The following is a 115,343-nucleotide window of genomic DNA, read 5'->3' as shown; positions in this document are numbered from 1 at the left end:
TTACAGTACTAGAAAACCTAACTAGAGAAAAATTATTAAAACTAAAGTCTATTTTCTCAGCAATGGAATCGTTTTTTCATGGTAGTTCTTCTGGTTTAGATCCTTTAAACAGTTATTTAAGTATCCCAATTCTTATAAATTCTAAAGATAACATAGAAGCCACTGGCATACCTGCGCAACAAAGCGAAGGTAAAGGGGGTGTGTTTTTATTAGACTCTGGAATTATTGGGGAAACCGCGCCAATGGTAACCTTGTTTATGGAAAGTATGAAAAAAGAAGGTTTCCGTAATATGCTTAAAAATCAATTTATAAAACATACAGATGCTTGTGTTGATGATTTTTTAAAAGGAGACATAAAATCTTTATTCAGAAATACTAAACAGTTATCAAAAATTGTATTGAATCACTTTAAGCCTATGATTCCGCAACAGTTTCACGAACTTTGGAAAAAAGGTATTGATACAAACGAATACTACTTAAAGCTTTGTGGCTCTGGCGGTGGAGGTTATATTTTAGGGTTTACTGAAGATATAGAAAAGGCTAAACAATCGCTATCAGGTTACAAATTAGAAGTGGTTTATAACTTCTAAACATTTTTTACCTTTACCGTATCCTGAACTTTTCAGGATTTCATCAATTTTAAGAGATGCTTTCCAGAAAACAGAAACATATTCTACTCAAATTTTTTAGTATGTTTTCTGTTGTTAGGGGCTATAATATTCTAGTAATTGTAATAGCTCAATATCTTACCGCAGTATACATTTTGGCTCACGACAAGCCAGTAAAGGAAGTTATTTTAGACTTAAATTTATTAATGTTAGTTTTGGCATCGGCAGCTACCATTGCAGGAGGTTATATTATCAATAGCTTTTACGATTCTGAAAAAGATTTAATTAACAGGCCTATAAAATCTAGGTTAGACAGATTAGTAAGTCAAAACACAAAGCTTTCATTTTATTTTGTTTTGAATTTTGTGGCGGTAATAATGGCGAGCTACGTGTCTTTTAAAGCAGTAGTATTCTTCTCCATTTACATCTTTGGCATATGGTTTTATTCGCATAAACTAAAGAAATTACCTTTTGTAGGTAACTTAACTTCAGCAGTTTTAACCATAACGCCATTCTTTGCCATTTTTATGTACTACAAGAATTTCGAAGCAGTAATTTTTGTACATGCTATATTTTTGTTTTTAATGATATCAATGCGCGAACTCACCAAAGACTTAGAAAATATAAAAGGCGATATTGCTCAAAATTACATCACAATTCCGGTAGCCTACGGTGAAAAAATGTCTAAAATAATGCTAACACTATTAGCAGCTGCAACCTTAATACCTATGTATTTATTGTTGTTTCGTTTTGAAGTAGGTTATATGTACCTTTTCTTTTATTTAAGTTTGTTTTTGTTAGTCTTGTTTTTAATATTGTTATGGCGGTCTACAACTAAAATTCAGTATTTAATACTTCATAATATTTTAAAGTTTATAATACTTGCGGGTGTAGTTAGCATTTTACTAATTGATGTTAATGTAATTTTAAATAGAATTTAAATGCAAAACTTACTAAAAGTAGCATTGGCCCAAATTGCGCCAGTGTGGTTAAACAAAACCGAAACTCTAAACAAGGTACAACAATCTGTTATTGCTGCTGCCAAAGAAAATTGTGAACTTATTGTGTTTGGAGAAGGCTTAGTGCCTGGGTATCCGTTTTGGTTGGCTTTAACTGGAGGTGCCGAATGGAATAAAACTATTAATAAAGAATTGCATGCGCATTATGTAAAACAGTCTGTTACTATTGAAAAAGGCGATTTAAATGATGTTTGTAAATTGGCAAAACAATATAAAATAGCAATTTACCTAGGAATTATAGAGCGTCCTTTAGATAGGGGCGGACATAGTATTTATGCCTCATTGGTTTATATTGATGCTACAGGAGAGGTAAAATCGGTACATAGAAAACTACAGCCCACTTACGATGAGCGTTTAACTTGGGCTCCTGGAGATGGTAACGGTTTGCAAGTACATAAATTGAAAGACTTTACAGTAGGAGGCCTAAACTGTTGGGAAAATTGGATGCCTTTACCTAGAGCAGCTCTCTACGGTTTAGGGGAAAATTTACATATAGCTGTATGGCCAGGGAGCGAACATAACACTAAAGATATTACACGATTTATTGCAAGGGAATCTAGAAGTTATGTAATTTCTGTTTCTAGTTTAATGACAAAAAACGATTTTCCTAACAATACACCGCACTTAAAAAGTATATTAGAAAAGGCACCAGATGTTTTAGCTAACGGAGGTAGCTGCATTGCAGGGCCAGATGGCGAATGGGTTGTTGCTCCTGTTATAGAAGCATCGGGTTTAATTATTGAAACATTAGACTTTAACCGTGTGTACGAGGAGCGTCAAAATTTTGATGTCGTGGGGCATTATTCTAGGCCAGATGTAACGCAACTACATATAAATACAGAACGACAATCTACAGTAAAATTCAAAAAATAATAAATCGTTAATCTAAAATCATAATTCGTAAACTATTAGGTATATCTTTGTATAAAATTTTAAGTAATGAATAGACAACAAGGGGGCAAGGGTAAAGGAAAACCATCAGGACGTGGCAGTGGTAACAAGCGTTTTAAAAGTTACGCTAGAGGAAATGCACCTATAAAAAATACAAATACACAAGCGAAAAAATCTGGTAATCCTGATGAAATTCGTTTAAACAAATATGTGGCAAATGCTGGTGTGTGTTCACGTCGTGAAGCCGATGTGCACATAGCTACAGGTTTAGTTTCTGTAAACGGAAAGGTAGTTACAGAGATGGGCTTTAAAGTAAAACCAGGCGATGAAGTACGTTATGATGGTGCAAGAATAAACCCAGAACCTAAAGCTTACGTGCTATTAAATAAGCCAAAAGGTTTTGCAACCACTACAAGCGAAGGTAAAGGCAGAACAGTAATGGATTTAGTAGCCAACGCTACAAACGCAAAAATAAAACCCATTGGCCGTTTAGGTAGAAACTCTAAAGGATTATTGTTTTTTACAAATGACGATACCATTGCAAAAAAGTTTACCAACTCTAAAAATGGGGTAGCACGATTATTTCACATAGAATTAGATAAAAACTTAAAACTAGAAGACTTAAAGAAGATTCAAAATGGTTTTAAGATCGATGGAAAATTAATTGAGGTAGAAGAGATTAGTTATATCGATGGTGCTACTAAAAAAGAAGTTGGCTTAAAAATTAAAAATACGGGCAACACCATTATTCGTACTATATTTGAATATTTAAATTACGATATTTTAAGTTTAGATTGTGTAGCTATTGGGCATTTAACCAAAAAAGATATACCTCGCGGACATTGGAAACACTTAACAGATCAGGAGTTAAATACGTTAAAGATGCTTTAAAAACACCGTATGCCTTTAATTATCTAGCTTTAGTGCTATAAAAGGTGCACATAAAAATTTTTTTTAAAAATGTTTTGTGCATTAAAAAATAATATACATTTGTACACCTTTTTTGAGCAACGAATAAAAAAATTCAAAAAAGTAGCTGAACAAATTGAAACCTGTTTCTATGTTCGGGCTTTTGAAAATTAGGAAGTCATATTCAAAAGCAGCTTATAGATTAAGTAACCGAATTTTAAAGCTAACTTCCGTTTCTCCAATATATGCTGTTCAACAGCCATACGCTTTTGTACCCACTACTAGCAACCAGATTCAAATCTGATAGTATCTCTTTTTTTTCGGTTTAACAAAGTGATAATATTCTCTTTACGGCAATTTAATTTGTGATAAAGCACACTTTATTACGTTTGGTTTTTAATTTAATGCCGTACTACATCCAATTTAAAAAAAATGAATACAAAATATATTGATTTAATAAATCAAACTTTTGATTTTCCTCAGGAAGAATTTAAAGTTGATAAAGGGCAGTTGCATTTTCATGATATAGATTTAATGCAACTTACAAAACAGTATGGAGCACCGCTAAAGTTTACGTATTTGCCACAAATTTCCAATAACATTAACAAGGCAAAAATGTGGTTTGAAAACGCAATGCAAAAGCACAATTATAAAGGTAATTATAACTACTGCTACTGTACTAAAAGCAGTCATTTTAAGCATGTTTTAGATGAAGCCTTAAAAAACAACATACACATAGAAACGTCATCGGCGTTCGATATTGATATAGTTGAGCGCCTTAAAGAAGCAGGTAAAATTACAGATGAAACATTTGTAATTAGTAACGGCTTTAAACGTGCGCAGTATGTAACAAATATTGCTCGTTTAATTAACAACGGTCATAAAAATGCAATTCCAATAATAGATAATTATGAGGAAATAGATTTATTGTCCCAAGAAATAAAAGGCAAATTTAATGTAGGTATTCGTATAGCATCTGAAGAAGAACCCAAGTTTGAGTTTTACACCTCTCGTCTGGGTATTGGTTACAAAAACATTGTGCCCTTTTACAAAAACCAGATATCCAATAATAAAAAAGTAGAACTTAAAATGTTACACTTTTTTATAAACACGGGTATTCGCGATAATGCATATTATTGGAACGAGCTACTTAAATGTTTAAAGGTTTACACCAATTTAAAAAAGATATGCCCAACACTAAACAGTTTAAATATTGGTGGTGGTTTTCCCATTAAAAATTCTTTGGCTTTTGAGTTTGATTATGAGTATATGATTGACGAAATTATAAATCAAATACAATTAACCTGCGATGAGGAAGAAGTAGACGTGCCAAATATTTTCACCGAGTTTGGTAGTTTTACTGTTGGCGAAAGTGGTGGTGCAATTTACGAAGTGCTATACCAAAAACAACAAAACGACCGCGAAAAGTGGAATATGATAAACTCATCGTTTATTACTACATTACCAGATACTTGGGCAATTAATAAGCGTTTCATTTTATTACCAATAAATCGTTGGCAGGATAGTTACGAGCGTATTTTATTAGGAGGCTTAACATGCGATAGCGACGATTATTACAATAGCGAACAACATATGAATGCTATTTATATGCCAAAATATAATAAAGAGAAACCCTTGTATATCGGATTTTTTAATACAGGCGCCTATCAAGAAACCATTGGCGGTTTTGGCGGTTTACAACACTGTTTAATTCCTTCGCCTAAGCATATTTTAATAAATAGGGATGCAGAAGGTAATTTAACCACCGAAGTATTTAGCGAGCAACAAAAAAGTGAAGACTTACTTAAAATTTTAGGTTATGGTACCAATCAAAATGCTTCAAAACCAGTAGAAGAACTGGTTGAGGAAATCAATACAAAATAGGTATATATAATCAATACGAAATACTTAAAAATGAACACAAAAACTTACGCTGGAATTCCTCAGGAATTAGCGAAATTAGAACAAGCTAAAATTGTTTTAATCCCTGTACCCTATGATGGTACAAGTACATGGCAAAAAGGTGCCGACAAAGGTCCAAAAGCTTTTTTAGAAGCTTCGGAAAATATGGAGCTTTACGATATTGAAACAGGTACCGAAGTATACCAACAAGGTGTGTTTTTGGCAGACCCTGTTACAGAAAACAAGTCTCCAGAAGCTATGGTAGACGCAGTACATCAAATCACAAAAAAATACATTAAGAAGAATAAGTTTGTTACCATTTTTGGTGGTGAGCATTCCATTTCAATAGGAACTATTCGTGCTTTTAATGAGATGTACCCGAGCTTAACAGTGTTGCACATAGATGCACATGCCGATTTGCGTAAATCTTACGAAGGCTCAACGTGTAACCATGCTTGTGCAGTTTACGAAGCTAGCCAAAGCACCAACTTAATTCAAGTAGGTATTCGTTCTATGGACATAATGGAAAAAACGGTGATGGACGAAGAGAAAACCTATTTTGCTCACGACATGGCGATAGACGATTCTTGGATGGAAGCAGCAATAGATCAAATGACTGATAACGTATTTATTACTTTTGATTTAGATGCCTTCGATCCATCAATTCTCCCAAGTACCGGTACACCAGAACCAGGTGGCTTATTGTGGTATGAAACCTTAGATTTTTTAAAACAAGTATTTGAAGAAAAACATGTTGTAGGTTTCGATATTGTAGAGTTATGCCCAAATAAAGACGAAAAGTCATCAGATTTCCTAGCTGCAAAATTGTATTACAAGATGTTAAGCTATAAATTTATGAATGATGCGGTTAGCGATAATTACGACAATGCTTACGAGTCTAAAGAACAAAAAAAGAACACTTTAAAATTTACTGACGATGACAACAACTAAAGGCCCAATTTCACAATTTATAGAAACCCATTATTTACATTTTAATGCAGCTGCTTTGGTAGATGCAGCAAAGGGTTACGAAGCACAGTTGAATAATGGTGCAAAAATGTTGGTATCTCTCGCAGGTGCTATGAGTACTGCTGAGCTTGGGAAAAGTTTTGCAGAAATGATACGTCAAGATAAAGTACAAATTATTTCCTGTACAGGTGCAAACCTTGAAGAGGATATTATGAATTTGGTGGCGCATTCCCATTACAAGCGCGTGCCAAATTACCGCGATTTAACCCCTAAGGAGGAATGGGATTTATTAGAAAAAGGTTTAAATCGTGTTACCGACACCTGTATTCCAGAGGAGGAAGCGTTCCGTCGCCTACAAGAGCATATCTACGAAATTTGGAAAGATGCAGAAGCTAAAGGCGAGCGTTATTTACCACACGAATATATGTATAAAATGTTGCTTTCGGGGGTGTTAGAGCAATACTATGAAATTGATATAAAGGATTCTTGGATGTACGCTGCAGCCGAAAAGAATTTGCCTATAGTATGCCCAGGTTGGGAAGATAGTACTATGGGGAATATTTTTGCAAGCTATGTGTTAAAAGGCGAATTAAAAGCAAGTACTATGAAATCTGGTATAGAATACATGACGTTCCTGGCAGATTGGTATACCGAAAACTCTTCAAAAGGTATAGGTTTCTTCCAGATTGGTGGTGGTATTGCAGGCGATTTTCCTATATGTGTAGTACCAATGCTGTACCAAGATATGGAACGTACAGACACACCATTCTGGAGTTATTTTTGTCAAATTAGCGATTCTACAACAAGTTACGGCTCTTATTCTGGAGCAGTTCCTAATGAAAAAATTACATGGGGAAAGTTAGATATAGATACGCCTAAGTTTATTATAGAAAGTGATGCTACAATTGTTGCGCCTTTAATTTTTGCTTATTTATTAGGGCAATAACCATGGGTAAACAAAAGATAGAAAATATAGAATTAAAGTACCTCACCGTTGATGATTTTGAGGAATTAAAAGAAGCAACCTTAGCATCTTATGCTGGTGTGCTTAATTCGTATTGGAAAAAGCATCATATTGAGGATTTAACCAGAATGTTTCCTGAGGGGCAAGTCATCATAAAGATAGACGGCGATATAGCAGGTTGTGCATTGTCATTAATTGTAGATTACAACAGTATTGATGATGAACACACCTATGAAGACGTTATAGGCGGCAAATCATTTAAAAACCATGACCCTGAAGGCGATGTGTTATATGGTATAGATGTATTTATAAAGCCAGAATATAGAGGCCTTCGCTTAGGAAGACGTCTTTATGATTACAGAAAGGAAGTTTGCGAAAACCTAAATTTAAAAGGTATTGTATTTGGAGGACGAATGCCAAATTATCATAAACATCCAGATTTAACACCCAAAGAGTATATAGAAAGGGTTAAGCGCAAAGAAATTCATGATCCTGTTCTAAATTTTCAAATTTCAAACGATTTTCATCCCGTAAGAGTCTTAAAAGGTTACTTAGAAGGCGATACAGCATCAAATGAGTATGCCGTTTTAATGGAATGGGATAATATTTATTATACAAAACCCAATAAAAAAGCATCAACTGTAAAAACTATTGTTCGTTTAGGCTTAATACAATGGCAAATGAGGCCTTACAACGCTTTAGATGATTTAATGCAGCAAGTAGAGTATTTTATAGATAGTTTAGCGGCGTACAGATCAGATTTTGCAGTGTTCCCCGAGTTTTTTAATGCGCCATTAATGGCAGAGTTTAATCATTTGCACGAGTCGGAAGCTATTAGGGAATTGGCAAAATTTACAGAAACTATCACCAATAAATTAAAACAGTTATCCATCTCGTATAACATTAACATTATCTCAGGCAGTATGCCCGAAGTTGTCGACGATAAACTATACAACGTAGGTTATTTGTGCAAACGCGATGGTAGTGTTGAGCGCTACGAAAAAATACATGTAACACCAGATGAAGCCAAAGTTTGGGGTATGCAACGTGGAAGTGAGCTTAAAACCTTTAATACAGATTGTGGAAAAATTGGTATTTTAATTTGTTATGATTCAGAATTCCCCGAGCTATCACGGTTGTTAGCAGATGAAGGTATGGATATTTTATTCGTTCCGTTTTTAACAGATACACAAAATGGCTATTCTCGAGTAAGACTATGTGCACAAGCACGAGCCATTGAAAACGAATGTTATGTTGCCATTTCTGGTAGCGTAGGCAATTTGCCAAACGTAAATAATATGGATATACAATACGCACAATCGGCAGTATTTACACCATGCGATTTTTCGTTTCCAAGTAATGGCATTAAGGCAGAAGCTACTCCTAATACCGAAATGATATTAGTAGCAGATGTAGATATTAGCTTGTTAAGAGAATTACATGCTTTTGGTGCTGTTAAAAATCTAAAAGATAGAAGAAAAGATTTTTATGATGTTATTAGAAAAAAATAATATAAATAGTATATTTAATTCATTTTTAAAACACCCCAACTTAATACAGGAAAAATTAACCCAATGAAAAATAAAAATGACAATTTAAAACGTGTTATCGTAGATTTTAAAAAATTAACTCCAGAGATTCTGGCGCTACTGGTTGAAAAATACCCTGATGGTTATGATGACGACCACATAATATCCTTTAGAAACCAACACAACGAAATTATTGAAGCTGTTGAGGTAACTACAAGCGATACAAAGTATTTGGTAAAAGTAAGTACTAAGTTAGAGGTGACTATGGAGAATTACGATGAAGATGATTATGAGGAATTTGATAACGATGACCCAGAAGCAGTTCAGCCTCCAGATATTGAGGATGAAGACCCAGAAGACGATAACGACTAACACTTATTAATATCATGAGAACAGCCGCTTTTAAATCCTACAAAAACGGTTATTTTACGTTTTGGTTCGAGAATGGCGAGGAATTAGCTTTTGAAGAAGTGCATCCTCGTGTTTTAAAACAATACGATTTAAAAAACGACAAAAGCTTAATTGATGTAGATTTTAGAATTACGTTTGTTGAAGACGGTGACGATGAAAATCCCATCTATAGAGTAGAAAGTTTAAAACCTATTTAAAAAAACCTTTTACATAATACATAAATGTATACGGTAGTTGCTTACCAAGTAGCTAGCGCTATCAATTTAAAAGCTAGTAAACAAGGGTTGCAGTGGCAATTGTTGTTTCAAGATAGCGATGAACTTTACTATAAAAGTTCAAACGAAAGTTTTATTTATCTGTTTCAATACGGTATGGTGAGTTTTTTCAATATGAACCATACTGAAATAGAACAGGCTTTAGAACAAATTAAACCATTTTGTGTCAATTTTTTTTCCGAAAAATTATCTGAATCGGTCGAAGTCATCATTAAAACAAACACGCTAAGAGTTCAGTTTGATAGTGTGGTGTTGCCTAAAATTGATGAGGAAATGATACGATTGGTAATGCTAAACACATCACAATCAGTGGCATTACAAAGCTTTTCCGAAATTACAGAAGAGTTGTTAATAGAAACTAACGAACATACCTTATATCTTGAAGAAAAAGGAAAGTTAGATATTTCTGGGCATAAACTAAAGCGTTTTATAGGTAAGGTTTTAAACATTAAAAATAAAATTACAGAGAATCTCTATATTTTTGATGCACCAGACATTACTTGGGAGAAAGAGCAGTTAAATAAGCTTAATCAGGATTTAAAACAATCTTTTGATTTAAAGGACAGATACCGCTTAATTCATGACAGAATTGAAATTATAAAAGAGAATTTAGAGCTCTTTAAAGATATTATGGACCATAAGGAAAGTAGCCGATTGGAGTGGATTATCATTATTTTAATTGTTATTGAAGTTTTAGATTTATTTGTAGGGAAAATGTTAACATAGCTTGTATCTAAAGCATTTTTATTATTTTTATTAGAATTATAAAAAAAACGAAAAAATATATGACTTTCTTCAATAAAATTAAATGGGTGCTAAGTATTTTAATGGTTTTTGTATTAATTGTTACCACAAACTTAATAGATAGAAATAATTTTATAAGAGTTAAGGATTCTGTAGTTACAATTTATGAAGATAGACTCATTGCTAAAGATTTAATTTTTGAAATGTCTAAAGCAGTTCAAGAAAAGGAAGTCGCCGTTGCAGCTTCAGATACTACTTTTTTTAATCAATATAACAATAAAGTGAATGACGACATCCAAAGCCTTATTTCAAGATTTGAACAAACCAAACTCACATTAGACGAAAGTAAGGTGTTTGATAATTTAAAAGAGAATTTTCAAAAATTAAAAACTTTAGAAAACGTTTTTAAAGACTCAGATTTTGTGGCAAAAAATAATTTGGCGACTGGTATTAATAATTTAAAAGAAAATCTTGATGAGTTATCTGAAATACAGATTAATGAAGGAAAAAGGCAAATGTCTATTAGTCAAAAAGCAATTGATACGGTAGAGCTCTTTACCCAAATAGAAATATATTTATTGGTGTTTCTAGCTATTGTTATCCAAATTATTGTTATGTATAACCCCAAACAAAATAAAAGTTCACTTTAACCTTTTTTTTTAAATATAGCACAACTATTTATAAGAATAAAACGTATATTAAGCTATTGGCTACCAATGGTTTTAGGGTAAAACCATTTTAAAGTAATTCGGGCTTTCTGGTAGGATGTTTTCCGAAGATTTTATAGTTAAATTTTAAAATTTTAAAAAACATGAAAACACAAAAATTAATAGTTTTCGCAGGTTTAATGCTAGCGTTTTTTTCACTTTCAGGCTTTAAGTCACATTTAAAAGTAAACAGTACTTTCTCAATTTTAGAGGATCAGGAAGGTTTAATTGTTTATGCTACTTTTGATGGTAAAGAAGATTATGGTTATAATTTTATAACCAAAGGAAAAGATGATGAAGAACACACACTTACATTTCAAAACGTAGAAGACGATGTTTTAAAAGAATTCAATTTAAATTCTGATGACTTAATTGGTACTAAATTTAAAATTACCTTTAATAAAGATACTGAAGTTACTACCGATGAAGACGATATGGAAATAGAGGAGGAAATTAACACCATAACTAAGCTAGAAAAACTGTAAATGTTTTAACAGTTGTGCTGTTCTTTAAATTTCAGCACTACTCGTACATAATTTTAGGCTTCCAGTGTTTTGGGAGCCTTTTTTATACATACTTCCCAAAAAAACATACCGTAAACAATAAGATATTCTAGGGCAATAATCCATAAATTTTCAGACTTATCAGCTTTGTTCAAATTTACATAAGCTAAATAACTTAGTATAATAACACAACTCCAAACCAATGGAAACTTGTATTTTGTAAAAACCGATAGTATTAAAAGTGTAGCCACATACCAAGGATGTACTGTGGTAGTTGTAAAATAGTAAAACGATAGCACAAACAACATAGCGGTAATAAGTTCTACCATAGTGTTGTTTTTTCTGTAAAATGTAATGATGAGCGTTACGCAAATAACCACTACAGGTATAATTTTTCCAATTATGGCAATTTCGTTGTAACCCCTAAACCAATACCCAATTTCTCTAGCGATGTAATAAATACTTGCATTGAATTCAAAATTTTGAAACCAAAGTGCTACGGTATTCGAGTAATTATGTATAAATTCTGTGGTGTAAAAAGGTGCAAAAAGAAGTAATGTGGTAACTATAATTAAAGTATAGAACACCATTAGTTTTACAAAACCATGTTTAATGTTATTATAGGGCGTAACCAACAAAGTAACCTCTTTTTTTTGTGCAGATAGGTTCTCTCTATTTACTATTGTAGTAACGTTACGATTTACAAACCACTGAAAAAATAAGGGTAAAAATAGTAAAGGTATTAATTTAACCGAAACAGACAGCGCTAAAACCACCGCAGCCCATTGCCATTTTCCTAAATAAAGTAAATACAAACTCCAAATTAAAAAGAAAATCATAACCCCTTCAAAGTGAAGATTTCCTGTAAGTTCAATAATAATAAAGGGATTTAAGATATACCAAAAAATGGTGTAAGAAGGAATTTTAAGTTTTTCTAGAAGGCGTTTTCCAAAATACAGCGTTCCAAAATCGGCTAAAACTATTAATAATCTCATTGTAATTACTGCGCCCATAATACTCTTATTGGCAAAAAGTGCGGCAATAGCAAAACATAACTGGTTTATTGGTGGGTAATTGGTATAATGGCTTGCATTAAGCGCTCCCATGCCTTCATGAAGTTCCTGTGCTTGAGCAACAGGTAATTCGCCATTGTTTATAAAAGATGTAACAGTATATAAATATGGGTTAAAACCCTCTAAAATCATGCGTCCGTCCCAAATAAATCTATAAAAATCCTGAGATAAATTAGGTATGGCTAAAATAAAAATAGCCCTAAATGCAAACGCTAAATAGGTAAGTGCCTTACTATTGTGTTTTAAATGTTTTGTGATATTGTAAAATAAAACAAACAACGCCACATAAAGTGTAATGAGTTTTATATAGTCTGTTCTAACTAAATTATACGCAAAAGCCCAATAAAATACTAAACTAGCCAAGGCTAAAAGCAAGGGTGCTTTATTAAGTTTTAAAAAAGTTGGGTTTAAAAGCATGCAGTAAATATAGTACTATTTGTTTGTTGGTTTAACGTTGAAATACTCATCTTCTAAACCATAAAAAAAGAATGTTTTAAATTGATGTTATGATATTTCTCAGGTTTTAAGTTTATTAACTTGACTAAATTGTAAGTTTAATTTAATTAACAACTACAATGAGAACTTTTTTTGTTTTTCTACTTACTTTTCTTTTTGTGAATATCACATTTAGTCAAAATTTTCAAGAACTTTCAAACTACGATTTTAAAGCAATTGAAAGCTATAAAACCGAACAAGATAAGGTTTTAGAATGTGCTAATTACCTGTTTAATAACCCAATGACAAAAGATGAATTGAACAGACTTACAGCTATTCAATATATTATGAAATGGATGGAAGGTACACCAGCCTATACTTTTGAAATAGGGGATAAAGCAATGGAGCTATCTAAGGGGAACTCAGATTTATTAGGTTTATACCTTGCAGCAATGACAAAAGTTGTACTGGAACATGAAGGTAAGCCATTAAGTAATGATGCTATCTACAAAAAAGCAGAAATAATATTGGTAGATTATTGTGCTAATTCTGAAAATAAAATAAAACCTTCTAAAAAAATAAAGAAGCTTATAAAAAAACAGAAGAAGACTTAATTTCTTTAATTAAGAGTATTTTTTAGCAGTTAAACAGCAAAAGTAAATTCAGTTAGTTTTGGGCTATATATTGGCAGGTATATGCGTTATGGATTGCAGCGGCACCCTTTTATTTTTCTTATGAAGTAGACTGATTTTTGGCTAAATCGAATACCTGTATTGTTAACTCTTACCTATCAAGTAATTACAAAAACAAAAGATATAGCGAAACATTTATGTTCATGAATTCAAAAATTTAAAATAGAAACCTAAGAATAAAAGGGCGACAAGATAGGGTAGCGCCAAAATAATTAAACCTTAGAAGCCAAAGACTTAAAAAATACATAGCCAAAGCCTAAACATAACATAAGATGAAACGGAAAGAGCCCAAAATCGCCACCTTGGTCGCCAACAATAAAGGCGCTATACATACCAAACCCAAAGTAAAGCATTAATAGCCCTTCGAAAATAACATGAACGGAAATGTTGCGTTTAATGTATTTATTGTTTTTCCAATTGTCTTTAAACTTACCAATATTAAATTTTGGTGTACGTACAAATTCGCTTTTTTTGCCTAAATGCCCCTCTAAAACGGCTATAGAGTTATGCAACGAGAAGCCCATAGCTATAGAGAAAAATACAAAAAACATACCTATGTAACCCATAAAGTTTTTTAAACCGCCACCGTATATTTTACGGTACATAATCCAATAACAAATAAAAAATATAACGGTACTTATCACAAAAAAACTCATTACATAAAAATAAGGTTTTAAATGTGTGTATTCGTTTTTTATATATAACATGGGAATGCTTAAAATAGCAACTATAAGAACATTTAGAAACATGGTGCTGTTTAATAAATGTAACAGCCCATGCACTTTGGTTTTTGCAGAAATATTCTTGTTTTTTAAAACACGCCAAAGCATTTTCTTAAAGTTTTCTGCTCCACCTTTGTTCCACCTAAATTGTTGTGAGCGCGCTGCACTAATAACAATTGGTAATTCTGCAGGGGTTTCTACTTCTTCTAGATATTTAAACTTCCATTTTTTTAGTTGTGCACGATAGCTTAAATCTAAATCTTCGGTAAGGGTATCGCCCTCCCAATTGCCAGCATCTACAATACATGCTTTTCTCCAAATTCCTGCTGTACCGTTAAAGTTTATAAAGTGCCCTTTACTATTTCTGCCAACTTGCTCTAATGTAAAATGCGCATCTAAAGCAAAGGCCTGAATTTTGGTAAGTAGCGAATAGTTGCGGTTTATGTGCCCCCAACGTGTTTGCACAACACCAATCTCTTTATTTTTAAAATAAGGTACGGTGCGTTTTAACCAATCTTTTTGTGGTAAAAAATCAGAATCGAAAATAGCGATAAATTCTCCCTTTGCAATTTTTAAACCTTCTTTAAGCGCACCCGCTTTAAACCCTTTTCGGTCTTTTCGTGTTATATGCTGAATGTTTAATCCTGTGGATTGAAGCTTTTCTATATGCGCTTTTGTGGTGGCCACAGTTTCATCGGTAGAATCGTCTAAAACTTGAATTTCTAGCTTGTCTTTAGGGTAGTCTATTTTTGCGATGTTATCCAGCAAACGTTCCATAACATACATTTCGTTGTATACTGGAAGTTGAATGGTAACATAAGGCACTTCTTCTGGATGCGATAGGTTAAATTTAGGTTCGTTACTGATGTTTTTTGCCGACAAATAGTTAAATAACAAATTGAGTTGAGCCAATGCGTAGATAAAAATAAGCAACAACGCAATAGTGTAAATAACAATAATAACGGTTTCTATATACATTATTTAAGACTGTATTTAAAAATCCAACCTAATATTTTTACGCCTGCAAATATAGCACCTTTTACAGTTCCTGAAACTTTAGAAACGCCAATTCTATTTCGGTAATTTACAGGTACTTCTGTGTAGCTTAATTTTTGTTTTATAGCTTTTAATTGCATTTCTACAGTCCATCCATAGGTTTTGTCTTCCATATTTAGTGCCAGTAACTTATTGTATTTTATAGCTCTAAACGGCCCTAAATCTGTAAATGTGGCGCCAAAAAATAGTTTCATTAAAGCTGTAGCTAGCCAATTACCAAAAATTTGTGGCACAGTCATAGCGCCTTCCTCTCGTAGTTGTTTTACACGCGCTCCTATTACAAAATCTATATCTTTATCGATGATTGGCGCAACTATTTTATTAAGCTCCTCAGGATAATCACTGTAGTCTCCATCTAAAAAAACAACAATATCGGGCTTAATTTTTTTGTTGGCAATATAATCCATTCCTTTTAAGCACGCATATCCGTAGCCTTTGTTACTCTCGGTAAGTACGGTAGCTCCAGCCTTAGCAGCATTATTTTCTGTAGCGTCAGATGAATTGTTGCTTACCACAATAATCTCTTCAACGTGCTTTGGAATGTCGTTAATAACCTTTGCTATAGAATTTGCCTCGTTATGGGCAGGAATTATAACGTTTATACTATGGCTTTGCTTAGTATTGGGTTTTGTCATCTTAAGTCGTTAAGGTTATTTTCCTTTCTGAACGATTTAAAATCTGTCCATTCTTTAATTTGTTTGCCTTGTTTAAATTTTTTTGCAGACACTAGTTTTTCATTTTCATACATTAAACAATAACCGTTTTTTTTATTGTCTTTTAGTTGGCATTTATGATTAATTTTTTCCATAGCATCATAAAACAACCACCAATTATTTTTCTTACCGTTAATGAAATGGCCCTCACTTTCCTTTGTGCCGTTTTCGCGGTAAAAGTACCAATATTTTATAGGTTTACCGTTGTTAAAATGGCCTTCTTTTTGTGTTTTGCCGTTGGGGTAATAAAACGTCCAGTACTTAATTTTTATACCGTTTTCTACCCATCCTTCAGCTTTAATATTTCCGCTGTTGTAGAATTCCCTTAGGTATTTCTTTTCATCTGAAGCATTAAAGCTAATGCATAGTATTATTATAAGAATTAGGTTTTTCATTTAAAATATTTTTGTTCCAAAGCTATTTACATAGTTTTAGCAGTGATACATAGAAATGTTTTTTAAATCACCATGGCTAGTTTTTACTATTATATTTTTAAAACACTAAAAAATTTCCCTGTGTTAGTCTGCGAAATAGCGCTGTAAAATTGCTGAACTGAAAACAGGGCTTCAATGAAAACTATTTTTATTTCTGATTTACTAAATCCATTAAGTCTACATCGTTTCCTAATAAAATATCATTTGGGTTTATGCGTCCTGTTTCTGGGCCGTTTTCAAGTTTTAAAACACCTCTTGGGCAAACAGCAGAACATATGCCACAGCCTACACAACTTGCACGAATAATATTTTCGCCTTTTTGGGCATAGGAACGTACATCAATTCCCATTTCGCAATAGGTAGAACAGTTGCCGCAGGAAATACATTGCCCGCCATTGGTGGTAATTCTAAATCGAGATTTAAAACGTTGTACTAAACCTAGATACGCAGCAAGCGGACACCCAAAACGGCACCATACCCGGTTACCAAAAATAGGGTAGAAGCCAGTACCTATTACACCTGCAAACCAAGCCCCAATTAAAAAGCTATAGGTGTCTTTAATCCATTGTGATTTTATACCCAAAAAGGCTTCAGCACCCGAGAAATAACAGTAGAGGGTTACAAGTGTCATTACCAACGAAAACAATAAAACACCGTGAACTAACCAACGTTCTAATTTCCAGGCATTCAGACTTTTATCAGAATGTTGTCTGTAGGGATCGCCCAAGGTTTCGGCTAAACCACCACAGCCACAAACCCAAGAGCAATACCAGCGTTTTCCAAAGAAATATACCATTACAGGCACTATTATTAAAGTTAATATAGTACCCCAAACAAGTATAAAAAGCCCAATGGCTCCTCTATTTCTTAAATTATCTAAATTCCATTCAAAAAAGAAGTCGTAATCTAACGGAAATGCATTTTTAAAATCGTACCCGGGCATGTTTAGGCTGGTCATAATTTCAGGAATTAAAAATGCAAATACAATTTGAAAGAAGAGTACCGAGGTTGTTCTGATAATTTGATATTTGTTGTGTCTGTATTTTATGTACATGCGTACCGCCATAACAACCATAACGGTACAATATAAAAACCCATAAACAAACCATTGGCTTGCTGGCCCTCCATTTAAAAATATGCTTATTGGGTCTAAAATGTAAGTCCAATTCACAATATAATCTGGCATAAAGTATAGCAGCAAATAAAACACTACCAAATACACAAATACTACCCAGGCAATGCCACCGCGATTGGTGCTTGCTTTATGGTAAATACCATTGTTTTTAATTCCTGGTCTGCCCAAAAGCACAAGGTTAGGGATTATAAATAATAGCGCACCAATAATGGACAAACCAAAGGTAAGCCACCACAACAACCCCGAATTTTCCTTTACAAAACCAGAGCCTGCTTTTTTTGCTATTTCATAACTTAGGGTATGTGGTTTTCCGTAGATCTTATATTGGTATTGTTCGCCTTTTTTATCCCAATTCTTTTCGGCATCATACTTTGCAATTAATGCATCGTAGTAGTTGTTGGAGGTTTTATAAGCATTCCTAACGCGACTAGAAAATTCAAAAATATTTAAGTTTTCTTTAGTAACCGTTGCCTTTTTAAGTTCATCTTTAATAAGTTCACTTTTATAGTTTTTTGAGGCTAAAAATTCATTTAATTCAGCTTCAGTTAAACTAAAATTACCAGTAAAAATACTTCCGGTAAAAATGCCTATACCAATAATGAATAAAGCTAAACCTAATTGTTTTAATACGTTCATAATTATTTTTTTAGGCAAATATGCGTCTCCAACTTTTCTTTTTAAGTTGAATGTTTGTATTGTTTTCTTTGTTAAATTTTAAAACGATGTTGCGTTCGTATTGTTTGTAGAATTCAGGATCGAAATTAGCATCTGCTAAATGTTCTAAAACATAATCTACAGATTGTTTTTCGTTTAACATTTTATCGAAAAACTCGTGGCGCATACGAATGCCAAAGGTGTTGATGCCAATAAACTCACGAGTGTTTTTATTGTAATTAATATGAATGCATTTATTGCCATCGGCATGTTCCCAATAAAACCGTGCCTCGTTTGCTTTGGGTTGTGCCCAAACCCATCCATAGGTTTGGTATTCAATATCAAAAAACTTTGCAGAGTTAAACCAGTGCCCAGGATTGTATTGTATTCTATTGCCACAAATAGTTTGCGCAAGCGTTTCACCCATCATTCGGCCCGTGTACCAAACCGCTTCAATAGGTCTGCGTTGGTTAATCCCTTCCTGCTGTTCTGCACAATCGCCAATGGCATAAACATCGGGGATATTGGTTTCTAAATACCGATTTACTTTTACGCCACGACCAGTTTTAATTTCAGAATCTTTTATAAAATCTATATTAGGCGAAACACCAGCAGTTAAGCCAACCACGTTACAGGGAATTTCCTCACCTGTTTCTTCAATAATTACAGATTTAACTTGTTCGTTTTCATCAGAAATTATTTCCTTTAAATTGGTAGACAATCTTAAGTCTATTCCGTTGGCCATAATTTCACGGTTAATTATTGCACTTTCAGCTTCGGGTAGCACACCATTCCAAAAACTGCTTTCACGTACCAAAAAAGTAACAGGAATATGGCGGGAATGTAACATTTCTGCCAATTCAATACCAATTAAGCCACCACCAACAACTACGGCGCGTTTACAAACTTTGTTATTGGGCGCATATGTTTCTAAATTCTCTAAATCCTGTTTATGGTACATGCCCATAACACCTTTTAGATTTTCACCAGGCCATCCAAATTTATTGGGTTTACTGCCTGTGGCAATTATTAATTTATCGTATTCTAGAGTGTCGCCTTCAGCAAAATGTAAGGTTTTAGATTTGGTTTCAATTTGCTTCACAAATCCTTTCTTGAGATGAATTTTGTTTTTCTTCCAAAACCAATTTTCGTAAGGCTGCGTATGCTCAAATTTCATATGGCCCATGTACACGTACATTAATGCGGTACGGGAAAAGAAATATTCAGTTTCAGCAGAAACTATAGTGATTTTTTTATCGGAAAGTTTACGAATGTGTCTGGCAGCGGTTACGCCAGAAATTCCATTTCCTATTATAACGATATGTTCTTCCATAATTTGGTTGTTATGCTGTATTAGGTCGCATCTAAAGATAAGAACTTAACAAGTGCCTTTAATTTAGAACAGGTTTAAATTGGTTAAGTTTTGTAAGGAATGGTATTAGGTTGAGACGCGAAAATTTTTTGTTTTTTTTGAAAGTTTCTTGAAGCAAGACTGACTTAGATGAAAGTATATCACTAATCAAATTATTTAAAAATGAAAAAAATCATAGTCATAATTACAGTACTATTAGGAAGTATTTCTACGCAAGCACAAGATTTAGATACATTCTTTAATAAAGCCGAAGCATTTTTTAAAGCTAACGTAGCTAACGGTAGAGTGGCTTACGATACTATACACAAAGCTCCTTCACAACTTAACGAAATTTTAAAAATTGCCGAAGGTATTTCGGTTTCTAAAGTCGATGCTAAAAACTTCCAAGCCTTTTGGATTAATGCTTATAATCTTTTGGTGATAAAAGGACTTATTGACCATTATCCAACAAAATCGCCCTTAGATCATGCTGGTTTTTTTGATAAAACTAAGTACAGTATAGGGGGAATAAGTACCACTTTAAATGACATTGAACATAAATTGTTAAGAGGAAATTTTAAAGAACCTCGTTTTCACTTTGTACTCGTTTGTGGCGCTGTAGGATGTCCACCCCTTATTAATAAAGCATATTTGCCAAATACTCTAGATGCGCAACTAGAAACCCAAACTAAAAAAGCTATAAATGGGGATTTTATAAGGGTAAATAACAAGAAAAACCGTGTGCAAGTATCTCAAATTATGGAGTGGTATAAAGAGGATTTTACTATGAATGGTATGGATGAAATAGACTTTATAAATACATATAAAACAGACAAATTGGAAGGTAAATGGAAGTTAAGTTATTTTCCTTACGATTGGACAATTAATAAACAATAATAACAGGTCTAAACAAATATTTAAAGCCAAAATAATGAAAAGAGTAATAGTAATATTAGTAGTAATGGTGATGTCCTTTAATGGATTTTCGCAAGAAGAAGAGCAAGAACAACGCAGCGTAATTCAAACCTATACGCCTTCAATCTTACTAAAAAAAGGACAATGGGATATCAAATGGTTTAATAATTTATATACTGAAACTAAAGATTTATTTGGGCCCAATGGCGAAAAACAAAACATACCAAGAAATACCTTTTTTACCTCAACAGTTGATGTTTTTACGGGTGTATCTAATAATAATACATTAAATGTTGGATTGTTATTAGAATTTCGCTCTAATGTTATTGGAGGTAGAAATGCGCTAGATGTGTTTTCTTTTGATGGCGAACGTGGTACAGCGCGTTCTGGTTTTACATCATTCGCGCCTGCAATAAAATTTAACCCAATTAAAAATGTTGGCAATTTTACCATTCAAACCGCATTTCATATTCCATTAGTTGATAATGAAACCGAAGAAGGTGTGTTTTTAGATCAAGACGGATTTATATTCCAAAACAGATTTTTCTACGATTATAGTTTTGCAAGTGGCGATTGGCAGCTGTTTTCAGAGTTAAATACCGAGTATAATTTTGGGGAACAGGCAAGTTTTGCCTACAACAGTTTACGCTTAACGCCTGGTGTATTTTTAAGTTACTTCCCAAGTTCTAAATTTACCGTGTTAGGTTTAGTGCAGCATATTCAGCTTATCTCTTTTAGCGGAAATGATAAAGGAGAAAACAATTTTAGCCAAAATGCTTCTATTATTGGTGGTGGTGCAAAATACCAATTAACCAAAGCACTTAACGTAGAATTCCTGTATTCAAACTTTTTTAGAGGAAACAATACAGGTTTAGGGCAAACTTTTAATATTGGGTTAAGGGCGTTATTTTAGTGTAATACTATAAGATTAAATAGTACCTTAGAAGCTTAAAAGTTATGATATATGAGGCATTATAAACTACTTGTTTTTATTTTAATATTCGGTTTTCAATCTTGTAATACACAAACTGATAAAATAAATGGGGTGAGTTTTGTTGCTGCCAATGCCGAGGTTACGGCTAAACATATACATCCGCTTGTAAATGTAAATGCCAATTATGCAGCTATTATGCCCTTTGGTTTTATAAAAGATTTAAAACATCCTGAAATTATCCACAACACCCATAGGCAGTGGTTTGGCGAAACTGTAGATGGCGCAACACAGTACATTAACGAGCTACATAAAAAAAATATTAAAATTATGCTAAAACCCCAGATTTGGGTATGGCAAGGCGAGTATACAGGACACATAGAAATGAGTAGTGAAACCGATTGGAAAGCTTTAGAAGACTCTTACTCAAAATTTATTTTAGCCTATGCAGTGTTAGCTAATCAACTTAATGTCGACATATTCTGTATTGGTACTGAACTAGAACGTTTTGTTACAAACAGATCAGCATATTGGCAAGCGCTAATAAAAAAAATTAAAACCATTTACAAAGGGAAATTAACCTATGCTGCCAATTGGGACGAATTTAAACGTACACCGTTTTGGAGTGCACTAGATTATATTGGAATTGATGCTTATTTTCCTGTTAATGACAGTAAGACACCTACGGTTGAAGCTTGTTTAAAAGGGTGGAAAACCCATAAACCAATTATAAAATCTATCTCTGAGAAAGAAGGGAAACCTATACTTTTTACAGAGTTTGGATACAGAAGTGTAGATTATGCAGGTAAAACACCTTGGAAGAGCGATAGGGCTTTGGGAGCGGTTAATTTAGAGGCACAAAAAAACACCACGAAGGCTTTGTTTGAAACTTTTTGGAAAGAAAATTGGTTTGCTGGAGGCTTTATTTGGAAATGGTTTATAAATCACAGCAAGGTGGGAGGGCAAAACAATACTATGTTTACGCCACAAAACAAACCAGTAGAAACATTAATTCGCAATTACTATAAAACAAAATATTAATGCAAAAGTGGAATTATATATTGTTTTTTATTTTGATAATTACATCTTGTTCTGATGCAGATGATACCACTGAGCAAACGCTAGCAGTATATGCTTCTAGCAATAATATTGAAACAGGAGCCGTAATAGCGTGTGCGGCAAGCGATAAAGACACTGGAGCAATTTTAACATTTTTTTATCCTGAAGCAGGTGCTACTAATATAAGGTTCTATGAGACTAAAAATGTTCAAGTAGACCATGAGAATTATGCCAATTACAACCAAGTACTCATAAATAGTGAGCCGTTTTTTAATGGGCATTTGGGTAAGTTTACACAGTCTACTTCCAATGAAAAATGGGTAATTATTACTTTTGAACTAGATGGTGAAGTAAAAATTTCAAATCCAATACGCATCAAACACTTAACGAAACCAACGGTTTGGACTAAAGATGTTACTGTAAACAAAGCCACCTCTAAAATGCCAATTTTTTCATGGACACCAAATGCTGTTGGCGATAATGCTATTTATTTTCAGGTAATTTCAGACACGCAAAATAATTTGTTGTCTGGCACTTATACTTACCAGAGTTCATTTCAATATTACAATACCAATAATGTGGTGCTAAATGTTACCACCAAAACACCTCCAGACTTAATTGTTGGCAACACTTATAATTTTACATTAATGGATGTAAGTATCGATAATTGGGTGAATTTGGTGATTACTAAATCTTTTTCAGCTCAATGATAAAACTATTTTTTGCCGTTGTATTCACTATGTGTTTTAGCTGCATGCTGTATGCTCAAGATAACTATGTGGCCGATGTAAAGGTTCAAGGGAATAAAAAATTAAAAACAGCATTCATAAAAAAAGTAGCATCTGTAAAATCTGGTACTATTTTAGATTCTTTACGTATAGAGGAGGATATGAAATTGTTAAAACGGCTACCTTCCATCTCCCATGCCTATTATCAAGTATTTCGAACTGAAAATGGCACGTACAATGTGTTTTATAATATTGAAGAAAATTTTACTTTAATTCCTTTGGTAAATTTTTATACTACTGATGACGACGAATTTGCGTACCGTATTGGTCTTTATGAGTTTAATGCCTTTGGGAGCAATGTTATTATTGGCGGTTTTTACCAAAAGGATATTTACGATTCTTACGCTATTAATTTTAGAGCGCCTTTTTTGTTTTCGCGCCGTTTGGGTTTAGCTGTTAATTATCAAGATTTAACCACTCAAGAACCAGTTTTTTTTGAAGATGAAACTGCGCAATACAAATACAACAACGAAAGTTTTGAAGTGCTAGGTTTGTACCAATTTAATTTTCATAACAGATTGGAATTTGGTATAAATTATTTTGTGGAAGATTACCGTTTTAAAGGCGAAAATATTAATAATCGTCCAGAATTGAACGTACCCAAATGGTTAGCAAAAGGTATCTACGAATATAACAACCTAAATTATTTCTATCACTTTGTTTCGGGGTTTCGAAACATTTTTAACTTTCAGTATGTAACTTCTTCAAACGATATGCTTCCTGATTTTTTTATAGGTTGGAACGATTTTTTCTATTTTAAACGTATTGGAGATAAGGGAAATTGGGCAAATAGGGTGCGTATAGGCTTGTCTACAAACGATGAAACCCCGTTTGCACCGTTCTCGGTAGATAATAATATAAATGTGCGTGGTGTGGGGAATACCATAGATAGAGGTACGGGTACAATTGTTTTTAATACCGAGTACCGATATACACTTTACGAAAAAAACTGGTTTGTACTGCAGGGAAATGCCTTTGTAGATGCAGGAACATGGCGAAATCCAGGTGGTGATTTTGGCGATTTTAGCAAAAAAGATAATGTAAAAATATACCCTGGTTTAGGTTTGCGCTTTATTCATAAAAAAATATACAATGCCATATTTAGAATAGATTATGGTTACGGTATTTCTAAAAATGCCACTAAAGGATTTGTGTTTGGTATAGGGCAGTATTTTTAGTTTAAAGTTTAAAAAAAAAAGAGGCCGTCTAAAAATACTTTTAAAACAGCCTCTTTGTGAGTTTTTTAGAGATTTATGATGTTTTTTATTTTGAAATAATAATCTTGCTTATATGTTTACTACTGCCTTTTACAATTTCAACAAAGTAGAAACCTTCTGAAATTGACGAAACATCAATAGTTTCTTTGCTTAACCTAGCATTAAGATTCTTAGTTAATATTGCTTTACCAGAAATATTGTAAATAGTTAATTTATCTAAATTATTATTTGTTTTACTTAAGTACAACATACCATTACGAACCGGATTTGGAAAAAGTTTTATATCTTCTTTAGACATATCATTAATAGACAAAGCGCTTGCTGTTCCAAAAAACTCAATTTCGGTAATATTTGTCCAAACACTTTTTCTGGAGTCTCCAGCAGTATTAAATCTTCCAAAGCTCATTAATTTAACATAACGTGCGTTCGCAGTAATTTCATATTGGTCGTAATCATCGCGAGTTCCAGTTGTTGTGGTTATCAATAAATCGCCTGAAGTTGGTAATAGCATCGTAAAATCAGCAGGATTTGTTCCGGTAGTTGATATCCAAATTTGTAAACCATAAGGATCGGATTTATCATCAGTAGCAATTCTAATTAAATCTAAATTGTAGGCTTCACCTAAATCAAAAATAACATATTCACCATCACCTTTGTAATCATCAACTAAAATGTCACCATCATCTGCCGTCCATTGCGTACCAGTATCTTTATCTAGAGTATTTGCGGCATAGTTAAATTTTGATGTTCCATCTACCTGTTCTTTTGAAAACGAGTGAATAGAAACTGGGCCACCACCAGGCACATCATTAATAAGATTATAAATATCTGTTAGGTCTGCGCCTTCTTGAGTTACGGTTAGGGTTCTAACAATATCGTCGCCTCCAGGAATTTGTGTAAATGTTACTGTGCCAACTCTTTCTGTAGTTTCGGTATTTTCAGTTACCGTTACAGAGACAGTAGTGGCACCAGTACCAGAGGCTACATCAATAGATATCCAATCGTCGTTTGATAGCGCTGTCCAGCTTACATTAGCATTAACAGACACATCGTAGCTGCCAGCATTAGGATTTAGCGGAGGTAGGCTGCTAACGGTTAAGGTTTCAATAACTTCAATGGTACAATCGCCATTGGTAATACCAGATCCTGTATAATCTAAGAAACAAGCGCCAATACCATAACCAACCATGGCATCGGTTGCAGGAGAATAAGCGCCCATGTCGGCACCTTTTCCTGTAGTTCCCGTACCTGAAAAAGTAAAAATTTCACCATCAGCATTCGCTGTAATTCCAGTTTCTTCAGAAAACCCTGCATTTGTTTCACCCAAAGTTGTTCCTGTGTACACGTTTCCATTATACGTTAATGTACTGCCTATATTGGCATACGATGTGGGGTCGTCTCCTGAAATTATAGGAGTGATATTGGGGTTGCCAGCTTCAAAATAAATTAAGTTATTAGAAACCGTTCCTGTAATGTCATTATTGTTATCTGTATTTACATTATAGAACAAAGGCGCGTTTGTATTCACAATGGTATTGTTAGAAAGTGTAATACTGTTGCTTTCTTGATAGCCATTTGATGTGTCGTCGGTAGTACAAGAAACGTCAGCATTAGCGCCACCACCAATAAAGGTAATGCCATTATTCCATTTTGCGAAATCATTAACGGTTATACAATCTTGTATGTAATTATTTGTAATGGTGTGGTAACTATCAGAAATTCTAATACCTCCGGTACCTTCAACATCTTCACCTAAAAAATAGTTGCCATCAACTGTAGCGTAAGAACCATGGCGTAACACTAAAGAGCCTCTACATCTTCTAAACGTATTGTTTGTATAGGTGTTGCCTTTACTTTTATTGGTTATAATTTCATTTTCCCCATCGGCTTGCACAAAATAATTGTTACTAACCGTTACGTTACTATTTACCATTTGGTAAGAGCTTGTACCAATGCGAATAGTTTCGCTATCTCCAGCGTTTGATAATTCGTCACCATTGGCTTTTCTACCGTATTTCTCGGTCATTTTTTCATAATTATAGAAATAATTATTCATTATGGTATGGCCAACTTCAGCACAACTATTATTTATTTCTGGCTCTCCATCGGGTACAACAGGAAATGCGTTATACGAGTATTCCCCTAAAATTATAGCACCTGCACTTACTTTATTCATAAATGTGCAGTTAATTACGCTATTGTAAGTACCGTAAAGTACAATCCATCTATGTTTTGGTATTTGTTCATCTAATAAATCCTCAGCTAATTCGTCTGGCTCAATACCTAATCCATCAATTGCACAATTTCTAATGGTGCTATGGTGGGCATAATCGGTACCATTTCTAAATTCAATAAAATTACTAGCACCGTAGCCGCCTTTCCAATGGAAACCATCAACAATTAGGTATTCACCAGTTGCAATTTTATCGCCTGTAGTATCATCGGTTTCACCACCAATAGTTAAACGTGGCCCTCCGGTAAAAATAACGCCTCCTGGTGTTTCAGCTCTTAAAATCACAGGGTTTTCTGCGGTACCAGAACCAAGAAACCTAATGCGTTCATCGGTAGTGTACGTGCCATTTTTTAAAATAATAACATCTCCTGGTTGGTAAATTACATCTCGAACGGCTTCAGGGTCGTCAATATTGTACGTTGTTTGTCCCAGTACTGAAGCCGAAAACAGCAATAGAAAAAGAAAGGTAATTTTTTTCATGAGTTTTGTCTTTTTTAGATTAGTAATACTAGTAGGCTATACAGCAAAACAGTTAGGTTTTGTTAATTTAATTTTGGGCGATAACTAACAAAAATAATTGGTTTACCAGATTGGTTTACCAAATATAACATTTATAAAATAATGAAAAAAATAAATTATATAAAATATGTATAGGGTTCTGTAAATCGTTAAGCATTTGTTTTTTAAACGATTAAAACTGTGTTTTTGTCGTTTAAACTCTTTACATAAACGCCTTAAAAAATGATATATGGTAATGGTATTACAAAAAAAAAAGACAAAATTTATACTTTCATTTTTTTTTGAATTAAAAATTAGTGTAATAGCTGATTGTTTTTTGTAGAATCTATTAGTTTTGCCTAAAACAATAAATTATGCGCACTTTTGCAATTGGAGACATACACGGCGGTTTAAAGGCTTTGTTACAAGTATTAAATATACTGGAAATTAAAGATGAAGACACTTTAATTTTTATGGGCGATTATGTAGATGGTTGGAGCGAATCTGCACAAGTAGTTCAGTTTTTAATAGAACTTTCAGGGAAATTTAATTGTGTTTTCATTAAAGGTAATCATGATGTATGGTGTGAAGACTGGTTGCGAAGTGGTGAAGTATACCCAACTTGGTATATGCATGGAGGAAAAGAAACTATAGAAAGTTATGAAACGTTTTCTAATGAAGATAAAAAGCAACATCTAAAATTTTTTGAAAGCCTAAAGATGTATCATATCGATGAAAACAATAGATTGTTTTTGCATGCAGGCTTTACATCAATGCATGGTGTTGAAAAAGAGGTGTTTAAAACCACCTTGTATTTTGATAGAACACTTTGGGAAATGGCATTAACTATGGACCAAAGCATTGAAAAAACCTCTGAATTATATCCAAAGCGACTTACACATTATCATGAAATTTATATTGGCCATACGCCAACTTTAAATTACAACGAATACGCGCCAATGAATGCCGTAAACGTATGGAATATTGATACGGGAGCTGCATTTTTTGGTAAGCTTTCGGCCATTAACATAGATACAAAAGAAGTATTTCAAAGTGATGTAGTGAAAGATTTGTATCCAGAGGAAGTAGGTAGAAATAAATCTTAAGAGTTAATTAAATTTTCCTTGTAATACTTAGTAAGCTCATTTGGGGAAGCGCCCAATTTTCGTTTTAAATGAATACACCAGAAATGATATTGTGTTTTCCAAACGCCATGTTTTTCATAACATCTTGCAGAGGTTGTTAACCATTTAGGAATTACAACAAATTCATTTATAGAAAACAGTTTTTTTATTAGTTCATTATCCTCGTAAATAAAAAACTGCTCGTTATATCCCCCAATGTCTTTAAATAGTTTTTGGGTAATAAATAAACTTTGGTCGCCACCTCTGCTCGCCATAATGGGTAAGGCGGTGAGCCATCCTGCCAATTTTAGCCACCAATGGCTGTTGTTAAATTTCATTCTAAAACACCCTGCATTATTGCCTTTTTGTATTTGAGATAGTATATAGGTATCAAAATTTTTAGGTGGAAAAGAATCTGCATGTAAAAAGTAGAGCACATTACCTTTGGCAGCTTTTGCGCCATGATTCATTTGTTTTGCGCGACCTTTTTCTGCTAATATCGCTTTAACAGACCTTATGGGTCTAATAACATCTAGTGTACCATCAATACTCCCACCATCAACCACAATTACCTCTTCAATATTTTCTTTAGATGAATTTTCAAAGAGATGCTTCAGCAGTTTTTCAATAGTGGCTGCTTCATTTAGAGTAGGTATAATGATGGAAATTTTATTCATAAAACTTGTATTTGTTATTCTGAATTTATTCTAGAATCTAGATGAGGTACTTAAATGAATTCAGGATGATACGTTGTGTCATTCATTCAAATCCCAACTGTAATCTTTAAAATGTTTTTTAGCATTTTGCGAAATCTCTACCTTAGAATATCGATTTAAAAAATCGATTAGCGAACCGTTCTGTTTAAAATCCTTAGCAAACCACTGGAATATTTTAGAAAGTTCTAAGTTGTTTACTGAAATAGCATTTCGTTCAGGGTCACTTAAAAACTCATTGGTAGCGTTAGTTAACTGAGCTTCTAAATTGGAAGCATTAAAGGCTTCATTTTGTAATTTAGGACACGAATAAGAAGCACAAACAATAGCAAAATGAATGCGTGGTTCGTTCATTTTACGTAAAATGTCGTGCTCTATTTCATCTAAATTATACCATTTTTCTCCCAATTTCCAGTAGCGTTGCTGCCATGGATTTTTAATGTCCTTTATGCTTTTTACTGGATAATGACGTAGGATTAAGTCAATAGTCATAGCATTGTAAGCATTAATCCAGTAGGCAAGTTTCTCTTCTTTAGACCAAGCGTTATTTGGTATATTTTTGCCTAATTGTTCAATATAACTTAGTAGTAGTTTATGATTTTTCTTTAAGTCCTTATAACTCACATTTCCTGCTTCAGAAACATACGCTTTAAGTAAATTATTTAATATGTTATGATTAAATACTTCTGGAACATTTTCTTCTGCATTTAGTATTGGCTTCTCAATAATTTCAATTTCCTCATTAGAATCAGGAACATACAAAGTGTCTGTTATTTTTATAACCTCAGTATTGCTATTGGCTACAGAACCATTTTCCTCTGTTTTAGGTGTTGGTTTGGGAGTAGGTTTTTTGGTGTTGTTAACTACGCTTTTAGTACCAGAACAAGATAGTACTAAAGAGGTTAAAAAAATGAGACTCAATAATTTCATAACTTAGTGTTAATTAGTGATTAACAGCACCCGCCACCATCGTAGTGGTAAGTAGATTCACTAATGAAAATATCGTGCCGCTTTAAATTAGCTAACGCTCCAGCAGTTTTATCGCATATAGCTAAAGGCTGATTTTTTAATAACACATGTCCTTTTTTGTCATCAAAATAATCGTTGTCACCATAGTAAATAGCAGCTTTTCCAGTAAAAATACACGGTCCGTCTTCGGGCATTGGGTCTTTTATGGCTGCCACCTCAATAGACTCTATATAAATTAATTCGTTGGTTGGGTAATGTTTAGGATCTAATATTCTGTAAGGTTTTCTAGCTCTAATTTCAATGGTACCAAAACCAGCATTGGTTAGTGCTTTTACGTAATCGGCAATTGGTAAACTTCCGCTTAAGCATAAGGCACGCAAACGCTCATCATTACGTAGTGTGTCATTCATTGGTTGTTCACAAGTTGGGTCGCTCATTACTAAACGTCCATGAGGTTTAAGCACACGATACATTTCTGCGATAGCCTTTTTTAAATCTTCAGCTTTAAAAATATTGAACAAGCAATTTTGGGCAGCAACATCAATTGTATTGTCTTCTACAGGTAAGTTTAAGGCGTCTCCTTTTTTAAGGTCAACAAATTCACTTTTAAACCAGTTGTTTAGAGCTTCGGCTTCAATAAAGTTTCTTCTTGAGGCTTCCAACATTTCATCCACCACATCAACACCAATAACGCCACCTTTTTGTCGGTTAAAATAAGCGAACTGCAACAATTCCATGCCGCCACCAACGCCCACATATAGCATTTTTGGATTGTTGGTAAGGTCTCTTGCATGCACAGTAGATCCACAACCATAGTTCATTTCTTGCATAATTTTTGGGATTTTTAGCCCTGGTAGTTCCCAAATTGGGTTAGTGGTACAGCATAGGCCAACATCTGGGGTTATAGCTGCTTCTTTGTATACCTTGTGTGTGGTTTCTAAGTATGTGCTCATGTTTTAGTTTTCAGTGTTCAGTGTTCAGTATGCAGTATGCAGTATGAAGTATTCAGTATGCAGTAGACACTTGACTGCTTACTGCTACTAAATAAACTAACTTAAAGTGTTTTAATCAATTCTTTAAAAAGGATCACCATGTTTGGTTCAGCCATGGCCGCCATAGCTATGATTTCCTCAATATTTATAGGTTTTAGGTTATCTGGGTCGCATTCATCTGTTAAAACAGATACGGCAGCTGCTTTTAATTTTAAATGATTCGCAACAATAATTTCTGGAACGGTACTCATTCCAACGGCATCTGCACCAATAATTTTAAGCATTCTGTATTCCGCTCTGGTTTCTAATTGCGGACCAACAACACTGGCATAAATACCTTCGTGTAAAGTTATGTTGTGTGCCTTTGCTATACTTTTAAATTTGGCGTTAATGTCTGCGTTATATGGTGCGCTCATATCTACAAAACGCTCACCCATTTGTTCAATGCCTCTTACGGCAAGTGGAGAACTTCCTTGAAGATTAATATGATCATCAATCAGCATTAATTCCCCTTTTTTGAAATTTAAATTAATGGCGCCAGCAGCATTAGATACTAAAAGTGTTGTAATACCTAATTGTTGCATAACACGCACAGGATACGTTACATCTTGTAATGTGTAGCCTTCATAAATATGAAAACGTCCTTGCATTACCACGACTTTTTTTCCGGCTAGATTACCGTAGATAAGCTTTCCTTTGTGAAACTCAACGGTAGCTGTTGGAAAATTAGGAATATGGTTATAGCTTACTTCTTTTAAAATTTCAATAGAATTAATGAGTTGGCCTAGGCCAGTACCTAGAATAATGCCTACTTCGGGTTCGTTAAAACCTTTGTCTTTAAGGTAGTCTACTGTTTCATTAATAAATTTAAGCATGTAATTGTTTTATTTTTTCTTGTAGTTTTTTATTCGATTTGTAAAACGTTGAAGCTATTAAATCTTCATAGGTATCAATGTCATTTAGTGTTTCTAAAGTACTAAATGTAACGGCTTTTTCTGTTAGTTCTTGTAGTGTTTTTTCTAATAAATTATCCTTACTCCAGGGCTTGTTTTCAAACAGGAAATTATAATGTTTTGATTGGCCGATAAGATAATAGCCACCATCCTCCGCGGGACCAAAAACAGTGTCGCTTTTTTCTAAAGCTTTTAATCCATTAAAAATATGCGTTGCATTAATATCTGGTAAATCGGAACCGATTAGCACAATACGCTCATAACCATCTTCAAAACCTCTTGCAAAAGCATTTTTCATACGAATGCCAAGATCTGTACCTTCTTGTATAAATTTTTCAAAGCCTTGCCATTTTTCGTTAATGATGGTATCGGAAAAATAGATGCGCTTATCGGCTTCTACATTTAACGTTGCTTTTTCTGTAATGGCAACCAGTTCTTTATAAACTTCAAAAGCACCAACATCTCCAATAGTTTTCGCTAGTCGGGTTTTTACCTTTCCAAGTGTAATGTTCTTCACAAAAACAATAATAAGTTCTTTAGTCATATACTTTTATGCCTTTTTTTAACCATTTACTCCAAACTTTAGAAAATGTATGGACGGAGTCTGTAGGTTTTTCTTTCGAATTTAATACTTCTAAATCGTTATTCTTCCATTCAAAAATACCACCGTATAAATTTAGAACATTGGTGTAGCCTGCTTTTTTTAGTTTTTCAGCAACATCTTCTGATCTGATACCAAGTGAACAGTACACTACAATTTTGGCTTCCTTATTTGGTAGTTTTACTTCGGTTTTTTTTAAATTGAAACTATCATAACCTACACAAATGGCATCTTTAAGATGACTGATTTTAAATTCTCTTTCTTCGCGGGCATCTAAAAGAATAACATTATTTTGAATGTTTTTTAGTGCATCTACTGAAATGTATGGGATAGATTCTGTATTCTGTCGTTTTAAAAGTTTGTCTAATTTCTTTTGGGAAAATCCTGAAACAGATATACTAATACAAATAAATAGAGCTAATTTTTTCATTTTTTTATTCTGCAAGGTCTTTAAAACCTTGTAGGTGTTTTCATTTCATTTTTTCAGACCTACAAGGAATCCTCGTTCCTCGAAGATACCTTGCAGGTCATTTATTTTAAGCTACAGAGCCTTGGCAACTACTTCCCGCACCAGCAGTACAGCCATAGCAATGTTGTGAAATTACAATAGTTCTGCCTTCTAAAAGGTCTTCGTTGTAATCTGAGATATGTTTTACTTTACTATTTACAGGTAGTTCTAGCATTTGGTTAAAATCGCAATCGTATAAATACCCATCCCAACTAACCGAAAGCGTATTGGTGCACATAACGTTTTTAACCGCAGAAGGATTATATGCTTCAACCAATTGGTACATGTAATCTTCATAGTTTTCTGAAGCTATTAAATAATCTAAAAACCTTGAAATTGGCAAATTAGTAATGGCAAATAAATTATGAAATTGAATTCCAAAATCTTCTAACAACGCCTTTTTAAAATCCTTTTCCATAGCCATTTGGTCTCCTGGTAAAAATGCCCCCGACGGGTTATAAACCAAATCTAAGCGTAAACTGCTCTCTGGCATGCCATACCCAATAGTGTTTAGCATTTTTAGAGCTTCTATCGAGGCATCGAAAACACCATCACCACGTTGTTTGTCTGTTTTGCCCCTTGTCCAATGCGGCATAGAACTCACTACATGTACATTGTGTTTTTTGAAGAATTCCGGTAAATCGTAATACTTTTTATTGGCTTTTATTATGGTAAGGTTAGAGCGTACAATAAAATCCTTAATTCCTGCTTTTGACGCTTCCTCAACAAACCATCTAAAATTAGGATTCATTTCTGGTGCACCACCTGTTAAATCTAAGGTGTGTGCCCCTGTGTTTTTAATAACATCTAAACATTGTTGCATAGTTGCTTTGGTCATAATTTCTTTTCGGTCTGGACCAGCATCTACATGACAATGTTCGCATACTTGATTACACATGTATCCCACATTAATCTGAAGGATTTCTAGTTTTTTAGCTTTTAGGGGAAATTGATTAGTTTCTCCAATTTTAGAGGCAAAAGTTGGTAAATCCCCATTTTTAAAAATACCATTCGACAGAATTTCTAATTGTCTTTTGCTATTGGCTAATGCGCTTTCGCGTTTGTGTAGTGATTGTGTTTTTACTTTCGTCATATGCTTTCTTAGGGACTACTTTTTTAGTTTTGTTCATTTTGCCTTGATGCACTATTTAGTTTGAAAGATCCGGTGGACGTTTTAAGCTAAATACGATGAACCAAAAAATCAAGTTCAAGTCGAGGAATTTTCCAGTTGAAAACACTGGAGACCGATTTGAAAACTCCGCATCGAACTGTCGTTCTCCTGTTCTCGTAGCTTTACTTCATCTATTCTGGCCTTGGACATTCAATTCTGCGAATTGATTTGGGTTTCGACTTTTTGCTATTTTCTTTTTTAATCGAGCTATATTTTTTAACTTCCTAAATCCATGAGAGGTGTTCCTCCCCTTTGGAGAGGTTAGGAAGGGCTTTCTACCCATCCAATTTATTTACCTTGTTCATCATTTGCACACCGTGTACTAAGGTTGCCCCACTTTTAATAGCAGCACCTACGTGTATGGCTTCCATCATTTCTTCTTTTGTAATGCCACGTTGCAAGCCATCTTGCGAGTAGGCATCAATACAATATGGGCATTGCTCTGTGTGCGCTACGGCAAGGGCTATAAGCGATTTTTCGCGGGCGGTAAGCGCGCCCTCTTCAAAAACCTTTCCGTAATACTCAAAGAATTTAGTGCCTAATTCTTCGCTCCATTCCGTAATTTTTCCAAATTTTCTCAGGTCTGCTGGATCGTAATATGTTTTTTGCATTCTAAAATTGTTTTCAGGTAAAGATAATCAACTAGTATTTTATGTCGTTAAAAAAGAACGGACTTAACAAAATTTTCAGATATTTTAATTACTTAAACTTTTCGTAAAAATGTAAGGGGTATTTTTCTATTTTAAGAAAAAATAAAGGGTGTTTTTTTAACTTTCACAATTCAATTTCTAAAACCAACTAAGTGTATTATATAGGATATGATTTGGGAAGTTCTTCGGTAAAAGTCTCCATTGTAGATGCCAATACAGGTGCAAACGTGATGACTTTGAATGAACCAACTAATGAAATGGAAATCGTAGCACCACAACAAAATTGGGCAGAACAAGATCCCAATATGTGGTGGCATTTTGTATGTGTGGCGACCAAGCGCGCCATAAAAGAAAGTAATATTGATGCGTCTAAAATCGAGGCTATTGGTATTTCGTATCAAATGCATGGGCTTGTTGTTGTAGATAACGCTGGTGAGCCTTTGCGTAACTCCATCATATGGTGCGATAGTCGCGCTGTAGATATTGGCGACACCGCTTTTAATACATTAGGAGAAGATCGTTGTATGCAAAAACTTCTCAATTCTCCAGGAAATTTTACAGCGTCTAAATTGAAGTGGGTACGAGATAACGAACCAAAAATTTACAGCAAAATATACAAATTTATGCTTCCTGGTGATTTTATCGCAATGAAGCTAACGGGTGTAATTAATACCACTAAAAACGGTTTGTCTGAAGGTATGCTTTGGGATTATGAAACCGATACCGTTGCTAATTGGTTATTAGAACATTATGATATAAACACTGCCTTAACACCAGATATTGTAGAAAATTTCACAGCACAAAGTAACGTGAACGGTACTGGTGCAAAAGCTACAGGTTTGCCACAAGGTATTCCTGTAACTTACAGAGCAGGCGACCAACCCAACAATGCATTGTCCTTAAATGTGTTTAATCATGGAGAAGTGGCGGCAACAGGAGGAACATCGGGGGTTGTATATGCTGTAACCAATATTTTAAAATCAAACGAACCGTCGAGAATTAATCATTTTGCACATGTTAATTACTCTAAAGAAAAAGCAACTTTAGGAAAGCTATTGTGCATTAACGGTGCAGGAATTCAATACCGATGGTTAAAAGATAATTTAGCTTCAAATTCTTATGAAGCTATGAATCAAAAAGCAGAGGTTGTACCTGTTGGTTCAGAGGGTGTCTGCGTTATTCCTTTTGGTAACGGCGCAGAGCGTATGTTTAACAATAAAATTGTAGGTACTCATATTTCAAATATAAATTTAAACACCCATAGCGAAGGGCATTTATGTCGTGCTGCTTTAGAGGGTATAGCGTTTTCATTCGTTTATGGGATGGATATTTTAAAGGCAGATAATGCTGAAATAAAAGTAATTCGTGCTGGTAACGATAACTTGTTCCGCTCTGAGATTTTCTCTAATACCGTTGCGACGTTAATAGGTCATGAAATCGAAATTTATAACACCACAGGTGCAGTAGGGGCAGCTCGTGCAGCAGGTTTAACCGATGGTGATTTTAAGAAATTTGGTGATAACATAACAGCAAACGATCATGTAATGACTTACAAACCTCTTAAGAATAAAGTAGCTTATGAGGCTGCTTACAATAACTGGAAAAAAGAACTGGATAACGTTTTAAATAAATAAATTTTGGGCATTGCCTTTAGCTCATACCTACAAGGTTTTAAAAATCTTGCAGGATCGCAAAAGGTTGAGCCTGCTGGCAGGCAGGCTTTCACTAATCGCTTCCCGCAAAAAAAGGGAGAGCTCCAAATACCGTTCAATCCCTAACGCGAAGCAACCTTAGAACATATATTGGAACAGTAGATGAAAATTAAATAAATAAACATATCAACAAAAAACATATTACATATGGCAATTTTAGGAAACAAAGAGTATTTTAAAGGTATAGGCGATATTAAATTCGAAGGAAAGGATTCCGATAATCCTTTGGCATTCAAATATTACAACCCAGAGCAGGTAGTAGCTGGCAAAACCATGCGCGAACATTTTAAATTTGCGGTGGCCTATTGGCACACGTTCTGTGGGCAAGGAGCAGATCCATTCGGTCCTGGAACTCAAAATTTCCCTTGGGATCAGGCTAACGACCCAATGCAAGCAGCCAAAGATAAAGCAGACGCTGCTTTTGAGTTTATTACCAAAATGGGATTCGATTATTTCTGTTTTCATGATTACGATTTGGTAGCAGAAGGTGCTACACTAGCAGAATCAGAAAAAAGACTTGCCGATATTACAGAATATCTAAAGGGTAAAAAAGCAGAATCTGGCGTAAAGTTACTTTGGGGAACAGCCAACTGTTTTTCAAATCCGCGATATATGAATGGTGCCGCTACAAATCCAGAGTTTAATGTGGTGGCCAGAGCAGGTGCACAAATAAAATTAGCTTTAGATGCTACAATAGCCTTAGATGGTGAAAACTATGTATTTTGGGGTGGTCGTGAAGGTTACATGTCGTTATTAAATACAGATATGGGGCGCGAGCTAGACCACATGGCGCAGCTATTAACCATGGCTAGAGATTATGCAAGAGAACAAGGGTTTAAAGGCACGTTCTTTATCGAACCAAAACCCATGGAGCCCATGAAGCACCAGTACGATTTTGATGCTGCAACAGCTATTGGCTTCCTTAAAAACTATGGTTTAGACAAAGATTTCAAAATGAATATTGAGGTAAATCATGCTACTTTAGCGCAACACACCTTCCAGCACGAACTAGAGGTGTCTGCTAAAGCAGGTATGCTAGGAAGTATTGATGCAAACCGTGGCGATTACCAAAATGGCTGGGATACCGATCAGTTCCCAAATAACATTCAAGAAACAACCGAAGCGATGTTAGTATTCCTAAAAGCAGGAGGCTTACAAGGTGGAGGCGTTAATTTTGATGCCAAAATTAGAAGAAACTCTACAGATTTAGAAGATATCTTTTTAGCACACATTGGTGGTGCAGATACGTTTGCTAGAGCATTAATTACAGCTGATAAAATTATTGCATCTTCAGCTTATGAACAATTAAGACAAGACCGTTACGCATCATTCGATTCTGGAAATGGAAAAGCTTTTGAAAATGGCGAGTTAAATTTTAACGACCTTTATAAAATCGCACAGGAGAATGGAGAATTACCACTAAAGAGTGGTAAACAAGAATTATTTGAAAATATTATTAATCAATACATATAAATTATGGCACTGAATAAATCGTTTATTTATGTAGTAACATTGGTAGCTACCTTGGGTGGATTGCTTTTTGGTTACGATACTGCAGTTATTTCTGGAGCAGAAAAATCAATTCAAGCGTTTTTAATAGATAGTCAAGGGTTAAGTTCCTTTTTACATGGTATTACGGTTTCTTCTGCATTAATAGGCTGTATTATTGGGGGCGTATTTTCAGGGTTTGTGTCCTCAACATTCGGGCGTAAAAATGCGCTGATTATAGCAGGTGTATTATTTTTATTATCGGCGTTGGGTTCGGGAAATCCTGAGTTTTTGTTTTTTGAAAAAGGCGAACCTTCTATGGGTTTACTTTGGATGTTTAATTTCTACCGTATTATAGGTGGTATAGGCGTGGGGCTAGCTTCTGCTGTTTGCCCAATGTATATAGGTGAAATAGCACCGGCAAATATTCGAGGTCGTTTAGTGTCTTTAAATCAGTTTGCCATTATTTTTGGTATGCTAGTGGTATACTTTGTAAATTGGGGTATAGCTGAAGGGCAGACCATTGAGTGGATAAATACAATAGGTTGGAGACGCATGTTTACCTCAGAAGCTATTCCAGCATCTATATTTGTAGTTTTAATGTTCTTTATGCCAGAAACACCGCGGTATTTGGCCTTACAGCATAAAGACGATAAGGCCTTGTCGATACTTTCTAAAATTAATGGCTTAGAGAAGGCACAGGAAATTTTAAGTGAAATCAAAGCTACGGTTGAAAGTTCAAAAACAAAAGGAAAATTGTTTGCTTATGGTAAAGTTGTAATAATAGTTGGTATACTTTTATCTGTTTTCCAACAGTTTGTTGGTATCAATGTGGCACTGTATTATGCCCCTAGAATTTTTGAAAGTATGGGTGCAGCGAAAGATGCTTCTATGTTACAAACCATTATTATGGGCTTGGTTAATGTTGTGTTTACTGTTGTTGCTATTACAACAGTTGATAAATGGGGTAGAAAACCTTTGTTAATTACAGGCTCTATAGGGATGGCAGTAGGTATGATTGCTATTTCTATTTTGGCTTTCCAAAATATTATAGGCATTTCAACTTTAGTGTTTATTATTGTTTATACGGCATCTTTTATGATGAGTTGGGGGCCAATTTGTTGGGTGTTAATTTCAGAAATATTCCCTAATAAAATTAGAAGTCAAGCAGTAGCTATAGCTGTTGCGGCACAATGGGCAGCTAATTTCTTCATTTCATCTACATACCCGCCAATGATGGAATTTAGTAGTGGAGGCACTTATTTGTTTTACGGTGTAATGAGTATACTTTCTGCAATATTCGTTTGGAAAATGGTGCCAGAAACTAAAGGCAAAACCCTAGAGGAAATGGAGGGTATTTGGAGGAAAAAATAATTATTGATTATTTGTAGTTTTTTAAGGAGTGTTATTCCATATGATTATGGGATAACACTCTTGTAATTTAAAAAACACACTTTCATTTCTAAATGAATAGTTTTATTACATTTACATTTCCAAAAATTCACTATTTTGATAGCAGCACATTCCATTGATCAAGTTTTTGAAACCGCTCGGGTAGAGGAGGTTATAGGCGATTTTGTGCAGTTAAAAAAATCTGGCAGTAACTACAAAGGCCTAAGCCCATTTAGCGACGAGCGTACCCCAAGCTTTATGGTGTCTCCTGTAAAACAAATTTGGAAAGATTTTAGTACTGGCAAAGGCGGCAATGTTGTTGCATTTTTAATGGAACATGAGCATTTCACCTATCCAGAAGCTATAAAATATCTTGCAAAAAAATATAATATTGAAATAGAGGAAACCGAGCAAACCAACGAACAAAAAGAAGCTGCCAACGAACGTGAGAGCTTGTATTTGGTGAGTGAGTTTGCTAACAGTTATTTTCAAAATATATTACATAAAACCGATCAAGGAAAATCTATCGGTTTAAGTTATTTCAAAGAACGTGGCTTTACAGATGAAACCATTAAGAAGTTCGATTTGGGCTACTCTTTAAACGAATGGCAAGCCTTTACAGATGCAGCACTAAAAAAAGCATACAAACTAGAGTTTTTAGAAAAAACAGGGCTTACTATTGTTAAAGAAGAAAAGCGGTTTGATAGGTTTAAGGGGCGTGTTATGTTCCCCATTAAAAGCATGAGCGGTCGTGTATTGGGGTTTGGTGGGCGTATACTAATTAACGATAAGAAAGCAGCAAAATATTTAAACTCCCCAGAGAGCGAGATATACCATAAAAGTAAGGTGTTGTACGGTATTTACAATGCCAAACAAAGTATAGCTAAAGAGGATAATTGTTATTTGGTAGAAGGATATACCGATGTAATTCAGTTTCATCAAACAGGAATTAAAAACGTAGTATCCTCTTCGGGAACTGCATTAACTTCAGAGCAAATTCGCCTAATAAATAGGCTTACCAAAAACATTACGGTACTTTTTGATGGTGATGCTGCGGGTATGCGCGCGTCGCTTCGTGGTATAGATTTAATTTTGGAACAGGGCATGAACGTAAAAGTTTGCTCTTTTCCCGAAGGCGAAGATCCAGACAGTTTTGCAAAACAAAACACACTTGAGGAACTAACGCTTTATCTAGAAGAAAACGCCAAAGATTTTATTCAGTTTAAGGCATCGGTACTCTATGAAGACTCAAAAAGCGATCCTATAAAAAAAGCTGAAACCATTAGGGATATAGTAAACAGTATTTCTAAAATTCCTGATACCATTAAAAAAGAAGTGTACATACAAGAATGTGCTCGAATAATGGATATAAGCGAAGAGGTGCTGTTTACCACATTAGCACAAATAAGCAAAAAGGAAGCGCAAGAGGAGCATAAAAAATCTAAACAGCCACAAAAAAGCTTTGAGGTTATAAAACATGAACAACCAGTAAAAAAGGTTGATGTACAATACCTTTTAGAACGTAAGATAATTGAAATACTATTGTTGTATGGAAATAAGGTTGAGGATTTTGAAGATTTAGTTTATAAGGAAACCGAAAGTGGAGAGCTAATTTTAGAGCCCGTAGTACAAAAGGCAAGGGTTTTTGAAAAAATTTATCTTGATTTACAGGAAGATGAAATGGAGTTTTCTAACCCTCAGTTTAAGCATTTGTATTACACCATTGTAGATAAGCTAAACCAAAGTACAGAGTTTGAATTAAAAAACTTTATAAATACTGTTGATGCAGATACAGCAAATGAAATAACACATATTTTAATGGAAGATGAACGTTACAACTTAAGCGATTGGCAACGTAAAAACATATTTCCAAAAGAAAAAACGCATACAGTAGCTCAATTGGTTAGTGAAACCATTCTGAGTTTACGTTGTTTTTTAATAGAACAAAAAGTGAAGGAGTTTCAGCAAAAAACAATCGAGCACAAATCTAAAATTAACAAATCTGTGCTCGAAGAAGTTAAAGAGTATTCTAGTTTAAAAATGTTGTTATCTAGAAAACTTAATAGGGTACTATAAGTCTAAAAACTTAGCTTGGTTTACTAAGTCTACTAAATTATCAACTTTTAATTTTTTCATTAAGCGCGCTTTGTACGTACTTACTGTTTTTTCGTTAATATCTAATTCCTTGGATACTTCTTTGTTTTTCTTTCCAATAGCCAAAAGTTTTAAAACTTCGGTTTCTCTAGTAGAAAGTTTCTTAAAGAATCTTCCATTTTTGTTTACTCTAGTTCCAAAGGCTAATTCTTGGGTTAATTCGTTACTTAAATGTATACCGCCATTATAAACTTTATTTACAGCTTCACTAATGGTAATAACATTTTCGTTTTTAGAAATATAACCAGCAGCTCCAGCCTTAATAGAGTTAAAACCATAAACGTTTTCTGGTTGTGCGCTAAGCATTAAAGCTTTAACATCAGGAAAATCTGACTTTAAATGTCTTAAAACAGTTAATCCATTAAGTTTTGGTAAGTCAATTTCTGAAAGTAACACATCTACTGGTTCTTTTTTCAAAAATTCTAATACGGCTTCGCCGTTGTCAACACTTCCAACAATTTTTACATCAGAAGTAGCGGAAAACAAATGCTCAAGTCCTTTTCTGATAATAGGATGAGGATCCGCAATCAATAATTTAATCATATTTTCTTAGGGTTTTATTTACTATGATGGTTTGTTTTTGAGAGAATCATAGTGCAACTAAGGGAATATACCCAATAGCCAAAAATAGTAAAAAAAATTAAAAATACAACAACGCTTACAATAAATCACTGGGGATTTCGCAGATAGGAATAGGAATCATCTTATGTTTGTTGCTGGTATTGTAACGTTTATAAATGTTAAATACATCTTTTTCGCGTCCAGAAAAATCATCCTCGGTTTTACCTTCTTCATCCATTTTCATAGCCCACTCTAATTCAGGGTAAGAGGCGCCTATTTGGTCTTCATCACTTCTGGCATCACCAAATAAGCCATCGCTAGGAGCTGCATTCATAATAGATTCTGGTACTTCTAAAAACGCTCCAATTTCGTAAACTTCAGATTTTAATAAATCTGCAATAGGGCTTATATCTACACCGCCATCGCCATATTTAGTGTAAAACCCAACACCAAAATCTTCAACTTTATTTCCTGTTCCTGCAACTAATAAACCGTATAAGCCTGCGTAGTAATATAGCGTCGTCATACGTAATCGAGCTCTTGTATTTGCTAATGCCATGTCTACTGTGGCTTGGTCGCCATCTAAAAACACTTCAGTTTTAAATTCTTCAAAAACAGGAGTGAGGTCTGCACGCGTAGCATCTACATTATCAAACCGTTTTTTAAGTAGCGCAATATGCTCATGCGCCCTAGATACGTGGCTTTTAGCTTGGTGTATTGGCATTTCAACACATAATACATTTAAGCCAGTTTTAGCAACGAGTGTAGAGGTTACAGCAGAGTCAATACCTCCAGAAACACCAATAACAAATCCATTTACGCCAGCATTTTTAGCGTAATCTTTTAACCAGTTTACAATATAATCTACAACTTTTTCTGTTTGCATAGCAAGGGAAATTAAATATGAGAATAGTACCTTTGCAAACAAAAATAACCCATACTCTCAATTTATAAAAATTTATAGCGTTTAGATTTTCATGAAAAATTTATTGTTAGTGTTTTTATTTGCTTTAGTACTCGCTTCATGTAAAAAAAATAATGAGGTTGAAAAAGCAATTGCCGAAATAAATACAGATGTTTCGATTGAACGTTTCGAACAATTTTTTGGTAATTCTTCAACAAACGATTTACCTAAGCTAAAACAGGCTTATCCTTTTATGTTCCCCAAAACATATTCAGACTCATTTTGGATTGCTAAAATAAAAGATACCCTACAACAGGAACTCATTAGAGAAACAGGCAAGAAGTATAAGGACTTAGCTGTAGAGAAAGCCGAAATAGAAACTTTGTTCAATCATTTAAAATATTATTTTCCAGAATTTAATCCGCCAACAATTATTACAACTACATCTTCGGTAGATTATAGAAATAAAGTAATTGTAACTGATACTATAGCTATTGTTGCTTTAGATAATTATTTAGGAAAAGACCATTATTTCTACGGGGGCATACAAAAATACATAAGAGAAAATTTTGAAAGTTCTCAAATTGTAGTAGACCTAGCAGATGCATATGCCGAAAAGTACATTTATCAACCTCAACGAAAAACACTTTTAGATGAAATGGTGTATTTTGGTAAGAAGCTTTACTTTAAAGATATAATGCTTCCTAACAAAACCGAAGCAGAACGCATTGGCTATACCCAGCAGGATATAGACTGGGCTAAAGCTAACGAGCACTATATTTGGCGCTATTTTGTAGAGCGCGAGTTACTTTACAGTAATGATACTAAATTACCCAGACGATTTATAAACCCAGCACCATTTAGCAAGTTTTATCTTGAAGAAATAGATATAGATTCTCCTGGGCGTATTGGCCAATACATGGGTTGGCAAATTGTAAAGGCTTACATGAAAAACAACGATGTGTCCTTAAGAGATATGTTAAAAACAAAACCACAAGATATTTTTGATAATTCTAAGTTTAAACCACGTAAATAATGGCAAATTCTATAAAATCTAAAATTGAGTTAAATGTTGAATTGGATGAAAATCGAGTACCAGAAAAGTTATTTTGGACTGCTGAAGACGGAGGCATAACCAATGCCGAAGCAAAAGCGATGATGTTATCTGTTTGGGATGATAAAGCAAAGGAAATGCTGCGTATAGATTTGTGGACTAAAGATATGCCGGTTGATGATATGAAAATATTTTTTCATCAAACCTTAGTGGCTATGGCAAATACCTTTAATCGTGCCACACAAGATGAAAAAATGACAGCTACAATGAAAGATTTCTGTGATTATTTTGCTGAAAAGCTAGAGTTAAAAAAATAACTAATTACTTTTTTTAGCATCATTAATTTCCTTTTGAAGATGGTCTAAATATAAAATACCATTTAAATGATCTATTTCATGTTGAAAGATTACTGATGTAAAACCTTCAATGGTTTCGGTGTAATGGTTTCCTTCCATAGTATCATATTCAATTAAGATTTCTTTTGAGCGGCTGTTTAAGGTTTCGCTTCTATTGGGTATAGATAAGCACCCTTCCCGTACAGTTTGGGTTTCTTTAGAATATGTAACTATTTTAGGGTTTAAATACACCTCAAAAGGTAGATTCTCCTTATCAAAACGTTGTACCCAAATTATATTTTTTAATACACCAACCTGAGGTGCTGCAATACCAACACCTAAAGACATGCTGTCTCTTACTGTAGCGTAAAGGCGTTTTACAAATTTTTTTAGTACAATATCCTTTGGGTTAGGCTTTATGTAAGCACTTTGTTTTCTTAATAAAAGGGAGTCGCTTTTGTTTGTTATTTTATAAACACGCATAGGTTTTAAGCTATCTCCATTTTCAATCAAAGCTTTTTCGTTTAAAGAAAACGAATTGTTGTTTAGGTTTTTTAATCCTGAACATCCAAAAAGTACCAAAGCTATTGTAACAATAAATAGAATGTTTTTCATAAGAAATAGTTGATGTAAAGCTAATTATTAACTACCATTCGTTAATGCGATTAGAGTCTAGTTTAATAAAAATAAATAGTAAAATGGTAAATGCCCATAAACCCGAGCCACCGTAGCTAAACATGGGCAGTGGAATGCCAATAGTGGGAATTAGGCCCATTACCATACCAATATTAATTAAAAAGTGCATAAAAATAATAGAAGCAACACCATAGCCATAAACCCTACTAAATTGCGATTTTTGAAGTTCGGCTAAATGTAAAATACGAATAAGCAACAGTACAAAAAGTATAACAACTAGAGCACTGCCTAAAAACCCCCACTCCTCGCCAACGGTACTAAAAATATAATCAGTGTGTTGTTCTGGTACAAACTTACCTGTGGTTCTTGTGCCTTCTAAAAACCCTCTTCCGGTTAATCCTCCAGAGCTAATAGCTTTTTCAGATTCATTAAGGTTGTAGGCAAAAGTACGTTTCATTTCCTCTAACTTTTCAGGATCTTTTTCTAAGCGTAACCATAAACTTATACGGTCTTGTTGGTGGGGTTTTAAAATGCTCTTATAAAAAAATTGTACACCAAAACTTAGAGCTGCACTTATGGCAATAATAAAAATACTTTTAAGGATAGATAACTTTTTTTTGCTTAAAAAACGTAGTAAAACTAAAACCAAAGTAGTAGCGGTTACCGTAAGTAAAGCGCCAAATTTAAGCGCAAGTATAGAAAGTAGTATTACTAAAACACCAATAGTAAGGTATGTTTTGGGTAAACCTTCACGGTAAAGTACAAAGAAAAATCCAGCGTAGACTACCGTACTTCCTGTGTCGTTCTGTAATAAAACTAATAAGGCAGGAATTATTATAATGGCAAAAGTGCGTATTTGGTCTTTAAAATTTTTAATATCAGTATTTAAGTCGCTTATATATTTAGCAACAGCTAAGGCCGTAGCGGTTTTTGCAAACTCACTAGGTTGAAGTGTAAAACTACCAATAGCATACCAAGATGTAGCACCGTTTACGTTTTTTCCAAAAAGAAACAGCCCTACCAAAGATAGCATTGAGACCATATAAATAAGACTAGAAAACCGTTCGTAAAACTTAGCATCAATAGCTAATAGCAGTACAATAAGAATAAGTGTTAAAAAAATAAAAGCAAGTTGTTTTCCAAAGGGTTGAGACAAATCAAAATAATTAATATCGCTGCCAACATGAGAAGCAGATAAAATATTGAGCCAACCAAAGCCAACCAACAGTAAAAACAAGATAATTGTTATCCAATCGAATTTAAAATACCTGTTAGTTTCCCTTACCATTACTCCCTCGCTGCGTTTAATTTATTAAGTTTTTGTTTTAAGCGGTAATATTCTTGATCTTCTACAATTTGCAGTTGAGTTTTTCCATTAATATTAAATGGCTCACCAGAGTAAGGTTTTGCATATTCTTCCTCTAAAGAGTGTTTTAACAGCCATTCCTCCATGTCTTTTCTGGTAATATAACCTTTAATGTGTTTTTCAATCATTAAACTAGCCACTTTTCCTGCAAATCGGCTACCCCAGTAACCGTTTTCCACAAATACAGCTATAGCTATTTTAGGATTTTCCTTAGGGGCAAATGCTACAAATATGGAGTGGTCGGTCAATTGGGTTTTAACACTATCAATTATGGCAAAATTTTCTACAGTACCAGTTTTTCCACAAATATCAATATCTTTTACCTGAAGCCATTTAGCTGTACCATTTTTGTAAACATTATGCATGCCTTCTATTACAGGTTCAAAATGTTGTTTTTCAATAGTGGTGTATTTGGGTTTTGTAAAATTATCGGGTAACGTTTCACCTTCAATATTTTTAATAACATGTGGTGTGTAGAAATAACCTCTATTGGCAATGGCTGCTGCCATATTAGCTAATTGAATAGGTGTAGTGGCTACCTCACCTTGGCCAATTGCGTTTGAAATGGTGTAGGTAGAATAAAATGTTCTTGGATATATAAATTTGTAGTAATCCCGGTTGGGTATGCGTCCTTTTTGGCCAACATATAAATCGTTATTTAAAAAGTTGCCAAGTCCAAAACTTTGTGCGTGTTGGCTCCATGAATCAATACCTTCCGAAGCATTACCATTTTTGTCTAGAATACGTCTATATACAGTAGCAAAATAGGCATTACAAGACTCTTGTATGCCAGTAGTCATATCGTTACGTCGCCCTATATAGCAATGGCATTTCATAAACCTATTGCCGTATTTGTAACCCGCATAGCAGGTTATTTTTTCGTCTGGAGTAATAACATCTTCTTGTAAAGCTATTAAAGCATTCATTAATTTAAAAGGCGAACCGGGTTCGTAAACACCTTGTAAACTTCTGTTAAACAATGGTTTAGCTATGGAGTCGTTGTATAGTTTGGTAAAGTTTTTAGAACGATCTCTCCCTACAAGTATATTTGGGTCGTAAGTAGGGGCAGCTACCATGGCTAATATTTCTCCGGTTGAAGGCTCTATAGCTATAACACCTCCACGTTTATTTTCCATTAACAATTCGCCATACGCCTGAAGGTTGGCATCTATAGTAATGGTAATGTCTTTACCTTGTTCTGGAATGGTATCGAATTTACCGTCTTTGTAAGGTCCAATATCTCTGTTAAATCTGTCTTTTTGAATGAATTTAATACCTTTTACACCTCTTAGGGTTTCTTCATAAGAAGCCTCTATACCTTGTTTGCCCTTTAAATCTCCCATTTGGTAGTAAGGATCTTTTTGTATATCGCGGTTATTTACTTCGCCTATATCTCCTAAAACATTGGCGCCAATGGTGGTTTCGTATTTACGTAGAGGTCTTTTTTGAATATAGAAGCCTTCAAATTTTCGCATTTTTTCCTGTAAAACAGCATAGTCTTCTTTAGAGAGTTGAGGCACAAAAGGCGATGCTAATCTTGGGGAATAGCTTCTGGCGCGGTCTAATTTTTTGTCGTACGTTTCGCGAGATATTTTTAAGAGCTCACAAAATTCATCAACATTAAACTCACCTACTTCCCTAGGAATTACCATTACATCGTAAGAGGGTTGGTTGCCAACAAGTAGCTGGCCATTTCTATCGTATACAAACCCGCGTTTTGGGTAATCCCATACTTTTCTAATAGCATTGTCTTCGTATAGATTATTAGAGCCTCCTTTATAAATTTGAAGGTAAAACAACCTACCAATAAAGGTAAAACCGCTTAAAATAACCAATAAAAAAAGTAAAAATTGTCTCATTAAGATTTGCGACTAAAAATGATTGATAGTAATGTAATCATTAAAATAGTAAATATACCTGAGAATAACGTTTTTTGAAACACCAATAGTATTCTAGAAATGCTAAATATTTCTAAAGAAAACATAATAATGTGGTGCAATAAAGTTAAGAGCGCTATGTAAACTAGTTTAGCTCCAAAATCGGTATTGTTAAACTTTACTGTATTATGTTCGTACATGGTGCCAAATGCAAACTTTAAAAAAACGGGTCTAGCATAAGCAATACATACAGAGGCTGCTGCATGTATACCGCCAGTGTCTGAAAACATATCTATGGTTAAACCCATTAAAAAACTAAGAAAAATAAACAGCGGACGGTTGTTTTTTATCGGATAGAAAAAAATAAATATGATATATACATAGGGGTTAATGTAACCTAAAAAATTAATATGGTTAAATAGTATTACTTGAAATAGGGCAAGCAAAAGAAACCGAATGGTATGTCCTGTAATACTATTATTCATTTGCGCTTTCTAGTAAATTTTTAATTTCTGCTGTATCAGTGTTTTCAATAATATATACGTGTTCAAGGTTGGTCATATCATTAAATAATTTCACATTTATAACATGGAAATTTTCGGTAGCATCTAGTTTAGAGTTTATTACTGTTCCTACGGGTATGCCTTTTGGAAATATTGAAGAACGCCCTGAGGTAATAATAGTATCGCCCTGGGTTACTGGAGCAATTTTTTCAACATCGGTTAGTTGAATAATATTTGGTGATTTTCCATTCCAGGTTAATGAACCAAAATGGTTTGTTTTTTTCAATTGGGCGCTAATTCTGCTTTTTGTGTTTAAAATAGAAATTACAGTAGCATAATTTCTAGAAACATGATCTACAATACCAATTATTCCTAATGAAGATCTCACCCCAAAATCTTGTTTAATACTATCGTTTTTACCCTTGTTTATCAAAAGAAAGTTATTGGACAAATTGTAACTATTGCGAATTATACGTGCACTGGTGTATTTGTAGTTTAATTTTAGTGTGCTGTCTGTCTTAATGGTATTTGTATCTATTCTACTATTGGCTAAAAGTTGGTTTAAACGATTGTTTTCTTCAGCGAGAATTTTATTTTGTGATTTTAAATCGAAATACGAGCTTATGTTATTTATAGAATTGTAAACACCACCACTTAAAAAATTAGCAGAATTTATAAACTTACTTTTATGATAAGAATGCGACTGAATGGTAAAAACAAGAGCAATACCAAAGAGCAACAAGAACAATAAAAAGTTTTTGTTCCTTATTATAAAATTAATAATTTGTTGCATGTGTTACGCCTATTGGTGCTCTATTTTATCAATACACTTTTGTATTTAGGTAAATTTTTAAGTGTAATTCCTGTACCCCGAACAACGGCTCTTAGAGGGTCTTCGGCGATATACACAGGGAGATCTGTTTTTTGGGATAAACGTTTGTCTAAACCACGTAGCATAGAACCACCACCAGCTAAATAAATACCAGTGTTGTAGATATCTGCTGCCAATTCTGGAGGAGTTTGTCCTAAGGTTTCCATAACCGCATCTTCAATTCTTAAAATAGATTTATCGAGTGCTTTGGCAATTTCACGGAACGAAATAGATACCTGTTTTGGTTTTCCGGTAAGTAAATCACGTCCTTGAACGCTCATATCTTCAGGCGGCAATTCTAAATCTTCGGTTGCAGCACCAATTTGTATTTTAATTTTTTCAGCGGTACGCTCACCAACATAAAGGTTGTGCTGTGTACGCATGTAATATACAATATCATTGGTAAATACATCACCTGCAATTTTAACCGATTTATCGCAAACAATACCACCAAGTGCAATAACTGCAATTTCGGTTGTACCACCACCTATATCCACAACCATGTTTCCTTTAGGTTGCATAATGTCTACACCAATACCAATGGCAGCAGCCATAGGCTCGTGTATAAGGTAAACTTCTTTACCATTAACGCGTTCTGCACTTTCTTTTACGGCGCGCATTTCTACTTCGGTAATACCAGATGGGATACAGATTACCATGCGAAGCGCAGGCGTAAAAAACTTCTTTTTTAAGGCAGGTATGTTTTTTATAAACATACTTATCATTTGTTCAGAAGCATCAAAATCTGCAATTACGCCGTCTTTTAGCGGTCTAATTGTTTTAATATTTTCATGGGTTTTTCCTTGCATTAAGCTGGCTTCTTGTCCCACTGCTATAATTTTTCCAGAAACTCTATCTCGTGCCACAATAGAAGGTGCGTCTACAACAACTTTATCGTTGTGTATAATTAAAGTGTTTGCTGTACCTAAATCTATAGCTATATCTTCAGTTAGGAAGTCAAAAAATCCCATGTGTTATCAATAATTTTGTTGGTTCTAAAAAAGGAATCCCGTAAATGTAATAAAACTTCATAAATATATGAGTTATTAGAGATGCCAAAATTTAATTATGTCTTTGTAATTTAATCTTATACGGATTTTGTCGATAAAAAGACGTTACAATACCTCCAAAATGGCTTAATGTTTAAAATGGCGTGTGCCAGTCATCACCATAGCAATTTCATTATCATTACAATAATCAATACTTAATTGGTCTTTAATAGAGCCTCCAGGTTGAATTACGGCTTTTATACCAGCTTTATCGGCAATTTCAACACAATCTGGAAATGGAAAAAATGCATCACTGGCCATTACAGCACCATTCAAATCAAAATTAAAAGAACCTGCTTTATGTATTGCTTGTTCTAGGGCATCAACACGACTGGTTTGTCCTGTACCACTTGCACATAATTGCTTGTTTTTAGCTAAGACTATGGTGTTTGATTTTGTGTGCTTACAAATTTTAGATGCGAATAGTAAATCTTCAATTTGTGCATCGGTAGGTGCTATATTTGTTACAGTGTTTAAGTCTTCGGCTTTATCTGTTATATTATTTCTGTCTTGAACTAAAATACCATTTAAACAACTTCTAACGTTTGTGTTAGGCATTTCAACATCATGAATTTGCAATAAAATTCTATTCTTTTTACCTTTTAATATTTCTAAAGCTTCCGCAGAAAACGAAGGTGCAATAACCACTTCGCAGAACAGTTTGTGTATTTCCTCTGCAGTAGCCACATCTATTTCAGAATTACTAATTAGAACTCCGCCAAAAGCAGAAACAGGATCGCCTGCCAAAGCATCAACATACGCTTGGTGTAATGTGTCGCGTTGTGCTAGCCCACAAGCATTGTTGTGTTTTAAAATGGCAAAAGTTGGTGCATCGTTTTTAAATTCTAACATTAAATTTACGGCAGCATCAACATCTAAAAGGTTGTTGTAGCTTAATTCCTTGCCATGAAGTTTTGTAAACAAGTCATCAAAATTTCCATAGAAAAAGCCTTTTTGGTGTGGGTTTTCACCATAGCGCAACACTTTGCCTTTGGTTTCGCTTATTTTTAAAACAGTATCGTCGTTGTTTGCATTAAAGTAATTAAAAATGGCAGAATCGTAATGCGATGATACATTAAATGCTTTAGTGGCGAAACGTTTTCTATCTTCTTCTGAAATAGCACCATTATTTACTGAAATTAACTCTAAAAATTCGGCATAATCATCAACTGAAGATACACAAATTACATCGGCATAATTTTTTGCTGCAGCACGAATTAATGAAATACCACCAATATCAATTTTTTCAATAATGTCTTGATTGCTTGCGCCAGATGCTACAGTTTTTTCAAACGGATATAAATCTACAATTACAACATCAATTTGTGGAATGTTATATTCAGCTAACTCAGCAACATCACCATCATGGTTTTGTCTATTTAAAATACCGCCAAAAACTTTTGGGTGCAACGTTTTTACGCGTCCGCCTAATATGGAAGGATATGATGTTACATCTTCAACAGGAACAACGTTTATCCCTAAATCGTTAATAAATTTTTCAGTACCACCAGTAGAATAAATGGTTACTCCCTGTTCGTTAAGTTTTTTTACAATTGGTTCTAAACCGTCTTTACTGAACACAGAGATTAATGCTGATTTGATGGTTTTTTCGTTGCTCATGTTTTTAAATTTAGTTTGATTTTTTCCGTTTTTAAAATGCAAAAAATGGTAATGTTTTTAAGCGTTTTAAGTCAAATTTTATAATAATTGCAAAAGTAGCTATTTCCTTAAGAAGTTTAGCTTAGAATTATTTAAAAAATAGGTGTTTTTTTAACGAAAATATGAAGTTATTAACATGATCACTTTTTATGAGAATTGACTACAATTTTTATGGTTTTACTTAAAACATCACGCAACCATTTTGTAATTTTAGAATCTTAGATAGTAAACAATCAGTTGTATGAAAAAAATTATTCGTTTTGTTGCCTTATTTGTTATTGGTTTTTTCGTGTTTTCTTGTGGCGAAAGTGATGAGGTAATCCCGTTTTCTGAAGACTATTTATGGGGTAAATGGAAAAACACAGAGGCCTTAATTAGTGCGGGCGGACCACACTTTTGGATATCTATAAATGATGGGGAGGAAATTGAATTTTTTGAAAACGGAACATTTATTTCAAATAAGTTTAATGAGTGTGTAACAGGAAATTATGTGGTAGAGGGTGGAACATTAGCTTTGGAATATGAATGTGATGAATTTACCGACCAAAGTGAAAATTCAGAGGGGATTATTACGAGTAATTTAGTTTTAAAACCTGGTTTTTTTCTATTATCTCCTACTAGTGGTCCAATATGCACTGAAGGTTGTCAGTCAAAATATGAAAAAATAAATATTGATTAAATTATTTGGGTGATTTACTCAGAAGTTCAGAAACCTTCTCGCAAACATACTCTAAAAACCGTTCGTCTGCTTCAGTAAAAGGATCCGGCGTATTAGAATCGATATCTATTTGCCCAATATTTTTACCATCTACAAAAATAGGGATGACAATTTCTGATTTTACAGTAAAACTACAGGCTATGTAATTATCTTGTGCCGAAACATCAGGTACTACAAAATTTTTATTACTTACGGCAACTTGTCCGCAAATACCTTTTCCAAACGGAATTACTGTGTGGTCTGTTGGTGCGCCTACATACGGGCCTAAAAGGAGCTCTTCTTTATCGCCATTTCTAAAATAAAAACCAACCCAATTGTAATATTCAATATGGGTTTCAAGCAATTCACAAATGTTTAATAAGCGTTCATTAACTGTTTTTTCGGTATTAGAAACTATCTGGCTAACTTGTGGTTTTAAGGCTTCAAAAATCATAACTCTAAAAGTTTTGGCAAAAGTATTTAAAAAGATGTAATTTCGGTATTCATTACATTTAATTCTTGAAAGCACTTTTTAAAAAATACAAGTCGGTTATTAAATTCATAATTACATTTTTAGTGGTGTATATAACTCTGGCAGTGTGTTACAAGTTTTATTTACAGTTTTCTGATGGTTCTAAGTTTTACCCAGATTATTTTACCAATTTAGTAGCAAAACAAAGTAGAGCTGTTTTAAATACATTAGATTATAACGCAGAAATAATGCCACACCCCAATGAGCCTTCTATGAAATTAGTGGTTAATGGCAAGTATTTAGCGCGAGTTATAGAAGGTTGTAATGCCATTAGCGTTATTATTTTGTTTTTATCGTTTATTGTAGCATTTTCAGGGCAAGTAAAAACCACGTTTTTATATATCCTCGCTGGCAGTGTTTTAATATATACCGTTAATTTACTTAGAATTGTGGTTTTAGCTATAGGTTTGTACCATTACCCAAAATATGAAGCTGTGTTGCATACCGTTGTTTTCCCAGCAATTATTTATGGTATGGTGTTTTTATTGTGGATAGTTTGGGTAAACAGGTTTTCTAAATTAAAGCAAAAACATGTCTAAACCCGTAAAATACACATTGCTTTTTGTTTTGTTCGGAGTTTTGGTTTTAATCCGATTTTTTGAAGATAGTTTGTTTTACGACCCCTATTTAACGTTCTTTCAAAACGATTATTTGTATTTAGATAGCCCCAGACGTGAGGTTGTAAAATTAGTGTGTTTTACAGCGTTACGATATGTTGCAAACACTGTAGTTTCTCTAGGAATTCTATTTGTGGTTTTTAAGGATGTAAGTATCATTAAGTTTTCAACCATTATTTATGGTATTGCTTTTGTAATTTTAATGTTGCTGTTTTTATATTTTATTTCCAATCCAAAACAAGAGGAATATTACCTGTTTTTTAATATTAGAAGGTTTTTAATTCAACCCTTAATCTTAATACTCTTACTGCCAGCGTTTTATTATCATAAATTAACCGCTTAACTGTTAATGCTTTGATAAAGTTGAAATATGGTATGCGATTTTTTGTAATTTTGCAACGTGATAAAAACTATATTACATAAAGTATTTTCTATAACCCTAGCGCTTTTGGTGTTATTTTCTACAGTGTCATTTACTATTGAAAAACACTTTTGTGGCGACGTATTGGTTGATGTTGCTGTATTCACCGAAGCTGACAAATGCGGAATGGAAGCCCTGGAAATGCTTCGAAGCAAATCCTGTTGTAAAGATGAAGTTAAAGTGGTTAAAGGGCAGGATGAACTAAATGTGTCTTCTTTTGATGAACTAAAACTTCAAAAACAACAGTTTTTAGCAGCTTTTATTTATACATATATTACAGGTTTTTCAGGTTTACCTAAAAAAACCGTTCCTCACAAAGATTATTCCCCACCTAATTTGGTCTACGATATTCAGGTGTTAGACCAAGTGTTCTTGATTTGATTTTATAAGGTTTCTATTTAACTGAGTTTCTTAATACTATTCAGAATACCAAACTTTACAAAAATCAAATTTAAATTAAAAATGAAACATACATATACAGTTACAGGCATGACCTGTAATGGTTGCAAATCGTCAGTTGAGGATAGCCTTAATAAACTAGACGATGTAATACATGCATCTGTAAATTTAGAGCAACAAGAGGCTACTATAGGAATGTCTAAGCACATTGCAACAACAACATTGCAAAACGCGCTTTCTGATAAGTATACTATTTCAGAAAAAAATATATTTAATACCACTTCAGAACTTAAACCAGAAAACAAAACCGAATTACAGCAGTTGTTCCCTTTGTTTTTAATCTTTGGTTATATTACAATAGCATCTGTTTTACTAAACATAAAACCTTGGAGCACCACCGATTTTATGCTCGATTTTATGGGCTTGTTCTACGTGGTATTTAGCTTTTTTAAACTTTTAGATTTAAAGGGTTTTCCAGAATCTTTTAGAATGTACGATCCATTGGCAAAGGTAGTGCCTGTTTATGGTTGGGTATATCCGTTCATCGAAGTTGTACTTGGGCTTATGTTTTTAATGCGAATTCAAATTCCTTTAGCTTTAATTGTAACCCTAATTATTTTAGGTATTACAACCATTGGTGTAGCAAAAACCTTGCTAGACAAAAAAGCTATTCAATGTGCATGCTTGGGTACCGCATTAAAATTACCTATGACCAAAGCTACATTTATTGAAAATAGTATTATGATTGTTATGGCAGTTATTATGCTAATAAAAAATTATGCCTCATGAAGTATTTAAAATATATATTATTCATGCTTTCAATTCTTGGTTTTTCGCAAGAAAATATATCTGGAAAAATCGTAGAAGCAAATGCTAAAAATAACGATATGGGAATTGCTGGTGCTAACGTGTATTGGCTTAATACCGAAGTTGGAACTGTTACAGATATTGATGGTAATTTCACTTTATCCTACGCGCCAGAATACAAAAAAATGGTAATTAGCTATGTGGGCTATAAAACAGATACCTTAACTATTAATGAGCCAAAATTTGTACGCCACAGCTTAAAACGCAACAACGATTTAGATGAAGTTGTAGTAACCTCAAGAAAGCAAACCACAGCAAAATCTTATTTAAAAGCGCAAAATATAATGACGGTAAGCAGCGATGAATTATTAAAAGCTGCATGCTGTAATTTATCTGAAAGTTTTGAAACCAACCCATCTATTGATGTAAATTTTGCCGATGCGATTACGGGTACGCGACAAATAAAAATGCTGGGATTAACAAGCCCATATATTTTAATTGCTACGGAAAATATCCCGTCCATTCGTGGTGCATCCCAAGCCTATGGTTTAAGTTTTATTCCTGGTACATGGGTAGAAAGTATTCAAATTACAAAAGGCGCAGGAAGCGTTATTAATGGTTTTGAAAGTATTGCGGGACAAATAAATACCGAATTGGTAAAACCATCAACAGATGATAAATTGTTCGTGAATTTGTATGGCGCAACCAATGAACGACTAGAACTTAATACTCATATAAACACAAAAGTGGGCAAGCGATGGCATACAGGATTGTACATTCATGGAAATACACACAATAAGAAACACGACGTAAATGATGATGGATTTTTAGATATGCCTTTGTTCAATCAAATTAACATCATGAACCGTTGGCAATATATAGATACAGAGAAAGGGTTTGTAAGTTTTGTGAATTTAAAATATTTAAATGACGAAAAACAAACCGGAGAATTAGATTTTAACCCAGATACCGATAAGCTTTCTACCAATAGTTGGGGGAGCGAAATTGATACAAAACGCTACGAGGTTTCTGCGAAGTTTGGTTATGTAAATCCAGATGTGCCATGGCAAAGTTTAGGGGTTCAAACGGCTTTTAGTAGCCATGCACAAGAATCGTATTTCGGATTAAATCAATACAATATTACGCATAACAGTTTGTATGCCAATGCCATTTACAATTCTATAATTAGCGATTCGCGCCATAAAATAAAAACAGGTTTAAGTTATACTTATGACCATTATGATGAACTTGTAAATACAGAAGATTATGAGCGTACCGAAAACTCTGTAGGTGCATTTTTTGAGTATAGTTTTGATAATTTAGAATTATTTAATCTTACAGCAGGTATTAGAATTGATCATCATAATCTATTAGGCACGTTTATAACTCCTAGGGTACATGCTAGATATTCACCTTGGAGCAAATCGGCGTTTAGGGCTTCTTTTGGAAGAGGAAAGCGAAGCGCAAATATTTTTACCGAGAATCAGCAATTATTCTCAACCTCTAGACAAATTAATATATTAAATTCTGGAGGAAATATTTATGGGCTAGACCCAGAAATTGCTTGGAATTATGGTGTGTCTTATTTACAAGGATTCAATCTTTTTGGTCGTAAGGCAGATATAACGTTTGATTATTACAAAACCGATTTTAAGAACCAAGTAGTGGTAGATTGGGAAAACCCAGCAGAAATTAACTTTTATAACCTCAATGGCAAAAGTTTTGCCAACAGTTTTCAGGTGGAGGTAAATTGTAATCCTTTCGAAGGTTTAGATTTTCGAACCGCTTATAAGTACTATGATGTAAAAACCGATTATAATTCTGGACGATTAGAAAAACCATTAACACCCAAACATCGTTTTTTTGCTAATCTTGGGTATATAACCAATAGAGGCGAAGGGGAGCGTAGTCGATGGAAATTCGATGTAACTTACAATTGGTTGAGCGACCAAAGATACGCATCTACAACTGGTAAACCTGCAGCTTATCAATTACCTGAAAGAACACCAACGGTAGCAACGGTTAATACTCAAATTACTAGAGTGTTTTCTCCTAAATTTGAAGTATATTTAGGTGGTGAAAATATAACCAATGTTCGGCAGCCTAACCCAATTTTAGCAGCCGAAGATCCGTTTGGTGCGAATTTTGATTCCACTTTTGTATACGGTCCTATTTTTGGAAGTATGTATTACGCAGGTTTGCGTTACAAAATTAAATAATAATAAAACGTCACTACGAGGACGTAGGACGAAGTAATTTTAAACAACAAAAAGTTAAAACCTAGATTGCCACGTTGTGCCTCCTCTAAAAGACAAAATAATAATCAATATGTCGTGCTGAGCACAGTCCAAGCACCTCAGTTTATCAAAAAAAATAAGTAAAATAAAAAAACCATGAAAAACATATTTATCGTAGCACTATTGCTAATTGGAACAACAACCTTTGCCCAAAATAAAAATGCAAAAACCTCTATGGAAGTAGATGGTGTTTGTGGTATGTGTAAAGCCCGTATAGAAAAAGCCTGTTTAAACACAAAAGGCGTAAAATGGGCAGATTGGAGTATAGATACACACGAGCTAAAATTAATTTACGACGAACGTAAAACAGATACCAACACCATACAAAAAGCAGTACTAGCAGCGGGACACGATGTAGAAGACAAAAAAGCTACAGACGAAGCTTATGCGCAGGTGCATGCTTGTTGTAAGTATCGTGACGAGGATATAAAAGAGGCGCACGATAAGGAAAACGAAAAACCTTAATACATTTTGCTTTTTGAAGTAATGCCTAAGACTGAATACAGAATTTATGTTATTGAACTAAAAAAACGTGTTTTTTCTGAAAACACTAAATTTAGAGCAGCCAATCCTCAATTTAATGGTGTGCTGGAATGCCTATATGTAGGAATGACGAGCAAAACGCCTAAAGAACGGTTTTTACAGCATAAAACTGCATATAGAAATAAAAACGGGTATAAGCTATCATCCAATATTGTTGAAAAATATGGCGCATACTTAAGACCAAGTTTGTATAATCATATAAGTCCTTTAACCTCCAGAGTAGCTGCGTTAAAGATGGAAGAAACACTTGCTTTGGAATTACGACGAGAAGGCTATGCTGTTTGGTACAACTAACGTTGAAAAACTACATGATGAAAACAACGCCTGAACACAACGAACGCATTAGGACGATGAAATTTTTTTCAGTCTATCCGCACTATGTAAGTAAAGTTGAGAAAAAAGGAAGAACTAAAGAAGAACTACATCAAGTAATAACTTGGTTAACGGGTTTTGATGATGCTAAAATAGAAGAGATGATAGACCGAAAAGCTACCTTCGAGGCGTTTTTTAAAGAGGCTAACCTTAATCCAAATGCGGAACTAATTAAAGGTGTTATTTGTGGCTATCGTATTGAGGAAATAGAAAACGAATTAACAAAACAATGTAGGTATTTAGACAAGCTAGTAGATGAATTAGCGAAAGGTAAAAAAATGGAGAAAATTTTACGCTCAAATTAATTGAGATTTATTTTTCTCTATTTATTTTTTGGGGAACTACAATATCTAAAAAAAAGCGCTTTCAAAAACAATGAAAGCGCTTTTTAAATATTTATATTTTCTCACAATACCAAGGAGTGAGATGTTTATAAATGGCAATTTACCATTACATCATTCCTGGCATTCCGCCACCTCCCATTGGAGGCATTGCAGGAGCATCTTCTTTAATATCAATTAAAGCGCACTCTGTTGTAAGAATCATACCAGCAACCGATGCTGCATTTTCTAAAGCAATACGTGTTACTTTTTTAGGATCGATAATGCCAGCTTTTAGCATATCAACGTATTCTTCAGATTTAGCATCGTAACCATAATCTTTCTTACCTTCTAAAACTTTATTAATAACTACAGAACCTTCACCGCCAGCATTTTCAACAATAGTTCTTAATGGTGCTTCAATAGCCTTATTTACTATTTGTACACCAGTAGTTTCATCTAAATTCTCGGTAGTTAATTTCTCTAGTACAGCTTTAGCTCTAACTAATGCTACACCACCACCAGCAACAATGCCTTCTTCTACGGCAGCTCTTGTAGCGTGTAATGCATCATCAACGCGGTCTTTTTTCTCCTTCATTTCTACTTCAGAAGCAGCACCAACGTAAAGTACGGCAACACCTCCAGCTAGTTTCGCTAAACGCTCTTGAAGTTTTTCTTTGTCATAATCAGAAGTAGTAGTTTCTATTTGCGCTTTAATTTGGTTTACTCTAGCTTTTATTGCTTCGGCATCACCAGAACCGTTAACAATAGTAGTATTGTCTTTATCAACAGTTACAGTTTCTGCAGTTCCTAACATAGAAAGGTCTGCGTTTTCTAAAGTAAATCCTCTTTCTTCAGAAATTACAGTACCGCCAGTTAAGATAGCGATGTCTTCTAGCATAGCTTTACGTCTGTCACCAAATCCAGGCGCTTTAACAGCAGCAATTTTTAAACCACCACGTAATTTGTTTACTACTAAGGTAGCTAATGCTTGTCCGTCAACATCTTCTGCGATAATTAATAACGGACGACCAGATTGTGCTACTGGCTCTAATATTGGAAGAATTTCTTGTAAGTTAGAAATCTTTTTATCAAATAAAAGGATGTATGGATTCTCTAAATCTGCCACCATTTTATCAGAATCTGTTACGAAGTATGGAGAAAGGTAACCTCTATCAAACTGCATACCTTCAACAACGTCAACATAGGTATCCATTCCTTTAGCTTCTTCAACGGTAATAACACCTTCTTTACCAACTTTACCAAAGGCTTGCGCAATTAACTCACCAATAGTATCGTCGTTATTAGCAGAAATAGCAGCTACTTGTTTTATTTTTTCAGAAGAATTACCAACTTTTTGAGCTTGCTTTTCAAGATCGGCAGTAATGGCTTCAACAGCTTTGTCTATACCACGTTTTAAATCCATTGGGTTAGCACCAGAAGCTACGTTTTTTAAACCCTCTTTAACGATAGCTTGCGCTAAAACAGTGGCGGTAGTTGTACCGTCACCAGCTAAATCGTTAGTTTTAGAAGCTACTTCTTTAACCATTTGTGCACCCATGTTTTCGTGTGCATCTTCTAGCTCTATTTCTTTAGCTACAGAAACACCATCTTTAGTAACTTGTGGCGCTCCAAAGCTTTTTGAAATAATTACGTTTCTTCCTTTAGGACCTAATGTTACTTTTACTGCATTTGCTAATGCATCAACACCGCGTTTTAAACCGTCGCGTGCTTCAATATCAAATTTTATGTCTTTTGCCATTTTTATTATTTTTAGCTTTTTGCCTTTAGCTATTGGCTATCGGCATTAGTTAATAATTTTAATTTTTTGTGCTAAAAGCCAAGGGCTAATAGCTGTTAGCTGTTTAAACTATCGCAAGAATGTCGCTTTCGCGCATCATTAAATAATCGTTACCATCTAGCTTTAATTCGGTGCCTGCATATTTACCATATAAAACGGTATCACCAACTTTAACCGTAATAGGTTCGTCTTTGGTGCCAGGTCCGGCAGCTATAACGGTACCTTTTTGTGGTTTTTCTTTAGCGTTGTCTGGAATAATAATTCCTGATGCTGTTTTTGTTTCAGCTGCAGCAGGTTCTATTAAAACTCTGTCTGCTAATGGTCTAATGTTTACTCCCATTTTGTTTTATATTTTATGAATTAAATTAGTTATTAACGCTTATGCTTTGAGCCAAAAATGTGCCACTGTGTAGAAACTGACAAACTTACAGGCATGCCTATAAATAAAAAATGCCAACTTTAAAAAGCTGGCATTTTTTAATTTCTTTAACAGGAATTATTCTTCTTCTGGTTTTGTATCTGTTGTTCCAGAATTGTCGTTCGCTGGAAGCGGTTGAGCATCTGGTAGCGCTTCTGGAAGGGGTTGCGCTGTTGGTGCATCAGGATCTAATGCTTTAGAGTCTACAGCTGCTTCTCCTGTGCCAATTGCTACGTTTGATACTAAAATTAATACCAAAAGCAATGTTGCTAAAGTCCACGTACTTTTATCTAAAAAGTCAGTCGTCTTTTTTACACCACCTAATTGTTGTGTGCCACCACCTCCAAAAGATGAAGATAAACCACCTCCTTTAGGGTTTTGTACCATAATTACTACTACAAGTAAAAATGCTACAACTACTATAAGGATTAAAAATATTGTAAACGTACCCATTGTTATTATTTATTTTGTTCTTGTAATTGTTCTATTGCCTTAATTTGGTTTGCAAAGAAACTACTTTTTTCTGGATATTTCAAACTTAAAATTTTATATGATTGAATGGCCTTTTTGTAGTTTTTTTGCTCCAGATAAATGCGTGCTAAAGTCTCTGTCATTAAAGCCTCAGGTTGTGCTGTTCTCACTTTGGCTAAATTGCCTTTTGCTGCATTGGTTTTGCTAGGTGTTATTTTAGGGTTTTCAGCAATAAATTTATCTATAATCTCAAAATGTGTAGTGTTCTCAGAAGCAATGCTAGTTAACGAATTAACTTTTGGATCTGAGTCTTTTTCACCTAAATCTTCAGGTCGCTTAATAGGTTTAAGACGTGTAAGTTTTAGCCATTCGTTAAACGAATGCGTTTCGCGTCTACTAAATTGCAAAGGTTTACCAAGATTTAAAATATCCTCTGCAGAAGTTTCTTGTGTTTTAGTTGTATGGGTAACCGTTTCTATTGTTTCAGACTCATCGAGTTTAAAATGTAGTTTTTTTACTTCGGAAGGATCTTTGGGTTGAAATAATTCTGGATCTAAAACGCCTGAAGTATCCTTAATTTGTTGTTTTAGATTATCATCAATCTTTAAGTGTTTGTTTACAGAAATATCATGGGCACTCACATTAATATCGTTGAGATATATGGTGTTTTTTTTGATGACTTTAGATATTTCGTTCTGTACAAAAACATCAGATGTAATAAAATCAAACAAGATACTTCTGTCTGTAGTATAAGCCGCGGTAGTTTTTAGGGCTTGATTGTACTTAGTGCTTTCTTGTTGTTTTAAACCTTTTAGGTATAATGCTTTAGCAGATTGAAAATAAGGATAGTCTTGAATAATAGATTCCAATGCCTCGGTTTTTTGAGGGTTAATTTGTTGCGGGTTTTGCAATAAGGATGTGAAATCGTGACTATTCAAAGTATGTTACCATTTTGCCAAAGAGGCATTAAAAATATCTTGTGTTATGCGTTCAAAAATTTCTTCTATAGCGGTATCTTTTACAGAGCCCGATAATTGAGCTGAACCTTCGTAATCGTGAAAGAACGAAAAACTTTGCTCAAACTCTGCCTCTGGATCGTTTTTATCGTAAAAATGTACTTTTACCGTAATAGTAAGCCTATTTTGCGCCGCTGTAAAAGTATCACCTTGTGTTGATGATGTTGTAGGGGAGATACGGTATTCTGTAATTTCGCCTTCGTAAACAATATCGCCATTAGAATTAACGTTGTTTAAATTTGTTTGATTTTCAAGTATAGAAATCATGGTATTTCTAAAGGTAACCTCTAAGCCTGGTTCTACTAAAAGCGAATTGTTTTCAAAGCGATTTACTTGAAATGTTTTAGTATCTGATGATATTGATGCTCCCGTAAAAGAATAAAAGCCACAGCTTGTAAAGACAATGGCAACTATAAATAGGGATATGTGTTTTATGTATTTCATTTGATTTCTAACGCATAATTTTTGGTTATGTTGCCAACGGCTAGCTAACCTATAAATCGTATTGCTTAATTTTTCTATACAATGTACGCTCGCTAATGCCCAATTCGGCAGCAGCTAATTTACGTTTTCCATTGTGGCGTTCCAACGATTTTTTTATCAATTCTAATTCTTTGTCTTGTAGCGATAATGTTTCTTCCTCTTCAATTTCTTCAGCAAAATGGTATTTGTCGTTTTCTGGTAAATTGTTTACATGCTCGGGAATAGATAGTACTTCAGAGCTTTCAACGGCGGTGTCTTCTTCAAAATCAAAGTCTTCTTCAACGGCATCTACATCGCCATAAATTTTTTGAATAAGGTGCTCATTTTCTTTTTCAACATCTTTGGTATTGCCACTTTTCATGAGTTCCATGGTGAGTTTCTTTAGGTCGTTTAAGTCACTTTTCATATCAAAAAGTACTTTGTAAAGAATTTCACGCTCACTACTAAAATCGCTATCGCTTTTAGATGTTTTTACAACGGCAGGTAGGTTTGCAGAACCATCGGTGGGTAAATAGCCCTTTAAAACTTCAGCAGTAACGGTGCGTTCCTGTTCTAATACCGATATTTGTTCAGCAACATTTCGCAATTGCCTAATATTTCCGCTCCAACGGTGTTTTAATAGCAATTGCACCGCATTATCTGTAAGTTTTACGGTTGGCATTTTATATTTTAGGGCGAAATCGCTAGCAAATTTTCTAAAAAGTAGGTGAATATCGTCTTGACGTTCGCGCAGTGGAGGTAAGTGAATATCAACCGTACTTAAACGATAGTACAAATCTTCACGAAACTTTTCTTTTTCTATGGCTTCAAACATATTAACGTTGGTAGCTGCTACAATACGCACATTAGTTTTCTGTACTTTACTGGAGCCAACTTTTATAAATTCGCCATTTTCTAAAACACGCAATAACCGTACTTGAGTGGTTAAGGGTAGTTCTCCAACTTCGTCTAAAAAAATGGTGCCACCGTCTGCTACTTCAAAATAGCCGCTTCGGGTTGAGGTAGCTCCTGTAAACGAGCCTTTTTCGTGTCCAAAAAGTTCACTGTCTATGGTGCCTTCTGGAATAGCGCCACAGTTTACAGCAATATATTTATTGTGTTTCCTGTGTGAAAGTTGGTGTATAATTTTAGGAATACTCTCTTTGCCAACACCGCTTTCTCCCGTTACTAAAACAGAAATATCGGTTGGTGCTACACGAATTGCTTTTTCTAAAGCCCGATTAAGCGATGGTGTATTGCCAATAATACCAAAACGTTGTTTTATAGCTTGAATTGATTCCATAATTAATTATTATCTGAATATTCTACCGCCTCACCAATTAATGTTGCACTCGTACAGTCTGTAATCTTTACATTTACAAAATCGCCAACCTTGTAGTTGCCTTTTGGAAATACTACAACTGTATTTTGGGTGTTTCTTCCAGACCAATGTGCATCTGATCGTTTAGAGGTTTTTTCAATTAAAACTTCCTCTGTTTTTCCTATATGGGCTTGTGTGCGCAATAAACTATGTTTTTGTTGTAATGCTATTATTTCGTTAAGGCGACGTTTTTTAACATCCTCAGGAATATCATCTTCCATTTTTCGTTCTGCTAATGTGCCCGGACGCTCGGAATAAGCAAACATAAAACCAAAATCGTACTTTACGTATTCCATTAAACTCAAAGTATCCAGATGATCCTCTTCGGTTTCGGTTGGGAAACCAGCAATCATATCCTGGCTAATAGCACAATCTGGTATTAAACGTTTTATATTGTCAATTAACTCAAAATACTCTTCACGCGTGTGCAGGCGGTTCATTGCTTTTAGAATACGATTACTACCACTTTGCACAGGTAAATGAATGTAGTTGCATATATTTTTGTGTTTTGCCATGGTTTCAATAACATCCAACGTAAAATCTTGCGGATTGGAGGTAGAAAAACGAAAACGCATTTTTGGTTGGGCTTTGGCACATAAATCTAGCAGTTTTGCAAAATTAACGGCAGTAGCTTTTTGTATATCACTGGCTTTTTCAAAATCTTTTTTTAATCCGCCGCCATACCATAAATAGCTATCTACATTTTGCCCTAAAAGGGTTACTTCCTTATATCCTTTATTCCATAAATCGTTAATTTCCTCTATAATGCTTTGCGGGTCTCTACTACGTTCGCGCCCGCGGGTAAATGGTACTACACAAAATGTACACATGTTATCGCAACCTCGGGTAATAGATACAAAAGCAGTAACGCCATTGGTGTTTAAGCGTACAGGCGAAATATCGCCATAAGTTTCCTCTTTAGAGAGAATAACGTTAATGGCATCTCTACCATCTTCTACTTCGGCTAAAAGGTTTGGCAAATCTTTGTAGGCATCTGGCCCTACCACTAAATCTACAATTTTTTCTTCCTCTAGGAATTTACTTTTTAATCGTTCTGCCATACAACCCAAAACACCAACTTTCATATTTGGGTTTTGCGCTTGCTTAACGGCATTGTACTTTTCTAGGCGCTTTCTAACGGTTTGTTCAGCTTTATCACGAATAGAACAGGTGTTTACCAAAACCAAATCGGCTTCTTCTAAATTTTGGGTAGTATTAAACCCTTGTTCAGTTAAAATTGAAGCTACAATTTCACTATCACTAAAATTCATTTGGCAGCCATAACTTTCTATAAAGAGTTTGCGTGTATTGCCTTCTTTTTTATCGAGAACTAGAGATTCTCCTTGTTTATTTTCGTCTATAATCTTTTCCATAATGTTAAGAAACCCCGCTGGGTCAAATTTTGTGCCTACTTACAGTAAGGCAGGTGCAAAGATACAATTAAATTGTGTTTTATGACAAAGTGGCAGGCTTTATTTAAGAAAGAATTCTTTAATTCTTTACACTAAGTTTAACAGGTGAAATACGTATTGCTTTGGTTATTATAATCCAGACGAAAAAGAAATTCTTTTTAATCTTTAAAATACGTTGGTTTTTTCACGCAACCATTTGTGTAATTTTGTATCTAATAACTGAATTTCAGAATAAAACTTTAAAACTAAATGAAGAAAATTGTTTTTGCCGTTGCTATTATATTTTGTTTTGTAAATATGCGATGCGAGCCCAATGAGGAAGCACTTATAGATGCAAACAACTTATTAATTGGCCACTGGGCAGAACCTAAATATAACGAAGAAACCATAACCCTAAGCCGCGTAAAGAGCCTTCCTGAGGATGGTTATGGTATTTCTATTTTAGATAAGAATAATTTTGTTGAACGTTCGTCTGGTTTTTGTGGCACACCTCCATTAATTTTCTCTAATTATGAAGGTAAATGGCAATTAACCGAAGATGTAATAACTATAAACCAAGACCATTTTCCAAACCATTATGCATGGCGTATTTTATCGTTAACAGAAAACGAATTGGTACTTACTAAAGAACTCACCGAACAAGAAAAAGACTATCGTGCATTAATGGATTTGTTTTATAATGCTTTAGAGTTAGTGAAAGATTTACCTTGCCAGAATAGTGCAAACTGGACATTCACCCCTTATGGTTCTAAAGCTTGTGGCGGACCACAATGGTTTGTGGCATACCCAACAACAATAGATACCGAAGAGTTTTTAAAACGAATAGAAGCATATACCAAAGCAGAACAAGATTATAACCTTAAGTGGAGTGTGTTTTCTACTTGCGACATTGTAAGCCCACCAAAAGCTGTGGTTTGCGAAAATGGATTTCCGATTTTTAAATTTTAGAACAACATGCTTAAAATAAAGAAAACAGCTTTATTGATACTTATTGCACTTTGTTTTACCAACATGCAATGCGATGAAGACGCGCTTGTTGTAGATGTTGATAATTCTTGTGATGAGGTTGTAATTTTAAATAAAGCGTTGTACGGCAGTTTGGTTTCAGACGATTTTAATTTTATTGATGTAGAAATTGTTGATGATTGTTTGAATATTAAAATAGGAGCTTCTGGTTGCGATGGCGCAACATGGGCTTGTAATTTGGTAGGCTCTGAAGCAATTGCACAATCGCTTCCAGAACAGCGAAACTTGAAATTTGAATTGGTAAATAATGAGGATTGCGACGCCTATTTTGAGAAAACCATTTCTTTTAATTTAAAGCCACTACAAATTAGTAACAGTGTAAATAAGGTTGTTTTGCACTTAAACGGTTGGGAATCGTCATTACTATATTCCTATTAAAATACTTGCTATTAACAAACAAAACTATAAACTATGAAACCAGCATCAATAATTTTAAGTCTTTTTGCACTTATTGTATTATTTTCCTGTGATAATGATGATGATACAGATGTAATTATTGTGGCCACTCCAGAAATAATGAGTAAAACAGAATTTAGAAAAGCAGTAAAAATCAAGGTGCCACAACCTATTGAAGAATCGGGGAAAATTTATACCTATGCAAATTATATTTTTGTTTCAGATGTAAATAAAGGAATTCATATTATAGATAATTCTAATCCAAAATTTCCGCAGCCCATAAACTTTATAGAGATTCCGGGGAATGAAGATATTTCTGTTAAAGACAATTATTTGTATGCCGATAGTGCTACAGATTTGGTGGTTTTTGATATTTCACAAATTAATAACGTGAAACAAATAGAGCGTTTAGAAGATGTGTTTGAAGTATACAATTACCAAATACCAGAAGAGGCGGAATATACCGATTACCAAATGATAGATTTTGAAAACGATGTTATTGTTGGGTGGAATTTAAAACGAGAATCTAGAGAAAAATACAATCAAACAATAATTACCAATGATGTTTTTTTTGCTAATACAATGGCAGAGTCTAATGTGGGCATAGGAGGGTCTTTGGCACGATTTCAAATAGTGCATAATTATTTGTACACTGTGGGTCAAAACAGCATGTCTATTTTTAATATTCAAAATTTGGATAGTCCTGTTTTAGCAACAATACAACATGTAGGGTGGAATATAGAAACCATGTTTGCAGCAGATAATTATTTGTATTTGGGCAGTACAACAGGGATGTTTATTTACGATTTAAAAACACCGTCTTCACCAGAGTATGTTTCAGAATTTACACATTGGCAAGGGTGCGATCCTGTTGTGGTAGATGGCGATTATGCTTATTTAACCTTGCGAGGTGGCAATGTTTGCGGACAACAAGAAAGTGTTCTGGAGGTTATAGACATTAAAGATAAAAGCCATCCTAAATTAGCTGAACGTTATATTTTAGAAAATCCTTACGGACTTGGAATAAAGGATAATATGCTTTATGTTTGCGATGGCACTGCGGGTTTAAAATTATTTAAACGCAACACGCCAGTAGATTTAAGTTTGGTTAAAACACTTAAAAATGTGCAGGCCAAAGACGTTATACCGTTAGAAAACAGCTTGATAATGATAGGTGATAATACCATATATCAATACAAGTACATGATAAACAACGTTGCACTTATTAGTGCATATTCACTCAACTAAACTAAACTGAATGTTGTTGAAAAATCTGCCTTCGGGCAGATTTTTTTGTGTATAATTGCAACGTTTTTTTATTAGAAATTAACTAACCAAACTTGTATAAATGAATTCTGTAAACAGTTTATTAGAAAAAATTGAAACAGCTAAACAATTAGATTTTGGAGATATTTTAAGTAAAACTCTAGAGCTGTTTAAAAAAACGTGGACGCAAGGTATCATTCTAGTACTGTTGCTATTATTAATAATGTTGCCGTTTTTTACGGCTATATATGTGCCAATGTTTAATTCTGTTATGGAGCAGGTAGAATCTGGTGGTTACGATCCCAACGATGCAAGTAGTTTACTGCAGGAGCAATCTGGCTATTTTCAATACTTGGTTTTGGGAGTTACTTTTGTAATGAGTTTTTTTAGTACAGCTTTTGTAGCAGGTTTTTACAGAATTATAAAGAAAATAGATTTTAATGAAACGTTTGGTTTTAAAGATTTTTTCTATTTTTTTAAATCAAAATACTTAGGTAAAATTTTTGCTATCGCAGCATTTTCGCTATTAATAGCATTACTTAATTTAGTTTCTGAGCGTTTTTTGCCCGCACTTACTGCCTCTTTGTTAAATGCTATTATATCAGTTATTTTTAGTGTTTATACCGCATTGTTTGTTGTGTTTTTTGCATTTAATCCCCACTTAGAAAGTTCAGATTTCTTTGTGCTAAGCTTCAGGTTTGGTTCAAAAAAGTGGTTCTTAATTTTTGGGTTATTATTTGTTACCGTAATCTTGGGTATGTTAGGTATTGTGGCATGTTTTATAGGTGTTTTGTTTACAATTTCTATTGTTTACCTGCCTACCTATTTAGTTTACAAGGATGTTTTTGGATTCGAAAACATAAGCGATATAGATAAAATAGGAATAGAGTAATTTTTATCAAGATATTTGTAACACACTCTAAAATAAAATACTTTTACTTAAACAATACTAACCAAAATCATAATATTATGAATACATTAAAAACAATAATTGATAAGGTAGAAACTGCAAAAGACCTAGATTTTGGCAGTATTTTTAGTGAATCTATAGAACTGTTTAAAAAAGTTTGGCTACAAGGTTTTATTGTTATTTTACTAACAGGTTTGTTTGTTTTGCCTTTTTACATTTTAATGTATGCGCCTTTAATAGCTTCAGGTATGTTAGAGCCAAATGCTTATGAAAGCCAACCAGATATGGCGGTACTACTTCCTTTTTATGGGTTGCTTTTAGTTACCGTTTTCGCTGCCATTGTTATAAGTTTTGGGTTGAAATCTGCTTTTTTTAGAATTTGTAAACAAAAAGATGCTGGGGAAACTACTAAAGACGATTACTTCTACTACTTTAAAGCACCTTATTTGGGAAAAACTATAAAATTAGGCGCTATTTCTTTTGGGTTGATTATAGCAGCATACATACTGTGTGTTTTTCCTATTATATATATGATGGTGCCAGTAGCAATAATTAATGTAATTTATGCATATAACCCAGATATGTCTGCATCTGATATTGTAAATGCTAGCTTTAAATTAGGCAACAAAAAGTGGTTAATTATTTTTGGGTTAATGTTGGTTTCGGGGTTTTTAGCATCTATTGTTGGTACGCTTATGTGTTTTATTGGCACATTTTTTACAGCTTCATTTGCTTATATACCTTTGTACTTTATTTACAAACATGTTATAGGTTTTGATGATAAAAGCGAAATAGAACAAATAGGTTCTGGTGAAGTGCTATAATAAACCAAAAATATAAAAATTAAAAGCCTGCTTTTAACATTAAAAAGCAGGCTTTTTTTATTAAATCGCACACAGTTAATCTTTAAAATTAGGCAGATAAACTTTTTTTCATATACATTTGTAGCTTCAAAAAATGATGTATGGCGAAGAATTTAGTGATAGTTGAGTCACCTGCAAAGGCAAAAACTATAGAAAAATTTTTAGGTAAAGACTTTAAAGTAGAATCTAGTTTTGGGCACATAGCCGACTTACCCTCTAAAGAATTGGGGGTAGACGTAGAAGGCGATTTTAAGCCTAAATACCAAGTTTCTAAAGATAAAAAAGAGATAGTAAAAAAACTTAAATCTCTTGCTAATAAAGCTGAAATGGTTTGGTTGGCAAGTGATGAAGATCGAGAAGGAGAAGCTATTGCGTGGCATTTGGCAGAAACGCTAAAATTAGACAAGGCTAAAATAAAGCGTATAGTATTCCACGAAATAACCAAGTCGGCCATAAAAAAAGCAATTGAAAACCCAAGAGGTATAGATTACGATTTGGTAGATGCTCAACAAGCACGCCGTGTGTTAGATAGAATAGTAGGTTATGAGCTGTCTCCGGTACTTTGGCGTAAGGTTAAAGGAGGGTTGTCCGCAGGTCGTGTACAATCAGTGTCAGTTCGGTTAATTGTTGAAAAAGAACGAGAAATTCAAGAATTCACACCCGAGGCGTCTTTTAGAATTGATGCTGAATTTTCTAATGAAGATGGGCAATCCTTTAAAGCAAAACTACCGAAGAATTTTAAAACTAAGGAAGAAGCCTATAAGTTTTTAGAGAAAAACGCAGCGGCAGATTTTAAAGTAGCAGACCTTCAAAAAAAACCTGCAAAAAAATCGCCAGCAGCACCATTTACAACATCAACACTTCAACAGGAAGCATCAAGAAAATTATATTTTTCGGTAAGTAAAACCATGACGATGGCCCAACGCTTGTACGAAGCAGGTTTAATTACTTATATGAGAACCGATAGTGTTAATCTATCTGATGAGGCAAGACAAGGGGCACAGGCCGAAATTGAAAATGCCTATGGTAAAACCTACAGTAACCCAAGAAACTATAAGGGAAAAGCAAAAGGAGCACAAGAAGCGCACGAAGCAATTCGCCCTACAGATTTTTCTACACATTCTGTAAATATAGATAGAGACCAAGCGAGACTGTACGATTTAATTTGGAAACGCGCTATTGCATCTCAAATGAGTGATGCGCAGTTAGAGCGCACAAATGTAAAAATTGAAGCCTCTACCCATAACGAAACCTTTACTGCAAATGGTGAAGTAATAAAATTTGATGGATTTTTAAAAGTGTATCTAGAAGGTACCGATGATGAGGATATAGAACAAGAAGGCATGTTGCCAGATTTAAAGGTTAATGAAACGTTACTCAATAGTTTTATTTCGGCAACCGAACGCTACACACGTCCGCCAGCAAGATATACCGAGGCTTCCTTGGTTAAAAAACTAGAGGAATTAGGTATTGGTCGTCCTTCAACTTATGCGCCTACAATTTCAACTATTCAAAATAGAAATTATATTGAAAAAGGAACTGTTGAAGGTGTGGAGCGAGCGTACACGCAATTAAAACTTCAAAACGGTAAAGTTTCCGATAAAACATTAACCGAGAAAGTAGGATCGGATAAAGGAAAACTAGTACCAACCGATATTGGTATGATTGTAACCGACTTTTTAGTAAATCATTTCGAAGCAATATTAGATTATAATTTTACGGCTAAAGTTGAAGAAGATTTTGATGAAATAGCAGAAGGAAAGGAGGATTGGACGGAAATGATGCAGTCTTTCTATAAAAAATTCCATCCTGTTGTAGAAGATGTAAAAGAAAATGCCGACAGAGAATCAGGAGAACGTGTACTAGGAACCGATCCTAAAACAGGACGACAAGTAAGTGTACGCTTAGGTAAATTTGGGCCAATGGTACAAATAGGTACCGTAGACGACGAGGAGAAACCACAATTTGCAAGTTTGAGTCCAGAACAACAGCTAAATACAATTACCTACGAAGAGGCTATGGATTTGTTTCAGTTGCCAAAAACGTTAGGAGAATACGAGGGAGAGGAAGTACAGGTTAATAATGGGCGGTATGGGCCTTATGTAAAATTTGGTAAGGCGTTTGTGTCGTTACCAAAAGGGCAAGATCCTCTTAGTGTAGAGCTAGACGATGCCATTGTTTTAATTAAAGAGAAACAAAAAGCAGATGCGCCCATATATATGTACAAAGATTTACCAGTACAAAAAGGTAAAGGGCGTTTTGGGCCGTTTATAAAATGGAACAATATGTTTATTAATGTAAACAAAAAGTACGATTGGGATAACTTATCAGACGACGATATCGTTGAATTAATTGAAGATAAAATTCAAAAGGAAAAAGATAAGCTCATTCACCACTGGGAAGAAGAAGGCATTCGTGTGGAAAAGGCACGTTGGGGTAGGCATAATGTAATAAAAGGGAAGGTTAAGGTAGAGTTGCCTAAAACCGTAGATGTATCTGATATGACTTTAGAAGAAGCTAAAGCCCACATTGAAACAAAGGCACCAAAGAAAAAAGCCCCAAAGAAAAAAGCAACCAAAAAACGCACTACTAAAAAAAAGGCAACAACAAAAAATAAATAGTATTTCGCAATATGAATTTCAATTTTCTTTCCCCCGTATCAGACAATGTTTTAGCACACAACGAATTATTGTCTACACAATCTCTGGGAAGAAAACTTCGTGTACATTCTAAACAAAAAGGTATTCCAGAATTACAAGGTGTAGATATTGCCCTGTTAGGTGTAATAGAAAACAGAAATGATGTAAATTATATTGGTGAAGCATTTACATTAGACGAAATTAGAAAGTCTCTATACGCTTTATTTCCGGGGAGTTGGAATACCACAGTAGCAGATTTAGGCGATATAAATGCAGGCGAAAGTGTAGAAGATACCTATTTTGCGCTAAGAGAAACAATAGAAATTCTTATTAAAAAACATATTATTCCTGTTTTGCTAGGAGGAAGCCAGGACCTAACATATGCTAATTATCGCGCTTATGATGCATTAATGCCTATGGTAAACTTGGTAAATATAGATTGTAAGTTCGATTTAGGGGATTCTGCAAAACCCATAAAAAATAATAGCTATGTTGGAAAAATAATTTTAGATGAGCCTTACAACCTCTTTAATTATTCAAACATTGGCTACCAAACCTATTTTAATTCGCAGGAAGAAATAGACCTAATGGAGCGTTTGTACTTTGAATCGTATCGATTAGGCGAAGTCAATAAAGATATTACTATAGTAGAGCCCGTGCTTAGAGATGCTAATATTGTTACGTTAGATTTAAAATCAGTAAAAGGCGCTGAGGTGAACTTAAAGCAAAAGTTTTCCCCTAACGGTTTAGATGGAAAGGAAATTTGTGCCATTTCTAGGTATGCAGGTATTAGTAATAAAGTAAGCTCTTTTGGTATATACGAATATAAGCCATCGCATGATGATGAGGTCACCTCAATGCTTATAGCGCAAATAATTTGGTATTTTATCGAAGGCGTAAATTGTAGGGTTAAGGATGATAATTTCGCAGATGAAAAAAGCTATCAAAAATTTTATACTTTGGTAGAGTCTCACGAACTAGTATTTTACAAGAGTAATAAAACAGGACGTTGGTGGGTGGAGATTCCTTTTTTGGCAGAAGTGAATAATAAATTAAAAAGACACACGTTATTACCATGCACGCATCAAGATTATCTAGACGCTTGTAATGATAAAGTGCCAAACCGCTGGTTTAAAGCGTTTCAGAAGAATTCTGTGTGATAGACAAAGTATGGTCAAAAGGTCAATTTTATCGGTGAAATGCCAAATTTTCACGATGAAATGTTATTTTTTTAGATAAAAAGTTGTTTTTTCGAAAATATATAAATATGTTTACGCTCTCAAAAATTAAGCTATAATCATTAACCTCGAGTTTTCTATGAATATGAAGAAGTTTGTTTTATTAACCGCAGTATTAACTTTACTGGCTAGTTGTGGCTCTAAAGATAGAGGTGAGCTGGTAGGCGTTAAAGGAAAAAAATGGCATCCAGAAAAGCCTTATGGTATGGAGCTTGTCCCTGGTGGTGCATTTATAATGGGTAAGGCCGACGACGATCTTGCTGGGGTGAATGATGCTCCAGGAAAGACAGTTACGGTTAGAGCCTTCTATATGGATGCAACCGAAATTACAAATAGTGAATACCGACAGTTCGTGCATTGGGTAAGAGATTCTATTTTAAGAATGGAGCTTGCTAAACTTGCAGACGATGTGGGGTTAACCCAAGCCGATGCAGGTACTATAGGAGAATACGCCTTTAAAGACGCAGATCCTGAAAATATGTCGGTGTACGAAAAATATATGTATGAAAATTATACAGGATTAGGGCCAACAGGATATGAAGGGAGAAAAATTAATAAAGATGTAGACCTAATCTTTGATACATCAGAATATTTAGATGAGTATTATGCTGAGGTTATGGATACTATGTATTTGCCTTTAGAAGAATCTTATAACGGGCAGCGTACTTGGGATGTGAAAAAGTTCAAATTCCAGTACAGTTACATGGATATTCAAGAAGCTGCGAAAAGTAGAGGTGTTAAACGTAGTAAAGTAATTAAAAAGGAAGAAGTAGAAGTATATCCTGATACAACAGTTTGGATTAGAGATTTTCAATATTCGTACAACGAGCCAATGCACAACGATTATTTTTGGCACGAAGCTTATGGCGAATATCCTGTAGTTGGTGTAACTTGGAAACAAGCAAAAGCCTTTTGCGAATGGAGAACCATTAATAAAAACACCTACCAAAAAACCAGAAAAGGTGCTGCTTTGGTAAATAGATTTAGATTACCATCAGAAGCAGAGTGGGAATATGCTGCCAGAGGTGGCCTGCAAGCAGCAACGTATCCGTGGGGAGGTCCTTACACTAAAAGTGATAGGGGTTGTTTTATGGCAAACTTTAAACCAGTACGTGGAGATTACGCAGCAGACCAAGCATTGTATACAGTAGAAGCGAAGTCTTACGAGCCAAACGATTACAATTTATACAATATGGCTGGTAACGTTTCAGAATGGGTAAATGCATCATACGACCCTGCGTCTTATGAGTATTCATCAACCATAAATCCAAGTGTTAACGATCCAGATAATACGCGTAAAGTTATTCGCGGTGGGTCTTGGAAAGATGTGGCTTACTTTTTACAGGTAAGTTCAAGAGATTACGAATATGCAGATTCTGCAAGAAGTTATATAGGTTTCAGAACCGTTCAAGATTACATGGGGACAAACGTAACTAAGAACGGTAAATAAATCGTATTAAATCAAATCAGTAATAACTATTAATTTAACCTACTTAAGTAGTTTGTCTGCTTAAAATTAAAAACCAAAAATTATGGCACAGTCAAAAGCAAGTAAAAGATTCATGAATATGGCCTACGGATTAGGGGCATCAATTGTAATCATCGGAGCATTATTTAAAATTACACACTTCGAAATAGGATTCTTAACCGGTAACGTAATGTTAACCATTGGTCTTGTAACCGAAGCAATTATTTTCGCACTATCGGCATTTGAACCAGTAGACAACGATTTAGATTGGTCTTTAGTATATCCTGAATTAGCAGGTGGAGAGGCGTCTGCAAAAGAGTCTCAAAACCCTAAAGGTGTATTGTCTCAAAAATTAGACGAGTTACTAAAAGAAGCTAAGATAGACGGAGAATTAATGGCAAGCTTAGGCGAAAGTATTAAAAACTTTGAAGGAGCAGCAAAAGGTATCTCTCCAACTGTAGATTCTATTCAAGCTACACAAAAGTATGGTGAAGAGTTATCTTTGGCAGCAGCACAAATGGAATCTTTAAATAGCTTGTACAAAGTACAGTTAGAGAGCATTAACAAACAAGCTTCTATAAATGAGGAGTCTGTAGAAAATGCCGCTAAATTAAAAGAACAAATGGCATCTTTAGCTTCAAACTTATCTTCACTTAACGGTGTATATGGTGGAATGTTATCTGCAATGAACAAATAATTAGGGGGTACCCAAATTTAATAACCAAAACCTAATTAAACATGGCAGGAGGAAATTTATCACCAAGACAGAAAATGATAAACTTGATGTATTTAATATTTATAGCAATGCTAGCTTTAAATATGTCGAAAGAAGTTTTATCAGCATTCGGATTAATGAACGAAAAGCTAACGGTCTCAAACGAAGCAACAGAAGAGAGAAACAACAACTTTCTTGCTAGTTTAGAATTAAAAGCTGAGGAACAACCAGAAAAATTTAAACCATTAAAAGCAAAAGCTGAAAAATTAGATAAACTAGCATCAGATTTTGATGCTTATTTAGCTGATTTAAAGAGTAAAATGACCGCTAAGATTGATAATCCAACGGATTATGAAATTATGGACAAAGGCGATTATCTTGACCAAAACTTTTTTAAAGGTGATAAGATAAAACCAGATGGTGAAGAGTTTTTAAACCAAATGAGAACTTTTAGAGAAGGTGTTGTTGATTTACTTAAAGGGCAACCAGGAATGGAGCCTGTTATTGATGACGTAAAAAAGAAGTTTAGTACCGATGATGTAAAGAATAGAGATAACAGACCTCAAGGTTGGTTAGACTATCACTTTAAAGGCTTTCCATTAGTAGCCTCTTTAACTAAAATGACACAGCTTCAAGCAGATATCAAAACTACAGAATCTGAGGTATTGTCAAACATGTTACAAGGTACACTTTCAAGCGAAGTATCTATGACAAACTATACAACGTTAATGGAAACTTCAAAGTCGGCTTACTTCAACGGAGAGCAATTCGATGGCCAAATTGTATTAGGTCGTAAAGATGCATCTACAAAACCAAGTAGAGTAGAACTAACCTTAGATGGAAGAAAACTTACTGAAAACCAGTATTCTATTGAAGATGGTAAGGTGAAGTTAAAAGTAGGTACAGGTGGCGTTGGAGAGCATACAATTGAAGGTAAACTAATATTTGCACAAGATGGTGAAGAGATTGAAGTACCTGTTAAATCATCTTTTGCTACAGTAGCTAAGCCAAATGCAGCCACTATTTCTGCTGATAAAATGAATGTAGTGTATAGAGGTGTTAAAAACCCAATGACTATCTCATTTGCAGGTATACCAGATAATAAAGTAAATGCAAGTGCACAAGGTTTATCAGGTGTTGGCGGTAGTAGATATATTATGGATGCAACAAACATCAAAGGTAGAGAAGTAACAATTAATGTTACAGGTACACTACCAGATGGAGGAAAAGTAACGGATAATGCTAAATTCAGAATTAAAGATTTACCAAAACCAACAGGAACAGTTAGAGGGGAAGATGGTGCAATTAAAATGCAGCGTCAAAGCTTAGAAAAATCGTCTATTGGTGCAAAATTCGAAGATTTTGATTTTGAGCTACCATTACGCGTTACAGGATTTAAATTTAAAGTTCCAGGACAGCCTACAATAGATGTAAACGGAAACAAACTAGATAGTAGAGCAAAAAGTGCCTTACGTAAAGCTAAGCGTGGTTCTGGTGTTCAGATATTTGATATAGAAGCTAAAGCAAGTGGCGTAAGTGTGATCCTTAAAAAAGTATCACCAGTATTTGTTGAGCTTACAAATTAATCCCAAAGTTTTTTGGGATAGGCTAACAACAATGTTAACCTCATAAAATAAAATGAAGAATAAGATGAATTTTAAAAGTGTTTTATTAACCGTTGTAACTGTTTTTACAGCAGGAAGCATGTTTGCTCAAGCCAACATACTTAATGCGAAAAGCCCTGAAGAAATAGGCGTAAGAACAGCTGAACAGAAGGCAATTGATAACGATAAACCTTTAGAGTATGGATATGTCGATGATAGGGATATTCTATTTTCTAAAATGGTTTGGGAACGCATTATGCTCGATGAGCGTGCAAACTTCCCATTATATTATCCTATCGATACCAACAATATTGGTAATAACAGACGTTCGTTATATGATGTTTTAATGAAAAACATTAAGAATGGAAAAATAAAAAACATTTACGACGATTCTTATTTTACTACAAAACGTACGTTAAAGGATATAGAAGCTGCTTTATCTAAAATAGATACTACAGAGTACGGTATAGAACAATTAAACGCGGGAGAGCAATTGTCTGAAGAATTTATAGACAGACGTGATATTACCGCTGCTGATATTGTGGAGTATCGTATAAAAGGATTATGGTATTTTGATAAACGCCATGCTGAAATGAAGTATAGACTTTTAGGTATTGCTCCTGTAGCACCTGATGTTAACTTTATTGATGATGAAAATCCTGATTTAGTACCACTATTCTGGATATTTTTTCCAGATGCAAGAGAAGTGTTGCACGAAGCCAAAGCATTTAATAATGAAAACAGTGCCATACCACATTCGTTCGATCATTTGTTAAACTCCAGACGTTTTCAAGGTTATATTTATAAAGAAGAAAATGTACAGGGCGATAGAAAGGTTAACGAGTATATTACAGACAATGCTTTAATGCAACTGCTAGAATCAGAACGTATTAAAACTAAAATTAGAGATTTTGAATTAGATATGTGGACCTACTAATTTTAATCTCTTACATATAGCAACAAACGCCCGCTTTTAAGTGGGCGTTTTTCTTTTGTGCTAAGTAGATGATTGTAGTACGCTATTTTGTTAAATTTGTACCCATATGAAAAAAGAGTACGATTATATTATAGTTGGTCTTGGGTTAGCTGGTATTAGTTTTTGCGAACAATTACGTGCTAATAATAAAACCTTTGTTGTTTTTGATGATAGTTCGCAAAAATCATCGGTGGTAGCTGGCGGTTTATATAACCCAGTAGTTTTAAAACGCTTTACAGCCGTTTGGGAAAGCGATACACAATTAGATATAGCATTAAAGCACTACAATAACTTAGAAAAACTCTTAAAAGTAACTTTAGATTATAAAATACCTGTTTACAGAAAATTTGCATCGGTTGAAGAACAAAATAATTGGTTTTTAGCTTCAGATAAGCCAAAGCTCGCTAAGTACCTTTCTTCAAAAATTATTTCTAACAATAATAAAGCTATTAAAGCAGATTTTGGTTTTGGCGAAGTGCAACACACTGGCCGTATAGATGTAAATAAGCTTATTAAATCCTACAAAACCTTTTTAGACTATCATAACGCTTTAAAAGAAGAATCTTTTAATTACGATGCTTTAAAGGTTAAAAAGGACTATTTAAGCTATAAAAATAGTATAGGGAAACACATAGTTTTTTCAGAAGGTTTTGGTGTAACTAAAAATCCGTTTTTTAAAAATTTGCCTCTAAGCCCAACAAAAGGCGAATTATTAACTATTTACGCGCCAGAATTAAAGATTGATTTTGTTTTAAAAGGTCCCGTGTTTTTAATTCCAATAGGAAACGATTTATATATTGTTGGCGCCACATACGAATTATACGATTTAACCCATAACACAACCCAAAAAGCCAAAACAAAGCTTTTAGAAGGGCTTAAAAGCATGATTTCTTGTCCGTTTGAAATCATCAATCAAGTTGCAGGCATACGTCCTACGGTAAAAGACCGCAGGCCTTTGGTTGGTCAGCATAAAGATTATAAAAATATGTATTTACTTAACGGACTGGGCACAAGAGGTGTTATGATTGGGCCATATGTTGCAAAACAACTTTATGAGTTAATACATAAAGATATTTCTTTAGAGAAAGACATTAGTTTATCTAGGCTTAACTAGTTTTTTTATTTTTATTAGCAAGTGTTTCGTCGTAGCTCATAAACATATTTATCCAAATATTTCTAGAAAGTCGCATTATAACTGGCATAAATACAATAAGCGTTCCTACAATAGCAATAAAAGTAACAGTTAAGTCGGCTCCCAATATTAAATTACTAATTACAAAAGCAGCAACACCAAATGCAACCCCCACTGCATAACTAACGTACATTGCGCCGTAAAAAAAAGAAGGTTCTATACGGTATTTTGTATTGCAGTGCGAGCAGCGTTCGTTTACTTTTAAAGTGTCTGAAAGCGCATATGCATTTTTATTGCTGTACATGGATTCTTGGTGACATTTAGGGCAGCACCCCGTTAATATACTATAAATTTTTGTTCCTTTTTTAAACATTTATTTTAATGTATTTTTGCTCGCGTAATCACAAAACTGTTTTTTAGCTTTAGTTGTAAATTTTATTTAAAAATGCTGTTCCCATAAATTAAGAGAACTAAACAACAAAGGTAAATTTTAAAGTTTAAATCGTTGTAACCTAAGTCACATTTCTATGCTCAATATTCATAATTTATCTATTTCATTTCAAGGAGAATACCTTTTTGAAGATATTACTTTTAAGCTTGGAAATGGAGATCGCGTGGGCTTAATTGGGAAAAATGGCGCAGGAAAATCTACAATGCTTAAAATTTTATCAAAAGAATTAGATCCAGATTCGGGTCAGATAGCAGCAGATAAAACTTTAAAAATAGGATTTCTAAAACAAGATATAGATTTTGTTTTTGGGCGAACAGTGCTAGAAGAGGCTTATGAGGCATTTGAAGAAATAAAGCAGCTAGAGGCAAAAATGGAAGGTATAAATACCCAACTAGCTGAACGTACCGATTACGAAAGTGAAGGCTACCACCAACTCATGATAGATATTAACGATTTACAGCACCAATACGAAATAATTGGTGGGTATAATTATCAAGGAAATACCGAGAAAATTCTTCAGGGTTTAGGGTTTAAAAGAGAGGATTTTAATAGCCTTACCGATACGTTTTCTGGTGGATGGCGTATGCGTATAGAATTAGCTAAACTATTGCTTCAAGATAACGATATTTTGCTCTTAGATGAGCCTACTAACCACTTGGATATAGAGTCTATTATTTGGTTGGAAGGATTTCTTAAAAATTATACAGGAGCGGTAGTAATAGTATCTCATGATAAAATGTTTTTAGATAACGTAACAAACCGTACCATAGAGATTTCTTTGGGGCGCATATACGATTATCCAAAACCATATTCAAAATATCTAGTACTTAGGGAGGAAATAAGGGAACAGCAGTTAGCGTCTCAAAAAAACCAACAAAAACAAATTGAACATACCGAGAAACTTATAGAAAAATTTAGGGCCAAAGCTTCTAAGGCAACTATGGCACAATCGCTAATAAAAAAACTAGATAAAATTGAGCGTATTGAAGTTGATGAAGATGATAATAGTGTAATGACACTTAATTTTCCAGTTTCAGTAACCCCGGGAAAAGTGGTTGTAGAAGCAGAAAATATCTCAAAAAGTTATGGAGATAACCACGTTTTAAAACATATAGATTTGCGTATTGAGCGCGACAGCAAAACCGCTTTTGTTGGGCAGAACGGACAAGGAAAGTCTACACTTGCTAAAATTATTGTAGGTGAAATTAAATACAACGGACATCTAAAACTGGGGCATAACGTGCAGATAGGTTATTTTGCCCAAAACCAAGCAGAGTATTTAGATGGTAATAAAACAGTTTTAGATACAATGATTGATGCTGCAAACGAAAGTAATAGAAGTAAAGTTCGCGATATTTTAGGGTCGTTTTTGTTTAGAGGTGAAGAGGTAGAGAAGTATGTAAAGGTGCTATCGGGAGGAGAACGTAACCGCTTAGCATTGGCTAAACTGATGTTGCAACCCTTTAACGTGCTAATTATGGATGAGCCAACCAACCATTTAGATATTAAATCTAAAAACGTACTTAAAGAAGCATTAAAACGTTTTGAAGGTACATTAATATTGGTATCTCACGATAGAGATTTTTTACAAGGGTTAACCAATTTAGTTTACGAATTTAAAGACCATAAAATAAAAGAATACCTTGGCGATGTTGATTATTATTTAGAACAACGGCAAGTTGAAAACTTAAGAGAGGTAGAAAAACGTACTGTAATTAAAAATGTTCCTGAAGAAAAAAAGCAGCATTCTTACCAAGAGCAAAAAAAGCTAAAGTCATTAAACAATAAGTTGAGTAATGTAGAGGCTAAAATCTCTGAGTTAGAAAAAGAAATAGCTGCCATAGATTTAGAACTGGAGATTAATTATGAGGAAGTAACTTCTAAACCTAATTTTTTTGATGATTATCAAAAGAAAAAATCAGATTTAGATAACTACATGAAAGATTGGGAAACACTACACGAGCAACTCGATAACATGGGTTAAAAACCTATGTTGTTAGTCTTTTTGGGTTTTTTTTAACTATTATAATTTTAATATCAGGTAAATTTGTCGCTTTAGTGACTACCACAGATAATTATATGAGAAAAATTATACTAGCTATTTTAGGTATTTTAATTATTATAAGTGCCTTATTTATTGCAAAAAACCTAATTAACAGTAAAAAAAGACCAAAACCCGTTCAAGAAAAAGTTGTAAAAACTGTTTTTACAGATACTGTTAAAAACGGTATCGTAAAAATAGTAATACCTGCAAATGGAAGTCTGGTAGCTAAACGTAGGGTTGAATTATATTCAGAAGTTCAAGGTGTTTTTAAATCTGGGGCAAAATTATTTAAACCAGGGCAAAAATTCGCAAAAGGGCAAACGCTTATTCGTATTGATGCAGCAGAGTTCTATGCAGGCTTACAATCTGCTAAAAGCGATTTGTATAATTCAATAGCTGCTGTAATGCCAGATTTACAGCTAGATTTTCCAGAAATTTCCGGTAAGTGGCAAAAGTACCTTAATAGTTTTAATTTAAACGCAAGTACGCCAAAGCTTCCAGAAATGTCTTCAGAAAAAGAAAATTACTTTATTACAGGCAGAGGTATAGTATCTAGTTACTACAATGTTAAAAATTTAGAAGAGCGTTTGTCTAAGTATACCATTAAAGCACCTTTTAGTGGCGTTTTAGTAGAGGCACTGGTTACAGAAGGTTCTTTAGTTAGGGCAGGACAAAAATTAGGTGAGTTTATAGATCCTTCAGTTTACGAAATGGAAGTGGCTATAAGTAAAGCATATGCCTCGTTGCTAAAAGTAGGAGAACCTGTTGTTTTAAATAATTTAGACGATACAAAAACCTACAATGGTGTGGTTTCTAGAGTAAATGGCAGTATTGATGCCACTACACAAACCATTACTGCATATATTGAAGTGAAAAATGAAGCGCTTAAAGAAGGCATGTATCTTGAAGCGAACTTAAATGCTAAAGAAGAACCAGAATCTATAGAAATTAACCGAAACCTATTAAATGAAGGCGCACAGATTTTTGTAGTAAGAGATAGTATTTTAGATGTAATGGATGTTAAACCGGTTTATTTTTCAGATACTAAAGTAGTTTTAAAACAAGTTCCAGATGGTACAATAATATTATCTAAACCAGTACCTGGAGCCTACGCAGGTATGCTTGTAAAACCTTACGAAGACAAAAATAATGCTGGTGCTACAACTACAAGTACGCCTTCTGAAACAGACATAAGAAATAGAAAAGCAAAATAGGATATGAGAAAGCTAATTGCCTATTTTATACGCTACCACGTAGCTGTTAATGTATTTATTCTAGCATTTGCCGTTTTTGGAATTGCAGGCTACTTATCACTTAAATCGTCATTTTTTCCCTTAGTAGATTCAAAAATCATTAACATAAATATCACTTATCCAGGAGCTTCGCCCCAAGAGATAGAAGAAGGTATTGTGTTGCAAATAGAAGATAACCTTAAAGGGCTAAAGGGTATAGATCGTGTTACCTCTACATCTAGAGAAAATAGCGGTACCATAACCGTAGAAATAGAGAAAGGCGAAAACATAGATTTTATGTTGCTTGAGGTAAAAAATGCTGTAGATAGGGTGCCATCGTTCCCTACGGGTATGGAGCCCCTTGTAGTTGCTAAAAGCGAGGCTATAAGGGAAACAATATCCTTTGCTTTAAGCGGTAAAAACGTTCCTCTGGCAACATTAAAACAACTGGGTAGGCAGGTAGAAAACGATTTACGTGCCATTGACGGTATTTCGCAAGTAGAGGTTACTGGTTATCCTGCTGAGGAAATAGAAATAGCAGTTAACGAAAGCAATTTGTTAGCTTATAACTTAACTTTTGCCGAAGTAGCGCTAGCCGTTAGCACTTCTAATATTTTGGTTACAGGTGGAAATATAAAAACAGATGCCGAGGAATATTTAATTAGAGCCAATAATCGTTCCTATTATGGCGACGAACTCTCTAACTTAATTATTAGAGCTACACCAGAAGGAAAAACAGTACGTTTAAAAGATGTTGCTATTGTTCGGGATCGGTTTTCTGAAACCCCAAATGCTACGTATTTTAATCAAGATTTATCGGTTAATATTTCTGTAACTAGCACAAATAATGAAGATTTAATAGCTTCAGCAGATAAAGTTAAGGCTTACATAGAAGATTATAACCAAAAACACGAAAACATAAGGCTAGATGTTGTAAGAGATTTATCTATTACACTGAAACAGCGTACCCAACTTTTAGCAGAAAACGCCATTTTTGGAATAATTTTAGTATTAACGTTCTTGTCTTTATTCTTAAATACGCGTTTGGCATTTTGGGTAGCTTTTGGGCTGCCTATTTCATTTCTTGGAATGTTTATTTTTGCGGGTCAGTTTGATGTAACCATTAATGTATTATCCCTTTTTGGGATGATTATTGTTATTGGTATTTTAGTTGACGATGGTATTGTAATTGCCGAAAATATTTACCAGCATTACGAAAAAGGCAAAACACCAGTGCAAGCTGCCATAGATGGAACAATGGAGGTTATTCCGCCGGTAGTATCGGCTATTGTTACAACGCTTTTGGCGTTTTCTCTATTTTTATTTTTAGATAGTAGAATTGGTGAGTTTTTTGGCGAGGTATCTGTTATTGTTATCCTCACATTAGTAGTATCTTTAGTAGAAGCCTTAATTATACTTCCGGCCCATTTAGCACACTCTAAAGCACTAAGAAAACAAGTTCCAGATGAAAATCCTTCAAAAATAAAGCAATTTTTCGCTAAAATGCGTGGCATAAATGCTTTTGGAGATCGTATTATGAAATCTCTAAGAGACAAGATTTACGTGCCAGTGTTAGAGTTTGTGCTAAAGTTTAAAATGTTTGCTTTAGGTATTTTTATAGCTTTACTTGTGCTTACTTTTGGCTCAATAGGAGGTGGTATTATAGGTGTAACACTATTTCCTTCTATAGCTAGTGATACGGTTTCTATAGAATTAGATATGCCAAATGGTACTAATGTTAAGATTACAGACTCTATTATTTCGATGATAGAAGAAAAATCGTTTATTGTAAATAAAGAGTTTACCGAAAAGTATTTAAAAGGTACAGATAAGGAACTGTTTGAAAATACAATTCTGAGTTTAAATAGCAGCTCCAGTGCTAGATTGGTTATTAATATGTTGCCAGGTGAAGAACGCCCAGACGAAATAAAATCTTCTCTAGTAGCAAACAGGCTTCGCGAATTGGTAGGTCCTGTAATTGGTACAGAACGTTTAGTTTTTGGTTCTGGTGGGAATTTTGGTGGTAGCCCAGTTTCAGTAGCATTATTAGGAAATAATATTGATGATTTAAAAGCTGCAAAAACCGAATTGAAACAGGTTTTAAGCGAAAATCCATTGTTAAAGGATATAGAGGACAATGATCCAGCAGGAATTAAAGAAATAAGGCTAGAGTTAAAAGAAAGTGCGTATTTGTTAGGTTTAGATTTAAGAACAGTTATGACCCAAGTACGCGCAGGTTTCTTTGGCGCACAGGCGCAACGTTTCCAAAGAGGACAAGATGAAATTAAAGTTTGGGTGCGTTACGATAGAAATAATAGGTCGTCTATCAATGATTTAGACGATATGCGCATACAAACACCATCGGGAGATCGTGTTGCCTTAAATGATATTGCAACATATACCATAGAAAGGGGCGATGTAGCTATAAATCACCTAGAAGGTCAACGAGAAATAAGAGTTTCTGCCGATTTAAAAGATCCTAGCAATAGTGCAACCGATATTTTAGAAGATTTAAAGAACAATACTATCCCCGATTTACAATCTAAGTATCCAACTATTTCAGCTTCATTTGAAGGGCAAAATCGAGAGGCTTCAAAACTAAGTAGCTCATTGAGGTATTACGGACTTATCATTCTATGCTTAATATACATCACTATAGCATTTACCTTTAGAAGTTATAGTCAACCCATATTGCTCATACTTTTAGTGCCATTTAGTTTAACCGCAGTTGCCTGGGGCCATTGGTTACTTGGCTTCCCTGTAAATATTTTATCATTATTAGGTATTATAGCGCTTATAGGTATTATGGTAAACGACGGCTTGGTACTTATAGGAAAGTTTAACAGCAACCTAAAAGAAGGGATGGCGTTCGATATAGCTTTAACCGAAGCCGGTAAGGCCCGTTTTAGAGCCATTTTCTTAACATCCTTAACCACTATAGCTGGTTTAGCACCTTTATTATTGGAAAAAAGTAGGCAAGCACAGTTTTTAAAACCCATGGCCATAGCTATTTCTTTTGGAATAGGTTATGCTACTATCTTAACATTACTGGTATTGCCATTGTTTTTAGCATTTAGTAATAGTATTAAAAAGAATGTTAAATGGTTATATACAGGTAATGATGTTACAAAAGAAGAAGTAGAACGCGCCATTAAAGAACAAAAAGAAGAAAATGAATATTAAAATATATTTAACTTTTAATCTGTTTTTTCTCAGTATTGCCATGAGCGCTCAAAACATACTTACTGCAGAAGAAGCAATGCAACTTACTTTAGAAAACAACTACGGTATTAAGGTTGCCAATAACTTGGTAAAAGTCTCAGAAAACAATGCAAATATTTTAAACTCCCAATATTTACCAACCCTAACAGGCAATGCGGGGGCAACCCTTAATATAGATAATACGGAAGCTGAATTTTCTAACGGAAATGTTACCACACTCGAAGGCGCTGAAAGTTCTCGTTACAATGCATCTGTAAACTTAAATTATGTATTGTTTGATGGTTTTGGTAGAAGGTATAATTATAAAAGTTTAAAGGAACAATATAAACTAACAGAGCTAGAAGCGCGAGAAACTATTGAAAACACAATTCTTCAATTATTTACCGTGTATTACAGTGTAGCACAGTTATACGAAAATAAGCAGGTGTTAGAACAAACTTTAAACATATCAAACGATAGGCTTAAACGTGCAGACTATCAATTCAACTATGGTCAGGCAACAAAATTAGATGTTCTGAATGCTGAAGTTGATATAAATAATGATAGTATTAATTTAATTAACGCGCAACAAGAACTTAACAATGCCAAACGAGATTTAAATTTAGTAACAGGAAATGCATTGCAAGAACGTTTTAATGTAGACACCAATATTAATTTTGTAGTATCTTTAAACAAAGCAGATTTATTACAAAAAGCAGTTGAGCAAAATATTACATTACAGCAAGTAAATAAAAATATACTTATTAATCAATACGAACTTAAAACTGGTAAATCAGAATATTTACCAACTATTGGTTTAACAGGTTCATATGGTTGGAATAAAAACAACAACAATGCTGCGGCGTTCTTAGCGGTTTCAACAAATACAGGCATATCGGGAGGGCTTAACCTAACATGGAATTTATTTGATGGCGGACAAACCATAACTAGGGTAAAAAATGCAAAAGTAAATTTAGAGATACAACAACTTCAAAAAGAAGAGCTGCTACTTAGTGTTAAAAGAGATTTTAATAACGCTTGGGACGATTACCAAAACAAGCTTACTGTTTTAAAAATCCAAGAAGACAACATTGTTACTTCGCAAAATAATTTCGACAGAACTTTAGAGAAGTTTAAATTAGGCCAGATTAATTCCATAGAATTTAGGCAAGCACAACTTAACCTAATTAATGCAGAGTTAAGTAAAAACCAAGCAAAATATCAAGCCAAAATAGCAGAGTTAGAGCTTTTGCGATTAAGTGGTGAATTATTAAACTATCAGTTCTAGAGTTGAAGATGTTAAAATTTTAAGCATTTCGTCGATAAAAATAGTTTTTCATCTATTTAGTTCTTATTTTCGTACACAGATTAGTCCTAAATCAACCTAAAGATGAAAAACCTAAAGTATACAATTTTAACTTTTTTATTCTCAGTAGCTGCATTCGCTAATGTTTCTAACAGCGAAAAACAAGCATTATTAGCATTATACAACACTACCAATGGTACAGAATGGAATTCTACATGGGATACAAACACACCAATAGAAACTTGGTATGGCGTAAAAGTAGAAAACGATAAAGTTGTTGAAATTAATTTGCCTTTTAATAATTTAAATGGACCATTACCATCAGAAATAGGTAACCTAACTAGTTTAACAAAACTTAACTTAGGCTTCAACGGTTTAACAGGCAAAGTGCCTACAGCACTTAGCAAGTTGCAAAATCTTGAAGTTTTAGAGTTGTTTATGAATAAGTTTGAAGGAGAAATTCCTGCAGAATTAGGTAAATTAAAAAACCTTAAATCCTTAAAGCTTTACAGCAATAAGTTAGTAGGTAACATTCCGCTATCTTTAATGGAGCTAACCAACCTAGAAGAACTTTTAATAGGTAGCAATTATTTAACAGGTAACATACCACGCGAAATACAAGCGCTGAAAAAGTTGAAGAAATTTAGTGTTATGGATAACAAAATGGATGGCGAAATTCCTGTTGAAATGGCGCAGTTAACCGAGTTGGAGGAGTTGCTACTATCTAGTAACGAATTTACGGGAGATGTACCAATAGAATTTATTAACCTAACAAAAATAAATACTATTATGGTTAGTGATAATAAATTAAACAAAGAATATCTTAGTGTATCTGGTAAAAATCCACCTTCGTTAATGTTAATGGAAAGTAATGCCACAGCAACGATGGATATTGAAAAAGAATAATGTAATAGTATATTTTCATAAAAGTTAATGGTAAAAAAGATGCACAATTGTGTATCTTTTTTTTATTTTTAAATATGGAAGAGCATTATTTTACTTGCCCTTATTGTTGGGAACAAATATCTATGTTGTTAGACAATTCTGTAGCGCATCAAGAGTATATAGAGGATTGTGAAGTTTGTTGTAATCCAATACAAATTACAGTAAGGTTTCAAAACGCTGAAATTGCAGAATTTCAAGCAATACCTATAGAACAGTAATATTTTTAATTTTATTCTTGTAGAAACCTAAAAAGCATTGTATATTTGCATTCCGAAATAATTTGGTCGGCATTATGAACCGAAAGTTAAAAGCTAAGTAAATTATTTTAGAGTTATATCGCGGGATAGAGCAGTAGGTAGCTCGTCGGGCTCATAACCCGAAGGTCACTGGTTCGAGTCCAGTTCCCGCTACAAAGTAAAAAGGCTTCAAGAAATTGAAGCCTTTTTTATTCTAACAGGTGTTCTCTGTCCTGAAATAGCGATGCGCTATAATCTGAGTGTAATGAAAACTTTATAAAATTCAGGGTATATTAAGCATATTCAATAAAGTTACTCACTTTTTTATCATTCAACACTAAATTGAAATACTTGAGATTCTGAATTATTATTTTGGTCATCGTGGGTTACAACATTCCAAAAATAGGTGTTTCCTGAACCAACGGTTACCACTGTATTGGTATTATTTGTAGTAATCACCTTGGTTACGGGTGGATTTACAGTGCCAAAAAACACATCATATGCTGTAATATCATTATCAATATCCTCTCCTTTCCATTGTAAAGTAACAGAAGTTGTAGAAGGGTTTAAAGCTTCTGATAATGCAGGCGCTATTAATTCAGCAGGAAATGGAGCGTACGATGATACCGCTTCTCCAGCATTGTAAAACTTCCATGTAGGGCTTTGTGCCGTTTCACTACCAGAATTTTTAGAAACCACATACCAAGAGTAAGGTGTGCCCCTTAAAATGGTAATACTTCTTTCAGAAATATTAGATGTGTAATTCTGCGTGTTTTGCGTATTTAAATTTTTCACAAATAATTGGTAGGATGTTGCATTGCTAGCATCGTTCCAATTAAATACAACGGTACTTTCTGTACTAGTTAAATTAGAGCCCGTTGTACATTCTGAGTTTTGCTCTGGAAAAACTAAAGTTGCAGCACTTGGAGGATCTACCTTACCGGGATCGGGGTCGGGGTCTGGTGTGTCATCGCCACCACCACTGCTACAGTTAAAAATAAAAAAGCAAACTACTAAACTTCCGAAAATATATTTAATTGACTTTTTCATATTAATTTTTAATAATTTTAAAACTCTTACTACTTGTTTCTGTGGCTACTCTTAAGATATAAATGCCTTTAGAAAAGCTTGATGTGTTAATTCGTAAACTACGATTATTGGTGTTTGTTTTAAACACCCTATTTCCTAAAACTGTATAAATCTCTACGGCAATATGTGTTGTGTTTTGTTCACCTAAATACACGTTTAGTTCGTTTGTAATAGGATTGGGAAACGCAGAAACACCTTCGCCATAAAAGATTGTTTCTTCGTAACTACCTTGGCAATCTTTATCAGTTTTAACACTAATTTTATTTTCTCCAAATTGTAGAGGTAATTCTAAGGTAGATGAAGATGTTATAGTTGTAACACCATTTAGGGTTACGGCATAGGAATTGCTACCATTAAGATTTAAGGTTACTGTATTTTTGGTTTCAATAACTTTTGATGTTACCGATAAATCTTCAGGTTCGTTAATGGTGATGTTGAAACATTGCTCATAATCAGCTTGCCCTTCAACAGTAATACAAACGCGGTAATCTCCTGCTTGTAAATCAGATTTAATAAACGAGGTAGTAAAAGCTTCAGAGGCATTTACGCCATTACCAGTAATGGCTACAGTGTAATTTAGGTTTTTTTGTGCGGTAATATCAATAATGCCATTATTGCTACTTCTACAAGTTTCGCTAGCTACTTGCAATCTAAAATTGTTAATTGGTAGCACAAAAACTTCGCAGCCATTGGCATCTACAGTTGCGCCAAGAGGTGTGTCGTTGCACAAGTCTTCAGTATTAACAACACCATCACTGTCTAAATCCTCTGGATCTATAACGGGTTGTGTGCCGTAAACGCGATATTCGCCTGGAGCCAAGGTTATAGACGACGCTACATTTGTAACCTCCAATGGTGTGTTGTTATCCAATAAACTGTACCAAGTTCCAGTGCTAGAAAAGTTAGGCACAACGGTTTTATTAACCATATCAAAATTAGCGATAACCGTTACATCAAAGTTTCCGGTGTTATCATTTAAGTTGATGCGTTTTACTAAACCATTTAAACTATATGAAAAATCATCGGTATTAAATGTTGAAGGGTATTCTGTTTTCAACATTATCATTTTAGATGTTACTTCGTAAAGGTCTAACCTGTCTGGGTCTTCATCATAATTTAAAGTCCACGCTACTGGTTTTCTATCTAACCTACAGTTGCCATTGGTAATATCATTTTCACAATTTATACTTTTATCATAGCCTAGTTCTCCAAATTGCCAAAGCATTTTAGGTCCTGGTACACTATAAAATATAGCAGTTGCAGCTTCAATACGGTCTAGAGCGGTTTGAAAATCTTTGGTGTTATGCTCTGCATTGGCATTACCGTTATTAAGGTTTCTTACCATTAAGCGCTCTTCGTCATGACTTTCCATATAGCCAACAACGTGCGGATTATTCCAATTTCTTTCGGTGTAAGATAACCAAGATACATCTGCGTTTGAAGCAAACCCCATAGTATTTTGATTAAAATTATGGTTGAGGTTGCCCCAAAGCATAAAGCCATAATTTGCTAAAATTGTTTCTTCGGAATTGTCTCCTAAGTGTTCTAATATTAGATAGGCGTCGTTTGAAACATTGTCCCAAATAAAATCGGCATAATCTTCTAAAATAGCAACTCGTGAGGCATCAAAATTACTCCAAGCACCAACATTATCTGGGTTGTTGGTTTGTGTAAAACCTTTAGATAGGTCGAATCTAAAACCATCAACTTTAAATTCTTCTATCCAATACTTCAAGGTTTGTTTTACATAGGTTTTAGTATACTGGCTTTCGTGGTTAAAATCGTAGCCTACATTAAAAGGATGTTTTGCATCTGGGTTTAGCCATGGGTTCTCTGGTGAAGGCTTAAAGTTGGCGCTATCCCAATAAAGTTGTGCTAATGGGCTTTGGCTAAAAGCATGGTTGTATACCACATCGATAATTACGGCAATACCTCTTTGATGACAGGCGTCTACAAATGCTTTGAAATGATTTTGCGTACCATAATACTTATCTAATGCGCCATGAAATGATGGGTTATATCCCCAACTGTCGTTGCCTTCAAATTCATTAACAGGCATTAACTCTATTGCGTTTATACCTAAGTTTTCTAGATAGTCTAAATGCGTCATTGCAGCTAAGAATGAATCTTCTTCGGTAAAATCACGAATCAACATTTCGTATACAACAAGATTATCTTTAGCGGGTTTTGAAAATGAGTTAACCTGCCAATTATAAGCTGTTTCGTTAATTTGAAAGGTTGAAACATTTCCTGATGTTTTTCCAGAAGGATATGCCATTAAATTAGGATAGGTAGTTTCTGGTATAAATTTATCGTTATTGGGGTCGAGTATTTTTTTAGAGTACGGATCTGCAACTCTTAAACTGTAATCTACATAATATTGGTAAGCATATTCCGTGTCAGGATCTAGTCCGTTTAACGTTATCCAAAATGTATCATCATCTTTTTTCATTTGATACATTGGGCTTAGTTCCCAATTATTAAAACTTCCTATAAGAAAAACATCCGATTTTAAAGGGGCTTGAAGTACAAAAGTAACAGAGCCATCATTGTTTTTATTAAGACCGTTTTCTAACCCTGTTGGTAAAGTTTCGTTTAGGGTAGGTGTTTTTACGTAAATTGAAATAGTTTCTTCTTTCGTCTCGGTGCCTTGAGTTGCTGTTGCATTTATGGTAAAAGCGCCTGTACTGGTAAAGGTATATGAAGAAGATATGTCTGTGCTTGCAGTTTGCGTAGCTATGGATACATTATTTACTTTTAATTCTAAATTGGCTGAAGCACTAGATGCTGCCGAAATTGTAATATTATCATTCAATTCAAAAACATCGTTGTTTGCAGGGTTTGTAAGTGTAACATTAAGTCCAGCTTCAAAAATTTCAATAAAAATATCTGGTCTGGATTGTTGGCTGCCATCTTCACTTCTAAAAACAATGGCAATATCTGTAACGGTTTCCCCAGTACCTACGTTATAAAATGAGTTAATATCTGGAGTTATTACAAGTTCGTAGATATTTGTAGTAATTCTGGTTAAATTAGGTTGTGTGGTGTTATTTCCCCAAGAACCAATAACATGTTTCCAGTCTGTATTGCTAGTAGATGCAGAGGTTAATACACCTGTGTGGGCATAAACATCGCCAGTGTAGTTTTCCAACTCCGAGCCTGTTGCATCAAAAGTAATTGTAAGTGCGTTTGTAGCCGTTGGTATAGCGGGAACGGTAGAAACCGATTGTGCATAAACAAAGGGTACAGCTAATAAAAGGAGTAATAATAATTTATTTTTCATGCCTTTTTGGGTTTAATTAAAAAAGGCTGTACAATAATTGACACAGCCTTTTTAAACACTTTCACTTAAACTTAATTTTTAGTGTACGTTGGATTTGCAGGGTCTGAGAAATCTAATACAAACGAGTATGTTCCAGCAGTAGTAACTATATTAGCTCCTCCAGGTTCTAAGGTACCATCACCGCCATTATCACCATAGTCTACATCCCAAGCATTGTTGGCTCTAAACTTGTATTCACCATCAATAAGTGTTACATCATTTAAAATCCAAATATCATCAAATGGGCGAGACCAATCTCTAGTAAATTGTGCATCTGGGGTTGCGCCCCAATCGTTATAAGCACCTCCAACAAGTCCCCATACATAATCAATAGGTTCTAAAGTGTATGTTAAATCGTTAAGGTTAACTGTAGCGATATAGATACCTGCAGTTACAACAATATTTGCACCAGCAGCATCGAGTGTGCCATCATTTCCATCGTCTCCCCAGTTGGTGCCCCAATCGTTGTTCAATCTAAACTTCATTTCACCATCAATTAGGGTAACTATGCCTCTAAATACATCAGAATATTGATCGTATTCTAACATAAAATCTGGAGTAGCGCCCCACTCATTATATGCCCCACCTACAATACCTAAAGAGAAAGGTTCTATAGTATAGGTTAAATCGTTTAGGTTCATGGTTATTTTGTAAGAACCAGCTGTAACTGCAATATTGGCGCCATCTTGTTCTAGGGTGCCGTCTGCTCCATTGTCACCATAGTTGTTATCCCAAGCCATGTTTTCTCTAAACTTAATTTCACCATCTATTAGGTTAACATAAGCTACTAAAACGCCATCCGTATCGGTTTTAAAGAATGGTAAATCTGGAGTAGCACCCCAATCGTTAGCGGCAGAACCTATAATACCCCAAGTTGTAGATAGGTCTAAGGCAGTTGCATAAGTAGTAACCGAAATAGTTATGGCTTCTGTAGTTCTTTCTAAAACTGTACCCGAGGCATTGTCAACAATAGTTGCTACTACGCGAATATCAATATCTCCTGTTGTATCTGCCTCAATACCGCTTTGAATAGCTGCTGCGTTTAATTGTGCATTTGTCCACGAAACGGTATTGGTGTTTGTTACCTCGGTAGCTTTAACAGGTGCTGCAAAATCAGTGCCTGCAAGCGCAACTTCAATGGTATAAGTAATATCCATATTTAGCGAAGACTCTAAAATAGGGTCGTTCCATTCTACTGTAGTGGCAACCATATCATTGTTATCTATAGATAACGCAAAACTATCTCCGTTGCTTGGGCTCGTTATTTCTGGTGCATTTACAGGATAGGTAGTGGCTAGTATTAGAATGCTATTACTTATTTGATTACCAGCTAACACTCGCATATATACTGGAATATCTTTAAACTGGGTATTACCAGTAGATGTAAGTGCATTATTAAATTCTGAAACAGACATGGAAAAGTTATTAGCTTCAGTAGTGCCTAATGTTATTGTAGACGTAAAATCTATATCATTAGCCATTTCTACAGTGTATGAGGAACTACCTGTAACTTCATCGTTCCACGAAATGGTGAATGCAGGATTGTCTGGTAATGCAAAATTTAAAAATACGGTACTAATACCAGGTGTATTCAATACAAAGGCTGCATCAGGTGTCGTTATATTTAAGGTTTCTTCTGTCTCACAAGAGGTAAACATTATTGTTACCGCTAAAAACAGAAAACCTATTTTATTTATAATTGATTTCATTTGTCTTAAATTATTAAGTTAGTCTTATAAGTTTAATGGTATAAGTATGTAACGTCCTGTTAAGGTATTAAACCATACATCATAGTCGTCTTCTACAATTACAGGAATAGACGCTCCACCATTAGTGGCTACACCAGAGAAACTTGAATCAGATCCCCAAGTAGCACCCGTGTCAGTTAAAAAAGAAACTTCTCCAGGGGTTAGGCGAATACCGGCAGCATACCAAATGTGGCCATCAAAACTTAATTGTGTCATTGCTGTTGTTGCAACGCTAGATCCTTGAATGCTCATGCCTGAGAACGTAGTTGCTCCTGAAGCATCATAAGGTGTCATAGTGTACTTTTTAGTAGAAAAGTTAATGGTGAATTGATAGTACCCATCAGAAGGGACTCCAAAACGGCCAGGGTCGTTAGATTGAGTAGTTGGATTACCCGCAATATCGCCTTCGGTTTTTATCACATCATCACCTTCGTTATCGGTAACACCCCACTGTGGCTGCCAAAGTCCTCTAGATTCAAGAACCTTAAATCTACCATCGTTAAAGTCGCCTCCACCTTTTGTGAAAAAGCCAGTATAATAATAGAGGTTTGGATTATCAGCATCTCTAAATAAAGGTGGGTTGTTAGCGTTGTTATCCCACCCAGGAGCGGTACCATTACCAACTAAATAATAATCTTTAAATACATAATTGTAGTACGGGTATACATCAAACTGTAAAGTATTTGACGTAATAGGTTCGCTTTGTTGTGTGCCTAAGGAAGCTGTTACTCTAGTGTAAAGCGTGCCCCATTCAAAAGGGTTCAACCCAGCGTTACCAGCTGCAGAATTTACTTCTCCTACAGACAAAGTAATGTCGTTTCTACCAGTAACACTTGTAGCGGTAACGGGAGCCGTAAAAGCTTCATCCATTGAAAATTGTATTGCATAATTTACCGCTGTTGGTTGTCCATAATCCGACTCAGACCAGTTTAAAGCTATTGCAGGATTTCCTGTATTAGCAGCATCTAGCTCTATTTGAGTAATTTGCAAATCTGCTAAAACCGGTGCGTTTGGTGCCGTTATTGTAAATGTATCAGAGTTATCATCGCACGAACTTAGGAATAGTAGAACTAACCCAATTATGCTAAAAGCTGATAGTTGTTTTAAAGTTTTCATCATCTTGTTTTTATTTAGTTTTTAGTATCCTGGGTTTTGCGTTAAATTTGGATTTGCCGCCATACTTCCTACTGGAATAGGATATAGGTTAAAATGTGCTGGTATAGCAATACCATTACTTCCGTTACCTTTCCAAGCCCAGTTATAATTTCCTCCTGTAAATCGGCCATATCTAATTAAATCTTGTCTTCTATGTGCCTCCCAGTGTAGTTCGCGAGATCTTTCATCTAAAATAAAATTTAAAGTTAAATCTCCAGAAGAAATAGTGCTAGGGTTGTTTGCTCTAGTTCTTAATGCATTAATATATCCAACAGCAGTAGCTAGGTTCCCTCCACCGCCTCTTAGGTGTGCTTCTGCATACATTAGGTATACGTCTGCAAGTCTGAAAAGTGGGAAATCTGTATCTACAAAAGTTTTGTCGGCTCCTAATTGTCCAGTTGAAGTAGCGTTAGAGTACTTTTGAATAATATACCCTGTGTCTTTATCTGAAATATCTGGAATATCAATAGGTCTTTCGGCTGAAATTATGGTGTTTCTATCGTCATCAGCAAATGCAGGTCCCCAAAGATTTGAAAACTCTCTTCTTACTCTAAGCGCACCGCCCCAACCTTCGGTTCCTACACCAACTTCGTCGCCATTTTTTTCTATACTACCAACAGAACCATTAACCATAACTGTAGTAGGGCCGTAGTTTTGTGTAGTTACACCATCAGACACTATTGGGAAAATAATTTCGTTTGTTGCAGAATTGGTATTATTATCTGCCATGAAGTTATGCAAATAGCTATCTGCCAATTCAAAGCCACCAGCAATTATTTTTTCGCAATATGTAATACACTCGCCGTAGTGAGCTTCGTTAATATAAACTTCGGCATTCAAATAAATTTTAGCTAAAATCATTTGTGCTACAGCTCTATCTGCTCTACCATATTCGTTTTGTCTAGCTGCAACTAAATCATCTTCAATATCTAATAATTCAGATTCTACGTAAGAGAATAGTTGGGTTCTATCGTAAACTTCAGGTTGTGCGTTTATGGGGGTATTTTCGTCTGCGAAATTGGCTTTACCAAACAAGTCCATCATATAGTAATATGCCATAGCTCTCATTAATCTTGCTTCGGCTCTGTACACTGTTATATCGGCTCTTGTATCTTCAGAAACATTTCTGGAATCTAGTTTCGCCTCAGTAGTTTCACGTAAAAAGTTATTTGCTAAAGCAACCGATAGGTGTGCTCTACTAAACATACCCAATAATAAAGGGTTTTGTGCTGTCCAGATATTTCGCTGGATTTCTCTAGTTCCTGGGTCGTTTTCGTAAGACCAAATCATTTGGTCTGCAGAAAGGGTTTGGGTGTACAACAATACACGTCCAAATTGGCTAGTACCAGCATCAATGTTCTTTAAGTTAGAACTTTCAGGGCCATCTGTACCTGTTAATGCTAAGTTTGCATAAATACCACCTAATACTTGTTTGTAAGCCGCTTCATCTTCAAAAAGATTTTCACTTAAAACAGTTTGATCGTCGTTTGGTGTAATATTCAAATCATCGGTACACGATACGAGTGTTACGATAAAAATGCAAATCACTCCAATAGTTTTGTACATTTTAAATTTTGTTTTCATAGTTGTTTTTTTAAAATTTAATGTTAGCGCCTACCAATACGGTTCTTGGTCTTGGATATACTACATTATCTATACCTAATGTTAATGTAAGGTCTGAGTCGTTATCTGTTACTTCAGGATCTAAACCACTGTAGTTTGTAATAGTAAATACGTTTTGAACACCACCCCACACTCTAACACTTTTTAGTGTTTTTGATATGTTGTTAAAGGTGTATCCAAGAGTGATGTTATCCATTCTTAAAAACGATGCATTTTCAACATAAATATCTGAAATTATAACATCAGCAGTTCTTTGGAAATCAGTATCTAATACACTTGTTGGGATGTTACCAAGTACAGCGTTATCCAATAACAATTCATATTGTGCTCTAGATGATTGCACGTTGTTGTACACATAATTGCCAAGATTTGCTCTTAGGTTAAACGCAAAATCGAAATTTTTGTAAAATACATTAGACTGGAAACCAAAAATAGCATTAGCTCCGGGGTTTTCCTTTACATAACGGTCGTTATCATTTATAACATTATCACCATTTAAGTCTGCATAAGCGCCTTCGATTGGATTTCCGTTAGTATCATATAGTTGTTTAAACACATAAAATGAATTTGGTGCTTCGCCTTCTCTATGAATTTGGATGTTGTTTCCTGTACCGCCGCTAATGCCACCTGTTCTTACATCTTGCCCTAATGCCAATTCTTTCATTTCCCTGTCTAGCAATGTTGCGTTAAAGTTGAAATCTACTTTCCAATCATCATTTTTAATAACATCTGTATTAACAGAAAATTCTAAACCTTGAATTTGTAATTCTCCAATATTTTGAATGATACTGTTTGAAAAGTTTGCACCATCAGGTACAGCAGCTGTAAATAATAAATCGGTTGAGTTCTTTTGGAACAAATTTAATGAACCTGAAATTTTATTATTAAACAATCCATAATCTATACCAATTTCCATAGTTGCAGTTTCTTCCCATTTTAAATCTGGATTTATTTCTGAAGCTATTAACGATTGTATAACGTCACTTCCGAATTGGTATTGGGAATTGGCAATACCGCCTCTATAGCGATTCAAGAAAATATCTTTCTCACCAACTGATTGCTGACCAGTAATACCATACCCTAAACGTAATTTTAAGTTTGAAAACGTGTTAGAATCTTTCATAAAATCCTCATCACTAATTGTCCAAGCAAAAGCAGCAGCAGGGAAATTACCCCATTGGTTTTCTTTACTGAAACGAGATGTACCATCGCGTCTGTAAGTTAATGTTAATGCATATTTATCATTTAATGAGAAGTTGGCTCTACCAAAGAAACCTATTAATACTACATCTGGGTCTGCGTAGAAATCATCAACACTTAAAGGATCAGTAATGTTTCTACCATTTTTACCACTATTGGTAAATCTTTGGTATGAATACCCCGCAGTAAAATCTAAACCTAAATTATTTATATCTTTTTTGTAGTTAAGGTATCCATCAAACAATTCGTTGGTTCTTTCTTGGGTGTTTTCTCTAAACTCTCCTTTAAACAATATGTCTTGATCTGTAGTAGCTTGTAACGGGTCTCTAGAATCAAAACCTTTGGCTTCAGTTTTATCGATACCAAGATTTACAACGGCTCTCAATTCTGGTAGGAAATGGAATTTATAATCAAAATTTAAGTTTCCATAAAATCTATTAGCATCTCCTAAGTTGGTTCTTTGCAGCAATTGTGCTACTGGGTTTGTAGTACCATTAGCAATTTGGTTTCCTGTTCTGTGTTGGTAAAAACCACCAAAAGGTGAAGAAGCATCAAACACAGGTTGTGTTGGGTCGTAGCGCATTGCGGCACCAATTTGTCCAGCATCAGCAAAACGGTTGTCCTCAAAAGCAAGATTTGCATTAAGGCTAACTTTTAAATGGTCGTCAAAAAATTTAGGGTTTAGGGCTAAACTTAGGTTTCTTCTTTCAAATTTAGAGGTTTTTAGGGCACCTTCTTGATCAACAACACCAAAAGAAAATCTTGCAGGTAATACTTTAAATAGAGCACCTTGCAACGATATATTATGTTGTGATGATACTGTACTTCTAAAAATTTCGTTTTGCCAATTTGTATTTGCATCACCTAAAAGGCTTTCGTTTATAGTAGTACCGTTAATAGGTTGCGATGCCACTAATTGTCTGTAAGCATCCGCTGAAAATACATCTATAGTATTGGTTACTTCACCAAACATATATTGTGTATCGTAAGTAGCGCTAAATTTAGATTTACCTTTTTTGGTTACAATGATAATAACACCATTTGAAGCTCGAGATCCATAAATGGCTGTAGCCGAAGCATCTTTTAAAACAGAAAACGAATCGATATCATTTGGGTTAATAGAAGATAAAACACCTCTAGAGCCCGTAACACCATCGTTTGATATTGGTAAACCATCTATAATAATTAACGGGTCATTAGAGCCGTTTATGGAAGCCCCACCTCTTATTCTAATTTGAGATCCTGAACCTGGAGCACCACTTGTGTTAACACTAACACCGGCAATACGACCGTTAATAAGGTTTTCTGGAGTTACAATGTTACCTTTGGTAAAACCTTCGGCTGTTATAGCTTCAACCGATCCAGTAGCATCTTTTCTAGTTGTTGTACCATAACCAATTACAACTACCTCTTCTAATAGAGCAGCATCTTCAGCTAATTGTACATTTAAATTCGATTGACCAGAGTAAGTTAATTCTTGAGTAGCATAACCCACATAGGAGAATACAATAATATCTCCATTATTAGCCGCAATCTGGTAGTTTCCATCAAAATCCGTGGTGGTTCCAGTAGTTGTGCCTTTTATAATAACATTAACCCCTGGAAGAGGGATGGAAGTAGATTGTTCCGTTACCGTTCCCTTAACTACATTTTGCCCAAATATAAATACAGGCAAAAGCATCATAAAAAACAGTAATTGTTTAGTCTTTGTTTTCATACAGTTTTGTTAAATTAATGTTCTAATTAGTCAGTTTATATTTTCACTCCTCACATCAAATTTATGTAAAGAAATTGTTAAGAGAGAATTTTTAATTACGAAATATTTAACGAAAACGTTTTCGTGTTGACAACTTTTTAAATATTTTAGCTTAAAATGAGAAAACCGTATATTTCTAGTATAATAAAAAAATATTTTTATTCAAAAAAAGATACCAATAATTCTTATTTTAGGGCTTGTAAAATACTATGAAGAAAAAGATAACATTAAAGCAAATAGCCAAAGAGTTAGATGTCTCTGTTTCAACAGTTTCTAAGGCATTAAGCAATAGCAAAGAAATTAGTGAAGACACCACAAAAAAAATACAAGCATTTGCAAAACTCTACAATTATAAGCCAAATAATATTGCCCTTAGCTTAAAGAACAGAAAAACTAGGACCATTGGTATTTTAATTCCAGAAATTGTACATCATTTTTTCTCTACCGTTATTCGTGGCATAGAGCGTGTTGCAAACCGGCGGGGGTACAATGTAATTGTAGGGCTTTCCAATGAATCGTTCACCAAGGAAATTATTAACATGGAAATGCTTGCCAATGGTAGTATAGATGGCTTTATACTATCCATTTCAAAAGAGACATTATTAAAGCAAGATTATCACCATTTTAATGCTACGATAAATCAAGGTATGCCCATTGTAATGTTTGATAGGGTAGTGAATGAAGTAGATTGCGACAAGGTTATTGTTGATGATTTTAACGGCGCAGTTAAAGCAGTAAAAAAGCTAATTGAAAATAACTGCAAAAATATAGCCCTTATTACTACTATGGATTATGTAAGTGTAGGTAGATTAAGAACTCAAGGCTATTTAGAGGCATTGCAAAATAGCGGTATAGTAGCAGATTCTAATTTAATACTAAAAATTGATGATAGCTTGGATGTTGAAAACAACCTTGAAATTTTAGAAGCCGAAATAGCACAATTTTTTAAGTCGAACCCCAATATTGATGGCGTATTTGCTGTAAACGAATTATATGCGGTTTCTGCAATGAAAGTAGCAAGAAAACTTGGGTTTACTATTCCTGAGGACTTGCAAGTAATAGGGTTTACAGACGGTGTACTTTCTAAGCATGCTACCCCAAGTTTAACCACGGTGAGTCAGCATGGTCAAAAAATGGGAGAACAAGCAGCAAATTTACTTATAGAAAGACTAGAGGCTGAAGATGCTGAAACCGAGATATACTTTACTAATAACGACAGAAAGCGCGATTTTATTAAGGTGGTTATAGAAACCGAAATTATAGAAAGGGAATCTACTAAATAGTTTCGTAGCGCCCTATTGTTTAAACCTCTATATTAGGAAAAACAAAATTCTTTTATATCTTTGAATAGAAATCAAGACTTATATTTTCACTTCTCACATAAGTTTTGATAAGTTATATCTAATTATATCGCTTATCAAATAGTATTAATTTAACATACTATTTAATGGAAAAGCGTAGATTAAGTTTCTGGCAAATCTGGAATATGAGTTTTGGGTTTCTGGGGATTCAAATGGGGTTTGCACTCCAAAATGCCAACGCAAGCAGAATACTTCAAATCTTTGGAGCCGATGTACATGAACTGTCATGGTTTTGGATAATTGCACCGTTAATGGGGTTAATTGTTCAACCAATAATTGGGCATTACAGTGATAAAACTTGGAGCAGGTTTGGTAGGCGTAAACCTTATTTTTTAGTAGGTGCAATATTAGCATCAATTGGCTTGGTGTTAATGCCACAGGCAGATATTTTTATTGCATTTTTGCCAGCACTTTGGGTTGGTGCGGGAATGCTTATGATTATGGATGCCTCCTTTAACATTGCCATGGAGCCGTTTCGTGCTTTGGTTGGCGATAATCTTAGAACAGACCAACGCACCCTTGGGTTTAGTGTGCAAACTGCATTAATTGGTTTTGGTGCCGTTATTGGGTCTTGGTTGCCTTATGCTTTAACCAACTGGTTTGGTGTTTCAAACGAAACAACTCAAGGCACAGTACCTTTTAATTTAGTACTATCTTTTATCATTGGCGCTATTATTTTAGTAGTTTCAATTTTAATTACAGTTACCACTACTAAAGAATATTCACCAGAAGAGCTGGATAGCTTTGAGGACGACCAACCCGATTTGAATAGTGAACATAAAACAGAAAAAAAATCAAGCCTGCTTGATATTTTTGATGATTTTAAAAAAATGCCAGCAACTATGCGCCAATTAAGTTGGGTGCAGTTTTTTTCGTGGTTTGGACTTTTTGGTATGTGGGTATTTGCAACACCTGCCATCGCACAACATATTTATGGATTGCCGCATACCGATAGTAGCAGCGGCACTTACCAAGACGCTGGAGATTGGGTAGGTATTTTATTTGGTGTCTACAATTTAATCTCTGCATTTTATGCGTTTGCATTGCCGTACATAGCAAAAAAAATAGGACGTAAGAAAACACATTCTATTTCGCTAATAATAGGAGGTTTAGGGCTGTTATCCATTTATATTATGCCAGATAAAAATTGGCTTATTCTTTCTATGATAGGGGTTGGTATTGCTTGGGCGAGTATTCTTGCAATGCCGTATGCTATATTGGCAGGGTCTATTTCACCAAAGAAAATGGGAGTGTATATGGGAATTTTTAATTTCTTCATTGTAATTCCGCAAATAATTAATGCCTTAATTGGTGGGCCACTTGTAAAGTATGCTTATGGCAATCATGCCATATTTGCTTTAGTAATGAGTGGTGTTAGTTTTTTAATAGCAGCATCATTAGTCTACAAGGTTAAGGATGTTGATGATGTAGTTCAAATAAAATAATAACAAAAAATCCCTTCTTTCTGTAGAAGGTTAGTGAGATGATGAATAAAATAGGAGTCATATTCGATTTAGATGGTGTTATTGTAGACACTGCTAAATATCATTTTTTAGCGTGGAAAGACCTCGCAGACCATTTGGGTTTTGAGTTTACCGAAGCCCATAACGAGTTGTTAAAAGGCGTAAGTAGAGTAAGATCGTTAGAAATTTTACTAGATATTGGCAATATTGAGCTTTCCGAAGAAAAAAAGCAAGAGTATCTTGTTAGTAAAAACGATCATTATTTGGAGTATATCTACAAAATGGGTCCAGAAGAAATTCTACCAGGTGCAAACGAGCTTTTAAATACCTTAGATGCTTTAGGTATTCCTTATGTTTTGGGTTCTGCAAGTAAAAATGCACCCTTAATCTTAAAACAGGTAGGGCTTTTTAATAGGTTTGCAGGTATAGTAGATGGCAACAGTGTATCTAAAGCAAAACCAGATCCAGAAGTGTTTTTAATTGGCGCGCAAAAATTACATCTACTACCAGAACAATGTGTGGTTTTTGAAGATGCCATTGCTGGTGTAGAAGCTGCAAATAGGGCACATATGATATCTGTAGGCATTGGAGATGCTAAAACACTTCACGAAGCCGATTTTAATTTTAATAGTTTAACAGAAATCCCTGATAATTTCATTGAAATGTTAATGAGAAAAACAGCGGAAATACAATAGCAACAATAAAGTAGGTCTCAAGTTTTAGCTTAGTGCAATTTTACTTTATTCGTTTTAATAAATAATAATAATCGAGAAATAGAAGCTTAGAAGGTTAAGCAAGACTAACTAAAATCTATTCTCTGTAATCTTAAAAAACAATGAACCAAGATTATATAAAACCAGATAATTGGTCCATCATAGAAGAAGGTTTTTATGCAGAACGCGTAAAGTCTTCCGAGAGTTTATTCAGTATTGGTAATGGTGCCATGGGGCAGCGTGCCAATTTTGAAGAGCATTATTCTGGCGATACCTTTCAAGGAAGTTATATCGCTGGTGTGTATTATCCAGATAAAACCAGAGTAGGTTGGTGGAAAAACGGATATCCAGAATATTTTGCCAAAGTACTAAATGCACCAAACTGGATAGGTATTAATGTATTAATAAATGGCCAGCAATTAGACTTAAACACTTGCAAATCTGTTGATGACTTTAAGAGGGAGTTGAACATGAAAGAAGGCTGGTTGTCTAGAACTTTTAAAGCAACACTGCCTAACGATGTAAAAATTAAAGTAGCGGTAAAACGCTTTTTAAGTTTAGATTTAGATGAGGTTGGCGCCATTAATTACGAAGTAACGCCTTTAAATACAGATGCTGAAATTATATTTCAACCTTATATAGATGCAAGTATTACCAACGAAGATACTAATTGGGACGACAAGTTTTGGGATGCCACAAGTGTTAACTACGAGGGTCACCAAGCATTTATTGAGGCAAAAACTATGAAAACCAATTTCCATACTTGTACGTTTATGGAGTCTAAGGTTTGCATTAATAACAAAGCTGTTTTTGTAGATCAAAACATCGAAAACACCGCAAACTACGTGTCTTTTAGTTATGCGTATTCGGTTAAAAAAGGCGACACCTACAGCATTCAAAAGTTTGGTGGTTATACGGTAGACAGAAATCACAACGCAAATGCATTGGTTAAGGCTGCAAAACATGCTTTAAAAAAAGCGACTAAAAAAGGGTTTTCCCAAATGCTTGAAGACCAAAAGAAAGCTTGGTTAAACATATGGGAAATGGCTGATATAACTATTGAAGGCGATGTAAAAGCGCAACAGGGTATTCGCTTTAATATTTTTCAATTAAACCAAACCTATTTAGGTAAAGACTCTAGGTTAAATATAGGGCCCAAAGGTTTTACAGGCGAAAAATATGGCGGCAGCACCTATTGGGATACCGAGGCTTATTGCATTCCGTTTTACATGGCAACAAAAGACCAAAAAGTAGCTAGAGCACTTTTAGAATATCGCTACAATCATTTAGAAAAAGCAATAGAAAACGCCGAAAAACTAGGCTTTACAAATGGCGCAGCGTTATATCCTATGGTAACAATGAATGGTGAAGAATGCCACAACGAATGGGAGATTACCTTCGAGGAAATACATAGAAATGGTGCTATAGCTTATGCTATTTTTAATTACCACCGTTTTACTGGAGACTACAGTTATATTCCAGAAAAAGGGCTAGAAGTATTAATTGCCATTGCACGTTTTTGGCAACAACGCGCTACGTTTTCTACAGATAAAAACAAATATGTAATTTTGGGTGTTACTGGTCCAAATGAATACGAGAATAACGTTAATAATAATTGGTACACTAATTATTTAGCAAAATGGTGTATTGACTATACTGTTGAGAATATTGATAAAATAGCAGCAGAATATCCCGAGGATTTTACCAGAATTATAAATAAGGTTAAATTATCTGATACCGAAATACAAAAGTGGAAAGCGGTAGCTAGCAACATGTATTTTCCTTATTCAGAAAAACACCACGTATATTTACAACAAGATGGGTTTCTAGATAAAGAACTAATAACGGTTGAGAATTTACCAAAATCTGAAAGACCAATAAACCAAAAATGGAGTTGGGATAGAATTTTGCGTTCACCATACATTAAGCAAGCAGATACCTTACAAGGGTTTTACTTTTTTGAAGATAAATTTACGAATGAAGAATTAGAGCGTCATTTTGATTTTTACGAACCATTTACAGTTCACGAAAGTTCACTCTCGCCATGTGTACACAGCATACAAGCTGCAAAACTAAATAGAATGGAGCAGGCTTATACGTTCTATTTAAGAACCTCTAGATTAGATTTAGACGATTACAATTGCGAGGTACACGAAGGGTTGCACATTACATCTATGGCAGGTACCTGGATGAGTATTGTTGAAGGTTTTGGAGGCATGCGCATTAAAGATGGTAAACTATCCTTTATGCCTAAAATTCCTAAACAATGGAAAGGGTATTCCTTTAAAATTAATTTTAGAAATCACATCATAAAAGTAAATGTTACTCAAGAGCAAACTTATTTTGAAATGTTATGTGGTGAGCAATTAGAAATTCTATTTAACAACAAAGCTTTAGTTCTAGAAAGTAATGTATTAAAGGCAGTGAGTTAAAAACAACAACAAATAAAAAATAATAACACATGAAATCTTTTTTCATAGCAAACGTAATTTTTGTATTGTTAATATTCAATTATGGCAATGCCCAAGAATTACAATCCCCAAACGGTACGTTTACCATGCAGTTTTCTTTAGAGGCTAATGGAAAACCTACATACCAATTAACGTACAAGAACCAAGAAGTTATAAAACCAAGCCATTTAGGTTTAGAGTTAAAAGATGATGAAACATCATTATTAAACGACTTTGCAGTTTTAGATACAAGTACATCAACTTTTAATGAAACTTGGCAGCCTGTTTGGGGTGAGGAAAAAGAAATTAGAAACCACTACAATGAATTGGCGGTTACCTTAAATCAAAACGAAACAGATAGAATTATGCGTATTCGTTTCAGGTTATTTGATGATGGTTTAGCCTTTCGTTACGAATTCCCTTCACAAAAAAATCTAGTTTATTTTGTAATAAAAGACGAAAAAACGCAGTTTGCAATGACTGGCGATCACACCGCATTCTGGATTCCAGGGGATTACGATACCCAAGAGTACGATTATACCGAATCTAAATTGTCTGAAATAAATGAAAATTTTGATGCTGCCGTAACCGATAACGCATCGCAAGAACAGTTTTCAAAAACTGGTGTACAAACTGCACTTGTGATGAAAACCAACGATGGGTTGTATATTAATTTACACGAAGCAGCGTTGGTAGATTATTCGTGCATGCACCTTAATTTAGATGAAGCATCTTTGGTGTTTGAGTCGCATTTAACACCAGATGCGCAAGCCAATAAGGGGTATATGCAAGCACCGTGTAATTCGCCTTGGCGAACCATTATAGTTAGTGACGATGCAAGAGATATTTTAGCATCTAAAATGACGCTTAACCTAAACGAACCTTGCGCTATAGAGGATACCTCGTGGATAAAACCCGTAAAGTATATTGGGGTTTGGTGGGAAATGATTACCGGTAAAAGTTCTTGGGCTTATACCGACGAGTTACCAGCTGTTCAACTGGGTGTTACAGACTACTCCAAAGTAAAACCCAACGATACACATGCAGCAAATAATACCAAAGTTAAACGCTATATAGATTTTGCCTCAGAACATGGTTTTGATGGTGTTTTAGTAGAAGGTTGGAATGAAGGTTGGGAAGATTGGTTTGGGAAATCTAAAGATTATGTGTTCGATTTTGTAACACCTTATCCAGATTTTGATGTTGAAGCTATTCACAACTATGCAAAATCTAAAGGGGTAAAAATGATAATGCACCATGAAACCTCAGGTGCCACCAGAAACTACGAGCGCCACATGGATACGGCCTACCAATTTATGAGAGACAACGGCTATAATGCGGTAAAAAGTGGTTATGTTGGGAATATTATACCTAGAGGAGAGCATCATTACAGTCAGTACATTATAAATCATTATCAGTATGCAGTTGAAAAAGCTGCGGATTACAAAATTATGGTAAATGCTCATGAAGCCGTAAGACCAACAGGAATTTGTAGAACCTATCCTAATTTAATTAGTAACGAATCGGCAAGAGGAACAGAGTTTCAGGCCTTTGGTGGTTCTAAACCCAATCATGTTACAATTTTACCCTTTACTAGGCTTATTGGAGGACCAATGGATTATACACCTGGAATTTTTGAAATGGATATTTCGAAGTTAAATCCAAATAACGATTCACATGTTAATAGTACCATTGCAAACCAATTGGCACTGTATGTTACCATGTACAGTCCGTTGCAAATGGCAGCAGATTTACCAGAGCATTACGAACAATTTATGGACGCTTTTCAATTTATAAAAGATGTAGCTATAGACTGGGATAAAAGTATATACCTAGAAGCAGAACCAGGCGATTATATTACCGTAGCACGCAAAGCAAAAGGAAGCGATAATTGGTTTGTTGGTAATGTAAACGGAACCGCACCAAGAACTTCAAACGTAAAACTAGACTTTTTAGAAAATGGTAAAAAATACATGGCCACTATTTATGCAGATGCAAAGGATGCACATTATAAAACTAATCCGCAGGCGTATACCATTAAAACAAAAAAGGTAACTAGCAACACTAAAATATCTCAATTATCTGTTCCGGGAGGTGGGTATGCCATTAGCATAACACCAATTAACTAAAACCTTAAATGTATGAAAGCGAATGTAATGCAGCAAAAGCGATGTAATCGCTATATGTTTATTGTATTAGCATGTGTTTTTGCTTTAAATTTAGCTTGTAAAAACGAAGGCGATATGGCTAAACAAAAAGTTGATACACCAACTAAAGTAATCGAAAAGAACGATATTAATCGTGTAGAACCTTTAAATTGGTGGGTAGGTTTTAAAAACCCAAAACTGCAACTTTTGGTACATCATCCTAATATTTTCCAAACCACTCCTGAGATTTCTTGCCAAGGTGTTTCTATAGAAAAAGTGCATAAAGCCGATAGCCCTAATTACTTATTTATTGATTTAAATATTGCCAAAACTACAACACCTGGAAAATTCAATATTATTTTTAAAAAAGAAGGTGAAGCCGATTTAATTCATACTTATGAATTAAAATCTCGTAAAAAACCTGCTGAAGATTTTAAGGGGTTTACTAGTAGTGATGCTGTTTATTTAATTACCCCAGATAGATTTTCAAACGGAAATCCTAACAACGACATAGTTAATTCCCTAAAAGAAAAGAGTATTGATAGAACTAACGGATATGCAAGACATGGCGGCGATATTGTGGGCATAACTAATCATCTAGATTATATAGACGATATGGGGTTCACCGCGGTTTGGTCTTGCCCGGTATTAACCAACGATATGCCACAGAGTTCTTATCATGGTTATGCAATTACAGATTATTACCAAATAGACCCGCGGTATGGTACTTTAAACGATTACATCAATTTGTCTGAGGCGCTATCTAAAAGAGGCATGAAACTAATCATGGATCAGGTAGCAAACCATTGTGGTATTGCGCATTGGTGGATGAAGGATTTACCATTTAAAGACTGGATTAATCATCAAGAAAATTACGAGAAAAACATAAATAATTGGAATAATAGTAAAAGCATAACTACAAACCATAGGCGCACAACAAATCAAGATATATATGCTTCAAAACGCGATAAAGAAAATATGAGTGTGGGTTGGTTTGTGTCTGTAATGCCAGATTTAAACCAACGTAACCCTTTTATGGCAACTTATACCATTCAAAATAGTATTTGGTGGATTGAAACCGCTAATTTGGGGGGTATTCGTCAAGATACATATCCGTATCCCGATAAGGATTTTATGAGCCAATGGGCTGGTGAAATTATGCACGAGTATCCCAATTTTAGTATAGTTGGAGAAGAGTGGAGCTATAACCCTCTTTTAATCGGCTATTGGCAAACTGGCGCTAATAATAGGGATGGTTACGAATCTAACCTGAAATCGCCCATGGATTTTGCAATGCAGCGTTTTATTGTAGAGGCTTTAAACGAAGAAGAGCAATGGGATACAGGTTTGGTTAAAATGTATGAAGGATTAGCTAACGATTTTTATTATGCCACACCAAAAGATATTATGATTTTTCCAGACAACCATGATATGAGTCGCATTTTTACACAATTGCACGGTAATGTGGTAAATACTAAAATGGCGTTAAGCTATCTGTTAACCTTACCTCGTATTCCGCAAGTGTATTATGGCACAGAGATTTTAATGCACGATTTTGATAATCCAGGAGATCATGGACTAATTAGAAGTGATTTTCCCGGAGGATGGAAGGGAGATAAAGTAAATGCATTTACTGGACAAGGTTTAAAACCAGACCAAAAGCATATGCAGTCTTTTTTAAGAAAGCTATTGAATTATAGAAAAGAAAGTAAAGCCATTCATAATGGAAAAACTATTCATTTTGCTCCAGAAAATGGTGTTTATGTTTTGTTTAGAATTGCAGATGGCGAAACCGTTGTTCATATCTTAAATAAAAACTCAAGCACTGTAAAACTGGATTTATATCGATTTAATGAAATTGGTTTAAACGGTAAAACCTTAAAAAATATAATTACAGGCGAAAATATAAAATGGACCGATAGTATAACCTTAACAGAAAAGGGAAGCATAATATTAACAACAAAGTTTAATTAATATCTACAAATACAGCTTGGTGCATAATTTTAAGACAACCCTTAGTAAATGAAATCAACAAAATATATAGCAATAGTAATAGTAATGATAGGATTAAGTTGCGAGCAGGAAAAAAAACAATTAAAAACAGTTGCAAGTGAAGTAACAACCGCTAAGAAAAAGTATGTAGTCTACCAAGTATTTACGCGTTTGTTTGGAAACACAAATACAGCAAACAAACCGTGGGGTACTATTGAAGAAAATGGCGTTGGGAAATTTAATGATTTTACTAAAAAAGCATTAGCCGAAATTAAAGATTTGGGTGCAAGCCATATTTGGTATACAGGTGTGCCGCATCATGCTGTAATTAAGGATTATACCGCATACGGCATTTCAAACGATGATCCAGATGTGGTTAAAGGTCGCGCTGGTTCTCCCTATGCAGTAAAGGATTATTACAATGTAAACCCAGATTTAGCAGTAAATGTAGAGCAGAGGTTAGAGGAGTTCGAGGCATTAATTAAGCGTACCCACGAAGCAGGTTTAAAGGTGATAATTGATATTGTACCCAATCACGTTGCTAGAAATTATAAAAGTATTTCTAAGCCAAAAGGTGTGAAGGATTTTGGAGAAGACGATGACATATCGTTGGTTTATCATAAAAACAATAATTTTTATTATAATCCCAACGAGGCCTTTAAAGTTCCTGAATGGAAAAATGGCTATTCGCCTCTGGGTGATGAAAAGCATCCTTTAGAAGATGGAGAATTTCCAGAAACACCAGCAAAATGGACAGGAAATGGTTCGCGACAATCGCAACCAGATATGAACGATTGGTACGAAACCGTAAAAGTTAATTATGGTATTTCACCAGATGGAAATAAGGATTTTGATGAACTGCCCGAAGGTTTTGAAAATGAAGCTTACAAAACACACTTCGAGTTTTGGAAAGATAAGGAAGTACCAAATTCATGGATAAAATTTAGGGATATTGCCTTGTTTTGGTTGGATAAGGGGGTTGATGGATTTCGTTATGATATGGCAGAAATGGTGCCTGTAGAGTTTTGGAGTTTTATGAATTCGTCTATAAAAATGAAAAACCCTAACGCTTTTTTATTAGCTGAGGTTTACAATCCTTCACTTTACAGAGATTACATCAAGAAAGGTAAAATGGATTATCTCTACGACAAAGTACAACTGTATGATACTCTAAAACATGTGATGCAAGGGCATGGAAAAACCGATAATATACCTCCAATACTTGAAGAATTAGGCGATATAGAACACCACATGTTGCACTTTTTGGAAAACCATGACGAACAACGAATTTCTAGTCCAGATTTTGCGGGAAACCCAGAGAAAGGAAAACCTGCTATGGTAGTTTCGGCTACCTCTACCACAGCGCCAACCATGATTTATTTTGGACAGGAAGTAGGTGAGGACGGTTCGGAACACGCAGGCTTTGGCGCACCTACAAGAACCTCAATTTTCGATTATGTTGGCGTGCCTGCACACCAACGTTGGGTTAATAATAAACAGTTTGATGGTGGGCAATTAACATCCCAAGAAAAAGAATTAAGAGACTTTTATAAACGACTGTTAAACTTTACCATTACAAGCGAAGCTATGGTTGGTTCCTATGCCGATATTCATCAATATAATAGGGAAAACACAGAGGGTTACAGTGATAAGGTATTGTCTTTTGTACGTTGGAGTGGTAACGAAAAACTCATTATTATCTCAAATTTTGATGATACTAATATTCAAGAATTTAATTTAAAACTTCCGAAGGAAATTATTGAAAAATGGAATTTAAATGCTAAAGATTATGAAGTTGAAGATCAGCTATACCACTCATTCAAATCTACATTAAAAGTTGAAAATGGTCTGGGAAGTATTAAAATAAAATTGAAGGCGCTAGAGTCTTTTATCCTGAAAATCCAATAAAAATTTACGTAGACCTGTCTGGTTTCAAAAACCTATCAGGTCTCTAATAACTAAACATCCTACTAAGGGTTATAAGAACAACACATATGAAATATTTTGTTATCACAATCGCCGTACTTTTATCGTTTGTAAGCTGTAATAAAAAAGAAAAAACAGCTGTTGAGACAAAAACAGAAACTCCATTTGTTTGGGAGGGCGCAAATGTGTATTTTTTGTTAACCGATAGATTTAACAACGCAGATCCTTCCAATGATATTAATTTTAATAGAAACCTAGAAACAGGAAAACTTAGAGGTTTTAAAGGTGGCGATATTAAAGGTGTTACTCAAAAAATTAAAGAGGGTTATTTTACTAAATTAGGTATTAATGCTATTTGGATGACGCCAATAGTAGAACAAATTCACGGCGGAACAGATGAAGGTACAGGTCTTAGTTATGGTTTTCATGGGTATTGGACTAGCGACTGGACGGCTATTGACCCCAATTTTGGTACTAAAGACGATGTAAGGGAATTAGTAGAAGCTGCCCATAATAATGGTATTAGAATTTTATTGGATGCTGTAATTAACCACACAGGCCCCGTAACAGCGCAAGATCCGTTATGGCCAGAAGCCTGGGTACGTACCGAACCTCAATGCGATTACCAATCATACGAAAACACGGTAACTTGTACTTTGGTTAAAAATTTACCAGATATTAAAACTGAAAGCAACGAAGCTGTAGAATTGCCGCCACAACTTGTAAAAAAATGGAAAGCAGAAGGTAGGTATGAGCAAGAAGTAGCAGAGTTAGATGCTTTTTTTAAAAGAACTGGCCACCCAAGAGCACCTCGCTTTTACATCATGAAATGGCTAACCGATTATATAACCGATTTTGGAATTGATGGTTATCGTGTAGATACAGTAAAACATACAGAACTCTATGTTTGGCAAGAATTTAAAGCGCAATGCGACTATGCCTTTGCAGAATTCAAAAAAAATAACCCAGAAAAGGTGTTGGATGATAACGATTTTTATTTGGTTGGAGAGGTTTATAATTACGGCATTTCTGCAGGAAAAGCTTTCGATTTTGGAGATAAAAAAGTAAACTATTTTGATAAAGCATTTAACGGCTTAATAAATTTTGAAGCCAAATGGAATGCCGCCCAAATGCCTTTGGAGGAATTCTTTAATAAATACTCAAATGTTCTAAATTCAGATTTAAAAGGTTACAGCGTTTTAAAT

At 34.5% G+C, this 115,343-nt stretch carries 100 protein-coding genes and 1 tRNA gene (2 of these 101 running past the window's edge); 62 read left to right on the top strand and 39 right to left on the bottom strand.

Features of this window, described 5'->3' with window-relative positions; genetic code table 11:
* From CLV33_RS01580 to CLV33_RS01520, 13 genes are all read left to right on the top strand, one after another.
* Nucleotides 1-590, top strand: the 3' portion of a protein-coding gene (locus CLV33_RS01580) for a mevalonate kinase family protein (RefSeq protein WP_105472413.1). The gene continues 340 nt to the left of window position 1, outside the view; the window shows 590 of its 930 coding nt (coding positions 341-930); its start codon lies off the left edge, out of view; it ends in the stop codon at nt 588-590.
* 56 nt (nt 591-646) lie between these two features.
* Nucleotides 647-1,549 carry a geranylgeranylglycerol-phosphate geranylgeranyltransferase gene (locus CLV33_RS01575; protein ID WP_105472412.1) on the top strand — a complete coding sequence of 301 codons (903 nt, stop codon included), beginning with the start codon at nt 647-649 and terminating at the stop codon, nt 1,547-1,549.
* Complete coding sequence (locus CLV33_RS01570) at nt 1,550-2,500, top strand: carbon-nitrogen hydrolase family protein (RefSeq protein ID WP_105472411.1); 951 nt, start codon at nt 1,550-1,552, stop codon at nt 2,498-2,500.
* Between the two features lie 66 nt (nt 2,501-2,566).
* Nucleotides 2,567-3,409 (top strand): pseudouridine synthase, encoded by an 843-nt coding sequence (locus tag CLV33_RS01565; protein ID WP_105472410.1) that lies wholly within the window; start codon nt 2,567-2,569, stop codon nt 3,407-3,409.
* A gap of 450 nt (nt 3,410-3,859) precedes the next feature.
* Nucleotides 3,860-5,311, top strand: a complete 1,452-nt coding sequence (locus CLV33_RS01560; protein ID WP_105472409.1) for a type III PLP-dependent enzyme domain-containing protein — start codon at nt 3,860-3,862, stop codon at nt 5,309-5,311.
* A 30-nt stretch (nt 5,312-5,341) separates the two neighbouring features.
* On the top strand, nt 5,342-6,280 hold the full coding sequence (speB, locus tag CLV33_RS01555) for an agmatinase (protein ID WP_042242978.1): 939 nt from the start codon (nt 5,342-5,344) through the stop codon (nt 6,278-6,280).
* Nucleotides 6,267-7,244, top strand: coding sequence for a deoxyhypusine synthase family protein (locus CLV33_RS01550; protein WP_042242981.1), 978 nt, complete (start codon nt 6,267-6,269; stop codon nt 7,242-7,244). The genes speB and CLV33_RS01550 overlap by 14 nt, the downstream gene beginning before the upstream one ends.
* 2 nt (nt 7,245-7,246) lie before the next feature.
* On the top strand, nt 7,247-8,773 hold the full coding sequence (locus CLV33_RS01545; protein ID WP_042248077.1) for a bifunctional GNAT family N-acetyltransferase/carbon-nitrogen hydrolase family protein: 1,527 nt from the start codon (nt 7,247-7,249) through the stop codon (nt 8,771-8,773).
* Nucleotides 8,774-8,836: 63 nt separating this feature from the next.
* A complete protein-coding gene (locus CLV33_RS01540; RefSeq protein ID WP_042242984.1) occupies nt 8,837-9,163 on the top strand; it encodes a hypothetical protein in 327 nt (108 codons plus the stop codon).
* A gap of 14 nt (nt 9,164-9,177) precedes the next feature.
* Nucleotides 9,178-9,399 (top strand): hypothetical protein, encoded by a 222-nt coding sequence (locus tag CLV33_RS01535; protein ID WP_042242987.1) that lies wholly within the window; start codon nt 9,178-9,180, stop codon nt 9,397-9,399.
* A gap of 24 nt (nt 9,400-9,423) precedes the next feature.
* The gene (locus tag CLV33_RS01530; protein WP_105472408.1) at nt 9,424-10,203 is read left to right on the top strand and encodes an RMD1 family protein; all 780 of its coding nucleotides are present in this window, start codon (nt 9,424-9,426) and stop codon (nt 10,201-10,203) included.
* A 59-nt stretch (nt 10,204-10,262) separates the two neighbouring features.
* On the top strand, nt 10,263-10,871 hold the full coding sequence (locus CLV33_RS01525; protein WP_105472407.1) for an MCP four helix bundle domain-containing protein: 609 nt from the start codon (nt 10,263-10,265) through the stop codon (nt 10,869-10,871).
* A 161-nt stretch (nt 10,872-11,032) separates the two neighbouring features.
* Nucleotides 11,033-11,413, top strand: a complete 381-nt coding sequence (locus CLV33_RS01520) for a hypothetical protein (RefSeq protein WP_105472406.1) — start codon at nt 11,033-11,035, stop codon at nt 11,411-11,413.
* 53 nt (nt 11,414-11,466) lie between these two features.
* Here the strand turns inward: CLV33_RS01520 and CLV33_RS01515 are convergent, their stop codons facing one another.
* Nucleotides 11,467-12,921 carry a mannosyltransferase gene (locus tag CLV33_RS01515; RefSeq protein WP_105472405.1) on the bottom strand — a complete coding sequence of 485 codons (1,455 nt, stop codon included), beginning with the start codon at nt 12,919-12,921 and terminating at the stop codon, nt 11,467-11,469.
* A gap of 197 nt (nt 12,922-13,118) precedes the next feature.
* Here CLV33_RS01515 and CLV33_RS01510 point away from each other — a divergent pair, with 197 nt between their 5' ends.
* Nucleotides 13,119-13,553, top strand: coding sequence for a hypothetical protein (locus CLV33_RS01510; RefSeq protein WP_146109698.1), 435 nt, complete (start codon nt 13,119-13,121; stop codon nt 13,551-13,553).
* Between the two features lie 290 nt (nt 13,554-13,843).
* On the opposite strand, the gene CLV33_RS01505 is transcribed toward CLV33_RS01510, so the two are convergent.
* From CLV33_RS01505 to CLV33_RS01485, 5 genes are all read right to left on the bottom strand, one after another.
* The gene (locus tag CLV33_RS01505) at nt 13,844-15,331 is read right to left on the bottom strand and encodes a cellulose synthase family protein (RefSeq protein WP_105472403.1); all 1,488 of its coding nucleotides are present in this window, start codon (nt 15,329-15,331) and stop codon (nt 13,844-13,846) included.
* Nucleotides 15,331-16,044, bottom strand: a complete 714-nt coding sequence (locus CLV33_RS01500; protein ID WP_105472402.1) for a glycosyltransferase family 2 protein — start codon at nt 16,042-16,044, stop codon at nt 15,331-15,333. Before CLV33_RS01500 ends, CLV33_RS01505 begins: the two co-directional genes overlap by 1 nt.
* Entirely contained in the window at nt 16,041-16,517 is a 477-nt protein-coding gene (locus CLV33_RS01495) for a toxin-antitoxin system YwqK family antitoxin (protein WP_105472401.1), read from the bottom strand. Before CLV33_RS01495 ends, CLV33_RS01500 begins: the two co-directional genes overlap by 4 nt.
* 187 nt (nt 16,518-16,704) lie before the next feature.
* Nucleotides 16,705-18,327, bottom strand: coding sequence for a 4Fe-4S binding protein (locus CLV33_RS01490; protein WP_105472400.1), 1,623 nt, complete (start codon nt 18,325-18,327; stop codon nt 16,705-16,707).
* A gap of 10 nt (nt 18,328-18,337) precedes the next feature.
* Complete coding sequence (locus tag CLV33_RS01485; RefSeq protein WP_105472399.1) at nt 18,338-19,678, bottom strand: NAD(P)/FAD-dependent oxidoreductase; 1,341 nt, start codon at nt 19,676-19,678, stop codon at nt 18,338-18,340.
* Nucleotides 19,679-19,879: 201 nt separating this feature from the next.
* On the opposite strand from CLV33_RS01485, the gene CLV33_RS01480 reads away from it, so the two are divergent.
* From CLV33_RS01480 to CLV33_RS01460, 5 genes are read left to right on the top strand one after another with little or no spacing between them, the layout of a single operon-like run.
* A complete protein-coding gene (locus CLV33_RS01480; RefSeq protein ID WP_105472398.1) occupies nt 19,880-20,593 on the top strand; it encodes a DUF547 domain-containing protein in 714 nt (237 codons plus the stop codon).
* 34 nt (nt 20,594-20,627) lie between these two features.
* Nucleotides 20,628-21,524 (top strand): hypothetical protein, encoded by an 897-nt coding sequence (locus CLV33_RS01475; RefSeq protein ID WP_105472397.1) that lies wholly within the window; start codon nt 20,628-20,630, stop codon nt 21,522-21,524.
* Nucleotides 21,525-21,575: 51 nt separating this feature from the next.
* Nucleotides 21,576-22,583: a glycoside hydrolase family 113 gene (locus CLV33_RS01470; RefSeq protein ID WP_105472396.1), complete on the top strand. Its 1,008-nt coding sequence runs from the start codon at nt 21,576-21,578 to the stop codon at nt 22,581-22,583.
* On the top strand, nt 22,583-23,311 hold the full coding sequence (locus tag CLV33_RS01465) for a hypothetical protein (protein WP_105472395.1): 729 nt from the start codon (nt 22,583-22,585) through the stop codon (nt 23,309-23,311). Before CLV33_RS01470 ends, CLV33_RS01465 begins: the two co-directional genes overlap by 1 nt.
* A complete protein-coding gene (locus CLV33_RS01460) occupies nt 23,308-24,567 on the top strand; it encodes a POTRA domain-containing protein (protein WP_105472394.1) in 1,260 nt (419 codons plus the stop codon). Before CLV33_RS01465 ends, CLV33_RS01460 begins: the two co-directional genes overlap by 4 nt.
* A gap of 85 nt (nt 24,568-24,652) precedes the next feature.
* On the opposite strand, the gene CLV33_RS01455 is transcribed toward CLV33_RS01460, so the two are convergent.
* Nucleotides 24,653-27,319, bottom strand: a complete 2,667-nt coding sequence (locus CLV33_RS01455; RefSeq protein WP_105472393.1) for a chondroitinase-B domain-containing protein — start codon at nt 27,317-27,319, stop codon at nt 24,653-24,655.
* A gap of 392 nt (nt 27,320-27,711) precedes the next feature.
* Between CLV33_RS01455 and CLV33_RS01450 the strand changes: the two genes are divergently transcribed.
* Complete coding sequence (locus tag CLV33_RS01450; protein ID WP_211297524.1) at nt 27,712-28,443, top strand: metallophosphoesterase family protein; 732 nt, start codon at nt 27,712-27,714, stop codon at nt 28,441-28,443.
* Here the strand turns inward: CLV33_RS01450 and CLV33_RS01445 are convergent.
* The 8 genes from CLV33_RS01445 to CLV33_RS01410 form a co-directional block, all read right to left on the bottom strand.
* A complete protein-coding gene (locus CLV33_RS01445; RefSeq protein WP_105472391.1) occupies nt 28,440-29,138 on the bottom strand; it encodes a TIGR04283 family arsenosugar biosynthesis glycosyltransferase in 699 nt (232 codons plus the stop codon). The two genes, CLV33_RS01450 and CLV33_RS01445, sit on opposite strands and share 4 nt — an antisense overlap.
* Before the next feature lie 78 nt (nt 29,139-29,216).
* On the bottom strand, nt 29,217-30,104 hold the full coding sequence (locus CLV33_RS01440) for a DUF547 domain-containing protein (protein ID WP_105472390.1): 888 nt from the start codon (nt 30,102-30,104) through the stop codon (nt 29,217-29,219).
* Nucleotides 30,105-30,124: 20 nt separating this feature from the next.
* Complete coding sequence (gene arsM, locus CLV33_RS01435; protein ID WP_105472389.1) at nt 30,125-31,096, bottom strand: arsenosugar biosynthesis arsenite methyltransferase ArsM; 972 nt, start codon at nt 31,094-31,096, stop codon at nt 30,125-30,127.
* 101 nt (nt 31,097-31,197) lie between these two features.
* Entirely contained in the window at nt 31,198-32,010 is an 813-nt protein-coding gene (locus CLV33_RS01430) for a purine-nucleoside phosphorylase (protein ID WP_105472388.1), read from the bottom strand.
* Nucleotides 32,003-32,632, bottom strand: a complete 630-nt coding sequence (locus CLV33_RS01425) for a TIGR04282 family arsenosugar biosynthesis glycosyltransferase (protein ID WP_042243034.1) — start codon at nt 32,630-32,632, stop codon at nt 32,003-32,005. The genes CLV33_RS01430 and CLV33_RS01425 overlap by 8 nt, the downstream gene beginning before the upstream one ends.
* A complete protein-coding gene (locus CLV33_RS01420) occupies nt 32,625-33,119 on the bottom strand; it encodes a rhodanese-like domain-containing protein (RefSeq protein ID WP_105472387.1) in 495 nt (164 codons plus the stop codon). The genes CLV33_RS01425 and CLV33_RS01420 overlap by 8 nt, the downstream gene beginning before the upstream one ends.
* Before the next feature lie 106 nt (nt 33,120-33,225).
* Complete coding sequence (gene arsS / locus CLV33_RS01415; protein ID WP_105472386.1) at nt 33,226-34,290, bottom strand: arsenosugar biosynthesis radical SAM (seleno)protein ArsS; 1,065 nt, start codon at nt 34,288-34,290, stop codon at nt 33,226-33,228.
* A gap of 353 nt (nt 34,291-34,643) precedes the next feature.
* On the bottom strand, nt 34,644-34,979 hold the full coding sequence (locus CLV33_RS01410; RefSeq protein ID WP_042243055.1) for an arsenosugar biosynthesis-associated peroxidase-like protein: 336 nt from the start codon (nt 34,977-34,979) through the stop codon (nt 34,644-34,646).
* 191 nt (nt 34,980-35,170) lie between these two features.
* Between CLV33_RS01410 and CLV33_RS01405 the strand changes: the two genes are divergently transcribed.
* The 4 genes from CLV33_RS01405 (at nt 35,171) to dnaG (ending at nt 41,686) form a co-directional block, all read left to right on the top strand.
* Nucleotides 35,171-36,652 carry a xylulokinase gene (locus CLV33_RS01405; RefSeq protein WP_105472385.1) on the top strand — a complete coding sequence of 494 codons (1,482 nt, stop codon included), beginning with the start codon at nt 35,171-35,173 and terminating at the stop codon, nt 36,650-36,652.
* A 225-nt stretch (nt 36,653-36,877) separates the two neighbouring features.
* Nucleotides 36,878-38,203 carry a xylose isomerase gene (gene xylA, locus CLV33_RS01400; RefSeq protein WP_105472384.1) on the top strand — a complete coding sequence of 442 codons (1,326 nt, stop codon included), beginning with the start codon at nt 36,878-36,880 and terminating at the stop codon, nt 38,201-38,203.
* A 3-nt stretch (nt 38,204-38,206) separates the two neighbouring features.
* On the top strand, nt 38,207-39,592 hold the full coding sequence (xylE, locus tag CLV33_RS01395) for a D-xylose transporter XylE (RefSeq protein ID WP_042248058.1): 1,386 nt from the start codon (nt 38,207-38,209) through the stop codon (nt 39,590-39,592).
* 135 nt (nt 39,593-39,727) lie between these two features.
* Nucleotides 39,728-41,686, top strand: coding sequence for a DNA primase (gene dnaG / locus CLV33_RS01390; protein ID WP_105472383.1), 1,959 nt, complete (start codon nt 39,728-39,730; stop codon nt 41,684-41,686).
* On the opposite strand, the gene CLV33_RS01385 is transcribed toward dnaG, so the two are convergent.
* On the bottom strand, nt 41,681-42,307 hold the full coding sequence (locus tag CLV33_RS01385; protein WP_105472382.1) for a response regulator: 627 nt from the start codon (nt 42,305-42,307) through the stop codon (nt 41,681-41,683). The genes dnaG and CLV33_RS01385 overlap by 6 nt on opposite strands.
* Nucleotides 42,308-42,422: 115 nt before the next feature.
* Nucleotides 42,423-43,211, bottom strand: coding sequence for an NAD(+) synthase (nadE, locus tag CLV33_RS01380; protein ID WP_105472381.1), 789 nt, complete (start codon nt 43,209-43,211; stop codon nt 42,423-42,425).
* Between the two features lie 91 nt (nt 43,212-43,302).
* Between nadE and gldB the strand changes: the two genes are divergently transcribed.
* Nucleotides 43,303-44,265, top strand: coding sequence for a gliding motility lipoprotein GldB (gldB, locus tag CLV33_RS01375; protein ID WP_105472380.1), 963 nt, complete (start codon nt 43,303-43,305; stop codon nt 44,263-44,265).
* The gene (gene gldC / locus CLV33_RS01370) at nt 44,265-44,600 is read left to right on the top strand and encodes a gliding motility protein GldC (protein ID WP_045372441.1); all 336 of its coding nucleotides are present in this window, start codon (nt 44,265-44,267) and stop codon (nt 44,598-44,600) included. Before gldB ends, gldC begins: the two co-directional genes overlap by 1 nt.
* Here the strand turns inward: gldC and def are convergent, their stop codons facing one another.
* From def to purH, 7 genes are all read right to left on the bottom strand, one after another.
* Nucleotides 44,601-45,233: a peptide deformylase gene (gene def / locus CLV33_RS01365; RefSeq protein ID WP_105472379.1), complete on the bottom strand. Its 633-nt coding sequence runs from the start codon at nt 45,231-45,233 to the stop codon at nt 44,601-44,603.
* A gap of 31 nt (nt 45,234-45,264) precedes the next feature.
* On the bottom strand, nt 45,265-46,542 hold the full coding sequence (gene rodA, locus CLV33_RS01360) for a rod shape-determining protein RodA (RefSeq protein ID WP_042243066.1): 1,278 nt from the start codon (nt 46,540-46,542) through the stop codon (nt 45,265-45,267).
* Complete coding sequence (gene mrdA / locus CLV33_RS01355; RefSeq protein WP_105472378.1) at nt 46,542-48,479, bottom strand: penicillin-binding protein 2; 1,938 nt, start codon at nt 48,477-48,479, stop codon at nt 46,542-46,544. Before mrdA ends, rodA begins: the two co-directional genes overlap by 1 nt.
* A complete protein-coding gene (locus tag CLV33_RS01350; protein ID WP_042243071.1) occupies nt 48,479-48,982 on the bottom strand; it encodes a rod shape-determining protein MreD in 504 nt (167 codons plus the stop codon). The genes mrdA and CLV33_RS01350 overlap by 1 nt, the downstream gene beginning before the upstream one ends.
* Nucleotides 48,975-49,793, bottom strand: a complete 819-nt coding sequence (gene mreC / locus CLV33_RS01345) for a rod shape-determining protein MreC (RefSeq protein WP_105472377.1) — start codon at nt 49,791-49,793, stop codon at nt 48,975-48,977. Before mreC ends, CLV33_RS01350 begins: the two co-directional genes overlap by 8 nt.
* A gap of 20 nt (nt 49,794-49,813) precedes the next feature.
* Complete coding sequence (locus CLV33_RS01340; RefSeq protein ID WP_045372438.1) at nt 49,814-50,842, bottom strand: rod shape-determining protein; 1,029 nt, start codon at nt 50,840-50,842, stop codon at nt 49,814-49,816.
* A gap of 165 nt (nt 50,843-51,007) precedes the next feature.
* Nucleotides 51,008-52,540, bottom strand: a complete 1,533-nt coding sequence (gene purH, locus CLV33_RS01335; RefSeq protein ID WP_105472730.1) for a bifunctional phosphoribosylaminoimidazolecarboxamide formyltransferase/IMP cyclohydrolase — start codon at nt 52,538-52,540, stop codon at nt 51,008-51,010.
* Between the two features lie 280 nt (nt 52,541-52,820).
* On the opposite strand from purH, the gene CLV33_RS01330 reads away from it, so the two are divergent.
* On the top strand, nt 52,821-53,258 hold the full coding sequence (locus CLV33_RS01330; RefSeq protein ID WP_105472376.1) for a hypothetical protein: 438 nt from the start codon (nt 52,821-52,823) through the stop codon (nt 53,256-53,258).
* 1 nt (nt 53,259) lies between these two features.
* Here CLV33_RS01330 and CLV33_RS01325 read toward each other — a convergent pair whose 3' ends face one another.
* The gene (locus CLV33_RS01325) at nt 53,260-53,730 is read right to left on the bottom strand and encodes a GAF domain-containing protein (protein ID WP_105472375.1); all 471 of its coding nucleotides are present in this window, start codon (nt 53,728-53,730) and stop codon (nt 53,260-53,262) included.
* A gap of 65 nt (nt 53,731-53,795) precedes the next feature.
* On the opposite strand from CLV33_RS01325, the gene xrtF reads away from it, so the two are divergent.
* The 8 genes from xrtF (at nt 53,796) to CLV33_RS01285 (ending at nt 59,569) form a co-directional block, all read left to right on the top strand.
* Nucleotides 53,796-54,347 carry an exosortase family protein XrtF gene (gene xrtF / locus CLV33_RS01320; protein WP_105472374.1) on the top strand — a complete coding sequence of 184 codons (552 nt, stop codon included), beginning with the start codon at nt 53,796-53,798 and terminating at the stop codon, nt 54,345-54,347.
* Nucleotides 54,340-54,768 (top strand): exosortase F system-associated membrane protein, encoded by a 429-nt coding sequence (locus tag CLV33_RS01315; protein ID WP_105472373.1) that lies wholly within the window; start codon nt 54,340-54,342, stop codon nt 54,766-54,768. Before xrtF ends, CLV33_RS01315 begins: the two co-directional genes overlap by 8 nt.
* Nucleotides 54,769-54,825: 57 nt before the next feature.
* Nucleotides 54,826-55,227, top strand: a complete 402-nt coding sequence (locus CLV33_RS01310; protein WP_105472372.1) for an HYC_CC_PP family protein — start codon at nt 54,826-54,828, stop codon at nt 55,225-55,227.
* An 81-nt stretch (nt 55,228-55,308) separates the two neighbouring features.
* The gene (locus CLV33_RS01305; RefSeq protein WP_105472371.1) at nt 55,309-56,034 is read left to right on the top strand and encodes a heavy-metal-associated domain-containing protein; all 726 of its coding nucleotides are present in this window, start codon (nt 55,309-55,311) and stop codon (nt 56,032-56,034) included.
* Nucleotides 56,031-58,271 carry a TonB-dependent receptor gene (locus CLV33_RS01300; RefSeq protein ID WP_105472370.1) on the top strand — a complete coding sequence of 747 codons (2,241 nt, stop codon included), beginning with the start codon at nt 56,031-56,033 and terminating at the stop codon, nt 58,269-58,271. Before CLV33_RS01305 ends, CLV33_RS01300 begins: the two co-directional genes overlap by 4 nt.
* 174 nt (nt 58,272-58,445) lie before the next feature.
* Complete coding sequence (locus CLV33_RS01295) at nt 58,446-58,814, top strand: heavy-metal-associated domain-containing protein (protein ID WP_105472369.1); 369 nt, start codon at nt 58,446-58,448, stop codon at nt 58,812-58,814.
* Between the two features lie 21 nt (nt 58,815-58,835).
* Complete coding sequence (locus CLV33_RS01290) at nt 58,836-59,186, top strand: ribose-5-phosphate isomerase (protein WP_042243097.1); 351 nt, start codon at nt 58,836-58,838, stop codon at nt 59,184-59,186.
* Nucleotides 59,187-59,203: 17 nt separating this feature from the next.
* On the top strand, nt 59,204-59,569 hold the full coding sequence (locus CLV33_RS01285; protein WP_042243215.1) for a DUF2200 domain-containing protein: 366 nt from the start codon (nt 59,204-59,206) through the stop codon (nt 59,567-59,569).
* A 145-nt stretch (nt 59,570-59,714) separates the two neighbouring features.
* Here the strand turns inward: CLV33_RS01285 and groL are convergent, their stop codons facing one another.
* From groL to miaB, 7 genes are all read right to left on the bottom strand, one after another.
* The gene (groL, locus tag CLV33_RS01280; protein ID WP_042243100.1) at nt 59,715-61,346 is read right to left on the bottom strand and encodes a chaperonin GroEL; all 1,632 of its coding nucleotides are present in this window, start codon (nt 61,344-61,346) and stop codon (nt 59,715-59,717) included.
* Between the two features lie 103 nt (nt 61,347-61,449).
* Complete coding sequence (locus CLV33_RS01275) at nt 61,450-61,725, bottom strand: co-chaperone GroES (RefSeq protein ID WP_105472368.1); 276 nt, start codon at nt 61,723-61,725, stop codon at nt 61,450-61,452.
* Nucleotides 61,726-61,881: 156 nt separating this feature from the next.
* The gene (secG, locus tag CLV33_RS01270) at nt 61,882-62,256 is read right to left on the bottom strand and encodes a preprotein translocase subunit SecG (protein ID WP_105472367.1); all 375 of its coding nucleotides are present in this window, start codon (nt 62,254-62,256) and stop codon (nt 61,882-61,884) included.
* Nucleotides 62,257-62,261: 5 nt separating this feature from the next.
* Nucleotides 62,262-63,212 carry a hypothetical protein gene (locus CLV33_RS01265; protein WP_105472366.1) on the bottom strand — a complete coding sequence of 317 codons (951 nt, stop codon included), beginning with the start codon at nt 63,210-63,212 and terminating at the stop codon, nt 62,262-62,264.
* 6 nt (nt 63,213-63,218) lie between these two features.
* Nucleotides 63,219-63,734: an LptE family protein gene (locus CLV33_RS01260; protein ID WP_042243112.1), complete on the bottom strand. Its 516-nt coding sequence runs from the start codon at nt 63,732-63,734 to the stop codon at nt 63,219-63,221.
* A gap of 49 nt (nt 63,735-63,783) precedes the next feature.
* Nucleotides 63,784-65,055, bottom strand: coding sequence for a sigma-54 interaction domain-containing protein (locus tag CLV33_RS01255; protein WP_042243114.1), 1,272 nt, complete (start codon nt 65,053-65,055; stop codon nt 63,784-63,786).
* A gap of 2 nt (nt 65,056-65,057) precedes the next feature.
* Nucleotides 65,058-66,506 (bottom strand): tRNA (N6-isopentenyl adenosine(37)-C2)-methylthiotransferase MiaB, encoded by a 1,449-nt coding sequence (miaB, locus tag CLV33_RS01250; protein WP_105472365.1) that lies wholly within the window; start codon nt 66,504-66,506, stop codon nt 65,058-65,060.
* Nucleotides 66,507-66,794: 288 nt separating this feature from the next.
* On the opposite strand from miaB, the gene CLV33_RS01245 reads away from it, so the two are divergent.
* From CLV33_RS01245 to CLV33_RS01190, 12 genes are all read left to right on the top strand, one after another.
* Complete coding sequence (locus CLV33_RS01245; protein ID WP_105472364.1) at nt 66,795-67,493, top strand: lipocalin family protein; 699 nt, start codon at nt 66,795-66,797, stop codon at nt 67,491-67,493.
* A gap of 6 nt (nt 67,494-67,499) precedes the next feature.
* Nucleotides 67,500-67,949, top strand: a complete 450-nt coding sequence (locus CLV33_RS01240) for a hypothetical protein (RefSeq protein ID WP_105472363.1) — start codon at nt 67,500-67,502, stop codon at nt 67,947-67,949.
* Nucleotides 67,950-67,982: 33 nt separating this feature from the next.
* On the top strand, nt 67,983-69,215 hold the full coding sequence (locus tag CLV33_RS01235) for an LVIVD repeat-containing protein (protein WP_105472362.1): 1,233 nt from the start codon (nt 67,983-67,985) through the stop codon (nt 69,213-69,215).
* Between the two features lie 100 nt (nt 69,216-69,315).
* A complete protein-coding gene (locus CLV33_RS01230; protein ID WP_105472361.1) occupies nt 69,316-70,125 on the top strand; it encodes a hypothetical protein in 810 nt (269 codons plus the stop codon).
* 77 nt (nt 70,126-70,202) lie between these two features.
* Nucleotides 70,203-70,967 carry a hypothetical protein gene (locus CLV33_RS01225; RefSeq protein WP_105472360.1) on the top strand — a complete coding sequence of 255 codons (765 nt, stop codon included), beginning with the start codon at nt 70,203-70,205 and terminating at the stop codon, nt 70,965-70,967.
* A 140-nt stretch (nt 70,968-71,107) separates the two neighbouring features.
* Nucleotides 71,108-73,627: a type I DNA topoisomerase gene (gene topA, locus CLV33_RS01220; protein ID WP_045372432.1), complete on the top strand. Its 2,520-nt coding sequence runs from the start codon at nt 71,108-71,110 to the stop codon at nt 73,625-73,627.
* A gap of 11 nt (nt 73,628-73,638) precedes the next feature.
* Nucleotides 73,639-74,805: a formimidoylglutamase gene (locus tag CLV33_RS01215; protein WP_105472359.1), complete on the top strand. Its 1,167-nt coding sequence runs from the start codon at nt 73,639-73,641 to the stop codon at nt 74,803-74,805.
* A 163-nt stretch (nt 74,806-74,968) separates the two neighbouring features.
* Nucleotides 74,969-76,333 carry a type IX secretion system lipoprotein PorK/GldK gene (gene porK, locus CLV33_RS01210; RefSeq protein ID WP_449546271.1) on the top strand — a complete coding sequence of 455 codons (1,365 nt, stop codon included), beginning with the start codon at nt 74,969-74,971 and terminating at the stop codon, nt 76,331-76,333.
* Between the two features lie 82 nt (nt 76,334-76,415).
* A complete protein-coding gene (gene porL, locus CLV33_RS01205) occupies nt 76,416-77,048 on the top strand; it encodes a type IX secretion system motor protein PorL/GldL (RefSeq protein WP_042243136.1) in 633 nt (210 codons plus the stop codon).
* A 41-nt stretch (nt 77,049-77,089) separates the two neighbouring features.
* Nucleotides 77,090-78,652: a type IX secretion system motor protein PorM/GldM gene (porM, locus tag CLV33_RS01200; protein ID WP_042243138.1), complete on the top strand. Its 1,563-nt coding sequence runs from the start codon at nt 77,090-77,092 to the stop codon at nt 78,650-78,652.
* Between the two features lie 64 nt (nt 78,653-78,716).
* Nucleotides 78,717-79,607 (top strand): type IX secretion system ring subunit PorN/GldN, encoded by an 891-nt coding sequence (porN, locus tag CLV33_RS01195; RefSeq protein WP_042243141.1) that lies wholly within the window; start codon nt 78,717-78,719, stop codon nt 79,605-79,607.
* A gap of 106 nt (nt 79,608-79,713) precedes the next feature.
* Nucleotides 79,714-80,760 carry an NAD(P)/FAD-dependent oxidoreductase gene (locus CLV33_RS01190; protein ID WP_105472357.1) on the top strand — a complete coding sequence of 349 codons (1,047 nt, stop codon included), beginning with the start codon at nt 79,714-79,716 and terminating at the stop codon, nt 80,758-80,760.
* Here the strand turns inward: CLV33_RS01190 and CLV33_RS01185 are convergent.
* On the bottom strand, nt 80,753-81,151 hold the full coding sequence (locus CLV33_RS01185; RefSeq protein WP_042248035.1) for a DUF983 domain-containing protein: 399 nt from the start codon (nt 81,149-81,151) through the stop codon (nt 80,753-80,755). The two genes, CLV33_RS01190 and CLV33_RS01185, sit on opposite strands and share 8 nt — an antisense overlap.
* A 154-nt stretch (nt 81,152-81,305) precedes the next feature.
* On the opposite strand from CLV33_RS01185, the gene CLV33_RS01180 reads away from it, so the two are divergent.
* From CLV33_RS01180 to CLV33_RS01150, 7 genes are all read left to right on the top strand, one after another.
* Nucleotides 81,306-83,213 (top strand): ABC-F family ATP-binding cassette domain-containing protein, encoded by a 1,908-nt coding sequence (locus CLV33_RS01180; RefSeq protein WP_105472356.1) that lies wholly within the window; start codon nt 81,306-81,308, stop codon nt 83,211-83,213.
* Between the two features lie 95 nt (nt 83,214-83,308).
* Nucleotides 83,309-84,487, top strand: coding sequence for an efflux RND transporter periplasmic adaptor subunit (locus CLV33_RS01175; protein ID WP_105472355.1), 1,179 nt, complete (start codon nt 83,309-83,311; stop codon nt 84,485-84,487).
* A 3-nt stretch (nt 84,488-84,490) separates the two neighbouring features.
* Nucleotides 84,491-87,688, top strand: coding sequence for an efflux RND transporter permease subunit (locus tag CLV33_RS01170; RefSeq protein ID WP_105472354.1), 3,198 nt, complete (start codon nt 84,491-84,493; stop codon nt 87,686-87,688).
* Entirely contained in the window at nt 87,678-88,994 is a 1,317-nt protein-coding gene (locus CLV33_RS01165) for a TolC family protein (protein WP_105472353.1), read from the top strand. The genes CLV33_RS01170 and CLV33_RS01165 overlap by 11 nt, the downstream gene beginning before the upstream one ends.
* A gap of 102 nt (nt 88,995-89,096) precedes the next feature.
* Entirely contained in the window at nt 89,097-89,918 is an 822-nt protein-coding gene (locus CLV33_RS01160) for a Two component regulator three Y domain protein (protein WP_105472352.1), read from the top strand.
* Nucleotides 89,919-89,992: 74 nt separating this feature from the next.
* Nucleotides 89,993-90,175, top strand: coding sequence for a CPXCG motif-containing cysteine-rich protein (locus CLV33_RS01155; protein ID WP_042243155.1), 183 nt, complete (start codon nt 89,993-89,995; stop codon nt 90,173-90,175).
* A gap of 119 nt (nt 90,176-90,294) precedes the next feature.
* Nucleotides 90,295-90,367: transfer RNA gene (locus tag CLV33_RS01150), tRNA-Met, on the top strand.
* Between the two features lie 153 nt (nt 90,368-90,520).
* Here the strand turns inward: CLV33_RS01150 and CLV33_RS01145 are convergent.
* The 6 genes from CLV33_RS01145 to CLV33_RS01120 form a co-directional block, all read right to left on the bottom strand.
* Nucleotides 90,521-91,243, bottom strand: coding sequence for a hypothetical protein (locus CLV33_RS01145; protein ID WP_105472351.1), 723 nt, complete (start codon nt 91,241-91,243; stop codon nt 90,521-90,523).
* Between the two features lies 1 nt (nt 91,244).
* Nucleotides 91,245-94,565: an alpha-amylase family glycosyl hydrolase gene (locus CLV33_RS01140; protein WP_105472350.1), complete on the bottom strand. Its 3,321-nt coding sequence runs from the start codon at nt 94,563-94,565 to the stop codon at nt 91,245-91,247.
* Nucleotides 94,566-94,636: 71 nt separating this feature from the next.
* Nucleotides 94,637-96,313 carry a SusE domain-containing protein gene (locus tag CLV33_RS01135; RefSeq protein ID WP_105472349.1) on the bottom strand — a complete coding sequence of 559 codons (1,677 nt, stop codon included), beginning with the start codon at nt 96,311-96,313 and terminating at the stop codon, nt 94,637-94,639.
* A gap of 24 nt (nt 96,314-96,337) precedes the next feature.
* The gene (locus CLV33_RS01130; protein WP_105472348.1) at nt 96,338-97,471 is read right to left on the bottom strand and encodes a SusE domain-containing protein; all 1,134 of its coding nucleotides are present in this window, start codon (nt 97,469-97,471) and stop codon (nt 96,338-96,340) included.
* A gap of 18 nt (nt 97,472-97,489) precedes the next feature.
* Nucleotides 97,490-99,091 (bottom strand): RagB/SusD family nutrient uptake outer membrane protein, encoded by a 1,602-nt coding sequence (locus tag CLV33_RS01125; RefSeq protein WP_105472347.1) that lies wholly within the window; start codon nt 99,089-99,091, stop codon nt 97,490-97,492.
* A 10-nt stretch (nt 99,092-99,101) separates the two neighbouring features.
* The gene (locus CLV33_RS01120) at nt 99,102-102,047 is read right to left on the bottom strand and encodes a SusC/RagA family TonB-linked outer membrane protein (protein ID WP_105472346.1); all 2,946 of its coding nucleotides are present in this window, start codon (nt 102,045-102,047) and stop codon (nt 99,102-99,104) included.
* 248 nt (nt 102,048-102,295) lie between these two features.
* Here CLV33_RS01120 and CLV33_RS01115 point away from each other — a divergent pair, with 248 nt between their 5' ends.
* The 8 genes from CLV33_RS01115 to CLV33_RS01080 form a co-directional block, all read left to right on the top strand.
* Nucleotides 102,296-103,369, top strand: coding sequence for a LacI family DNA-binding transcriptional regulator (locus CLV33_RS01115; protein WP_042243163.1), 1,074 nt, complete (start codon nt 102,296-102,298; stop codon nt 103,367-103,369).
* A gap of 164 nt (nt 103,370-103,533) precedes the next feature.
* Nucleotides 103,534-104,892, top strand: a complete 1,359-nt coding sequence (locus CLV33_RS01110; protein WP_105472345.1) for an MFS transporter — start codon at nt 103,534-103,536, stop codon at nt 104,890-104,892.
* 41 nt (nt 104,893-104,933) lie between these two features.
* Nucleotides 104,934-105,605 carry a beta-phosphoglucomutase gene (pgmB, locus tag CLV33_RS01105; protein WP_105472344.1) on the top strand — a complete coding sequence of 224 codons (672 nt, stop codon included), beginning with the start codon at nt 104,934-104,936 and terminating at the stop codon, nt 105,603-105,605.
* A 140-nt stretch (nt 105,606-105,745) separates the two neighbouring features.
* Entirely contained in the window at nt 105,746-108,055 is a 2,310-nt protein-coding gene (locus tag CLV33_RS01100; RefSeq protein WP_105472343.1) for a glycoside hydrolase family 65 protein, read from the top strand.
* A 29-nt stretch (nt 108,056-108,084) separates the two neighbouring features.
* Nucleotides 108,085-110,202, top strand: a complete 2,118-nt coding sequence (locus CLV33_RS01095; protein ID WP_105472342.1) for a glycoside hydrolase family 97 protein — start codon at nt 108,085-108,087, stop codon at nt 110,200-110,202.
* A 12-nt stretch (nt 110,203-110,214) separates the two neighbouring features.
* Nucleotides 110,215-112,194, top strand: a complete 1,980-nt coding sequence (locus tag CLV33_RS01090; RefSeq protein WP_394340394.1) for a glycoside hydrolase family 13 protein — start codon at nt 110,215-110,217, stop codon at nt 112,192-112,194.
* A 48-nt stretch (nt 112,195-112,242) separates the two neighbouring features.
* Nucleotides 112,243-114,120 (top strand): alpha-amylase family glycosyl hydrolase, encoded by a 1,878-nt coding sequence (locus CLV33_RS01085; RefSeq protein WP_042243171.1) that lies wholly within the window; start codon nt 112,243-112,245, stop codon nt 114,118-114,120.
* Between the two features lie 86 nt (nt 114,121-114,206).
* Nucleotides 114,207-115,343: the 5' portion of an alpha-amylase family glycosyl hydrolase gene (locus tag CLV33_RS01080; RefSeq protein ID WP_105472341.1), read on the top strand. 525 nt of this gene lie beyond the right edge of the window; the window shows 1,137 of its 1,662 coding nt (coding positions 1-1,137); the start codon lies at nt 114,207-114,209; the stop codon falls past the right edge of the window.

The sequence above is a fragment of the Jejuia pallidilutea genome (assembly GCF_002973595.1).
GTDB lineage: Bacteria > Bacteroidota > Bacteroidia > Flavobacteriales > Flavobacteriaceae > Jejuia > Jejuia pallidilutea.
The sequence above is the reverse complement of the archived record's forward strand: the minus strand, read 5'-3'. Positions and strand labels throughout refer to the sequence as shown.

Excerpts from the sequence above, each read along its gene's own strand:
- CLV33_RS01575 (WP_105472412.1), top strand. The coding sequence starts at position 647 with ATGCTTTCCAGAAAACAGAAACATATTCTACTCAAATTTTTTAGTATG.
- CLV33_RS01570 (WP_105472411.1), top strand. The coding sequence starts at position 1,550 with ATGCAAAACTTACTAAAAGTAGCATTGGCCCAAATTGCGCCAGTGTGG.
- CLV33_RS01565 (WP_105472410.1), top strand. The coding sequence starts at position 2,567 with ATGAATAGACAACAAGGGGGCAAGGGTAAAGGAAAACCATCAGGACGT.
- CLV33_RS01560 (WP_105472409.1), top strand. The coding sequence starts at position 3,860 with ATGAATACAAAATATATTGATTTAATAAATCAAACTTTTGATTTTCCT.
- speB (WP_042242978.1), top strand. The coding sequence starts at position 5,342 with ATGAACACAAAAACTTACGCTGGAATTCCTCAGGAATTAGCGAAATTA.
- CLV33_RS01550 (WP_042242981.1), top strand. The coding sequence starts at position 6,267 with ATGACAACAACTAAAGGCCCAATTTCACAATTTATAGAAACCCATTAT.
- CLV33_RS01545 (WP_042248077.1), top strand. The coding sequence starts at position 7,247 with ATGGGTAAACAAAAGATAGAAAATATAGAATTAAAGTACCTCACCGTT.
- CLV33_RS01540 (WP_042242984.1), top strand. The coding sequence starts at position 8,837 with ATGAAAAATAAAAATGACAATTTAAAACGTGTTATCGTAGATTTTAAA.
- CLV33_RS01535 (WP_042242987.1), top strand. The coding sequence starts at position 9,178 with ATGAGAACAGCCGCTTTTAAATCCTACAAAAACGGTTATTTTACGTTT.
- CLV33_RS01530 (WP_105472408.1), top strand. The coding sequence starts at position 9,424 with ATGTATACGGTAGTTGCTTACCAAGTAGCTAGCGCTATCAATTTAAAA.
- CLV33_RS01525 (WP_105472407.1), top strand. The coding sequence starts at position 10,263 with ATGACTTTCTTCAATAAAATTAAATGGGTGCTAAGTATTTTAATGGTT.
- CLV33_RS01520 (WP_105472406.1), top strand. The coding sequence starts at position 11,033 with ATGAAAACACAAAAATTAATAGTTTTCGCAGGTTTAATGCTAGCGTTT.
- CLV33_RS01515 (WP_105472405.1), bottom strand. The coding sequence starts at position 12,921 with ATGCTTTTAAACCCAACTTTTTTAAAACTTAATAAAGCACCCTTGCTT.
- CLV33_RS01505 (WP_105472403.1), bottom strand. The coding sequence starts at position 15,331 with ATGTATATAGAAACCGTTATTATTGTTATTTACACTATTGCGTTGTTG.
- CLV33_RS01500 (WP_105472402.1), bottom strand. The coding sequence starts at position 16,044 with ATGACAAAACCCAATACTAAGCAAAGCCATAGTATAAACGTTATAATT.
- CLV33_RS01495 (WP_105472401.1), bottom strand. The coding sequence starts at position 16,517 with ATGAAAAACCTAATTCTTATAATAATACTATGCATTAGCTTTAATGCT.
- CLV33_RS01490 (WP_105472400.1), bottom strand. The coding sequence starts at position 18,327 with ATGAACGTATTAAAACAATTAGGTTTAGCTTTATTCATTATTGGTATA.
- CLV33_RS01485 (WP_105472399.1), bottom strand. The coding sequence starts at position 19,678 with ATGGAAGAACATATCGTTATAATAGGAAATGGAATTTCTGGCGTAACC.
- CLV33_RS01480 (WP_105472398.1), top strand. The coding sequence starts at position 19,880 with ATGAAAAAAATCATAGTCATAATTACAGTACTATTAGGAAGTATTTCT.
- CLV33_RS01475 (WP_105472397.1), top strand. The coding sequence starts at position 20,628 with ATGAAAAGAGTAATAGTAATATTAGTAGTAATGGTGATGTCCTTTAAT.
- CLV33_RS01470 (WP_105472396.1), top strand. The coding sequence starts at position 21,576 with ATGAGGCATTATAAACTACTTGTTTTTATTTTAATATTCGGTTTTCAA.
- CLV33_RS01465 (WP_105472395.1), top strand. The coding sequence starts at position 22,583 with ATGCAAAAGTGGAATTATATATTGTTTTTTATTTTGATAATTACATCT.
- CLV33_RS01460 (WP_105472394.1), top strand. The coding sequence starts at position 23,308 with ATGATAAAACTATTTTTTGCCGTTGTATTCACTATGTGTTTTAGCTGC.
- CLV33_RS01455 (WP_105472393.1), bottom strand. The coding sequence starts at position 27,319 with ATGAAAAAAATTACCTTTCTTTTTCTATTGCTGTTTTCGGCTTCAGTA.
- CLV33_RS01450 (WP_211297524.1), top strand. The coding sequence starts at position 27,712 with ATGCGCACTTTTGCAATTGGAGACATACACGGCGGTTTAAAGGCTTTG.
- CLV33_RS01445 (WP_105472391.1), bottom strand. The coding sequence starts at position 29,138 with ATGAATAAAATTTCCATCATTATACCTACTCTAAATGAAGCAGCCACT.
- CLV33_RS01440 (WP_105472390.1), bottom strand. The coding sequence starts at position 30,104 with ATGAAATTATTGAGTCTCATTTTTTTAACCTCTTTAGTACTATCTTGT.
- arsM (WP_105472389.1), bottom strand. The coding sequence starts at position 31,096 with ATGAGCACATACTTAGAAACCACACACAAGGTATACAAAGAAGCAGCT.
- CLV33_RS01430 (WP_105472388.1), bottom strand. The coding sequence starts at position 32,010 with ATGCTTAAATTTATTAATGAAACAGTAGACTACCTTAAAGACAAAGGT.
- CLV33_RS01425 (WP_042243034.1), bottom strand. The coding sequence starts at position 32,632 with ATGACTAAAGAACTTATTATTGTTTTTGTGAAGAACATTACACTTGGA.
- CLV33_RS01420 (WP_105472387.1), bottom strand. The coding sequence starts at position 33,119 with ATGAAAAAATTAGCTCTATTTATTTGTATTAGTATATCTGTTTCAGGA.
- arsS (WP_105472386.1), bottom strand. The coding sequence starts at position 34,290 with ATGACGAAAGTAAAAACACAATCACTACACAAACGCGAAAGCGCATTA.
- CLV33_RS01410 (WP_042243055.1), bottom strand. The coding sequence starts at position 34,979 with ATGCAAAAAACATATTACGATCCAGCAGACCTGAGAAAATTTGGAAAA.
- xylA (WP_105472384.1), top strand. The coding sequence starts at position 36,878 with ATGGCAATTTTAGGAAACAAAGAGTATTTTAAAGGTATAGGCGATATT.
- xylE (WP_042248058.1), top strand. The coding sequence starts at position 38,207 with ATGGCACTGAATAAATCGTTTATTTATGTAGTAACATTGGTAGCTACC.
- CLV33_RS01385 (WP_105472382.1), bottom strand. The coding sequence starts at position 42,307 with ATGATTAAATTATTGATTGCGGATCCTCATCCTATTATCAGAAAAGGA.
- nadE (WP_105472381.1), bottom strand. The coding sequence starts at position 43,211 with ATGCAAACAGAAAAAGTTGTAGATTATATTGTAAACTGGTTAAAAGAT.
- gldB (WP_105472380.1), top strand. The coding sequence starts at position 43,303 with ATGAAAAATTTATTGTTAGTGTTTTTATTTGCTTTAGTACTCGCTTCA.
- gldC (WP_045372441.1), top strand. The coding sequence starts at position 44,265 with ATGGCAAATTCTATAAAATCTAAAATTGAGTTAAATGTTGAATTGGAT.
- def (WP_105472379.1), bottom strand. The coding sequence starts at position 45,233 with ATGAAAAACATTCTATTTATTGTTACAATAGCTTTGGTACTTTTTGGA.
- rodA (WP_042243066.1), bottom strand. The coding sequence starts at position 46,542 with ATGGTAAGGGAAACTAACAGGTATTTTAAATTCGATTGGATAACAATT.
- mrdA (WP_105472378.1), bottom strand. The coding sequence starts at position 48,479 with ATGAGACAATTTTTACTTTTTTTATTGGTTATTTTAAGCGGTTTTACC.
- CLV33_RS01350 (WP_042243071.1), bottom strand. The coding sequence starts at position 48,982 with ATGAATAATAGTATTACAGGACATACCATTCGGTTTCTTTTGCTTGCC.
- mreC (WP_105472377.1), bottom strand. The coding sequence starts at position 49,793 with ATGCAACAAATTATTAATTTTATAATAAGGAACAAAAACTTTTTATTG.
- CLV33_RS01340 (WP_045372438.1), bottom strand. The coding sequence starts at position 50,842 with ATGGGATTTTTTGACTTCCTAACTGAAGATATAGCTATAGATTTAGGT.
- purH (WP_105472730.1), bottom strand. The coding sequence starts at position 52,540 with ATGAGCAACGAAAAAACCATCAAATCAGCATTAATCTCTGTGTTCAGT.
- CLV33_RS01330 (WP_105472376.1), top strand. The coding sequence starts at position 52,821 with ATGAAAAAAATTATTCGTTTTGTTGCCTTATTTGTTATTGGTTTTTTC.
- CLV33_RS01325 (WP_105472375.1), bottom strand. The coding sequence starts at position 53,730 with ATGATTTTTGAAGCCTTAAAACCACAAGTTAGCCAGATAGTTTCTAAT.
- CLV33_RS01315 (WP_105472373.1), top strand. The coding sequence starts at position 54,340 with ATGTCTAAACCCGTAAAATACACATTGCTTTTTGTTTTGTTCGGAGTT.
- CLV33_RS01305 (WP_105472371.1), top strand. The coding sequence starts at position 55,309 with ATGAAACATACATATACAGTTACAGGCATGACCTGTAATGGTTGCAAA.
- CLV33_RS01300 (WP_105472370.1), top strand. The coding sequence starts at position 56,031 with ATGAAGTATTTAAAATATATATTATTCATGCTTTCAATTCTTGGTTTT.
- CLV33_RS01295 (WP_105472369.1), top strand. The coding sequence starts at position 58,446 with ATGAAAAACATATTTATCGTAGCACTATTGCTAATTGGAACAACAACC.
- CLV33_RS01290 (WP_042243097.1), top strand. The coding sequence starts at position 58,836 with ATGCCTAAGACTGAATACAGAATTTATGTTATTGAACTAAAAAAACGT.
- CLV33_RS01285 (WP_042243215.1), top strand. The coding sequence starts at position 59,204 with ATGAAAACAACGCCTGAACACAACGAACGCATTAGGACGATGAAATTT.
- groL (WP_042243100.1), bottom strand. The coding sequence starts at position 61,346 with ATGGCAAAAGACATAAAATTTGATATTGAAGCACGCGACGGTTTAAAA.
- CLV33_RS01275 (WP_105472368.1), bottom strand. The coding sequence starts at position 61,725 with ATGGGAGTAAACATTAGACCATTAGCAGACAGAGTTTTAATAGAACCT.
- secG (WP_105472367.1), bottom strand. The coding sequence starts at position 62,256 with ATGGGTACGTTTACAATATTTTTAATCCTTATAGTAGTTGTAGCATTT.
- CLV33_RS01260 (WP_042243112.1), bottom strand. The coding sequence starts at position 63,734 with ATGAAATACATAAAACACATATCCCTATTTATAGTTGCCATTGTCTTT.
- CLV33_RS01255 (WP_042243114.1), bottom strand. The coding sequence starts at position 65,055 with ATGGAATCAATTCAAGCTATAAAACAACGTTTTGGTATTATTGGCAAT.
- miaB (WP_105472365.1), bottom strand. The coding sequence starts at position 66,506 with ATGGAAAAGATTATAGACGAAAATAAACAAGGAGAATCTCTAGTTCTC.
- CLV33_RS01245 (WP_105472364.1), top strand. The coding sequence starts at position 66,795 with ATGAAGAAAATTGTTTTTGCCGTTGCTATTATATTTTGTTTTGTAAAT.
- CLV33_RS01240 (WP_105472363.1), top strand. The coding sequence starts at position 67,500 with ATGCTTAAAATAAAGAAAACAGCTTTATTGATACTTATTGCACTTTGT.
- CLV33_RS01235 (WP_105472362.1), top strand. The coding sequence starts at position 67,983 with ATGAAACCAGCATCAATAATTTTAAGTCTTTTTGCACTTATTGTATTA.
- CLV33_RS01230 (WP_105472361.1), top strand. The coding sequence starts at position 69,316 with ATGAATTCTGTAAACAGTTTATTAGAAAAAATTGAAACAGCTAAACAA.
- CLV33_RS01225 (WP_105472360.1), top strand. The coding sequence starts at position 70,203 with ATGAATACATTAAAAACAATAATTGATAAGGTAGAAACTGCAAAAGAC.
- topA (WP_045372432.1), top strand. The coding sequence starts at position 71,108 with ATGGCGAAGAATTTAGTGATAGTTGAGTCACCTGCAAAGGCAAAAACT.
- CLV33_RS01215 (WP_105472359.1), top strand. The coding sequence starts at position 73,639 with ATGAATTTCAATTTTCTTTCCCCCGTATCAGACAATGTTTTAGCACAC.
- porK (WP_449546271.1), top strand. The coding sequence starts at position 74,969 with ATGAAGAAGTTTGTTTTATTAACCGCAGTATTAACTTTACTGGCTAGT.
- porL (WP_042243136.1), top strand. The coding sequence starts at position 76,416 with ATGGCACAGTCAAAAGCAAGTAAAAGATTCATGAATATGGCCTACGGA.
- porM (WP_042243138.1), top strand. The coding sequence starts at position 77,090 with ATGGCAGGAGGAAATTTATCACCAAGACAGAAAATGATAAACTTGATG.
- porN (WP_042243141.1), top strand. The coding sequence starts at position 78,717 with ATGAATTTTAAAAGTGTTTTATTAACCGTTGTAACTGTTTTTACAGCA.
- CLV33_RS01190 (WP_105472357.1), top strand. The coding sequence starts at position 79,714 with ATGAAAAAAGAGTACGATTATATTATAGTTGGTCTTGGGTTAGCTGGT.
- CLV33_RS01185 (WP_042248035.1), bottom strand. The coding sequence starts at position 81,151 with ATGTTTAAAAAAGGAACAAAAATTTATAGTATATTAACGGGGTGCTGC.
- CLV33_RS01180 (WP_105472356.1), top strand. The coding sequence starts at position 81,306 with ATGCTCAATATTCATAATTTATCTATTTCATTTCAAGGAGAATACCTT.
- CLV33_RS01175 (WP_105472355.1), top strand. The coding sequence starts at position 83,309 with ATGAGAAAAATTATACTAGCTATTTTAGGTATTTTAATTATTATAAGT.
- CLV33_RS01170 (WP_105472354.1), top strand. The coding sequence starts at position 84,491 with ATGAGAAAGCTAATTGCCTATTTTATACGCTACCACGTAGCTGTTAAT.
- CLV33_RS01165 (WP_105472353.1), top strand. The coding sequence starts at position 87,678 with ATGAATATTAAAATATATTTAACTTTTAATCTGTTTTTTCTCAGTATT.
- CLV33_RS01160 (WP_105472352.1), top strand. The coding sequence starts at position 89,097 with ATGAAAAACCTAAAGTATACAATTTTAACTTTTTTATTCTCAGTAGCT.
- CLV33_RS01155 (WP_042243155.1), top strand. The coding sequence starts at position 89,993 with ATGGAAGAGCATTATTTTACTTGCCCTTATTGTTGGGAACAAATATCT.
- CLV33_RS01145 (WP_105472351.1), bottom strand. The coding sequence starts at position 91,243 with ATGAAAAAGTCAATTAAATATATTTTCGGAAGTTTAGTAGTTTGCTTT.
- CLV33_RS01140 (WP_105472350.1), bottom strand. The coding sequence starts at position 94,565 with ATGAAAAATAAATTATTATTACTCCTTTTATTAGCTGTACCCTTTGTT.
- CLV33_RS01135 (WP_105472349.1), bottom strand. The coding sequence starts at position 96,313 with ATGAAATCAATTATAAATAAAATAGGTTTTCTGTTTTTAGCGGTAACA.
- CLV33_RS01130 (WP_105472348.1), bottom strand. The coding sequence starts at position 97,471 with ATGATGAAAACTTTAAAACAACTATCAGCTTTTAGCATAATTGGGTTA.
- CLV33_RS01125 (WP_105472347.1), bottom strand. The coding sequence starts at position 99,091 with ATGAAAACAAAATTTAAAATGTACAAAACTATTGGAGTGATTTGCATT.
- CLV33_RS01120 (WP_105472346.1), bottom strand. The coding sequence starts at position 102,047 with ATGAAAACAAAGACTAAACAATTACTGTTTTTTATGATGCTTTTGCCT.
- CLV33_RS01115 (WP_042243163.1), top strand. The coding sequence starts at position 102,296 with ATGAAGAAAAAGATAACATTAAAGCAAATAGCCAAAGAGTTAGATGTC.
- CLV33_RS01110 (WP_105472345.1), top strand. The coding sequence starts at position 103,534 with ATGGAAAAGCGTAGATTAAGTTTCTGGCAAATCTGGAATATGAGTTTT.
- pgmB (WP_105472344.1), top strand. The coding sequence starts at position 104,934 with ATGAATAAAATAGGAGTCATATTCGATTTAGATGGTGTTATTGTAGAC.
- CLV33_RS01100 (WP_105472343.1), top strand. The coding sequence starts at position 105,746 with ATGAACCAAGATTATATAAAACCAGATAATTGGTCCATCATAGAAGAA.
- CLV33_RS01095 (WP_105472342.1), top strand. The coding sequence starts at position 108,085 with ATGAAATCTTTTTTCATAGCAAACGTAATTTTTGTATTGTTAATATTC.
- CLV33_RS01090 (WP_394340394.1), top strand. The coding sequence starts at position 110,215 with ATGAAAGCGAATGTAATGCAGCAAAAGCGATGTAATCGCTATATGTTT.
- CLV33_RS01085 (WP_042243171.1), top strand. The coding sequence starts at position 112,243 with ATGAAATCAACAAAATATATAGCAATAGTAATAGTAATGATAGGATTA.